This is a genomic window from Methanoculleus oceani (genome assembly GCF_023702065.1).
Classification (GTDB): domain Archaea; phylum Halobacteriota; class Methanomicrobia; order Methanomicrobiales; family Methanoculleaceae; genus Methanoculleus; species Methanoculleus oceani.
Genome location: NZ_QFDM01000001.1, coordinates 834,957 through 946,323 on the forward strand (window position 1 = coordinate 834,957; position 111,367 = coordinate 946,323).

At 62.4% G+C, this 111,367-nt stretch carries 119 protein-coding genes and 2 tRNA genes (1 of these 121 running past the window's edge); 74 read left to right on the plus strand and 47 right to left on the minus strand.

Annotation, left to right across the window (positions count from 1 at the left end; translation table 11 throughout):
• Window positions 1–71 precede the first annotated feature (71 nt).
• From DIC75_RS04315 to DIC75_RS04325, 3 genes are read left to right on the plus strand one after another with little or no spacing between them, the layout of a single operon-like run.
• Window positions 72–932, plus strand: coding sequence for an NOP5/NOP56 family protein (locus tag DIC75_RS04315; protein WP_250986765.1), 861 nt, complete (start codon window positions 72–74; stop codon window positions 930–932).
• Window positions 929–1,528, plus strand: a complete 600-nt coding sequence (locus tag DIC75_RS04320) for a fibrillarin-like rRNA/tRNA 2'-O-methyltransferase (RefSeq protein WP_250986766.1) — start codon at window positions 929–931, stop codon at window positions 1,526–1,528. The genes DIC75_RS04315 and DIC75_RS04320 overlap by 4 nt, the downstream gene beginning before the upstream one ends.
• A 35-nt stretch (window positions 1,529–1,563) precedes the next feature.
• A complete protein-coding gene (locus DIC75_RS04325; RefSeq protein ID WP_250986767.1) occupies window positions 1,564–2,298 on the plus strand; it encodes a DUF1614 domain-containing protein in 735 nt (244 codons plus the stop codon).
• A gap of 115 nt (window positions 2,299–2,413) precedes the next feature.
• Here DIC75_RS04325 and hepT read toward each other — a convergent pair whose 3' ends face one another.
• The 7 genes from hepT to DIC75_RS04360 form a co-directional block, all read right to left on the minus strand.
• The gene (gene hepT / locus DIC75_RS04330; RefSeq protein ID WP_250986768.1) at window positions 2,414–2,854 is read right to left on the minus strand and encodes a type VII toxin-antitoxin system HepT family RNase toxin; all 441 of its coding nucleotides are present in this window, start codon (window positions 2,852–2,854) and stop codon (window positions 2,414–2,416) included.
• On the minus strand, window positions 2,851–3,237 hold the full coding sequence (locus DIC75_RS04335; protein WP_250986769.1) for a nucleotidyltransferase domain-containing protein: 387 nt from the start codon (window positions 3,235–3,237) through the stop codon (window positions 2,851–2,853). Before DIC75_RS04335 ends, hepT begins: the two co-directional genes overlap by 4 nt.
• Window positions 3,238–3,479: 242 nt before the next feature.
• Window positions 3,480–3,668, minus strand: a complete 189-nt coding sequence (locus DIC75_RS04340; protein ID WP_250986770.1) for a type II toxin-antitoxin system HicA family toxin — start codon at window positions 3,666–3,668, stop codon at window positions 3,480–3,482.
• Between the two features lie 27 nt (window positions 3,669–3,695).
• Window positions 3,696–3,956, minus strand: a complete 261-nt coding sequence (locus DIC75_RS04345; RefSeq protein WP_250986771.1) for a type II toxin-antitoxin system HicB family antitoxin — start codon at window positions 3,954–3,956, stop codon at window positions 3,696–3,698.
• Between the two features lie 137 nt (window positions 3,957–4,093).
• Window positions 4,094–4,924: a TIM barrel protein gene (locus DIC75_RS04350; RefSeq protein WP_250986772.1), complete on the minus strand. Its 831-nt coding sequence runs from the start codon at window positions 4,922–4,924 to the stop codon at window positions 4,094–4,096.
• A 52-nt stretch (window positions 4,925–4,976) separates the two neighbouring features.
• A tRNA-Gln gene (locus DIC75_RS04355) sits at window positions 4,977–5,049 on the minus strand.
• 52 nt (window positions 5,050–5,101) lie between these two features.
• A complete protein-coding gene (locus DIC75_RS04360; protein ID WP_250986773.1) occupies window positions 5,102–5,833 on the minus strand; it encodes a thymidylate synthase in 732 nt (243 codons plus the stop codon).
• A 497-nt stretch (window positions 5,834–6,330) separates the two neighbouring features.
• Here DIC75_RS04360 and DIC75_RS04365 point away from each other — a divergent pair, with 497 nt between their 5' ends.
• The 5 genes from DIC75_RS04365 (at window position 6,331) to DIC75_RS04385 (ending at window position 18,688) form a co-directional block, all read left to right on the plus strand.
• The gene (locus DIC75_RS04365; RefSeq protein ID WP_250986774.1) at window positions 6,331–8,637 is read left to right on the plus strand and encodes an MEMAR_RS02690 family S-layer glycoprotein; all 2,307 of its coding nucleotides are present in this window, start codon (window positions 6,331–6,333) and stop codon (window positions 8,635–8,637) included.
• A 271-nt stretch (window positions 8,638–8,908) separates the two neighbouring features.
• The gene (locus DIC75_RS04370; protein ID WP_250986775.1) at window positions 8,909–10,432 is read left to right on the plus strand and encodes an AMP phosphorylase; all 1,524 of its coding nucleotides are present in this window, start codon (window positions 8,909–8,911) and stop codon (window positions 10,430–10,432) included.
• 39 nt (window positions 10,433–10,471) lie between these two features.
• Complete coding sequence (locus tag DIC75_RS04375; protein WP_250986776.1) at window positions 10,472–11,866, plus strand: carboxypeptidase regulatory-like domain-containing protein; 1,395 nt, start codon at window positions 10,472–10,474, stop codon at window positions 11,864–11,866.
• 364 nt (window positions 11,867–12,230) lie between these two features.
• Window positions 12,231–15,170: a VWA domain-containing protein gene (locus tag DIC75_RS04380; RefSeq protein WP_250986777.1), complete on the plus strand. Its 2,940-nt coding sequence runs from the start codon at window positions 12,231–12,233 to the stop codon at window positions 15,168–15,170.
• Between the two features lie 485 nt (window positions 15,171–15,655).
• Entirely contained in the window at window positions 15,656–18,688 is a 3,033-nt protein-coding gene (locus DIC75_RS04385) for a VWA domain-containing protein (RefSeq protein WP_250986778.1), read from the plus strand.
• Between the two features lie 283 nt (window positions 18,689–18,971).
• On the opposite strand, the gene DIC75_RS04390 is transcribed toward DIC75_RS04385, so the two are convergent.
• Window positions 18,972–19,043, minus strand: a tRNA-Arg gene (locus tag DIC75_RS04390).
• Between the two features lie 55 nt (window positions 19,044–19,098).
• Between DIC75_RS04390 and DIC75_RS04395 the strand changes: the two genes are divergently transcribed.
• Together DIC75_RS04395 and DIC75_RS04400 are read left to right on the plus strand one after the other, a co-directional pair.
• The gene (locus DIC75_RS04395; RefSeq protein ID WP_250986779.1) at window positions 19,099–19,524 is read left to right on the plus strand and encodes a dCTP deaminase; all 426 of its coding nucleotides are present in this window, start codon (window positions 19,099–19,101) and stop codon (window positions 19,522–19,524) included.
• Complete coding sequence (locus DIC75_RS04400) at window positions 19,521–20,489, plus strand: DUF128 domain-containing protein (RefSeq protein ID WP_250986780.1); 969 nt, start codon at window positions 19,521–19,523, stop codon at window positions 20,487–20,489. The genes DIC75_RS04395 and DIC75_RS04400 overlap by 4 nt, the downstream gene beginning before the upstream one ends.
• On the opposite strand, the gene DIC75_RS04405 is transcribed toward DIC75_RS04400, so the two are convergent.
• Entirely contained in the window at window positions 20,473–22,428 is a 1,956-nt protein-coding gene (locus DIC75_RS04405; RefSeq protein WP_250986781.1) for a tubulin/FtsZ family protein, read from the minus strand. The genes DIC75_RS04400 and DIC75_RS04405 overlap by 17 nt on opposite strands.
• A gap of 344 nt (window positions 22,429–22,772) precedes the next feature.
• Here DIC75_RS04405 and DIC75_RS04410 point away from each other — a divergent pair, with 344 nt between their 5' ends.
• The 3 genes from DIC75_RS04410 (at window position 22,773) to DIC75_RS04420 (ending at window position 26,347) form a co-directional block, all read left to right on the plus strand.
• Window positions 22,773–23,780 (plus strand): 5,10-methylenetetrahydromethanopterin reductase, encoded by a 1,008-nt coding sequence (locus tag DIC75_RS04410; RefSeq protein ID WP_250986782.1) that lies wholly within the window; start codon window positions 22,773–22,775, stop codon window positions 23,778–23,780.
• Between the two features lie 180 nt (window positions 23,781–23,960).
• Window positions 23,961–24,899 (plus strand): galactose-1-phosphate uridylyltransferase, encoded by a 939-nt coding sequence (locus DIC75_RS04415; RefSeq protein ID WP_434220820.1) that lies wholly within the window; start codon window positions 23,961–23,963, stop codon window positions 24,897–24,899.
• Between the two features lie 26 nt (window positions 24,900–24,925).
• Window positions 24,926–26,347 (plus strand): aldehyde dehydrogenase family protein, encoded by a 1,422-nt coding sequence (locus tag DIC75_RS04420; RefSeq protein ID WP_250986783.1) that lies wholly within the window; start codon window positions 24,926–24,928, stop codon window positions 26,345–26,347.
• A gap of 187 nt (window positions 26,348–26,534) precedes the next feature.
• Here the strand turns inward: DIC75_RS04420 and DIC75_RS04425 are convergent, their stop codons facing one another.
• Entirely contained in the window at window positions 26,535–27,377 is an 843-nt protein-coding gene (locus tag DIC75_RS04425; protein WP_250986784.1) for a F420-dependent methylenetetrahydromethanopterin dehydrogenase, read from the minus strand.
• A gap of 139 nt (window positions 27,378–27,516) precedes the next feature.
• Between DIC75_RS04425 and DIC75_RS04430 the strand changes: the two genes are divergently transcribed.
• From DIC75_RS04430 to cmk, 28 genes are all read left to right on the plus strand, one after another.
• Entirely contained in the window at window positions 27,517–27,921 is a 405-nt protein-coding gene (locus DIC75_RS04430; protein WP_250986785.1) for a Tfx family DNA-binding protein, read from the plus strand.
• An 819-nt stretch (window positions 27,922–28,740) separates the two neighbouring features.
• On the plus strand, window positions 28,741–29,754 hold the full coding sequence (locus DIC75_RS04435; protein ID WP_250986786.1) for a 50S ribosomal protein L3: 1,014 nt from the start codon (window positions 28,741–28,743) through the stop codon (window positions 29,752–29,754).
• A 6-nt stretch (window positions 29,755–29,760) separates the two neighbouring features.
• Window positions 29,761–30,510, plus strand: a complete 750-nt coding sequence (gene rpl4p / locus DIC75_RS04440) for a 50S ribosomal protein L4 (protein WP_250986787.1) — start codon at window positions 29,761–29,763, stop codon at window positions 30,508–30,510.
• Entirely contained in the window at window positions 30,507–30,755 is a 249-nt protein-coding gene (locus DIC75_RS04445) for a 50S ribosomal protein L23 (RefSeq protein WP_250986788.1), read from the plus strand. The genes rpl4p and DIC75_RS04445 overlap by 4 nt, the downstream gene beginning before the upstream one ends.
• Window positions 30,756–30,766: 11 nt before the next feature.
• Entirely contained in the window at window positions 30,767–31,486 is a 720-nt protein-coding gene (locus DIC75_RS04450; RefSeq protein ID WP_250986789.1) for a 50S ribosomal protein L2, read from the plus strand.
• A 10-nt stretch (window positions 31,487–31,496) separates the two neighbouring features.
• Window positions 31,497–31,910: a 30S ribosomal protein S19 gene (locus DIC75_RS04455; RefSeq protein ID WP_250986790.1), complete on the plus strand. Its 414-nt coding sequence runs from the start codon at window positions 31,497–31,499 to the stop codon at window positions 31,908–31,910.
• A gap of 5 nt (window positions 31,911–31,915) precedes the next feature.
• The gene (locus DIC75_RS04460) at window positions 31,916–32,377 is read left to right on the plus strand and encodes a 50S ribosomal protein L22 (protein ID WP_250986791.1); all 462 of its coding nucleotides are present in this window, start codon (window positions 31,916–31,918) and stop codon (window positions 32,375–32,377) included.
• The gene (locus tag DIC75_RS04465; protein ID WP_250986792.1) at window positions 32,377–33,081 is read left to right on the plus strand and encodes a 30S ribosomal protein S3; all 705 of its coding nucleotides are present in this window, start codon (window positions 32,377–32,379) and stop codon (window positions 33,079–33,081) included. Before DIC75_RS04460 ends, DIC75_RS04465 begins: the two co-directional genes overlap by 1 nt.
• Window positions 33,082–33,285, plus strand: a complete 204-nt coding sequence (gene rpmC / locus DIC75_RS04470; protein ID WP_250986793.1) for a 50S ribosomal protein L29 — start codon at window positions 33,082–33,084, stop codon at window positions 33,283–33,285. It begins immediately after the preceding gene.
• Window positions 33,282–33,554 (plus strand): ribonuclease P protein component 1, encoded by a 273-nt coding sequence (locus DIC75_RS04475; RefSeq protein ID WP_250986794.1) that lies wholly within the window; start codon window positions 33,282–33,284, stop codon window positions 33,552–33,554. The genes rpmC and DIC75_RS04475 overlap by 4 nt, the downstream gene beginning before the upstream one ends.
• Window positions 33,555–33,567: 13 nt before the next feature.
• Complete coding sequence (locus tag DIC75_RS04480; protein WP_250986795.1) at window positions 33,568–33,894, plus strand: 30S ribosomal protein S17; 327 nt, start codon at window positions 33,568–33,570, stop codon at window positions 33,892–33,894.
• Window positions 33,891–34,289, plus strand: coding sequence for a 50S ribosomal protein L14 (gene rpl14p / locus DIC75_RS04485; protein ID WP_250986796.1), 399 nt, complete (start codon window positions 33,891–33,893; stop codon window positions 34,287–34,289). Before DIC75_RS04480 ends, rpl14p begins: the two co-directional genes overlap by 4 nt.
• Window positions 34,290–34,302: 13 nt before the next feature.
• Window positions 34,303–34,668: a 50S ribosomal protein L24 gene (gene rplX, locus DIC75_RS04490; RefSeq protein WP_250986797.1), complete on the plus strand. Its 366-nt coding sequence runs from the start codon at window positions 34,303–34,305 to the stop codon at window positions 34,666–34,668.
• Entirely contained in the window at window positions 34,668–35,402 is a 735-nt protein-coding gene (locus tag DIC75_RS04495) for a 30S ribosomal protein S4e (RefSeq protein ID WP_250986798.1), read from the plus strand. The genes rplX and DIC75_RS04495 overlap by 1 nt, the downstream gene beginning before the upstream one ends.
• The gene (locus DIC75_RS04500; protein ID WP_250986799.1) at window positions 35,399–35,902 is read left to right on the plus strand and encodes a 50S ribosomal protein L5; all 504 of its coding nucleotides are present in this window, start codon (window positions 35,399–35,401) and stop codon (window positions 35,900–35,902) included. Before DIC75_RS04495 ends, DIC75_RS04500 begins: the two co-directional genes overlap by 4 nt.
• A gap of 3 nt (window positions 35,903–35,905) precedes the next feature.
• Window positions 35,906–36,085 (plus strand): 30S ribosomal protein S14, encoded by a 180-nt coding sequence (locus DIC75_RS04505; RefSeq protein WP_250986800.1) that lies wholly within the window; start codon window positions 35,906–35,908, stop codon window positions 36,083–36,085.
• A 12-nt stretch (window positions 36,086–36,097) separates the two neighbouring features.
• Window positions 36,098–36,490: a 30S ribosomal protein S8 gene (locus DIC75_RS04510; RefSeq protein WP_250986801.1), complete on the plus strand. Its 393-nt coding sequence runs from the start codon at window positions 36,098–36,100 to the stop codon at window positions 36,488–36,490.
• Between the two features lie 13 nt (window positions 36,491–36,503).
• Complete coding sequence (locus tag DIC75_RS04515) at window positions 36,504–37,028, plus strand: 50S ribosomal protein L6 (protein ID WP_250986802.1); 525 nt, start codon at window positions 36,504–36,506, stop codon at window positions 37,026–37,028.
• 5 nt (window positions 37,029–37,033) lie between these two features.
• Window positions 37,034–37,465, plus strand: coding sequence for a 50S ribosomal protein L32e (locus DIC75_RS04520; RefSeq protein ID WP_250986803.1), 432 nt, complete (start codon window positions 37,034–37,036; stop codon window positions 37,463–37,465).
• Window positions 37,458–37,910: a 50S ribosomal protein L19e gene (locus tag DIC75_RS04525; RefSeq protein ID WP_250986804.1), complete on the plus strand. Its 453-nt coding sequence runs from the start codon at window positions 37,458–37,460 to the stop codon at window positions 37,908–37,910. The genes DIC75_RS04520 and DIC75_RS04525 overlap by 8 nt, the downstream gene beginning before the upstream one ends.
• Entirely contained in the window at window positions 37,910–38,437 is a 528-nt protein-coding gene (locus DIC75_RS04530; RefSeq protein WP_250986805.1) for a 50S ribosomal protein L18, read from the plus strand. The genes DIC75_RS04525 and DIC75_RS04530 overlap by 1 nt, the downstream gene beginning before the upstream one ends.
• A gap of 1 nt (window position 38,438) precedes the next feature.
• Window positions 38,439–39,056 carry a 30S ribosomal protein S5 gene (locus DIC75_RS04535; protein ID WP_250986806.1) on the plus strand — a complete coding sequence of 206 codons (618 nt, stop codon included), beginning with the start codon at window positions 38,439–38,441 and terminating at the stop codon, window positions 39,054–39,056.
• Window positions 39,056–39,517 (plus strand): 50S ribosomal protein L30, encoded by a 462-nt coding sequence (locus DIC75_RS04540; RefSeq protein ID WP_250986807.1) that lies wholly within the window; start codon window positions 39,056–39,058, stop codon window positions 39,515–39,517. Before DIC75_RS04535 ends, DIC75_RS04540 begins: the two co-directional genes overlap by 1 nt.
• Window positions 39,518–39,522: 5 nt before the next feature.
• A complete protein-coding gene (locus DIC75_RS04545; RefSeq protein ID WP_250986808.1) occupies window positions 39,523–39,948 on the plus strand; it encodes an uL15m family ribosomal protein in 426 nt (141 codons plus the stop codon).
• A gap of 21 nt (window positions 39,949–39,969) precedes the next feature.
• On the plus strand, window positions 39,970–41,403 hold the full coding sequence (secY, locus tag DIC75_RS04550) for a preprotein translocase subunit SecY (protein ID WP_250986809.1): 1,434 nt from the start codon (window positions 39,970–39,972) through the stop codon (window positions 41,401–41,403).
• Between the two features lie 239 nt (window positions 41,404–41,642).
• Complete coding sequence (locus tag DIC75_RS04555) at window positions 41,643–42,218, plus strand: adenylate kinase (RefSeq protein ID WP_250986964.1); 576 nt, start codon at window positions 41,643–41,645, stop codon at window positions 42,216–42,218.
• Window positions 42,219–42,224: 6 nt separating this feature from the next.
• Entirely contained in the window at window positions 42,225–42,845 is a 621-nt protein-coding gene (locus tag DIC75_RS04560; RefSeq protein WP_250986810.1) for a DUF106 domain-containing protein, read from the plus strand.
• Complete coding sequence (cmk, locus tag DIC75_RS04565) at window positions 42,845–43,390, plus strand: (d)CMP kinase (protein ID WP_250986811.1); 546 nt, start codon at window positions 42,845–42,847, stop codon at window positions 43,388–43,390. Before DIC75_RS04560 ends, cmk begins: the two co-directional genes overlap by 1 nt.
• Here cmk and DIC75_RS04570 read toward each other — a convergent pair.
• The 3 genes from DIC75_RS04570 to DIC75_RS04580 all read right to left on the minus strand — a co-directional run bounded on the left by DIC75_RS04570 (window position 43,387) and on the right by DIC75_RS04580 (window position 45,929).
• The gene (locus DIC75_RS04570; RefSeq protein WP_250986812.1) at window positions 43,387–44,031 is read right to left on the minus strand and encodes a V-type ATP synthase subunit D; all 645 of its coding nucleotides are present in this window, start codon (window positions 44,029–44,031) and stop codon (window positions 43,387–43,389) included. The genes cmk and DIC75_RS04570 overlap by 4 nt on opposite strands.
• Before the next feature lie 10 nt (window positions 44,032–44,041).
• Window positions 44,042–45,169 carry a V-type ATP synthase subunit C gene (locus tag DIC75_RS04575; RefSeq protein WP_250986813.1) on the minus strand — a complete coding sequence of 376 codons (1,128 nt, stop codon included), beginning with the start codon at window positions 45,167–45,169 and terminating at the stop codon, window positions 44,042–44,044.
• A gap of 286 nt (window positions 45,170–45,455) precedes the next feature.
• A complete protein-coding gene (locus DIC75_RS04580) occupies window positions 45,456–45,929 on the minus strand; it encodes a GyrI-like domain-containing protein (protein ID WP_250986814.1) in 474 nt (157 codons plus the stop codon).
• 246 nt (window positions 45,930–46,175) lie between these two features.
• On the opposite strand from DIC75_RS04580, the gene DIC75_RS04585 reads away from it, so the two are divergent.
• The 7 genes from DIC75_RS04585 (at window position 46,176) to DIC75_RS04615 (ending at window position 52,406) form a co-directional block, all read left to right on the plus strand.
• Window positions 46,176–47,168: a histone deacetylase family protein gene (locus DIC75_RS04585; RefSeq protein WP_434220823.1), complete on the plus strand. Its 993-nt coding sequence runs from the start codon at window positions 46,176–46,178 to the stop codon at window positions 47,166–47,168.
• Window positions 47,137–47,799 carry a hypothetical protein gene (locus DIC75_RS04590; RefSeq protein WP_250986816.1) on the plus strand — a complete coding sequence of 221 codons (663 nt, stop codon included), beginning with the start codon at window positions 47,137–47,139 and terminating at the stop codon, window positions 47,797–47,799. Before DIC75_RS04585 ends, DIC75_RS04590 begins: the two co-directional genes overlap by 32 nt.
• Before the next feature lie 320 nt (window positions 47,800–48,119).
• On the plus strand, window positions 48,120–48,686 hold the full coding sequence (locus DIC75_RS04595; RefSeq protein WP_250986817.1) for a hypothetical protein: 567 nt from the start codon (window positions 48,120–48,122) through the stop codon (window positions 48,684–48,686).
• Window positions 48,676–50,208, plus strand: a complete 1,533-nt coding sequence (locus DIC75_RS04600) for an ABC transporter ATP-binding protein (RefSeq protein ID WP_250986818.1) — start codon at window positions 48,676–48,678, stop codon at window positions 50,206–50,208. The genes DIC75_RS04595 and DIC75_RS04600 overlap by 11 nt, the downstream gene beginning before the upstream one ends.
• A complete protein-coding gene (locus DIC75_RS04605) occupies window positions 50,139–50,924 on the plus strand; it encodes an energy-coupling factor transporter transmembrane component T family protein (RefSeq protein WP_250986819.1) in 786 nt (261 codons plus the stop codon). The genes DIC75_RS04600 and DIC75_RS04605 overlap by 70 nt, the downstream gene beginning before the upstream one ends.
• 6 nt (window positions 50,925–50,930) lie before the next feature.
• Window positions 50,931–51,356 carry a hypothetical protein gene (locus DIC75_RS04610; RefSeq protein ID WP_250986820.1) on the plus strand — a complete coding sequence of 142 codons (426 nt, stop codon included), beginning with the start codon at window positions 50,931–50,933 and terminating at the stop codon, window positions 51,354–51,356.
• An 84-nt stretch (window positions 51,357–51,440) separates the two neighbouring features.
• Entirely contained in the window at window positions 51,441–52,406 is a 966-nt protein-coding gene (locus tag DIC75_RS04615) for an EF-Tu/IF-2/RF-3 family GTPase (RefSeq protein WP_250986821.1), read from the plus strand.
• 271 nt (window positions 52,407–52,677) lie between these two features.
• Here DIC75_RS04615 and mtrH read toward each other — a convergent pair whose 3' ends face one another.
• The 23 genes from mtrH to DIC75_RS04730 form a co-directional block, all read right to left on the minus strand.
• On the minus strand, window positions 52,678–53,715 hold the full coding sequence (gene mtrH, locus DIC75_RS04620) for a tetrahydromethanopterin S-methyltransferase subunit H (protein WP_250986822.1): 1,038 nt from the start codon (window positions 53,713–53,715) through the stop codon (window positions 52,678–52,680).
• A gap of 15 nt (window positions 53,716–53,730) precedes the next feature.
• The gene (gene mtrA / locus DIC75_RS04625) at window positions 53,731–54,471 is read right to left on the minus strand and encodes a tetrahydromethanopterin S-methyltransferase subunit A (RefSeq protein WP_250986823.1); all 741 of its coding nucleotides are present in this window, start codon (window positions 54,469–54,471) and stop codon (window positions 53,731–53,733) included.
• Between the two features lies 1 nt (window position 54,472).
• Complete coding sequence (locus DIC75_RS04630; protein ID WP_250986824.1) at window positions 54,473–54,682, minus strand: tetrahydromethanopterin S-methyltransferase subunit F; 210 nt, start codon at window positions 54,680–54,682, stop codon at window positions 54,473–54,475.
• A 5-nt stretch (window positions 54,683–54,687) separates the two neighbouring features.
• On the minus strand, window positions 54,688–55,410 hold the full coding sequence (gene mtrA / locus DIC75_RS04635; RefSeq protein WP_250986825.1) for a tetrahydromethanopterin S-methyltransferase subunit A: 723 nt from the start codon (window positions 55,408–55,410) through the stop codon (window positions 54,688–54,690).
• A gap of 10 nt (window positions 55,411–55,420) precedes the next feature.
• On the minus strand, window positions 55,421–55,705 hold the full coding sequence (gene mtrB, locus DIC75_RS04640; RefSeq protein WP_250986826.1) for a tetrahydromethanopterin S-methyltransferase subunit MtrB: 285 nt from the start codon (window positions 55,703–55,705) through the stop codon (window positions 55,421–55,423).
• A complete protein-coding gene (gene mtrC / locus DIC75_RS04645) occupies window positions 55,706–56,557 on the minus strand; it encodes a tetrahydromethanopterin S-methyltransferase subunit MtrC (protein WP_250986827.1) in 852 nt (283 codons plus the stop codon).
• The gene (gene mtrD, locus DIC75_RS04650; RefSeq protein WP_250986828.1) at window positions 56,558–57,409 is read right to left on the minus strand and encodes a tetrahydromethanopterin S-methyltransferase subunit D; all 852 of its coding nucleotides are present in this window, start codon (window positions 57,407–57,409) and stop codon (window positions 56,558–56,560) included.
• On the minus strand, window positions 57,406–58,302 hold the full coding sequence (gene mtrE / locus DIC75_RS04655; RefSeq protein ID WP_250986829.1) for a tetrahydromethanopterin S-methyltransferase subunit E: 897 nt from the start codon (window positions 58,300–58,302) through the stop codon (window positions 57,406–57,408). The genes mtrD and mtrE overlap by 4 nt, the downstream gene beginning before the upstream one ends.
• Window positions 58,303–58,496: 194 nt before the next feature.
• Complete coding sequence (mcrA, locus tag DIC75_RS04660) at window positions 58,497–60,203, minus strand: coenzyme-B sulfoethylthiotransferase subunit alpha (RefSeq protein ID WP_250986830.1); 1,707 nt, start codon at window positions 60,201–60,203, stop codon at window positions 58,497–58,499.
• A 7-nt stretch (window positions 60,204–60,210) separates the two neighbouring features.
• On the minus strand, window positions 60,211–60,972 hold the full coding sequence (gene mcrG / locus DIC75_RS04665) for a coenzyme-B sulfoethylthiotransferase subunit gamma (protein WP_250986965.1): 762 nt from the start codon (window positions 60,970–60,972) through the stop codon (window positions 60,211–60,213).
• Between the two features lie 4 nt (window positions 60,973–60,976).
• Window positions 60,977–61,609 carry a methyl-coenzyme M reductase I operon protein C gene (gene mcrC / locus DIC75_RS04670; RefSeq protein ID WP_250986831.1) on the minus strand — a complete coding sequence of 211 codons (633 nt, stop codon included), beginning with the start codon at window positions 61,607–61,609 and terminating at the stop codon, window positions 60,977–60,979.
• 1 nt (window position 61,610) lies between these two features.
• The gene (gene mcrD, locus DIC75_RS04675; RefSeq protein WP_250986832.1) at window positions 61,611–62,087 is read right to left on the minus strand and encodes a methyl-coenzyme M reductase operon protein D; all 477 of its coding nucleotides are present in this window, start codon (window positions 62,085–62,087) and stop codon (window positions 61,611–61,613) included.
• A 17-nt stretch (window positions 62,088–62,104) separates the two neighbouring features.
• The gene (gene mcrB / locus DIC75_RS04680) at window positions 62,105–63,409 is read right to left on the minus strand and encodes a coenzyme-B sulfoethylthiotransferase subunit beta (RefSeq protein WP_250986833.1); all 1,305 of its coding nucleotides are present in this window, start codon (window positions 63,407–63,409) and stop codon (window positions 62,105–62,107) included.
• A 363-nt stretch (window positions 63,410–63,772) separates the two neighbouring features.
• Entirely contained in the window at window positions 63,773–64,579 is an 807-nt protein-coding gene (locus tag DIC75_RS04685; protein WP_250986834.1) for a formylmethanofuran dehydrogenase subunit C, read from the minus strand.
• A gap of 10 nt (window positions 64,580–64,589) precedes the next feature.
• On the minus strand, window positions 64,590–66,299 hold the full coding sequence (locus DIC75_RS04690) for a formylmethanofuran dehydrogenase subunit A (RefSeq protein WP_250986835.1): 1,710 nt from the start codon (window positions 66,297–66,299) through the stop codon (window positions 64,590–64,592).
• A gap of 2 nt (window positions 66,300–66,301) precedes the next feature.
• Window positions 66,302–67,615, minus strand: a complete 1,314-nt coding sequence (locus tag DIC75_RS04695) for a formylmethanofuran dehydrogenase subunit B (RefSeq protein ID WP_250986836.1) — start codon at window positions 67,613–67,615, stop codon at window positions 66,302–66,304.
• Window positions 67,612–68,013, minus strand: coding sequence for a molybdopterin dinucleotide binding domain-containing protein (locus DIC75_RS04700; protein WP_250986837.1), 402 nt, complete (start codon window positions 68,011–68,013; stop codon window positions 67,612–67,614). Before DIC75_RS04700 ends, DIC75_RS04695 begins: the two co-directional genes overlap by 4 nt.
• A 26-nt stretch (window positions 68,014–68,039) precedes the next feature.
• A complete protein-coding gene (locus DIC75_RS04705) occupies window positions 68,040–68,465 on the minus strand; it encodes a hydrogenase iron-sulfur subunit (protein WP_250986838.1) in 426 nt (141 codons plus the stop codon).
• Window positions 68,466–70,487, minus strand: coding sequence for a CoB--CoM heterodisulfide reductase iron-sulfur subunit A family protein (locus tag DIC75_RS04710; protein WP_250986839.1), 2,022 nt, complete (start codon window positions 70,485–70,487; stop codon window positions 68,466–68,468).
• 11 nt (window positions 70,488–70,498) lie between these two features.
• Window positions 70,499–71,401: a CoB--CoM heterodisulfide reductase subunit B gene (gene hdrB, locus DIC75_RS04715; protein ID WP_250986840.1), complete on the minus strand. Its 903-nt coding sequence runs from the start codon at window positions 71,399–71,401 to the stop codon at window positions 70,499–70,501.
• Between the two features lie 4 nt (window positions 71,402–71,405).
• Entirely contained in the window at window positions 71,406–71,987 is a 582-nt protein-coding gene (hdrC, locus tag DIC75_RS04720) for a CoB--CoM heterodisulfide reductase subunit C (RefSeq protein WP_250986841.1), read from the minus strand.
• Window positions 71,988–71,997: 10 nt separating this feature from the next.
• Window positions 71,998–73,167 carry a 4Fe-4S binding protein gene (locus DIC75_RS04725; RefSeq protein WP_250986842.1) on the minus strand — a complete coding sequence of 390 codons (1,170 nt, stop codon included), beginning with the start codon at window positions 73,165–73,167 and terminating at the stop codon, window positions 71,998–72,000.
• 15 nt (window positions 73,168–73,182) lie between these two features.
• Window positions 73,183–73,455 carry a 4Fe-4S binding protein gene (locus tag DIC75_RS04730; protein WP_250986843.1) on the minus strand — a complete coding sequence of 91 codons (273 nt, stop codon included), beginning with the start codon at window positions 73,453–73,455 and terminating at the stop codon, window positions 73,183–73,185.
• Between the two features lie 769 nt (window positions 73,456–74,224).
• Here DIC75_RS04730 and fhcD point away from each other — a divergent pair.
• The 12 genes from fhcD to DIC75_RS04790 all read left to right on the plus strand — a co-directional run bounded on the left by fhcD (window position 74,225) and on the right by DIC75_RS04790 (window position 87,350).
• Window positions 74,225–75,133: a formylmethanofuran--tetrahydromethanopterin N-formyltransferase gene (fhcD, locus tag DIC75_RS04735; protein ID WP_250986844.1), complete on the plus strand. Its 909-nt coding sequence runs from the start codon at window positions 74,225–74,227 to the stop codon at window positions 75,131–75,133.
• 231 nt (window positions 75,134–75,364) lie between these two features.
• Complete coding sequence (locus DIC75_RS04740; protein ID WP_250986845.1) at window positions 75,365–76,321, plus strand: tRNA(Ile)(2)-agmatinylcytidine synthase; 957 nt, start codon at window positions 75,365–75,367, stop codon at window positions 76,319–76,321.
• Window positions 76,305–77,198: a methanogenesis marker protein 11 gene (gene mmp11 / locus DIC75_RS04745; RefSeq protein WP_250986846.1), complete on the plus strand. Its 894-nt coding sequence runs from the start codon at window positions 76,305–76,307 to the stop codon at window positions 77,196–77,198. Before DIC75_RS04740 ends, mmp11 begins: the two co-directional genes overlap by 17 nt.
• Entirely contained in the window at window positions 77,180–78,148 is a 969-nt protein-coding gene (locus tag DIC75_RS04750) for a radical SAM protein (RefSeq protein ID WP_250986847.1), read from the plus strand. The genes mmp11 and DIC75_RS04750 overlap by 19 nt, the downstream gene beginning before the upstream one ends.
• Entirely contained in the window at window positions 78,145–79,401 is a 1,257-nt protein-coding gene (locus DIC75_RS04755; protein ID WP_250986848.1) for a thiamine pyrophosphate-dependent enzyme, read from the plus strand. The genes DIC75_RS04750 and DIC75_RS04755 overlap by 4 nt, the downstream gene beginning before the upstream one ends.
• Complete coding sequence (locus tag DIC75_RS04760; protein ID WP_250986849.1) at window positions 79,373–80,503, plus strand: homocitrate synthase family protein; 1,131 nt, start codon at window positions 79,373–79,375, stop codon at window positions 80,501–80,503. Before DIC75_RS04755 ends, DIC75_RS04760 begins: the two co-directional genes overlap by 29 nt.
• Window positions 80,500–81,711, plus strand: coding sequence for a 3-isopropylmalate dehydratase large subunit (locus DIC75_RS04765; RefSeq protein WP_250986850.1), 1,212 nt, complete (start codon window positions 80,500–80,502; stop codon window positions 81,709–81,711). Before DIC75_RS04760 ends, DIC75_RS04765 begins: the two co-directional genes overlap by 4 nt.
• Complete coding sequence (locus tag DIC75_RS04770) at window positions 81,711–82,181, plus strand: LeuD/DmdB family oxidoreductase small subunit (protein WP_250986966.1); 471 nt, start codon at window positions 81,711–81,713, stop codon at window positions 82,179–82,181. Before DIC75_RS04765 ends, DIC75_RS04770 begins: the two co-directional genes overlap by 1 nt.
• Window positions 82,178–82,999, plus strand: coding sequence for a DUF7714 family protein (locus DIC75_RS04775; RefSeq protein WP_250986851.1), 822 nt, complete (start codon window positions 82,178–82,180; stop codon window positions 82,997–82,999). The genes DIC75_RS04770 and DIC75_RS04775 overlap by 4 nt, the downstream gene beginning before the upstream one ends.
• Entirely contained in the window at window positions 82,977–83,945 is a 969-nt protein-coding gene (locus DIC75_RS04780; protein ID WP_250986852.1) for an isocitrate/isopropylmalate dehydrogenase family protein, read from the plus strand. Before DIC75_RS04775 ends, DIC75_RS04780 begins: the two co-directional genes overlap by 23 nt.
• 25 nt (window positions 83,946–83,970) lie before the next feature.
• Window positions 83,971–84,819 (plus strand): deoxyribonuclease IV, encoded by an 849-nt coding sequence (locus DIC75_RS04785; RefSeq protein ID WP_250986853.1) that lies wholly within the window; start codon window positions 83,971–83,973, stop codon window positions 84,817–84,819.
• Between the two features lie 314 nt (window positions 84,820–85,133).
• A complete protein-coding gene (locus tag DIC75_RS04790) occupies window positions 85,134–87,350 on the plus strand; it encodes a PKD domain-containing protein (RefSeq protein ID WP_250986854.1) in 2,217 nt (738 codons plus the stop codon).
• Between the two features lie 46 nt (window positions 87,351–87,396).
• Here DIC75_RS04790 and DIC75_RS04795 read toward each other — a convergent pair whose 3' ends face one another.
• On the minus strand, window positions 87,397–88,575 hold the full coding sequence (locus DIC75_RS04795) for a hypothetical protein (protein ID WP_250986855.1): 1,179 nt from the start codon (window positions 88,573–88,575) through the stop codon (window positions 87,397–87,399).
• 131 nt (window positions 88,576–88,706) lie between these two features.
• Between DIC75_RS04795 and endA the strand changes: the two genes are divergently transcribed.
• The 4 genes from endA to pheT are packed head-to-tail and all read left to right on the plus strand — an operon-like array spanning window position 88,707 to window position 94,074.
• Entirely contained in the window at window positions 88,707–89,717 is a 1,011-nt protein-coding gene (gene endA, locus DIC75_RS04800) for a tRNA-intron lyase (protein ID WP_250986856.1), read from the plus strand.
• Window positions 89,718–89,727: 10 nt separating this feature from the next.
• Entirely contained in the window at window positions 89,728–90,984 is a 1,257-nt protein-coding gene (locus DIC75_RS04805; protein ID WP_250986857.1) for a tryptophan--tRNA ligase, read from the plus strand.
• Window positions 90,985–90,986: 2 nt separating this feature from the next.
• Complete coding sequence (gene pheS, locus DIC75_RS04810) at window positions 90,987–92,432, plus strand: phenylalanine--tRNA ligase subunit alpha (RefSeq protein ID WP_250986967.1); 1,446 nt, start codon at window positions 90,987–90,989, stop codon at window positions 92,430–92,432.
• 1 nt (window position 92,433) lies between these two features.
• Entirely contained in the window at window positions 92,434–94,074 is a 1,641-nt protein-coding gene (gene pheT / locus DIC75_RS04815) for a phenylalanine--tRNA ligase subunit beta (protein ID WP_250986858.1), read from the plus strand.
• Here pheT and hisF read toward each other — a convergent pair.
• Window positions 94,031–94,837 (minus strand): imidazole glycerol phosphate synthase subunit HisF, encoded by an 807-nt coding sequence (gene hisF / locus DIC75_RS04820; protein WP_250986859.1) that lies wholly within the window; start codon window positions 94,835–94,837, stop codon window positions 94,031–94,033. The genes pheT and hisF overlap by 44 nt on opposite strands.
• Before the next feature lie 616 nt (window positions 94,838–95,453).
• Here hisF and DIC75_RS04825 point away from each other — a divergent pair.
• The 7 genes from DIC75_RS04825 to DIC75_RS04855 all read left to right on the plus strand — a co-directional run bounded on the left by DIC75_RS04825 (window position 95,454) and on the right by DIC75_RS04855 (window position 100,874).
• Complete coding sequence (locus DIC75_RS04825) at window positions 95,454–96,680, plus strand: adenosylhomocysteinase (RefSeq protein ID WP_250986860.1); 1,227 nt, start codon at window positions 95,454–95,456, stop codon at window positions 96,678–96,680.
• Between the two features lie 51 nt (window positions 96,681–96,731).
• Complete coding sequence (locus tag DIC75_RS04830) at window positions 96,732–97,070, plus strand: hypothetical protein (RefSeq protein ID WP_250986861.1); 339 nt, start codon at window positions 96,732–96,734, stop codon at window positions 97,068–97,070.
• Window positions 97,071–97,344: 274 nt separating this feature from the next.
• Complete coding sequence (locus DIC75_RS04835) at window positions 97,345–97,620, plus strand: hypothetical protein (protein WP_250986862.1); 276 nt, start codon at window positions 97,345–97,347, stop codon at window positions 97,618–97,620.
• A 363-nt stretch (window positions 97,621–97,983) separates the two neighbouring features.
• Entirely contained in the window at window positions 97,984–98,805 is an 822-nt protein-coding gene (modA, locus tag DIC75_RS04840; RefSeq protein ID WP_250986863.1) for a molybdate ABC transporter substrate-binding protein, read from the plus strand.
• Window positions 98,780–99,622, plus strand: coding sequence for an ABC transporter permease (locus DIC75_RS04845; protein WP_250986864.1), 843 nt, complete (start codon window positions 98,780–98,782; stop codon window positions 99,620–99,622). The genes modA and DIC75_RS04845 overlap by 26 nt, the downstream gene beginning before the upstream one ends.
• Window positions 99,622–100,410: an ABC transporter ATP-binding protein gene (locus DIC75_RS04850; protein ID WP_250986865.1), complete on the plus strand. Its 789-nt coding sequence runs from the start codon at window positions 99,622–99,624 to the stop codon at window positions 100,408–100,410. Before DIC75_RS04845 ends, DIC75_RS04850 begins: the two co-directional genes overlap by 1 nt.
• Window positions 100,411–100,418: 8 nt before the next feature.
• Window positions 100,419–100,874 carry a hypothetical protein gene (locus tag DIC75_RS04855; RefSeq protein WP_250986866.1) on the plus strand — a complete coding sequence of 152 codons (456 nt, stop codon included), beginning with the start codon at window positions 100,419–100,421 and terminating at the stop codon, window positions 100,872–100,874.
• A gap of 3 nt (window positions 100,875–100,877) precedes the next feature.
• Here DIC75_RS04855 and DIC75_RS04860 read toward each other — a convergent pair whose 3' ends face one another.
• The 4 genes from DIC75_RS04860 to DIC75_RS04875 form a co-directional block, all read right to left on the minus strand.
• Complete coding sequence (locus tag DIC75_RS04860) at window positions 100,878–101,735, minus strand: DNA-3-methyladenine glycosylase family protein (protein ID WP_250986867.1); 858 nt, start codon at window positions 101,733–101,735, stop codon at window positions 100,878–100,880.
• 33 nt (window positions 101,736–101,768) lie between these two features.
• Complete coding sequence (gene nifB / locus DIC75_RS04865) at window positions 101,769–102,680, minus strand: nitrogenase cofactor biosynthesis protein NifB (RefSeq protein ID WP_250986868.1); 912 nt, start codon at window positions 102,678–102,680, stop codon at window positions 101,769–101,771.
• A gap of 62 nt (window positions 102,681–102,742) precedes the next feature.
• Window positions 102,743–103,951: a hypothetical protein gene (locus tag DIC75_RS04870; protein WP_250986869.1), complete on the minus strand. Its 1,209-nt coding sequence runs from the start codon at window positions 103,949–103,951 to the stop codon at window positions 102,743–102,745.
• An 81-nt stretch (window positions 103,952–104,032) separates the two neighbouring features.
• The gene (locus tag DIC75_RS04875) at window positions 104,033–106,024 is read right to left on the minus strand and encodes a methyltransferase domain-containing protein (RefSeq protein WP_250986870.1); all 1,992 of its coding nucleotides are present in this window, start codon (window positions 106,022–106,024) and stop codon (window positions 104,033–104,035) included.
• A 357-nt stretch (window positions 106,025–106,381) separates the two neighbouring features.
• Between DIC75_RS04875 and DIC75_RS04880 the strand changes: the two genes are divergently transcribed.
• Window positions 106,382–106,558, plus strand: coding sequence for a CxxC-x17-CxxC domain-containing protein (locus DIC75_RS04880; protein ID WP_250986871.1), 177 nt, complete (start codon window positions 106,382–106,384; stop codon window positions 106,556–106,558).
• A 42-nt stretch (window positions 106,559–106,600) separates the two neighbouring features.
• Complete coding sequence (locus DIC75_RS04885; RefSeq protein ID WP_250986872.1) at window positions 106,601–106,777, plus strand: CxxC-x17-CxxC domain-containing protein; 177 nt, start codon at window positions 106,601–106,603, stop codon at window positions 106,775–106,777.
• A gap of 105 nt (window positions 106,778–106,882) precedes the next feature.
• Here the strand turns inward: DIC75_RS04885 and DIC75_RS04890 are convergent, their stop codons facing one another.
• Together DIC75_RS04890 and DIC75_RS04895 are read right to left on the minus strand one after the other, a co-directional pair.
• The gene (locus DIC75_RS04890) at window positions 106,883–107,650 is read right to left on the minus strand and encodes an ABC transporter permease (protein ID WP_250986873.1); all 768 of its coding nucleotides are present in this window, start codon (window positions 107,648–107,650) and stop codon (window positions 106,883–106,885) included.
• 3 nt (window positions 107,651–107,653) lie between these two features.
• Window positions 107,654–108,550, minus strand: coding sequence for an ABC transporter ATP-binding protein (locus DIC75_RS04895; protein ID WP_250986874.1), 897 nt, complete (start codon window positions 108,548–108,550; stop codon window positions 107,654–107,656).
• Window positions 108,551–108,791: 241 nt separating this feature from the next.
• Between DIC75_RS04895 and DIC75_RS04900 the strand changes: the two genes are divergently transcribed.
• Window positions 108,792–109,211, plus strand: coding sequence for an SET domain-containing protein (locus DIC75_RS04900; RefSeq protein WP_250986875.1), 420 nt, complete (start codon window positions 108,792–108,794; stop codon window positions 109,209–109,211).
• A 460-nt stretch (window positions 109,212–109,671) separates the two neighbouring features.
• Here the strand turns inward: DIC75_RS04900 and DIC75_RS04905 are convergent, their stop codons facing one another.
• The 3 genes from DIC75_RS04905 to DIC75_RS04915 all read right to left on the minus strand — a co-directional run.
• Entirely contained in the window at window positions 109,672–110,181 is a 510-nt protein-coding gene (locus DIC75_RS04905; protein ID WP_250986876.1) for a hypothetical protein, read from the minus strand.
• Window positions 110,182–110,278: 97 nt separating this feature from the next.
• Window positions 110,279–110,488 (minus strand): TOBE domain-containing protein, encoded by a 210-nt coding sequence (locus DIC75_RS04910; protein WP_250986877.1) that lies wholly within the window; start codon window positions 110,486–110,488, stop codon window positions 110,279–110,281.
• A gap of 321 nt (window positions 110,489–110,809) precedes the next feature.
• Window positions 110,810–111,367: the 3' portion of a proline iminopeptidase-family hydrolase gene (locus tag DIC75_RS04915; protein WP_250986878.1), read on the minus strand. Its footprint extends 462 nt past the window's final position; the window shows 558 of its 1,020 coding nt (coding positions 463–1,020); the start codon falls outside the window, past its right edge — the gene reads right to left on this strand; the stop codon is at window positions 110,810–110,812.

The following is a 111,367-nucleotide window of genomic DNA, read 5'->3' on the forward strand; positions in this document are numbered from 1 at the left end:
GTATGAGACGGCCCCGGATATCAGTTGCCGTCCGGTTCACCCTTATATCGGTCGAGCCCCAATACCGTACCATGCTACAGCGTTACTGGTTCGGAGATGTCGATGAGCAGGAGTGCCGGGCTGCCGGCACCGATCCGGCCGCGCTCGCAGAGCGGGCGGCCACGCTCCGCACCGGTATGGAGTCTTATGTTCCCATCGACTGGGAGGTTGCCCGGGACTGCGGAGTCGTCCGGACACGGGAGGAGTACGTCGACCTGCTCCGTTCCGTCTGCACCGCCCTTGCCCGGAAAAAGATCGCCCAATCATACCAGGGCCGCGACGTCGAGCTCCTCCAGATGGTCAGGATGCTCGACGAGCTCGACAACGTCATCAACCTCCTCCAGGAACGTGCCGCGGAGTGGTACCAGGTTACGAACCCGTCGTTCTCCCGGAAATACCGGTCGCTCCCGGCCCGGAAGATGCTCGGGATCATCAGGAAAGGCGCCCGGGGCGGTCTCTCGGACGCAGCCGAAGAGATCGAGCGGCTCGCCGGAACGAGGAGCCGCCTGATGCGGGAGGTCTCGGCCCGGGCCGACGAGGTGATGCCGAATACGAGCGCTCTCATCGGCGGGCTGGTCGCGGCCCGTCTCCTCTCACGGGCGGGAGGTCTGTCCGCACTCGCGAGGATGCCGGGGAGCACCATCCAGGTGCTCGGTTCGGAACGTGCCCTCTTCTCGCACCTCCGCGGCGGGACGCCGCCGCCGAAGCACGGGATCATCTTCCAGCACCGGCGGGTCCATAACGCTCCCCGCGAGGTGCGGGGACGGGTGGCCCGGGTGCTCGCGGCGAAGCTCGCCATCGCCGCCCGGCTCGACTACTACCGGGGAGAGGCGGTGCCGGAGTTCCTCAAAGACGCCCAGGTGCGGATCGACGAGGCGGGGGTGACGGCATGATCTGGCTCGGGAACGTGCTGGTCTCGCCCGGCGAGGGTGGGGTCTACGGGGAGCGGACGCTCGACGGTTACCGGGTCTGGGACCCCCACCGGAGCAAGCTGGCGGCGCTCTACACCCTCGGCGGCGGGATTGAACTCACCCCGGGGATGAGGGTGCTCTACCTCGGTGCGGCGAACGGGACCACGGTCTCGCACGTCGCCGACTACGTCGAGACCGTCTACGCGGTGGAGTTTGCGCCCCGGCCGATGCAGGACCTCCTCGAGGTGGCCCGCCGGAGGAGGAACATCGTCCCGATCATGGCCGACGCGAGCCGGCCGGAGGAGTATGCACCGTTCATGGAGGCGGTGGACCTGGTCTACCAGGACGTGGCGCAGCCCAACCAGGTCGAGATCGCGGAGCGGAACCTCGTCTTCCTCAAACCGGGAGGCCACCTCATCCTGATGCTCAAGACCCGGAGCGTGGACGTCCGGCGGGACCCGGCCGAGGTGCTCGCCGGGGCCCGGGCCGGGCTCGAGCGGCGCCTCAATGTCGCGGACGTCCGGTGGCTCGAGCCTTACCACCACGACCACGCCGCGATCGTCTGCTCCCGCCGGTGAGAGCATATATTATAGATGGCGAAACACCTTCCGGCATGGACCGAGTCGTCTTCAACCCGTTCTCCCCCCTCGCGCTCCTTCTCTTCTTCGGGCTGCTCATCCTCGTCGGGCTCGCCGTCATCGTCTTTCCGATCCTCTTCCTGACGGCGATCGGGGCGACGTTCACGAGGCTCGGGTTCTCCTGGTGGCAGGCGCTCCTTATCCTCTTCCTGACGCTTATCGGGAGTTTCATCAACATCCCGGTGAGGACGCTTGAGGGCCGGCCGGGGGTGCCGGCCTACGACCGCTACGCCGTGATGTACGGGCGGCTCTACCGCATTCCGCAGCAGGCGCCGCGGACGGTCCTCGCGGTCAACGTCGGCGGCGCCCTCATCCCGGTGGCGATATCGCTCTACCTGCTCTACGAGTCGGTCGTGATCAGCGGGGGCTACCTGCTCTTCGCACTCGCGCTCGCCGGGGTCGCGGTCGTGACCGTCGTAACAAAACTCGTCGCCCGCCCCGTGCCGGGGCTCGGGATCGCGACACCGTTCTTCATCCCGCCGCTCGCGGCGCTCTTTGCGGCGCTGATCCTCTCGCTCTTTGCGGGCGGCGTCCCGGCCGCGGCGGTGATCATCGCCTACGTGAGCGGGACGCTCGGCACCCTGATCGGGGCGGATCTCTTGAACCTCCACCATATCGCGGAACTGGGGGCGCCGACGGCGAGCATCGGGGGGGCGGGGACGTTCGACGGGATATTCCTGACCGGGATCATCGCGGCGCTGCTCGCATGAGGGGGCCCTTCGACCGGTCGCGATCACCGGCTCACGGGCATCCGGGGTGCTGCGGTGCCCGGGCGTGTCGCGATTTTGCTGTATGGTTGAACCTGGAAGGGCGGTATGGGCCCTTTCACTCTTCGTTCACCGACTGCAGAAAATGTTCAACCTCCTGTCTGAAGAGAGCAAAGTCGCCGATATGCTCCTTCAGGATTGAGAAGGCAAGCGCATCGTCGATTGCCCCGTAGCGGTGCACGACAATGTTCCGGAACCCTTTCATCGCTTTTACATTCTGCCGCATCTCCGGGGCGAGCACCCCGTGCTGCACGAGGTTGTCAAGGATGTTCTCATCGGTGCCGGGGACGCCGAGGTGGAGGTCGGCGTTTAAGATAGCGCATATGTCGAAGACGTTCTCGACGGCGTACTCGGTGCGCTTGTATACGCCGTCTTTTACGATGCCGAGCTGCCTGAACGAATCGGCTGAGTCGGGGAGGTGTTCTTTGACCATATCGACACTCTCGGTCATCTCCTGGAGTTTGATACGGATTGCCGCATCCCGGACCTTGCGCGTCACACCATCGCCTCCTTGCCGATGTAGTCGTACAACCGGTGCTTGAAATCGTCGAATTCCCGGATCGTCTGATACGCGACGTCGTAGAGGAACCGCTCGTCGGGACAGTAGATTACCTTTCCGCGGAGGACTTCCGTCCGGACATAGAGCGGCAGGAGAGAGAAGATCTGGATGTCGTAGCGGTCGTCGGGGAGTTCGGAGAGCGCTGCAAACCTGAACCGGGCTGCCTCCTCGCGGTCCCCGTCGTAGTAGATGCAGAGATCGAGATCAGACCCTGCCCTCGCCCGCCCTTCGGCAACGGAGCCATAGAGGATGATGAAGCGGACCTTCTCGAAACCCTCGACGGTCTTGAGCCGCTCAAGTGCGTGCCGGACAAAATGATTCACTCGCTCTCACCCCCCGGGGCGCGCCCGGAAGTTCTGTAGGTTCTAGATGGGGATCCCTCTCACATTAACGTTTCCCGCGGCGGGGGGGCCGGATCGGGCTGATCGCCTGTCTCACTCCCCCCGCAAGACCAATATCATCATCCGGGATCCCCGGGCAATTGTCCAGGATCAGGGTCGAGGAGCCCCCCGATTTGAGTCGGGGTAGTTGCCCCTCACAATCACAAAATATGTGAAATAAACCGCTACCTGGCGAGCCGATTCCATTCCTCACGGGAAATGTCCGCCTGCCGGAGGATGCGCACGAGCAGGTCGACACTGATCTCTGACCTATGTGGGTTTGGGATGGTCAGAACGAGATCCCCTTTTACCATGAATGGGTGTCTCCCTCCCCGGCAGGGTCCCTCGAATCCCAGGGCCTGAAGGTTCTTCACGAGTTGGTTCCATGAGATGGGCTGATCCTATGCTCCGGCACCCGTATCCACCCTGACGATCTCTCCCACAGTGCGGCCGGCGATCGGAGGTATCGGGAGGCCGCGCCGGAGCCGTATAATCAACCATTCGTCAATGACGCCGGCAAGGTTTCTCCTGCACTCTTCCAGCGTCCTGCCGGTTGCAAAGACCCCGGGAAGTTCCGGGATCTCTCCGTAATACGGTTCATCGTCCTCGATAATCTCGTAGTTGGCGTGTTCGAGTGCCGCGTTGATATACTCAAGGATCATTGCATACTTCAATGGAATTGCCCCCGCATATAGGATTTTGCTTTCCCTGGTCGAGCGGGATCACGACTGCTGCTATTGGGCCATTCGGTTTAGTATCGGTTATCCTCGGGGTGACCCCGATGCGGCAGGGACCCGATTCATTCCCCGGCACGGTCTTCCCAGAGCCCGGCAAAGACCTTCACCTGCCGGGTGTAGAAGTCCGCCGAGTCCTCCTTGTACTCGAGCGTCGTCGGCACATCGGGGTGCCGCCGGAGCCGGGCAAAGACCGCCGCAAGGTCGAGGCCGCCGTCGGGGTGGTCGAGTTCGAGGTGCTCGTCGGTGATCGAGCCGCTTCTGATGTTCGAGAGGTGGTGGAGGGCCACGTCGAGGGACTCGAACCGTTCCAGTTCCCCCGCGAACGAGAGGCGCCGGTGGTTTGCGGTGCAGGCGAGGTGGGGGAAGTCGAGGCAGAACCGGCCGATCCTGTTGCCGGCAAGAGCCGTGAGTTCCCCGGCGGTGTTGCCGAGGAGGGGGTAGCCGGCGTAGACGGCAGGGAGGTTCTCGAGGGCGAACCGGGGGTCGGCATGGCGGTCGAGGAACGCGGCGAATGCTTCCACGGCGGCAAAGCGTCCTCCGGGTTCGTACCGGCCTGCGTGGAGGACGATCGTCTCCGCGCCGAGGGTGTCGGCCGCTTCAAGGGCCTGGCTCATCGCCTCTTCAATATACGCCTCGATCTCCTTCGCCGGCCGGTCGTCGTAGGCGGTGGGGGCGCAGGGGTTGACGCCGTGGCCGTGGTGGGGTGCGTGGACGATCGAAGGGATGCCGGCCCCGGCGACCGCTGCAAGACGCTCCCTGAAGAGGGTCCGGGGCAGGGGGACGGCCTGCACCTGGATGTGGCGGATTGCGCCCTCTTCGTAGAGCCCCGCGAGCAGGGCGAGCAGTCGTTCGTCGTCGAGGCGCACGGCGCAACCGAGGTTGTAATCAGTCATATACCCCCCTTTGGTGTATGCGCTTTCAGGTGCCGGGAGAAAAAGGTTCGAGTAGCCCGGAGCAGATTCGAACTGCTGTCGCAAGATCCAGAGTCTCACATGATTGACCGCTACACTACCGGGCTATTGGGCTCTAAAATGTTGTTTGTGAATCCTAATTAACCTGACGGCTATCGGTCATACCCCGGACGAGCGGGGGCACTTCCCGCAGGCCCGGCAGACCTCGGCAACGGGCCGGATCTCTGTACCGGATTTGCAAAACGGCTCGATGTCGTTGAGATCCCGGCGGTAGTAGACGTGGGGGACGAGCGCGATATGCGTGTAGCGCCCGCAGGGCACGCCGAGCCGGTCCGCGATCGCCTTCTGGAGATGCACGAGCGCATACATATTGGAGCCGGCGGCGGAGAGGATGTCGTTGCTCCGGAAGACGACCTTCATCTGGAGTTTCCCATCCCGGAGGAGGCACTGGACGAGCTGCAGGCAGGGGCAGTCGTCGAGGTTCTCGTCGACGACCGGGTTCCATGTGATCGCGACCGCCCGCCGGGAGTTTTTGGCGGCAGCGAGTTTCCGGGCGATGTAGGCGATCTGGTCGACGTGGACGTCTTCGCTCTCCGGCGCGACCCGGAGTCGTTCGCCCCAGTCGAAGAGCCGCCGGTGGTAGTCGTACTCGAACTTTGCATCGGAGCCGTGCAGGAGGTTCTCGGCGTAGGCGTCCAGGAACCGCTGCTGGAACCGGGAGGCGGGGCTCGCCATGGGAACGCTTTCCGGTGACTCCACCTCGAGCGCGAGCTCCTCGCACTCGATCGTCGCCTCGTCGTTCTCGGTATCCAGCACCCATCCCTTCTCGAGGACGGTCCTGACCGCCAGTTCGTGTGCCCGTGCGAGCGTGGGGGCCCGAATGATCCGCATAGAGAGTAGTTGGCGGGCCGGGGTAGAAAAGGCTCCGCACTAGGGAGGGTCTTGTATATAGATGCTCCGGCAGGTGACGCCGACCGGGGTTGCTGGTCGGGTGCGGGTGGGACGGGCGCACCCGGCACTGCCTGCCGGGGGGTGCCGGCCGGGTGCGGCGCCGGGGGAAGATCACGCGGTTACGGGGCACAGGGAGCCGCGAGAAGGCCGGAAGTTCTTGCGTTAACCCTTGGTAAGATTTTTATCCTCGTATACCTATGAATCCCGGTGATCCGGGAATGAAGCGTGATCCTGGCGCATTCGGGGCGTTTTCCAGCATTGTGGTGCCTTTTCGGGACGCCAGATCCCCGGTCGACCACAAAGGATATATTAAGTGTTCCACAAATATTGTGACATATTCCGTGATTCGGAGTATAGAGCGTGGTGAACCCGTATTCGACGTCTGTCGAGTACCTCGCGTTCACATTCCCTCATGTCATCACAAATGGAGGTATAGTATGAAGAGTATGACAAAACTGATGATTGTCGCCATGGTCCTCGTGGCTGCGCTGGTCGTTGCACCGGCTGCAGCACGGACGATTGATACATCCGGCACAGTCATCTATGTAGGCGAAGAAAACCTTAACTTCGACTTAGGAGTAGAGGTCACGAGTCTTTCCCACTTCAGTGGCGAATCCGAGGACAATGTTATCATAGTAGGCACTCCGTTCAACCTGAATGCAGTTGACGTCGACGGCGTGTTCGGCACCTACTATGTGAACGGAGTCCTTACGGGTGACTCTGTCATCATCAGGAATCCCTCTGTGGTTCTCGATGTTATGCTGGCTCAGGAGGGCAAGACCGCGGCAGAGCTGAGAGAGTCCGTGAACAGCAGGACCGTCACGCGGACCAACGACGTGGTCTTCAAGCTGACCAACAACCTGATTGGTTTTACCCAGTCCACTGACGTCGTCGCTGGTACCAACAACATCAACATCGATGTTACCCTGCCCGGCGGCGGTGTGACCCGTCAGCTTGCCGGTGTGGGCCTGGCCAACATCGTTGCCAACGGCACGACCTTCTATTCCGATGAAGTCGCCCTGCAGAACCTCGAGGCCGGCACCTACACCGCTCAGGCAAAGTGGCCCAGCGCGGCTGACTTCTACGGCAAGGGCTTTGACTCCAACACCGTAACCTTCGAGCTCGCCACCAAGACGCTCGCCATCACGGCCAACAAGGACAACGTCGTCCGCGGCAACAGTTTCACCGTGACGATCACCGGCGAGTCCCTTAAGACCTACTACCTGTTTATCAGGGAAGTGGGTGGCCTCGCAGAGGAGGAGTACCCCTTCATTGTAGCGGGTCAGAGTGGCGTTGCTGATGCTCCCACTATCACCGGGGCCAGCCCCGTCGCAGCGAACGTTACGACCAACGCCGGCGGCACGCGGTCTGTCCAGTTCAACACCAACACGACGACCGACGACCGGCAGTACACCATCCGTGTCCAGGACCCGGTTACGAACTCCACCTACGACGAAGTCAAGGTGAGAGTTGAGCAGGGTGACGTCACCATCACGGCGTCCGGCACCGGTGTCTACTACATCGGCGAGGAAGTTACCCTCTCCGGTACCAGCACCGACAACGACACCGTCTTCCTCTTCCTGACCGGTCCGAACCTCAACAGCAACGGTGTCATGCTCACCGGTATGCTGGACGCTGTGATAAACGGCGATGCAAGCTCGTTCGACACGGCAGACGTTGAGAGTGACGACACCTGGTCGCTCAAGTGGAACACCGGCGACATCGAGAGATCTCTTGACGCCGGCGGCTACACGATCTACGCTGCCTCGAGACCCGTGGACAAGGCTCACCTCTCCGACGCCAAGTACGCCACGGCCTCCGTCCAGCTCCGGTCCGGATTCATCACCGCAACCTCGAGCGGCGCAGTCGTCGCGAAGGGTGACGACCTGACGCTCACCGGAACCGCACAGGGCGACCCCGGAACCGTTGCAGTCTGGGTCTTCGGCAAGAACAAGCAGATACTCGCCGAGTCCGCCACCGTTGAGGATGACGGCAGCTTCGAGTACGACATCGACAACACCGAGACCTTCTCTGCAGGCCAGTACTTCGTGGTCATCCAGCACCCGATGATGGACAAGATCTTCGGAATCGAGCCCGGTACGGGTGACGAAGAAGGATGGATCGTCGGCGCAGATGGCTCCGGCTTTACCGCGGTGAACATCGCACGGCTCCAGGCCTCCGATGCAGCGACCGCGCTGATCACCGCGCTTGACTCCCCGAACATTGACGACACCTACGTGAAGCTCACCTTCGTCGTCGAAGAGGCTCAGATCTTCATCGACGCGATCGGCGACAAGGCTGCGGGCAGCACGTTCACGATCACCGGCACGACCAACCTCGCTGTCGGCGACACGCTGAACATTGAGGTAACCTCCGCTGCGTTCCAGCCGACCTCCAAGAGCGAGGCCTCCGGCTTTGGCTCCGTTGCGGGCGTTACTGAAGTCCAGCAGGGCGACGGCGTGAACACCTGGTCCTTCGAAGTCGATGGATCCAGCTTCAAGCCCGACCAGTACATCGTCAACGTCGAGTCCATCGAGACCGACACGACCACGACCGCGACCTTCAACGTAGTCGAGGCAGTCCCGACAACTCAGGCTACCCCGACCACGACCGCGACCGGCGAGGTCACCCCGACCACCACCGCGACCACCGCGGCAACCCCGACCCAGTCCCCCGGATTCGGAGCACTCATTGCTCTGGCCGGCCTTGGTGCGGTTGCCTTCCTGGTCCTGCGTCGGGACTAAACCCTAACCAACCCTATTTTTTATTCAAGCCGATTTTAATGAGCGTTTTTGGATACGGGACGGAAAGCCGTATTCACATCCCGACCCATGGAGATGAGCAGCGCCGCTGGCCTGTCTCTGCCGCCAGCCGGTGGAAGGCGTCGCTTCGTATACGGTGCGTCGGGTCCGTCCAGTAGCGGGCTTAAGGCAGACACTACCTGCAAGGCTCCGCCCGATCAGCCGCCCTTAAGTAGTACGAAACCTCAATTTCAGACAGGATGGGGTTACTCACATGAAACTGACAGTAAAACTGCTCGACATCGAAAACCGGGGGGTTCTCCTCCACAGCACCGACGCACAGAGCATGCGGGTCCGCGACGGCGACCGCGTCCAGATCGTCGACGAGGTGACGGGGAAGACCGCCCAGGCCCACGTCGACACCACCGGGTCGCTCATCGAGCCGGGCGTCATCGGCGTCTACCGGCCGCTGAACGCCACGCTCGCCGTCGAAGAGGAAACTCCCGTCGAGGTCCGCGGCGCCGAGAGGCCGGCATCCCTCTCGCATATCAAGAAGAAGATGGATGGCGGCCGGTTTACCAAGGACGAGACGCTGGATATCGTCAGGGATATCGTCAGCGACACCCTTTCGCCCGGGGAGATCACCGCCTACGTCACCGCCTCCTACATCAACGGCCTCGATATGGACGAGGTGGAATACCTGACGAGAGCCACGGTCGAGACCGGGGAACGCCTCCACTTCACCCGGCACCCCGTCGTCGACAAGCACTCCATCGGGGGCGTGCCGGGGAACAAGATCACCCTCCTGATCGCGCCGATCATCGCCGCGAGCGGTCTTTTGATCCCGAAGACCAGCTCCCGCGCCATCACCGGCGCCGGCGGGACCGCAGACCTCATGGAGGTTCTCGCGCCGGTCTCGTTCCCGGCGATCGAGGTGCAGCAGATGACCCAGAAGGTCGGCGGCGTCATCGTCTGGGGCGGGGCCACGAACATCGCCCCCGCCGACGACAAGATCATCACCTACGAGTACCCGCTCCGGATCGACGCCCGGGGCCAGATGATCGCGAGCGTCATGGCCAAGAAGTTCGCCGTCGGCGCCGACCTCGTGGTCATCGACATCCCGGTCGGCCGGAACACCAAGATTGCAACGGCCCAGGAGGGACGGAAACTCGCCCGGGAATTCATCGAACTCGGCGAACGGCTCGGCATACGGGTCGAGTGCGCGTTAAGCTACGGGGAGTCGCTCGTCGGCCACACCATCGGTCCGAACCTCGAGGTGCACGAGGCGCTGGCCGTCCTCGAGGGGGCGACCGAACCGAACTCCCTGATCCAGAAGAGTCTCTCGCTTGCCGGGATCGCGCTCGAGATGGCCGGGAAGGCTGCACAGGGGCAGGGGGCCCAGGTGGCCGCAGATATCCTCCGGAGCGGCAAGGCGCTTGAGAAGATGCGGGAGATCATCGAGATCCAGGGCGGCGACCCGGGGGTGAAGGCCGGGGATATCGTCCCGGGAGAGTGCCGGTTCGACGTGAGGGCGCCGCAGGACGGCTACGTCATCGAGTTGAACAACAGCGCCCTCGTCACGCTCGCCCGGCTCGCCGGCTCACCCTACGATCACGGCGCGGGGCTTGAGATCCACGCAAAGAAGGGGACCCGGGTCAGGAAAGGCGACCCCATCTTCACCATCTACGCGGACCGGGATTGGCGGCTTGAACGTGCGATCGAGGTCGGCCGGACGCTGATGCCGGTGCTTGTGGAAGGGATGGTCCTTGAGCGTGTTCCCCCGGAGCGCTGGGTGTGAACCGAAGCACTCAAATTTCCGGCCGCAGTACACTCCAGCATGAAGAAAGGTCGTCTCATCATAGCCCTTCTCATCTCCTGCGTCCTCCTCTGCTGCACAGCGCAGGCGATCACCCTGCGCATCAGTGTGGTCGACGAGAAGACCGATGACGCGCTTGCCGGTGCCTCCCTATACGTCGACGGCGACTACGTGGGAAGCACCGCATCGGACGGTACCTACTCCTACGTCCATTCCGGAGAAAAGGACCTGTACCTGAAGGTTGTCAAAACGGGCTACCGCAACTGGGTGGATTACGTCGATTACGACGCGACCCGCGTCCAGATCGATATGCTCCGGGAGGACAAGACCCTCACGTTCGAGCTCTACGATGCGGGGACTCTGCAGCCGATCGTCGGTGCCGTGGTGCGGGTCGAGGGTGAAGATTACTCCGACTCGGAGGTCACCGGCAGCGGCGGGAGCGCGAACTTCCCGGTGAAGGCGGGTGAACTCTACAACGTCGAGATCCGCGCGTCGGGCTACTACGACCTCTCAAAGACCGTGCAGATGGAAAACAGCGCCAAAGTCGTCCAGTACTGGCTCTTTTCCAATAACCTCGTGGCGATTCAGGTCCGGGATGGTGAGACTTCCACGCCCCTCGGAGGCGCGGAGATTTATATCGACAACGCGCGCGCCGGGGTGACCGACGCCGACGGCAGACTGCCGCTTCATCTGGAGCGGGCGAAGAGGTATTCGTTCAGGGTCACGGCGGCCGACTACCAGCCTTACCAGGAAAGCCGCTATCTCGAGGTGGACGATGTTCTCCTTTCGGTGGACCTCTCGAAGTCGGCATACCCTGTATCGGTAACCGTCTTCAACGAGGCGACAAAACCGGTTGAGGGGGCCGAGGTCTACCTCAACGGGACGCTGCAGGGCAAGACAAGCCAGTACGGCAGGTTCACGCTCTCCGATGTCCATGCAGGCACCTACCTGATTGCGGTGAAGGCATCCGGGTACGAGGACTGGAGCGTGACGCGCCAGATCTCCGGACAGGGGGAGGATATCGTCGCCGAACTCGGTTACGACCGGGCGAGCGTGACCATCCGCGCGGAAGATTCCGACCGGAAAGCGGTGGCCGAAGCGGTCATTGTTATCGACGGTCAGGTTATCGGGGTGACCGACGGCCAGGGACGCCTCAATACGGCGCTCGTTACGAACAAGGCGTATGCCGTCACCGCCGCTCGTGACGGCTACCGGAACATCTCGGTCAATGCCGAGATCCCGCTCGGCACGACAGAGTTCACCGTCCCGCTCGTCATGGAGCGGGACTTCGGCATCTGGGTGCTCGTGGCCGGCGTCGGGGTTGTTGCCGTGGTCCTGCTCGGGGCGGTCGCGGTCGTGCGGCACAGGCGGGCCGGGCGGAATCAGGGCAAGTCACGCGGCCGGGACAGCCTGTAGGGCCTCCCGGGCTCGTTTTTTAGAACTTTTTGGAATCCTGGTCCGGGATGTTACGCTGTTTCCGGAGTCGGGCGGTGGGACTCAACCCGGGGAGAAGAGATATTTTTCAGATAGAGGTCATGGAATCTCTTCCTTCCGTCCGAGTATCTTCTCTGTCGAAAATCTGTTCATTTTGCGTGGATATGATTGTTCAATCAGAAAACGGACCCCTCAGATTTGCCCCCCTCCCTGACAACATTTATATATGATGATGTGTCAGGATGACATACGGTGGAATATGAATAGCTGGACATATGCGTGCCTGGCCGTCGGGCTGCTTCTGCTGGGGGTCCCGGCAGGTGCGCTGGTACCGGATAAAATCATAATGAACGAGACTTCATGGGTGACAGCGGGAAGTGGGGAGACCGCGACCATCATGGCATGGGTACTGAATGTTACCCCTGATGGCGATGCCCTGGTCCCGGGGGTTGCCGTCGATTTTGCAGTGGACAGCACATACGGGAGTATCTCCCCCGCGAGCGTGGTTACGAACAGTGAAGGAAAGGCGACGACATTCTTCACCCCCGGGACGCGCAGCGGGACCGCGATAATCACGGCGACGGTGTCGTACGAGGGACTGGATGAGCCCCTGACCGGAAGCGTCGAGCAGCAGATCGATCACGCGGCAGCGAACAAGATTGCCGATCTCTGCTACGAGCCGGAGGTGACCGCCGGGGAGACGACGGAGATCGTCGTCCTGGTGGTGGACAGGTATGGAAACCCGGTGGATAACAGGAACGTAACTGAGAATGTGAACTTCATGGTGGGCTCCCCCACAGGAGGCGCGGCGTTCATTGACGGTACGGATGAGATCTCGGTGCCGGTGGACGCTGATGGGAATGCCGTCGCAACGCTCCGGGTCGATGCGGCGGCGGGGGAGAATCTTGTCTGGATCCAGCCGCCTGCGCCGATTGGATTCTCCGGGAGCCGCAGTATCTCCATCGCCGGCGCGGGGGGACTGCCGGCCGGTATCACGCAGGCGGTCGTTCCGGGCAGCGGTTCGGTTCCGGCCGACGGGAAGACGAAGGTTTCGTTCACTTACACATTGCTGGACGAATACGGGAATCCTTCCGCGGGGCAGGGTCTCTGGGTGAACGCCACGCTGAAACGGTTGAGCCAGCCTGATGAGCAGGAGAGCCGTCTCCTCAAAACCAACTCGTTGGGACAGGTGATGATCACCTATGGCCCCGAGGACTCCGTCGGCATGGCCATCATCACCGCGACGGCGGCTGTGAACGCGAGCGTGAGCATATCGGAGGACGTCGAGTTCACCAGCACCGACCCGACGAACATGCTCCTCTCCGCAAGCCCACAGTCGATGCCGAGCCGGGATGTCAAACCCAATTCCGTCTCGCAGATCCGGGCCAAGGTGATGGATGTCAGGGGGAACCCGGTCGGGGGCGAGACGGTGACGTTTGAAATCGTTTCCGGATCGGTTGTTTACGATGGATACAACCAGACCGGGGAGCCGTATCTTGATGGGGACTCTGCCGTGACCAATACGAACGGGTATGCCGTCATCGGGTTCCACCCCGGTGCGTTCACGACCGATCCGGATGCACCGAACTGGAGCGAGACCGCGACCGGAACGGCGACCGTCCAGGCGACGTGGGGCAACGTCAGCCGGGATATCGAGCTCACCTGGAAGAACTACCCCTATCTCTCGGTGGAGACGGAAGTCTCCCCCGAGACGGTGGCAGTGAACGATACGGTCGACGTCACGATCCGGCTGAAGGGTGACGGCTGGGCGCTCCAGCCGGACCCGATCGACGTGGTGCTCTGCACGGATCGATCGGGGAGTATGCTTAGGGATAATCCCGACCGGATGCACTCGGTGAGAGAGGCGGCGAAGCAGTTTGTCGATGAAATGTCCGAGAACGATCAGGTGGGCCTTGTCACCTTCGGGAGAAATACCGGCGGATCGGATTGGATTAATGTCCCTGGAGAGAGTTCATTTCAGTCTCCTCAGAGTTATATCAACAATAATTACAACACACCGAAACAATATCTCGGCTATGCAACGGTAGATCTGCGGCTCACTAATGCTCTCTCCACAGTGAAAGTAGGACTTGACAATATCGTTCCTGATTCTGGAACGCCGATGCGTGCGGGGCTATACGAATCGATAAAGGAACTATGTGGGGCCGGGAGTTCAACCCCCAATTCCGACGCCATAAAAGCGGTCATTCTCCTTTCCGATGGAGATTACAATTGGTACGGTGATCCCTTGGCCAGAGGGGATAGTTCTACTTCGATTACCTATTATGATGATTGTGACTGGGACTACTATGGATTCAGCGATCTAACGGATGCCGAACAGAACCTTTCGATCTATGCTAGAAATAACAATATCACGATCTACTCGATCGGATATGCGGACAGCATCTCCACAGATGGGAAAGCCACTCTACAGAAACTTGCCGAGTCCACAGGCGGGGTATATTATGACGGCGATGCGGCTAACATAGGTGCTGTCTATACGGCGATCGCCGGCGAACTCAAGACCGAGGCCGGCGTCGACACCGAACTGGACGTTGTCTTTGAGAACATCGAGGTGAACACCGAGGTGTTCGAGTCCGGTGCCGACGTCTTCGACTATGTCTATGAAGACGGGGTATCGACCACCATCGAAAGCTGGATCGACAACGAGACGGCGCATCATGAGCTCCTCTATCTTTATACCCGCGACGACACGCCGAACTGGACCTCGGAAAACCCGCACCTCCCCTTTAATATCGGCACCGTGCGCCTCGGCCAGACCTGGGAGACGACCTTCAGGCTTGCGGTGAAGATGGAAGGGAACATCAACATCTTCGGCCCGAATTCGACAATCACGTTCAATGACGGCAACGACGGTACCGACTCGCTGACCCTCCCCGACACCTTCATCACGGCCCTTCCCCTGAACAACACCGGGATGGACTTTGCGGTGCTCAACATCACCAACCTCGTGTTCACCGGCGCAGAGCCGGTCGATGAGCTCCTCCCGGTCGCCTGGGACCTCAACTACACCGGTCTGTACAACGTGACGCAGGATGTCTTCTATTCCAACGACAACGAGTACACCTGGGTGAAATTCGACACGCTCAGCGCCACGAATGAGACGACGGGCGGAGCATCTACGCTGGACGTGCGGGGCCGCCCGCCCGGCGACTACGTCATCAGGGTCCGTGGGTATGCACCGGACACCGAGGATGCCTCGGCAAAGATCACTCAGAGTGTAACTGCCGGGGCGACGGGAAGCGCGTACATACGTATCCAGTGAGGGGCTCCGGCACCCCCACCCCCTTCGACCGGTTGGCTGCAGGTAGGCGGCCTCCACTGGAATACCCGTGTTGGTCTCTGATTCCTGCGGTTTCGCCCAGGTTAGATGACCGTTATCTCTTCTTTGAGGTTGAGCGAACTACGACGCCCTTACACGTTTATTGAATGTCGAGATCCGATCGTCTACGTTCCCGTACTACTTGGGCGACGCCGTGGGCTGCCGACAGGCCCTGGTGGCTAATCCCCCACGTCAACCACCTCCGCAACCCCCCTCCCGTGAGCCAGGGAACAGTTCTTTCCCCGCGGGGAAACGAATGCCCACGTATGCCGGACCCTGCTGCAAGGTTTATTCGGAATGAATGTTCTGGTTTCAAACAATTTTTACAAATAGCTAATATTTGTTGATTAAATCATTTAATTCAGATACAGATCTATTTTTCTCAACGAGATATGTTTATATACATGTTCAATCAAATGTCCCTCTCGATGCGTATGAAGGGATGGATGTGTGCATACATAGTCATTGCCGGGCTGCTCCTTCTTGTGGCCCCGGCCTGTGCCCTGGTACCCGATAAGGTCGAGGTCGGCACGAGCAGCGAGTGGCTGACGGCGGGGAGCAGCGAGACCGCGATCATCACGGTGCAGGTCTCAGACAGCACGACGGGCGACACCCAGTTCGAGGGGGCCGCCGTTGAGTTCGCGGTGGACAGCGCCTACGGCAGCATCACGCCCGCCGTCACCACGACCGGCAGCACCGGCATGGCGACGGCGGTCTTCACCCCCAGGACCACCAGTGGGACCGCACCGATCACGGCGAGAGTATCATACGAGGGGCTGGATGAGCCCCTGACCGGAAGCGTCGACCAGCAGATCGACCACGCGGCCCCGTCTGCGATCGCCAATATCTGCTACGAACCGGAGGTGACCGCCGGGGGAACGACGGAGATTGTCGTCCGGATGGTGGACCGGTACGGCAACCCGGTGGACAGCCGGCGTGAGGCCGAGACCGTGCACTACATGGTGGGCTCGCCAGCCGGGTTTGTGGATGGCGAGTCCTGCACGGATGATATCCTGGTGCCGGTGGATGCTTCCGGGAATGCCGTCGCAACGCTCCGCGCCGATACGCAGGCGGGAGAGAACCTTGTCTGGATCCAGCCGCCGGTGCCGCTCAAGAGCGATTATATCTCGATCTTCGGTGTGGCGGGACTGCCGTTCAGCATCACACCGGTGATTGCTCCGGCCAGCGGTTCGGTCCCGGCGGATGGGGGGGCGAAGGTTTCGTTCACCTACACCCTGTATGATGAGAACGGGAACCCCTCCGGCGGGCAGGGCCTCTGGGTGAACGCCTCGGTGAAGCGGGTGGGCCAGCCTGATAAGCAGGAGAGCCGCCTCCTCAACTCCAACTCACGGGGGGAGGTGATGATCACCTACGGGCCTGAAGACTCCGTCGGCGCCGCGATCATCACCGCAACGGCAGCCGCGAGCCCGAGCGTGACCAACACAACTCAGATAGAGTTCACCAGCACCGATCCGGTGAACATGCTCCTCACGGCAAATCCGCAGTCGATGCCGAGCCGGGATGTCAGGGAGGATTTCGTCTCGCAGCTCCGGGCCAAGGTGATGGATGAGAAAGGGAACCCGGTCGGGGGCGAAACGGTGACGTTCGAGATTGTATCGAGCAGTTTTGCACCCTACAACCAGACCGTCGCTCCGGCACTGGAAAAGCCGTCCGCCATCACCAACGCCGACGGGTATGCCATCGTCGGGTTCTACCCGGGTGCTTTCACGTTCGACGAGGGTGCGTCGGGCTGGAGCGAGACCGCGACCGGCACGGCGACCGTCCAGGCCACGTGGAACGGCACCAACCGGGATATCGAGCTGACCTGGAAGAACTACCCCTACCTCTCGGTGGATACGGCGGTTTCCCCCGAGACGGTCGCCGTCAACGGCACGGTCAATGTCACGATCCGTCTCCGGGGCGACGGCTGGGCGCTCCAGCCGGACCCGATCGACGTGGTGCTCTGCACGGACCGCTCGGGAAGTATGCTCAAGGACTACCCTGACCGCATGGTCCGGGCAATGGAAGCCTCCGAGCTCTTCAATACTCAGATGAACTATCCCCGCGACCATCTGGGGCTCGTCTCCTTCGGCAAAAACGGACAAACCGACCTTATGGGTTACGGTTATCATGAATGGCTAGGTAAGGACTACACCGATGACGATGATGCCACTTATCGTTGCACCCATTATCCCTCTGATCGTAAGGACTATGCTAACTATGCCACCGTTGACCTCCCGATGAGCAGTAATCCCTCAACAATTAACACGACCATTAAAGAGATGGTTCCTGATTGGGGAACCCCGATGCGATCCGGTATCTACAAGGCGATCAATGAGTTGAAAGTGAATGGGCGTGCCGACGTCGTGAAAGCCGTCATCGTTCTTTCGGACGGGGATTACAACCACTATGGCGATCCCCTCGCACGGGGAGAATCAAAAGGATCCTGGGCTCCATCGGAATTTGGGGATCTTACGACGAATTACCTCCCCTTTGACGGGCTTGGTGTAGGACGAATGAGCAACCAGAACATGTCGGTCTTTGCGGCGAGCAATGACATTCACATTTACTCCATCGCATTTGCAAGGGACATCACCGACGGGGGTAAACGAACTCTCAGGATTCTGGCGGAGTCCACCGGCGGGAAATACTATTATGCAGACAGCGGTGACGACCTTGCCGGGATCTACTCCGATATCGCGGGCGAACTCAAGACCGAGGCCGGCGTCGACACCGAACTGGACGTCGTCTTCCAGAATGTAGAGGTGAACGAGGCGTTTGAGTTAGGGGCCGACGTCTTCGACTACGTCCACATGGACGGGATCTCGACCACCATCGAGAGTTGGGTCGACAACGAGACGGGACACTATGTGATCACTCCCAAAAACACCGCCGACCAGACCGACGACTGGAACGACGACCACACCCTCCACTTCGACATCGGCACCGTGCGCCTCGGCCAGACCTGGGAGACGACCTTCTGCCTCAAGGTAATGATGGAAGGGAACATCAACGTCTTCGGCCCGGGTTCGACGATCACGTTCAACAACGGTACCGACTCGCTGACCCTCCCCGATACCTTCATCACGGCCTACCCCCTGAACAACACCGGGATGGACTTTTGGGGGCTCAATATCAGCAACCTCCGCTTCACCGGCGAAGAGCCGGTCGATGAGTTCCTCCCGGTCGCCTGGGACCTCAACTACACCGGTCTGTACGGCGTGACGGAGGAGGTCTTCTACTCCAACGACAACGAGTACACCTGGGTGAAATTCGACACGCTCAGCGCTACAAACGAGACGACGGGTGGAGAATCCACGCTGGACGTGCGGGGCCTCCCGGCCGGTGAATACGTCATCAGGGTCCGTGGTTATGCACCGGACACCGAGGACGCCTCGGAAAAGATTACTCTGAATGTAACTGCCGGGGCGACCGGAGGCTCGTATATACGTATCAAGTGAGAGGATTCGTACTTTTTTTGCAGGTGGGATGCGCCCCCGGAGACCCGGCGGCCCCTGAACCCTTCTCTTTCCGGGGCCTGTATCCCCCAAAGACACAGGATACCTGCAGGGTTCGCTGCCCGGGCGCCTCCCGCCAGGCGAATACCCGATCCGGGTATGGACGATGCACCCGATGGCCGGCCTGCTCTTCACACCCATCCGGGTCGGAGAGCGGCACAAGGCGCACATCCGGATCATGCAACGATGTTCTGGTGCGCGTGATCCGCGCACCCGAAAGAAATGACGGACCCAGCGGGAATTGAACCCGCGTCCTTGGGTTCGAAGCCCAAAAGGATGTCCTCTACCCCATGGGTCCCCTCATGGGTTTCTATCATAAGTTATTAAGCGTTTTTGTGCCAGTACAGTATACAATGATCATCTCGTCCAGCGAAATCGTTCGCCGGCTCCAGGACGGCGATCTCGTCATCGAGCCATACCATGGTGCATCCCAGCAGCCAGCGTCCTACGACCTCCGGGTGGCCGAAGAGACCGTGCTCCCGCGCGGCGCATGCACCCTCGTTCCCTCGATCGAGTGGGTGGAACTCCCGAAGGACCTCGCGGCAACCCTCCGGTGCCGCTCCTCGCTCGCCCGTCGCGGCGTCCTCCTCGGCGGCGGATTCGTAGACCCGGGGTTCCGCGGCCAGCTGACGCTCTGCCTGACGAACACCGGTGCGGAGGAGATCCGCCTGGCAAAAGGCGACCGGATCGTGCAGATGATCCTGCAGGAAGTGCGGAACGGCGACCGGCTCTACCAGGGCAGGTATCAGGACAGCGAAGGCGCGGTGCAGACACGATGAGTCCGTCGATACGTTCGGAACGGAAATACCTTGAGATCCTGCGGATCCTCGCGGAGTCGCACGAACCCCTGGGCGCGAAGAGGTTAAGCGAGAAGATGGCCGAACGGGGATTCATCCTGAGCGATCGTGCCGTCCAGTACTACCTCCAGTATCTCGACGAGATGGGGTTTACGGAGAAGGTCGGGAACCGGGGCCGTATCCTCACCGAGGCGGGGATCGCCGAGAGCGAGAGCGCGCTCGTCGACGAACGGATCGGGTTCATCATATCGAGGCTCGAGCAACTCGCCTTCCGGAGCACCTTCGACCCGGCGACCGGAACGGGAAGCGTCGCCTACAACCTCTCCTTCGTGCGGGAGGAAGACCTCCAGGCCGTCACGGCAGCCTTCGACGAGGTGGCAACAGCAGGCTACGGGTTCCTGAACACCTACCGGATCGTCGATTCCGACCCGCGCATACCCGAAGGCCATGTCGGGATCATGACGGCCTGCAGCGTCACCCTGGACGGCGTCCTCCAGAAGATGGGTATCCCGGCGAGGCTTGAGTATGCCGGCAGGATTGCCGTCGATGAGAACGGCTCCGCCGGGTTCCTCGATCTCCTTGGCTACCGGGGGACATCGGTCGACCCGCTCCACCTCTTCATATCCGCCGGACTCACCTCGATCAACCGGCTGGTGACGAACCGGGCCGGTGTAGGGCTTGCAAACGTCCGTGCGGTGCCTGCGGCCGCGCGGGGCCGGGTGGAGGAGGCCGCCGGCCTGATGACGGAGTGGGGTTTCATCTTCCCCGCCGGAGGAGGCATCGGAGAGTTCAATCTCCCCAAACACCCCTACCGGCTCTCGGTCGTCGCGTTTTCCGGCATGAACATGGTGGGGAACGCCATTGAGAAGGGCTATGTCATCAGGACCGATATCGGTGCCGGAACCATACCGTTCGAACGAATAGCGGACGCTACCGGATCCAGGTGATCCCGTCGTCCGGGTCGTCGTCCGGTTTCTTCTCCCCGTCTTTGCTCTTCTGTCGAGCGGCCGCGTCAATCACCTCAAGTCTCCCGCGCGAGGGGTCGACCTCCTTCGGGCGGGGACCGGGCCGGCCGAATCCCCGACCTGTCTGGTCCATCTGGGCATCCTTCGGTGTGGGGGCCGTCCCGCGCATGCGCAGACCGAACTCCTCGAAAAGGGCGTCGCTCGGCCGTTGCATCCCGCGGTCGAGCGCGACCTTATCGCCGGTGAACACCCCGTCCTTCGGCCGCTGCGTCCCGCTGTCCAGCATCACCGTATCGCCGGCGAGCGACCCGTCCTTCGGGCGCTGCACCGGTTTTAAGGATGCGGAGTATGTTATGGCATCGTCTTTCGGGGCGGCCTTATCGATGCTGATCCCCTTCAGGCCGAAGGTGGAGTTCTTCGGCGCAGGCACAGACGAGGTGACCGAGGCGGACCCGGTGAGGTCAATCTCCCTCCCGCCCTGTTTCGGGGGGAGGATGACGGCGCCGTCGTCCTGTTGCTTCCCGGCTCTCGGGAGCATATCGATGGTATCGTCCCTGCGCTTCGGGCCGCTCCCGCCGCTGCCCGGGAGCATGATCATCTCATCCCTCTCTGGTGTAGAAGGTTCCTTCATGTATCCACTCTCCTCCAGAAATGCTGATTCGATGGGGGAAGCAAAGCCCGGGGCATCGTCCTCCTCCGGCACCCCGGCGCCGGCACCCGATACCCCGGCCGCTTCCTCATCGTGCAGCCGCGCCTCCTCTTCGGCCCTCAGTCGTTCTTCCTCGCATTCAAGCCGGTATTCCGTCCGGATATCCCGGAGTTCCTCGACGCGGGGGATGTTGGAGAGTCCCGAGAGCACGATGATGATCCCGACAAACGATGTGTTCTTCACCGGGTAATCGCCGGACCGCATCTCGAGCCCGGCGATGCTCCGGTCGATCCACTTCCGGACGGTCTGAAACCCCTTCATCGAGAGTTCGGCCGAAGGCCCGGCGATCAGCACCAGTGCCTTGTCGGCGCTCGTGAGGTCGCAGGGAACCGATACCTCATCATAGACCGCTTTTTTGGCGAGTGAAATGATCCGGGCGGCCTTCTCCTGCGACCCCTCAATGAAGTACTTCAGCGACTGTCGCCGGTGGAGGAAGTTCAGCCATCCGGTCGGCAGGCGTTCGGCGGCGTAGCCGACCGCTACGAAACCGTTTCCTTTCAGGGTGTTGAGGACCTCTCCGGCATCCAGGACGATCTCGGCGACGTCGAGCCCGAATTCGTTGAACTCTCCGGCACGAAGGAGCAGGCCGATCTGCCGGGCAATCCGCTCGTTGAGCATGTTATACTGCGATCGCGGGTCGGATGCCCCGGGGGTCTGGCGCAGCTGGCTCATGACGCCGGTGTTCTCAGCCTCGGCCGCAGCTATGGCCGCCCGGATCTTCTGCGACCAGGTCTCGTTGTCGAAGAGAATGACGGCATCGGCGAGCCCCTGGAGCACGTCGAGGTCGTCGGCGGCCTTGGCCGAGACCCGTTTCCCCTCCTCCAGGCACGGCAGTATGGCGAGAGCGAAGATCGGCTCCACGTAGGACTTCCGGATCTCTTCGATGATGGGCGGCGCGATATCGATGACGCTGCCCCCGAGCCCGCAGCAGAGGAGGATGGCGTCGATCTCCATCGTATCCAGACTCTGGAGCCGGGTCATCACCTCCTCGATGTCGATCACGTCCGTGACCTCGGCGTGATCCGCGATATCGACCCGCGGGAAGAAGATCCTGGCCGGGTCCGGGAGGTAGCGGAGTTGCAGCAGGGAGTTCGGGTCGATGTCGATTGCTACCGCATTCATGCAGCAGATCCTGCTTCGCCGGTCGTGGTCGTAGAGGTTGTCCACAATCCTTGACCCGGCGCCACCTAACCCGATCGTCAGCACTCGCATAACGTTGTACTCCCTGCCTGGTACCTTCGCATGCCCGGAGCGGCCTGTGCCGCGAAAAAGGCATGCAGATCACCCCAAACTACTGATGAATATGTGGGCGGACGGACATATATATTTCTGTACGTTACAGGGAGGGCGGAAGCATACCCGTTCGCAAAAACCCCTTACTTAAACATTCCGGTTTATCTATGCCACGCTGGAGCCCCCTGCAGGATAAGGGGAAATACTCACCAGATGTCCTTGAGAACCCGTTACGCCTCTCCTTTTGGCACTACCTGTGCGGTACGTGTCGATTGGCGAGCACAAAATGATAATATATATAACTCTCTGCACGTAACTACTCAATGAGGTGCATAGCCTTGACTACATATGGAATTGAATTTGTGCCCGGAGCAATCAACGTCAAGCAGGTGGTGAACTACACCAAGCTCGCAGAGTCGAAGGATATTGACTACGCTTGGATCACCAACCACTACAACAACCGTCATGCATACCCGACCCTCGCCATGATCGCGGCAAACACCGACTCGATCAAGATGGGACCCGGTATCATGAACACGTTCACCGACACCCCGGCAGCCATCGCATCCTTCATGGCTACCTTAAACGAGATCTCCGACGGACGTGCAGTCCTCGGTATCGGACCCGGTGACCTCTCGACCCTCCCGAAGCTCGCGATCGACCCCGTAAAGCCCGTCGGCCACTTAAAAGAGGGCGTCGAGCAGATCCGGAAACTCCTCGCCGGTGAAGAGGTCAAGAAGACCGGCAACATGGAGTTCTTCGACTACGACGGCGCCAAGCTGACCGGCGTCACCCTGCCCGGTAAGAAGGGCATCCCGGTCTACATCGGTGCCCAGGGTCCCAAGGTGCTCGAGCTCGCCGGAACGATCGGCGACGGCGCCCTGATCAACGCCTCGAACCCCAAGGACTTCCAGGTCGCCATCCCGATCATCAAGAAGGCGATGGAAGCAGTCGACAAGAAGAAGTTCGACGTCGGCGCCTACACCGCCATGTCCATTGACATGGACGAGAAGAAGGCCCGGAACGCCGCAAAGATCGTTGCCGCATTCATCGCCGCCGGCTCCCCGCCCGACCTCCTCAAGCGCCACGGACTCAACCTGGACAACGTCGCGAAGATCAAGGAAGCGCTCGGACGCTTCGACTTCAAGACCGTCGGCGGACTCGTCGGCGACGCGGAGATCGACGCCTTCACCATCGCCGGAACCCCCGACATGGTCAAGCAGAAGTGCGAAGACCTCGCAAAGTCCGGAGTTACCCAGATCATCTTCGGCTCGCCGCTCGGCCCCGACATGACCAACTCCATCCGCCTCCTCGGCAAGTACATTGTCTGAGGCGGGAAAACACCCATCATCTTTTTCTTGGTTACAACTGCACCGCCGGATACCTCATGCGGTCCGGACCCCCGGGTGTTCCCGGTTCTTCTGAGCGTTTTTGCACTCCATCCTGGCTTTTGATCAGTGCCGTCCGGCAATCCTGACAGGGTTTTATACGGTCGGCACTCCAACCGGAGTATGAGGGGCATGTTTACCATTCGTGAGATCCGAACCGAACGGGGGGTTCTCCAGTACCGCCGGGAGTCGCTCACCGGCATCCGGTGCCGGATCAGTCCCGTCCGGGTTGAGAGGCAGATCGACACCGCCCCTGCCATGCCGGACTCCCGCGACGGCTGCCCGTTCTGCCCCGATGCCATAGCCGTCTCCACCCCGACGTTCGAGGACGGCAGCCGTCTCCGGTCCGGTGAGAGCGTGACGTTCCCCAACCTCTACCCCTTCGCAGAGCGTCACGTGGTTACGGTGATCACGCCCGATCACGCGGCCGGCAGGTTTGAGAAGAGGTGCCTCGCCGACGCCATATCCGGCACGGCAGAAGCCCTGGGCCGGGCTCCGGGATACGCGAGCATCAACTGGAATTACCTCCCGTCGGCAGGCGCGAGCATCGTCCACCCCCACCTGCAGGGCATCGCCGACCCGGAGCCCACCCGCCTCGCGGACCTCTACATCACCGGCGGCCGCCGGTACCTCGCCGACCACGGTCGTCTCTACTGGGAAGACCTGGTGGAGGGCGAGCGCTGCTCCGAGCGGTTCCTCTTCGAGGACGAGATCTTCTGGTCGGCAAACCCCGTCCCCCTCGGTGAACGGGAGGTGCGGGGAATCCTTCCTGTGTCGACGCTTGCCGAGTTCGGGCCGTACATAGGGCCGCTGGCCGACGGGATCCTCCGGGTCATCGATTTCTACCGGTCCCTCGGCACCCATGCCTTCAACGCCTCGATCTTCTTTGACGCCCCGGGGAAAGGGGGGCAGGGCCACCGTGCTTTCTGTTCCATCATCGCACGGTTAAACCCGAACAGCCTCTCCATGTGCGACTCGGCGTTCATGGAGCGGCTGCACCTGGAGCCGGTCGTCCTGACGCTTCCCGAGGCCCTGGGCGCGCTCTTTCGGGAGAAAGGTTGATTGCGTGCCGGCGTTAACTCCTCATAATGACAGAGCCGCGCGGATTCCTGGTCGGCGGAGAATGGCGAACGAGCACCGAGATCCTGGAGGTTCGTTTCCCCTACACCGGGGAGACCGTCGGGCGGGTCTGCCTTGCCGGGAGCAAGGATGTCGAGGACGCCCTCCGTTCTGCGGAGAGTGATTTCTCCCTCACCCGGCGCCTTCCTGCTCACCGCCGCTCGGAGATCCTCTATGCCCTTGCCGGTCTCATCCGGGAACGGTCTGAAGAACTCATCGGGACGATCGTCCTCGAAGCGGGAAAGACCCGTGCTCTCGCAGAGAACGAGGTTTTGCGCGCGAAAGCAACGATCGAAGTCTCCGCCGAGGAAGCGCGCAGGATCGACGGCACGATCCTCCCCCTCGACTGGAACGCGGCCGGCGAAGGGCGGGTCGGCTGCCTCCGTCGGTTCCCGCTCGGCCCGGTGCTCGCGATCACGCCGTTCAACTTTCCGCTCAACCTCGCCTGCCACAAACTGGGGCCGGCCATCGCCGCCGGAGACTCCGTCATCCTCAAACCCGCGTCGGCAACCCCGATCTCCGCGCTGATGCTCGGCGAGATGGCGCTCGAAGCCGGGTTCCCTGCCGAAGCGATCAGCGTCGTCCCCTGCCGTCCCGACGTCGCCGAACGGATGGTGCGGGACGGCCGGATCGCGTGCGTGAGTTTCACCGGGAGCCCGGCCGTCGGGTGGCACCTGCGGGAGATTGCCGGCCGGAAACGCGTCGGGCTGGAACTCGGCGGCAACGCGGCCGTGATCGTCCACTCTGACGGCGATATCCCCTTCGCGGTCGGCCGTATCGTTGCCGGCGGGTTCTCGAACGCCGGCCAGACCTGCATCTCGGTGCAGCGGGTCTATCTTCACCGGCCGATCTATGATGAGGCGCTCGCGCTGCTCGTCGACCGGGTCCGTGCCCTTACAGTCGGCGACCCGCGCGAGCCCGGCACCGACGTGGGGCCGATGATATCGGAGTCCGCCGCTCGAGCGGCGTTTGCGAAGGTGCAGGAAGCGGTGGAGGGGGGCGCCGGGGTGCTCGCCGGGGGAACCCGCAACGGGCCGTTCGTCATGCCGACGGTCCTTCTCGATACGACAGCGGAGATGCGGGTGAACCGGACCGAGGTCTTCGCCCCGGTGGTGACGGTCACCCCCTACGATACCTTCGAGGAAGCGATCGCACTCGCGAACGACTCCGAATACGGACTGCAGGCGGGTATCTTCACCCACGATGCTCGGCGGATCGCACAGGCGTTCGCCGAGCTCCGTGTCGGCGGCCTGGTGGCCAACGATGTCTCAACGTTCCGGATGGACCACGCCCCGTACTGCGGGGTCAGGGGATCGGGCATCGGGCGCGAAGGACCGAAGTATGCAATCGAGGAGATGACGGAAGAGCGGATGATGGTCTTCTCTCCGTAGGCGGCGAGATCCATCCGGATCCCCTCTCTTGTTCCTGAAATCCTTTATCTCGGGCCGTTTCTACCTGCGGAGTTCGCGCACCCGGTGTGTGGGACTCGTTCGAACCCCGCAGCCTCAGGAGAGGATCATATGAAGCGAGAGCCGATTCGCTGCCGGGAAGATGCGAAAAAAAGAAGTGGTGTTGGATTTACTCGGGCTTGCTGACGAGCGTCGTCTTGGAGACGATCTCGCCGGTCTTCTTGTGCGGCTTCCGGATGACAGCGTCCATGCCCTTGTCGAGGGTGCGGGCCTCCTCGCAGAGGAACATCGCCTGGCGCATCATCTCGTGGGCGCTCGCGACGATCGGGATGTATTTCTCCCACTCCTTCGTCATGAAGCAGCCCTTGACGTTGACGCCTGCAACCGCCTGTGCGATCTCGTAGGCAGCACGGGCCTTCGCGAGCGCGTAGGGGTTGGTGAACTCGCCTTCGACAGCCTTGTCGGAGGTCATGACGACTTTCGGCAGCGCGAGGTCCGCGCCCTTCTTGCCCGCCTTCACCTGGTCGATCACCTTGTCGAGTTCCATCTGCATCTTGCGGAACGCGCCGGTGAGGGCAAGCACCTTGACGAGGTTCCCGTTGTAGTCCGCCATCTCGATGGGGTCGAGGAACTCACGGCGGGCGCCGATCATGGCGTCGGCCTTCATGATGATGTAGCCGAAGTTGCTCGCCTTGAGCGCTTCGAACTGCTCCTTCTTGGTAGTGACATCGTCGGTGATGACGACGCAGGGGATTCCGGCCTTTGCAAGGTCCTCGCGGGCCTGGGTGGGTCCGGGGAGGACGCCGTTCGGTGAGACGACGACACAGAAGTCCGGGCCCCATGCTTTCATATTGCTGACAACACGGTCGATATCCTCGGGCTGCAGCTTCGTACCGGAGGTCGCCATGAAGGTGATGATGTCCTCACGGTCGGCGCGCTCATCGAGAAGGAGTTCACCCATTACACCACTGGCGATATTTCCCAGTTTCGCAATTCCTACTTTAACAACCACTTTAACACCTCTCAAAATTTGAGAACACGATAGTATCGCCAAGTTCTCATATAAACGTTTTGAAACGCCCCGCAAATCCTGCCCGGAGATGGAGCGGTTAAGGAAAAGTGTTTAAATTTACTCCGTCCATATATATCTGATGAAACAAGGTCTGCTTACCGATCGCCAGAAAGAAGTGCTGCGTTACCGGAAGAAAGGGTTGACGCAGCAACAGATCGCAGAGATCATTCATACCTCAAAGGCAAACGTCTGCACCATCGAGAAGGCTGCTCTCGAGAACATCTCGCGTGCACGTGAAACGCTTGAATTCCTCTATACCCTTGACGCCGTTCACCTCTGCACGCTTCAGAGCGGCCTCGACCTGCTCAAGGCCCCCGAGATCATCTATGCTGAAGCCGAGAAGAAGGGATTAAAGGTCAAATACGACACGATCTCGCTCATTAACAGGCTCAGGGACGCCAACCCCGAGCGGTTCAGGGGGAGGCAGGTCCGCGAGGACGTTGAGATCTATATCAACAAAGACGGCGACCTGTATTTCGGGTAATACGGTTTCCCGGGTGCGCGCATGGCTCTCGTGTCGGAGCGGGAGCCCCGCGGAGGATCTCTCCCGGTCGTACGTCTGCGAACGGGGCCTTTGCAGCCCTTCATTCATCCCCCTGACCGCTCAGTTCGGTGAACCGATGCCGCGCCTGCAGCAAATAGTCGTTTGGCGTAAATTCCCGGGAAATCCGATAACAAGGTTTATATCTCATTTTAAGTAATGTTTAAGAAACCGCTCTGCACAATTCCGTCCGGACCCGGGAGGCAGCCGGCACCTCACGTGCCTCTGATCCCCGGGATCTCTCCGGTTCCGCAATATACGCGGAACAGAGACCCGCGGCGGGAGGGTGCGGAAGGTACCAGACAAAGCGAAGGTCGAACCCTCCTCACGGAGGGCCGATGTCGATATGGAGTTGTGCTCGTCACAACGGGATGACAGGAGCTGGATCTGATCGAGACGTTGGGCCAACGCCAGTGCAGCGCGCCCGGTTCCGGGAACACTCTTCCTGGAAACGTCGGAGAGTCAGGATCTATTGGCGACGACTGGAATGCACCCGGTGCACACCGGGACGGCAGCGGAGAGGGCGATCGAAACGCGCAGAGACGGATGTCTCTGTTGATCCTCACGCTCCGCTGCCTCCATCAACTGTTTCCCCTGACACCCGGGCGTTAATGCCTGGGTGTTCGATATCCTGCCCCGTACGGGTTCGCCAGAAGGCCTATCGTGCCGGCACGTCCGGCACGGGGCCCGGCGCATGCATCGCCCTGCAGCAGGCCTGCAGTCGATGCATCACGCTACAACGCACGAAGGGTTGATTGAAACATGCCGAAGATTAACAGACCACGCAGAGGATCCCTCGCGTACAGCCCGAGAAAACGGGCAAAAAGCCCGGTTCCCCGCTACGGCTCATGGCCGGAGTATACGGGAGCCCCGGCCGTCCAGGGATTCGCAGGGTACAAGGTGGGGATGACCCACGTCATCATGGTCGATGACCACAAGAGCAGCCCCACCGAAGGCAAGGATGTGATGGTGCCGGTGACCGTGGTTGAGGTCCCGCCCATGCGGGTGGCAGGCGTGCGCGCATACAGTGAGGACACCTACGGAAAGCATGCGCTGACCGAAGCGTGGACGACCGACCTCGATGAGGAGTTGTCCCGCCGCATCAACGTCCCGAAGAACCACGACACCGCCGCCGCTCTCGACGCCATCAAAAACGCAGTCGGCGAAGGCAGGGTCGCGGAACTCTACGCTCTGGCCTACACCCGGCCCATGGAACTCACCGGCGTCCCGAAGAAGGTCCCCGACCTGATGGAGATGCGGATCGCCGGCGGAAGCCTTGACGACCAGGCTGCTTACGCTGCCGAGATTCTCGGGAAGGAGATCACGATCTCCGGCAACCTCGAGGTCGGCGAATACGTCGACGTGACCGCAGTTACCACCGGCAAGGGCACGGAAGGCCCCGTCAAGCGCTGGGGCGTCCAGGTCCGGAAGCGGAAACACTCCCGCGGCGGCAAGAAGCGTCACATCGGCAACCTCGGTCCGTGGCACCCGCACCATGTTCGGTGGCAGGTCCCGCAGTCGGGCCAGATGGGCTACCAGCAGCGCACCGAGTTCAACAAGCGCATTTTAAAGATCGGCACCGATGGCGACGACATAACGCCGGCAGGCGGATTCCTGCACTACGGCCTTGTGCGCGGTCCCTACGTGCTGATCAAGGGCTCCGTCCCGGGACCGAACAAGCGGCTGGTCCGGATACGCTCCGCGATACGGCAGGGTGAACACACCGTCCGCACGCCGACGATCAGTTTCGTCAGCGCGCAGAGCCAGCAGGGGTGAGCAGCGATGAAGGCACAGGTTCGAACACTGACAGGCGAGATCGCTCACGAGATCGATCTCCCGGAAATCTTTAACGAAGCGTACAGGCCCGACCTGATTAAGCGGGCAGTCCTCGCGCTCCAGAGCACCCGGTTCCAGCCGCATGGGACAAACCCCTATGCAGGCATGCGCACCTCGGCAGAGTCCTGGGGCAGCGGCCGGGGTGTCGCTCAGGTCCCCCGCTTAAAGAACGGCAGCAGGGTGGCCCGGGTGCCGCAGGCAACCGGCGGGCGTGCAGCGCACCCCCCGAAGGTCGAAAAGATCCTCGTCAAGGAGATCAACCGGAAAGAGAAACAGAAGGCCTTCCGGTCTGCCGTCGCAGCCAGCACCTACCAGGACCTCGCCCGGGAACGCGGGCACCTCTTTGAGGGCGATCTCCCGCTGGTCTTCGAGGACCGGTTCGAAGAGATCACCCGCACAGGCGATGTCATCTCGGCGCTCTCTGCGCTCGGTGTCTATGCCGATGTCGAGCGGGCGAAGAGCAGCAAGAAAGTCCGTGCAGGGCGGGGTACCATGCGTGGCCGCCGCTACAAGCAGCGCAAGAGCGTTCTCATCGTCACCGGGAGCGAGCCGCTCCGGGCAGCCCGGAACCTTGCCGGCGTCGATGCCGTGACGGTCAACCAGCTCAACACCGAACTCTTGGCCCCCGGCACGCAGGCAGGACGCCTGACGATCTGGACTGAGTCTGCAATCAGGAGACTGGAGGAGTTCTCATGATACTGAAACACCCGTTCGTTACTGAAAAAGCAACGATGATGCTCGAAGGCGAGAGCAAGCTCCAGTTTATCGTGCAGAGGGATGCCACCAAGCAGGGGATCAAGCGTGAGCTTCAGTCGATCTTCGAGCAGGAAGTGACCTCTGTCCGCACAATGATGACCATGAAAGGCGAGAAGAAGGCCATTGTAACGTTTGCGGATGCGAAAGCGGCTGAAGAGATCCTCAGCCGGCTGGGAATAATGTAAGGTGAGTGACGATGGCACATCGAATTATTGCACAGAGCCGTGGAAAAGGCGGCCCGTCCTACCGTGCACCGTCGCACCGGTATAAGGCCGAACTGCGGCACGTAGGGAAGAATGACGCCCTGGTATCCGGGGTCGTCATCGATATCGAGCACGACCCGGCACGCCACGCACCGATCGCTCTCACCAGGATCGAGAACGGCGAGAAGATCTACGTCCTCGCCACCGAAGGACTCGGTGTCGGAGATACGGTCTCCTGGGGCCCGGGTGGCGCGGTGAAGAACGGCAACACCCTGCCGCTCCGGGAGGTCCCGGTCGGTGCATACGTCTGCAACATCGAGGCCAGGCCCAACGACGGCGGCAAGTTCGTCCGCTCGAGCGGTGTCCAGGCCCTCGTCATCGGTAAGGCCGATGACGGCAGGGTCGGTGTTCGGATGCCGAGCGGCAAGAACAAGTGGTTCAACGGTGCCTGCATGGCAACCGTCGGTATCGTTGCCGGCGGCGGACGGGGCGAAAAACCGTTCGTCAAGGCAGGAAAGAAGCACTTCCACGTCCGGTCCTCCTCCGAGAGGTGGCCTCGCGTCAAGGGTGTCTGCATGAACGTCATCGACCACCCGTTCGGCGGCGGTGGACACCAGCACTGCGGACGCCCGAAGACCGTATCCCACGGTACGTCCCCCGGCAGGAAAGTAGGGCATATTGCGGCCCGGAGAACAGGCAAGTGGAAGAAGTGAGGGGTGAAGCATGGCAAAGAAGACACAGAAGCGAATGCCGCGGCGGCGTGAGGAGTTCACCTATCGCGGTCATTCCGTTGAAGACCTGAAGCAGATGGCTCTCTCCGAGCTGCTGCCGCTCATGCCGGCCCGGGCACGCAGGAAGTTCGACCGGGGTCTCTCCCGGGAACACGAGAAACTCCTTGCCGATCTCCGGTCGGGAGACGGGAGCATCCGCACCCATCTGCGCGACATGATCATCATGCCCGAGATGGTCGGCAGGACGTTCGAGATTCACAACGGGAAAGAGTTCCAGGCGGTGGAGATTCAGCCGGAGGCGGTCTTCCACTACCTTGGAGAGTTTGCACTGACCCGCAGGAGGGTCTCCCACGGCAGCGCCGGTATCGGTGCAACCCGGTCGAGTAAGTACGTACCGCTGAAGTGATGGCTATGGCAAGAACAGATTATTCAGCAAAGATCGAGGGCGAGAACATCGCTCGCGCAAAGGCGAACGAGCTTCCCGTCTCTCCCAAGCACTCGATCGAGATTGCCAGGTTCATCCGGAAGATGACCACCTCTGAAGCAAAGGCATACCTCGCCGATGTAGTGGAACTCAAGAAGGCCATCCCCTTCAAGCGGTTCAACCGGAACGTCGCCCACAAGCGGGGTCTTTCGAAGTGGCCCGCTGGCCGGTACCCGGTCAAGGCCGCGGAGGCCTACATCAGGCTGCTCGAGTCCGTCGAGAAGAACGCCGAGTACATCGGCCTTGATACCGAAAACCTCCGGATCGACCACGTCGCCGCCAACACCGGCCGTGGCCTCAAGGCGTTCTTCCCGCGTGCGATGGGTCGCGCCACCCCGAAGCGCAGAGAGACTGTGAACATCGAGATCGTCGTGACCGAGGTGGCGTAATGGCAATCGAGAAGAAGTTTATCACTGACGGCGTGCGCAACGTTCGCGTCGAGAAGTTCCTCACGAAGGAACTCAAGCGGGCAGGATACGGCGGCATGGACATCACCCGGACGCCGCTCGGCACCCAGGTGACCATCTTTGCGGAGAAGCCCGGTATCGTGATCGGGAAAGGCGGCAAGCAGGTCCGCCAGCTCACTCAGGACCTCGCCACCACGTACGATATCGAGTCCCCGCAGGTGGAGGTCCAGCAGGTCCAGAACCCCAACTTCAACGCCCAGATCATGGCGGAGAGGCTGGCAAACGCTCTTGAGCGCGGCTGGTACTTCAGAAAGGCCGGACAGAGCACGATCCGCCGGGTCATGGAATCCGGTGCGCTCGGCTGCGAGGTCGTCATCGCCGGGAAGCTGACCGGTGCCCGGTCACGGACCCAGAAGTTCACCGAGGGTTACGTCAAGCACTGCGGTGAGCCCAGCGAGACGATCGTCGAGAAGGGCTATGCGCTTGCGATCAAGAAACTCGGGACCATCGGGGTCCAGGTCAAGATCGTCCCGCCGGATGCACGGCTGCCCGACACCTTCGATGTCCTTGAACCCGCGCCGAAGAAGGCTCCGGCCGAGTCCATCGAGCCCGAAGAGGTCGGCGAAGAGGTCTTCGAGGAAGAGTTCGAGGAGACCTCCGGAGAGGAGTACGTGGAGGAGCGATAAATGGCAATCTTTCGCGCACAGGAAGTGAGACAGCTCTCCGACACCGAACTCCTCGAGCAGGAGCAGAAACTCTCCCTCGAACTGATCCAGGAGCGGGGTAAAGTCAGCGCCGGCGGTGCCACCGAGAACCCCGGGAGGATCCGCGAGGTAAAGAGAACGATTGCGCGCATCCGGACCGAGAAGAACGCACGGAGGAACGCATGATCTCTCCCCAGAACGTCCTGCGGCACGAGTTGATCGGCCTGGACGTTCTGGTCGCCCGTGCGAGCAACCCGGGTCATACCGGGGTATCGGGTCGCATCGTCGATGAGACCCGTAATACCCTGGTCATCCAGACCGGGCGGGGAGAAAAGCGGATACCGAAACGGTTCAGCGTGTTCCGCCTCCGGCTTCCCGACGGCACGACCGTCGACGTCGACGGGTCGAGCCTGGAGACACAGCCGGAACGGCGGATCAGCATGCGCATCAGATAAACGAGGATGAATAATGGCACGAAACATTGGGTTGGACGTTCCCATTCCGGAAACGGAATGTGAGGACGCAAATTGTCCGTTTCACGGCACTTTGCCGGTACGCGGCCAGGTGATTACCGGCAAAGTCGTGAGCGACCGTATGAACGGTACCGTCGTCGTGGAGCGTGAGTTCCTCCACTACGTCAAGAAATACAAGCGGTACGAGAAACGCAGATCCCGGTACCATGCCCACAGCACGCCCTGCATCAACGCGGGCATCGGCGATGTGGTCCGGATCGCGGAGTGCAGACCGCTCTCGAAGACCAAGAACTTTGTTGTGGTCGAGGTGATGAAGGAATGAAGGCGATGCAGTCGACCATTCCGCGCGCCCTCGCCACCGGCTCACAGATGGTCTGTTCCGACAACACCGGCGCACGGCTCGTGGAGATCGTCTCGGTCGACCGTTACCACGGTGTCAGGCGCCGGCAGCCCTGCATGGGCGTCGGCGACGTCGCGACCGTGAGCGTCAAGAAGGGCACCCCCGATATGCGGAGGAAACTCGAGAAAGCGGTGGTCATCCGGCAGAAGAAGGAGATCCGCCGCCCGAACGGCATCCGTCTCTCGTTCGAGGACAACGCCATGGTGCTCATCAACGAGCGCGGCGAGCCGAAGGGAACGGAGATCAAAGGTGCCGTCCCCCGGGAGATCGCCGAGCGGTTCCCGAAGATCGCCTCCATGGCGACGATAATCGTGTAAGGTGTGGTGAAGAATGGTACGCATAGTAAGCAAACAGCCGAGAAAACAGCGGAAGGCGCGTTACAACGCACCGAACCACACCCGGGGCCGGTTCCTCTCCGCATCACTTGCCCCCGAACTCCGTGGGAAGTACAACGCCCGGAGAACCCGTGTGGTCAAAGGGGATACCGTCAAGGTACTCCGTGGAGACTTCGCCGGTGACGAAGGCATCGTCGATGCGGTCGACATGAAGACGTGCCGGCTGGTCGTGCACGGCGTGATGGTGACGAAGGCGGACGGAACCGAGGTTCCCCGGCCGGTCGATCCCTCGAACGTGCAGATCACGAAGCTCAACCTGAAAGACAAACTACGTGAGGAGAGACTCGGAGGCGGAGCATAATGTCTCATTATCTCAAGCGGCTGGTAGCGCCAGGGTCCTGGCACATCCCGAAGAAAGTACAGAAATTCGTCATGAAGACCGCTCCGGGCCCCCACAACGCCGGCGCTCTGCCGGTCGGTGTCTGGCTCCGCGAGCATGTCGGTCTCGCACAGAACGCGAGCGAAGTCCGGAAGATCCTGCACCAGCGCGATGTCATCGTCAACGGGCGGGCCTGCAGGAACCCACAGATGGGCCTTGGTGTCTTTGATATCGTCTCGATCCCGAAGATCGGGAAGAACTACCGCATCCAGCTGGACAACCGGGGCAACCTTGTTGCCGTCGAGATTCCGGCGGAGTCTGCAAAGACCCGGCTCTGCAAGATCCGGAACAAGACCACGGTCAAGGGCGGCAAGGTACAGCTGAACCTTGCGTTCGGCGCAAACATCCTCGCTGACAACACCTACAGGGCGAAAGATTCCGTCGTGGTGACCCTCGGCGATGGAACGGCCGGTGAAGACCGGTTCCGGATCGTCGATCACTTCCCCTTCGCAGAAGGCAATGTGGCCATGATCGTCGGCGGGAAGCATTCCGGGAAGGTCGGCAGGATCGTCGAGGTCATCCAGACCGCAAGTTCCGTCCCGAACCGCGTCATTCTCATGGACGACTCGGCCGGTGAGAGGTTCGAGACCATCGACGAGTACGTCTTCATGGTCGGCCGCTCCGCGATTGCACCCGAACTGGAGGCCTCAGCATGAGTGCAATGAAGGATATCTACATAGACAAGGTCGTTGTCCATATGGGCGTCGGAGAGAGCGGTGAGCGGCTGGTCAAGGCCGAGGATCTCGTGAAGAAGATCACCGGCCAGAAGCCCGTCCGCACCATCGCGAAGCGGACCCAGCCGGCGTTCGGCATCAGGAAGGGCGCACCCATCGGGTGCAAGGTCACCCTGCGCCGGGAGAACGCCGAGAAGTTCGTCACGACCGCGCTCAACATCATCGAGCGGCAACTCGCGGCCTCGCAGTTCGACCGGACCGGCAACGTCTCCTTCGGCATCGAAGAGCACACCGACTTCCCGGGCATGTCCTACGACCCGACGATCGGTATCTACGGCATGGACGTCAACGTGGTGCTCGAGTACAAAGGTGCCCGGATCGCACGCAGAGTCGTCGAGCGCAGGAAACTGCCGGCGGACCAGAAAGTGAACAAAGAGGAAGCCATCGCGTTCATGCGCGAGCACTACCAGGTGGAGGTGTAAAGAATGGCTGAAGAGTCAGGAGCACCTTCTTCGAGCGAGAGTACGAGGAAGTTCGGCCGTGGCGCCAACGAGTGCCGCATCTGCGGCCGGAAGCAGGGCCTTGTGCGTAAATACGGCATCTACTTCTGCCGTCAATGCTTCCGCGAGTGGGCGAGCAAGATGGGCTTCAAGAAGATGAACTAGGGGTTAGAGAATATGGCACGACTGAATCCAATCGCTGACGCGATGAGCACGATCAAGAATGCCGGCGACGCTGGAAAGAGCGAGGTTATTGTCGAACCCGCCAGCAAGCTCCTCGGCGCCATGCTCCGCGTTATGCAGGAAAACGGCTTTATCGGCGGCTTCGAGTTCATCGAAGACGGCCGCGGCGGCCAGTTCCGGGTCCAACTCCCCGGAACGATCAATAAGTGTGGCGCCATCACCCCCCGGTTCCCGGTGGCGATGGTTGATATGGAATACTGGGAGTCGCAGTACCTCCCCGCAAAGAACTTCGGCATCCTGATCGTCTCCACCTCAAAGGGGGTCATCTCCCATGAAGAGGCCCGGAACGCGGGAGTCGGCGGTCAACTGCTGGGATACGTCTACTAAAGGAGGGAAGAGTATGGGAATAACACGACAGGTCGAGATCCCTCCCGGTGTGAACGTCACGCTCGAAGGCAACGTGCTCACGGTCTCCGGACCGAAGGGCACACTGGCCCGCGACATGCGCTTCCCGCAGATCGACCTCAGGGTTGAAGGCGGCGAGGTCGTCGTCTCCACGACATCCGATAAGAAGCGGTTCCTTGCCATGAGCGGCACGCTCGAGGCCCATGCGAAGAACATGATCCGGGGTGTCGCCGAAGGCTACGAGTATCGCATGAAGGTGGTTTACAGCCACTTCCCGATCCAGCTGAAGCTGCAGGGCAACCGCCTCGAGATCAACAACTTCCTTGGCGAGAAACAGCCCAGAATAGCAAAGATCATCGAGGGCGTCACCGTCAAGGTCGGAAACGACGAGGTGACTCTCACCGGTATCGATAAGGAGAAGGTGGGCAACACGGCCGCAAACATCGAGCACGCGACCAGGATCACGAAGCGTGACCCCCGGGTGTTCCAGGACGGCATCTACATCACCGAGAGGGCGTGAAACCGATGGATGAAGCAAGAAGATTGATCCGCGTCCGCACCCGGCACAACAAGCCCGCCTTCAAGAGGCGGGGACTTCACCGCAAAGCGAAGCTGGCAGATGTCTGGCGGCGTCCGCGTGGTCTGCACAACAAGCAGAGACGGCAGTTCAGCGCAAAGGGCGCCCTTCCCCGACCGGGATATGGGAGCCCTGCCGCAATCCGCGGCATGCACCCGAGCGGCTATGAGGAGGTACGGGTCTTTACACCTGCAGAACTTGCGGGACTGAACCCGGAGACCCAGGCCATCCGGATCGGCGGATCCGTGGGCAACAGGAAGCGGGGAGCGATTCAAACCCGGGCCCTGGAACTGGGGCTCAAGGTGCTGAATGCAAAAGACCTCACCCGCACGGCAGAAATACCCGCCGTGAGCGAAGAAGAGGTGAACGAGGATGAGTGATCTCGCCAGCCAGAAGCGAATGGCAGCCGCCATTCTGAAGTGCGGCATCAACCGTGTCTGGTTCGATCCCGAGCGCCAGGCCGACATTGAGGGAGCGATCTCCAGAAACGACCTGCGCGAGCTCGTCGCGGAAGGCGTGATCAAGGCGCACCCCGTAAAGGGGAACAGCCGTGGCAGGGCCCGGGCACGGATGGCGCAGCGTTCCTACGGCCACCGGAAAGGACCGGGACGGAGGAAGGGTGCCGCCGGGGCCCGCGGGTCCAGCAAGCGGGCATGGATCAGGAAGATCCGGGCGCAGCGTCGCACTCTGCGCGAGATGCGCGCAGAAGGCACAATCGAGAGGAGTCTCTACCGCGTGATGTACCGGAGGGCCTCCGGAGGCCAGTTCCGGAGCGTGGCGCACCTTACGGCTCATGTTGAGACGATGGCAGGGAGGATGAAATAATGGCAACCGGCCCAAGATACTTCGTGCCCTTCCGAAGGCGGCACGAGGGCAAGACTGATTACTATAAGCGGATGTCGCTCCTGTCGTCGGGAACGCCGAGGATGGTCGTCCGGAGGACGAACCGGCAGATCATCGTGCAGCTGGTCGTCCCCGAGACCGAAGGAGACCGCACCCTGGTGGCCGCATACTCGGCCGAACTTGCCGGTTACGGCTACGAGGGATCGACAGCGAGCACCCCGGCCGCCTACCTGACCGGGATGCTGTTTGCAGTCAAGGCGTTGAACGCGGGATATGAAGAGGGGATCCTGGATATCGGGCTCGCCCGGGCAAAACCCGGAGCGCGCGTCTTTGCCGCTCTCAAGGGGGCAGTGGATGCGGGTCTCGACGTCCCGTATGGCGAGTCGATCCTCCCCGATGAGGAACGGCTCAAGGGTGCCCACATCGCCGGGTATGCTCCCGAGCGGGCGGGCAACCTGGTAGCGAATGTAGAGGCTGTGGCTCTGGCCATCAAGAAGGAGCTGGTGTGACATGGCATACGTACAGGAAGAATGGATTCCGCTCACCGGTCTCGGGCGCATGGTCGCCGCAGGCGAGATCACCAGTATCGATGAGGTGCTCGCGAGCGGCAGGCCGATCAAGGAGCCCCAGATCGTCGATCTCCTCCTGCCCGACCTGGAGGACGAGGTGCTGGACATCAACATGGTCCAGCGGATGACGGACTCGGGTCGCCGTGTGAAGTTCCGCACCGTCGTGGTGGTCGGCAACCGGAACGGCTACGTCGGGTTCGGCCAGGGAAAGGATGTTCAGGTCGGCAATGCGATCCAGAAAGCAATCGTAAACGCAAAACTGAACCTGATCAAGGTCTCCCGTGGATGCGGGAGCTGGGAGTGCGGCTGCGACACCGGCCACTCGATCCCCATCGAGGTGACCGGGAAGGCAGGCAGCGTCCGCGTGACGCTGAAGCCCGCTCCGCAGGGAATCGGCCTCGTGACCGGGGAGACCCCGAAGAAAGTCCTGACACTTGCAGGTATCAAGGATGTCTGGGCCTTCAACCGGGGACAGACCCGCACGACCATCAACTACGCGAAGGCGACGTTTGAAGCGCTCAAGCAGACGAATGTCGTCAGGATCGGGGGGACGGAGTGATGTACGCGGTAGTACAGGTGCGCGGCGTGGTCAAGACCAACCGCGAGATCAAGGACACCTTGAAGATGCTCCGCCTGCACCACGTCAACCACTGCGTCCTCGTGCCCGATACGCCTGCGTACCTGGGCATGATCCGCAAGGTGAAGGACTTCGTTGCGTACGGCGAGGTTGACCGGGAGACCCTGGCCACCCTCCTGCGCACCCGGGGCAGACTGACCGGAGACGAGCAGCTGACCGACGACTATGTCCGTGCGCATACCCCGTATGCCAGCATCGACGAATTCGCAGCAGCGCTCTGCAGCGGTGAGACAAGCTTCCGCGATCTGGTGGAGATCAAGCCGGTGCTGAGACTGCACCCTCCTCGAAAGGGCTATAAAACTATCAAGCGAACCTTTCAGCAGGGTGGAGCTCTCGGCTACTATGGCCCCCAGATCAACGATCTCCTCTACAAAATGAGGTGAGACTGATGCCCGTAAACAAGAGATCCAAATACAGGGGTTCACGGACCTGTGGCGGCGGCACGCACAAGAACCGGCGTGGCGCCGGCAACAGGGGTGGACGAGGTAGAGCCGGGCAGCGCGATCACCGCTTCTCCCACTTCTACCTGAAGGGTGAGATATCCAACGGCAAGCACGGTTTCGTCAGCAAGACCTCCGTGCCGGTATCCGCTCTTGATGTCGGGGAGATCGACCAGATGGCCGAAGCACTGCTTCGGGAGGGGCTTGCGAGCCAGGAAGGAGACCTCATTGCCCTCGATGTCGCCGAGATCGGCATCGAGAAGGTACTTGGTGGCGGAAGAGTCACCCACAAGATGAGTATCTCCGCCCGGGAGTTTTCAGAACGGGCCCGGGCAAAGATCGAGGAGATGGGCGGTCAGGCAATGACCGTCTGATCTCCTTTTTTAGGTGAAACCATGGGAGATCTGCTGGATAGATTTGAACCCATCCTTGCAGCGATGCCTGCAGTCCGAAGTCCGGAGGGGCACGTTCACTTCAAGAATAAACTGATGTGGACGCTTGCGATTCTGCTCCTCTACTTCACATTGACCAACATCAATATCTTTGGGCTCTCTCCGGAGTCACAGGATATTTTCGGAATATATCGTGCCCTGCTTGCCGGTGCAAGCGGTTCGCTTCTGCATCTTGGTATCGGGCCGATCGTCACCGCATCGATCGTGCTGCAGCTGCTCAAGGGCGCCGGAATCCTGCAGATCGATACCAGCGATGCACGCGGCCAGGTCATGTATATGGGCCTGCAGAAGCTGCTCATCTTCGTGATGATCATCGTCGAAGCGCTCCCCATGGTCGCGAGCGGGCTGATGATGCCCGACCCGACGGTGGCAACGGAGTTCTTCGGCGGCAATATGCTCACGGTCTCGCTCCTGATCTTCCTCCAGCTCTGCATCGGCGGTCTCCTGGTGGTGCTGATGGACGAGGTCGTCACGAAATGGGGCGTCGGTTCGGGTGTGGGGCTCTTCATCGTTGCGGGAGTCTCGCAGGGTCTCGTGAACGGCTTCCTGAACTGGCAGACGGGCACCGACCCCTTCCCGATCGGGTTCTTCCCGCGGCTGTTCGCAATAGGTACCTCGGGGGCGAACTTCCTCGAGTACTTCGGCACGGACATGCTCGCCCTCGTCACGACGGTCGTGATCTTCATGATCATCGTCTACGTGGAGTCGACCCGTATCGAGATCCCGCTCGCGCATACCGCCGTCCGCGGCGCCCGTGCACGGTTCCCGGTGAAACTCATCTACGCGAGTGTTCTGCCGATGATCCTGGTCCGGGTGCTGCAGGCGAACATCCAGATGATAGGGATGTTCCTCTCGAACGCCGGGATAACCATCTTCGGCGAGTTCCAGGGGCAGACGCCGGTCAACGGTCTCATGTGGTATATCGCTCCCATCAACCAGCCTCAGGACTGGATGTGGTGGCTCTCCGACCTCGGGCACGCCCCCTGGGAGATCCTCCTGCGTATGGGCATCGATATCACCGTCATGGTGGTCGGAGGCGCGATCTTCGCGCTCTTCTGGGTCAAGACCGCAGGTCTCGACTCAAAGGACGTGGCCCGGCAGATCCAGAGGAGCGGGATGCATATCCCCGGCTACAGGCGGAACGAACAGGTGCTTGAGAAGTATCTCGACCGCTACATCCCGCGGATCACCATCATCGGCGGTGTGTTCATCGGCCTCCTCTCGGTCGTCGCGAACCTCTTCGGTGTGATCGGTGCGGTCGGAGGAACAGGACTGCTGCTTGCGGTGAGTATCACCTACCGCCTCTACGAGGAGGTCGCAAGCCAGCAGATCATGGAGATGTACCCGTTCATGCGGTCGTTCTTTGGGAAAGAATGAGTCCGAAGGCCCCGCCGAAGGCGGGGCCGGAGGAGTCATTCTTGGAGAAGCGGCGCGAAGCGCTCGCTTCGACCGGAAGTGAGCCCATCCGACTCCCCTTTTCCCAAAACCGCACAACATCCGTTTTTCCACCCGGACGATCCTCGCGATCGTTCAGGCCGAAGTGATTCCGAAAAGAATTACTCTTTCAGGCGTGGATTTATTTTACAGCGAACTATATTCTAAATGGAGTGATAACGTTGGGGAAGAAAGTCGTCGTGACGGGGGTTCCCGGTGTCGGGAAGACCACCGTCATCAACGGTGCGATGGAGAGACTGGCGGCCGAGGGCGTTTCCTACGAGGCCGTCAACTTCGGCACGTTCATGTTCGACGTGGCCAAAAAAGAGAACCTGGTCTCGAACCGCGATGAGATGCGCAAACTCGGAAAAGATGTCCAGAAACGCCTCCAGCAGGCGGCTGCCTCGGGAATCGCCGCCATGAGCGGAGATGCGAACATCATCGTCGATACCCACAGCAGCGTCAAGACCCCGACGGGGTTCCTCGCCGGGCTGCCCGAATGGGTGCTCCGCGAACTGATGCCCGATATGGTCGTGCTGGTGGAGACCGACCCGGACCAGATCCTGATGCGCCGGCTCGGTGACGCCTCGAGGGTCCGCGACATGGAAGGGTCCCGGGCGATCGCCGAGCACCAGGAGTTCAACCGCGCGGTTAGCGCGGCGTACGCGATGTACACCGGCTGTACCATCAAGATCGTCAGGAATGAAAACTTCCTGCTCGAACAGGGTATCGACGACCTGGTGAGTGTGCTGAGGTAACCTGACATGGTGGACCTGAAGAAGCACGGCCCGACGATCGCCCTCATCTTTACCATGCTCGTGATGCTCTCGTACAGCGTCGAGTGGATACGGGTGACGGTCGGTTCGGCGATGAATGTAGTGCTGGGCCCCTTCATCGATACCTTCGGCGTGCCGTTTTTCGTCATGATCATGATCCTCTCCGGCATGACGGGACTGTACTCGTCGCTTGTCCAGAAGTACACCATCGACTACGAGAAGATGCAGGAGACGCAGGCGAAGATGAAGGTCTTCCAGAAGGAGTTCCGGGAGGCCCAGCTCTCCGGAGATGAAAAGCGGGTCAAAAAGCTCCAGGGGAAGCAGGAGCGGATGATGCAGGACCAGCTCGACATCTCCCGGCAGCAGTTTACCCCGATGGCGATCATCCTGGTACTGTCCGTGCCGATCTTCTTCTGGCTCCTCCTGCGGCTTCCGGAGGTCGGCGCGCAGACCACCTTTGCGACCGGCATCGTGATGCCCTTCCTCGGGGCCGTCACCCTCTCGAGCTTTGCGTTCTGGATTGTCCCTGCATGGATCCTCTGGTACATGCTCTGCTCGCTGACCATCAGCCAGGTGATCCGGAAGGCCCTCAACATCGGAGGGCTCTGATGCGGATCACCATCAGCGGACCGCCGGGGAGCGGCACCACATCGCTCGCCCGGTATCTCGCCGGGAAGTACGGGCTCGACCTCATCTCCGCGGGAGAGGTCTTCCGCCAGCTCGCCCGGGAGCACGGCATGGACCTCGCCGAGTTCGGAAGATTCGCGGAGAACGATCCTTCGGTCGACCGGATGATCGATGCCCGCCAGAAAGAGATCGGCGAGGGCGCCGAAGACATCATCGTCGAGGGCAGGCTATCGGGCCGGATGATCGGGAACGCCGATCTCCGGATCTGGCTCGCCGCATCGCTCTCCTGCCGGGCAAAGCGAATCGCAGGCCGCGACGGGATGGACGAAGAAGGCGCCCGGGTCTACACCGAGAACCGGCAGCGCTCGGAAGCCACCCGTTACCGGAACTACTATGGTATCGAGATCGACGACCTCTCGGCGTATGACATCGTCCTCTCGTCCGAGACCTTCGGCGTGGACGCCCTCGGCGCGATCGTGGATACCGCAATCGCGTGCCTGCGCCAGCAGCAGGCCGACGCCCTCTAGGGTTTCCCTGCCCTCTTTGCCTTTATCTTTTTTATACGCCGGAGCCGTGTCCACTCCTGCCGCTCCATCTCGTCGCGCTGATCCTCGATGAGCCGGCGCGCCTGTGTAAGCTCCGGGATTATCCTGAACTCCAGCGCGTTCACACGCCGCCGGGTCCGTTCGATATCGTCGAGCAGCCGCCTGACTCCCCCCTCGAGTTCGGCGCTTGCGATTATCGCCGTAAGGAGATCCTCGTAGGCGTCGGCGGCGTCATCGATGACCGATGAAGTCCCGAGGATACCGTAACCCCTCTGATCGAGCGTCTTCTTCACCATCACCGGTTCGAGCTCCGGGAGCCGCACCCCGAAAACGTTCTTGTGCCCGGTCGTGTAGGAGGGGTTGGTCTCCACCGAGAGCGCTGCAAGGAGCACTCCCGTAGCCCCTTCCATCATGGCGGCGACTGCCACCATCTCCCGTGCTCCGGTGTACTTCTCTTCAAGTACCCGGCGCTCTCTGGCGGCCCGGTCGGTGAGCCTGACCAGTTCCAGCATCATACCGTCCAGTTTCATCTTAAGGAGTCGGTGTACCCGCTCAGCGAGCGCCATCCGCCGCCTGACGAGCAGGAGGCCGAACCGGGTGGGTTTGATGTCGTCGACCGGCATGTTACCTCTCCTACAGGACGATATACTGCCATATTCGCTCGGGCGGCAGACCGAATGCTTTTCCCCGTGCGATTGCCCGCAGGTTGAAGACCTCGTACTTCTTCCGCTCGAGGTACGCAAGCACCGGCAGGACCGAGAACGGATGACGCCGGGAGAGGGACTCCAGCTGGTGGAGCCTGACGCGGGTGACCGCCATCTCGACTTCGTGAACGGGCCGCCGGCGCTGGTGCCACCGCTGCCAGACCAGTTCTGCGGCGTCGACGCTCGAGAAGTCCGGGTCCTGCCGGAGTTCGCGCACCGCCTGGGTCAGAACCGGGACGATATCGGTCTCAAGGAAGACGCTGACGAACTCCCCCTCGGTATCGATGCCGTAGAGATGCCGGAAGATGCCGATGGGGATACGGCCGCCCGGGATCATCGTCCGTTCGATGACCGCGATATCGCACGCCTCTTCTGCGCAGTGGAGCCTGATGAGGTTCCTCATGTTGGTGATGTCGATCTCGAACCGGAGGTAGGCGATCAACTCCCGGCACCCGCTGCACCCGGATGTGCCGAGGTCGAGCAGGTCGGCGTAATACTGCCGGTAGAGTTCGTTCTCGATCCGGGCAAAGGCACCCGGCTCCCCGCAGACCCGGTAGTATTCTGCAAGGACCGGGTAGAGCCGCCAGCCCTGGAGGGCCTCGATAGCCTCGCCGCAGGTCGTGAAGTCGAGGAGGCGGTCGAGGAGCGCGCTGTCGATCTCGCCCGCCGGGACGAGGAGGTCGCGGATCTGTCGCCGGGGTATGTCGTGGGCCGTGCCCCGCAGGATCGCCATGACGTTTGCGATGTCCCACCGGTTGAGATATTCCCCGGTCAGGGTCTGGAGGTCGCCCGTGGCGATCGCCATGGCGTGCCGGAACGACTGCGCCAGGTTACGGTTCACCACCTCTTCGATGAGTTGGGCACCGGAGAAGTCGTGCGCGAGGTCCATGATATCCTGCCCGTAATCTTCCCGCCGGCCGAGGTGGGCGACGACCCCGGGTATGCTCATCCGCATGATGCGCAGGTACTCTTCACGGGGGAGGAGCGTGGTTCTCCGGACCCGGAACCGGGTGCAGGCATAGATGCACGAGGGGGAGATCACGCCGCACGGGGCCATAGAACCCTATTATCGTCCCCTCCTATAAATGCGCACCCGATTGATCGGGATGAGGAGGCGGACCGGGAAACTCGATCTGAGTTCCGGCAACGCGGGCAGGTTCATCTGACGATCCGGAAGTGTCCATACCAGAGAGCGTCGCGCAAAAGAAGCGGGTCAGAGCTGTCACGGTCTCCCCGGGGGCGAAGTGGCGCTATCGTCTCTGGGGCCGCACCGTCGGTAACCCGCAGTTGTTTTTGTATTCGTGGGGGCTGCTTCCCGCCCTCCGGGGAACGGGACGGAGGGCTTACCCGGAGGCCAATGTTATCGGCATGACAATCATCGTCAACAGTTCGCTCTCCGGATACTCGGGCCCGTTGTAGTAGCATTCGTAAACGGTGCCGACAGGCTTAAGCCCGTTTTCCTCTATCCAGTTTGCCATCTCGTTGTATGTCGACACCATTTCTCTGTATGGGCCGCGATACATGCAGAAGACAACGTTGCCTTCTGGAATAGAGTCCGATTGAATCTCTCCCTTCTCCGGCAGTGCCTTCGATACGGGAAACCCTATCTCCACATCAAGATTCTGCATATCCATGTTGTGATAAGCCACGTACGGAACGTCTGAGAGAAATTCCCCCAGTTCCTTCAGATAAACAGCCATTTTGCCGTAACTCTCGCCGATCAGCACGGGTAAATCTTCGACTTTTGTTCTGGTGCGGATCGATAGGGTGGGCTGCTCTCTTTTTCGTAAAATATCGATGTTCGATACTCTCGGCATCTTACTCCTCCAGTCCGGTATGCGGTATCATTTTGCTCCCTGAAAACGCCTCTCTTTCCCTGCAAGCGGTCTGAGCTCCGTCTTCCATTCTGATGATTCTTTTTTCCACTTCAAATACCTTCTGCCGGCGGACCCGTTCGCCGGCCGTCGAACCGCGTTGAGATCGGATTCCCCCGACACCGCCTGCCGGTTCCCGCCCGGCAGGTAAGATTCATGTCCTGCGCAGACAACCCACCAACGATCACCATGCCGTACTCGGTCGTCACGGGGGATCTCTTTTCGGCCCACGATGATCCCGGCCACCCCGAGTCGCAGGCACGTCTCGAGGCCGCCCTTGCCGGGGTCCCCGCCGATGCCCGCCGCATCGCCCCGGCGAGAGCGACGCCAGGAGACCTGGCACGGGTGCATACGCACCGGCACATTGAGGCCGTCCGCTCGTTCTGCATGAGGTGTCCCCCCGGCCGTGCCTGCTACCTCGACCCCGATACGTACGTCACCCGGCAGTCGTTCGATGCGGCGCTATACGCTGCGGGAGCCGCATGGCAGGCGGTGGAGCGGGCGCTCGACGGCGAGCACTGTTTGGCCATGGTCCGTCCCCCGGGGCACCATGCCGTGCCGGACCGGGCCATGGGGTTCTGCCTCTTCAACAACGTTGCCGTCGCCACGGCCCGGGCGCTTGGCGAGGTCGACCGGGTTGCGATCGTGGATTGGGACCTGCACCATGGGAACGGGACGCAGGCGACGTTCTACACGTCGGACCGGGTGCTCTACTGCTCGGTCCACCAGGCGGGAATCTTCCCCGGGACCGGGTGGCCGGATGAGCGGGGTGCCGGCCCGGGTGTCGGGTATACCATCAATGCGCCCCTCGCGTCCGGCTCGACCGGCGCCGACTACGCCCTGGTCTTTGAGGAGGTCTTCGTCCCGACGATCCGGCGCTTCAAGCCGGACCTGGTTGTGGTATCCGCAGGCCAGGATGCACTCTTCGACGACCCGCTCGGTTCGATGCGGCTTCGGCCGGACGACTTCGGAGCCCTGACGGGGATGCTCGCGGCCGCGAGTCCTGCGGCTCTCGCCCTCGTGCTCGAAGGAGGTTACGGGCGGTCGCACGCAAAAGCCGTCGGGGCGATCGTTGCCGCCCTGGACGGGGCACGCCTCACGTCCGGAGGCGGTGAGGCGAAGGCAAGCACCCGGCTGCTCGTGGAAGCATATGCCGGCGGCAGGCATGCCGTCCTCCCGTGACGTGATCAGGTTCATCACCTTCCGGGTCGACCGGGTGACGGTGAACCATATGCCTGATCGAACCCTGCTCTTCGCAGGAGTCCTTCTCCTCATCGCCCTCGTCATCGCTCCGGCCGCCTCTGCCGTCACGGTGTACCCCGGAAGCGAGGTCACGCTCGCAGGGACGAGCACGGGGAGCGATACCGTCTACCTCTTCGTGACCGGGCCGAACCTCCCCACCAACGGCGGGCGGCTCGAAGACCCGGATACCCCCGTCCGGTCCGGGGACCCGGCCAGTTTCACGATAGTGACGGTCGGTGCCGACGACCGCTGGACCTACCGCTGGAGGACGGGTGAGGCCGGGCTCGACCCCGGGGCCTACACCGTCTACGTCGTGGAAGCACCCGTCGACCGGTCGAGCCTCTCCGGCCACGGCTACACGACCATTCCCGTCACCCTCGGGACACCCCCGGGAACCCCGGTGACGCCGCCCGCCGCTGCGCCCACCCCGATGCCCACGGAACCGGAGACCGCGACGGTGCCGACGGCCACATCCCCGGCCACGCCGACGACGGCAGCGGCGCCTGCCGCCGCCGTCCTCACGACTGCCGGTGCGGTGCTTGTTGCGGCGCTCCTGCTTTCGCGGCGGTGATCTGCCCGGGAGAGGGCCCCGGAAAATATATATTCATAAATGTACTATTTTATACAACAATGTGCAGAATATTGCCGGGGCTTTCCACCCCGTCCGTCGCCCCCGGGAGCATCCCCGGAGGACTCTTCCGGCTTCGAAGACCGGAGGTCTTCTCATGCTCCGGTTCTCACGAGCCGTCGCACCCTGCGGGCCATCGTATCCTACGGGCAGTCGTTCCTGCCGGAGCATCGCGCTCACTCCAACCACGCTGGCGTCCGCACTGATCGCCGCAGATATCCCATCCGATCGTTTGTTGAATCCCATACCGTGAAACCGATACCATGAAATCGAGAGATATTGCAATCGTCGGCATACTTCTTGCCATAGGGGCCATCATCAGGTACATGTCCCTCCTGATCCCGGGCCCCATCGTATCGAACCTCGTGATCGCCTTCTATAGCCTCGCCATCATCCTCATCGTGCCCACCTTCCGGGAGGCGCTCGGGATCGGCGTTGTGGCGGGCGTTGTCTGTGCCCTTCTCAGCCACTCGCTCTTCCCGCCCGCAAACCTGATCAGCGAACCCATCGGGGCGATCGTCTGTCTCGCGACCTACCTGGTGCTGAGAGACCGGTTCGTTCTCGCCCCGGCGGTGACGGCGCTCGTTGCCACCCTCGCGAGCGGGTTCTGCTTCATCTTCATCGCCATACTCGCCGTGGCCCCGACCGTCCTTGACAGGTTCGGAACCGTCGGTGCGTTCCTCGCGGTCACCGTGCCGATCGTCCTCATGACGGCAGCGGTAAACGCCGTCGTTGTCCAGGTGCTCGAGGTTCCGGCATCGCGGGCACTGATGCGTGGGGCCCGGCAGACGGCCCCGGCACGGGACGCGAGGCCGGCAGATGAATCCTGAGGGCGGCCGGGAGTCCGCCCTCTCTCTGGAGGGCGTCTCCTATATATACCCCGGGTCCGGGACACCGGCACTCGACCGGATCAGCCTTGAGATCAAGAAGGGGGAGATCGTCTTCGTCACCGGCCCTACCGGGGCCGGGAAGACAACCCTCTGTCTTGCTGCGTCCGGTATCCTCCACCACGAGTACGGCGGCACGCTCGAGGGGGCGATCACCATCCTCGAAAAGAGCGTCCGGGACTACCGGAGCATGGGCGAGATCGGCCGGCACGTCGGGGTGGTCTTCGACGACGCCGACGCCCAGCTCATCTTCACGACCGTCGAGGAGGAGGTGGCCTCCGGGCTTGAGAACCTCGGGATCTCCCGGGAGGAGATGCGGCAGAGGCTCCGGGAAGTGATGGAGGCGACCGGGATCGCCGACCTCGCCGACCGGGCACCGCACACCCTCTCCGGGGGGCAGAAACAGCGGGTCGCCATCGCCGCAACCCTTGCCCTGGGCACAGAGATCCTCGTCCTGGACGAACCGACCGCCGAACTGGATGCGGAAGCGACCGGTGCGGTATCCGCCCTTCTCCGGCGGCTCTCGGGCGAGGGTACGGCCGTGCTCATCGTCGAGCAGAAACTCGGCGAGCTCGCCGTCATCGCGGACCGGATGGTCCTCGTCGAAGACGGGGCGATCGTTGCGGAAGGCTCCCCCGCGCAGATGCTGCAGGATGACCTCCTGCAGCAGCCGGAGGGCGGCGGCATCTGCCCCCCCGCTCCGGCGGCAGCCCCCGGGGGAGAGGCACCCCCGATCATATCGGTTCGGGGGCTCGTCCACCGCTACGACGGCGTCATGGCCATCGGGGGTCTCGACCTCGAGGTCGCCCCGGGTGAGATCGTGGCCGTGGTCGGGGAGAACGGGTCCGGGAAGACGACGCTCGTCAAGCACTTCAACGGGCTGCTCCGCCCGACCGAAGGCAGCGTCTCCGTCGACGGACTCGACGCCGCGACCGTCCCGATAGCGGAACTCGCACGCCACGTGGGTCTCGTCTTCCAGAACCCGGACACCATGCTCTTTGCAGAGACCGTGGAGGACGAAGTGGCGTTCGGTCTCGGGAACATCGGCGCAGACGATCCGGGGCAGTCGGTCGACGAGGCCCTTCGCGAGGTCGGTCTCCTTCACCGGAAGGCGGCCTACCCGCGTTCGCTCTCGCGGGGCGAGCGGCAACGTCTGGCTATCGCCTGCGTCATCGCCATGAAACCGAACGTGATCGTGCTCGACGAGCCTACGACCGGGCTCGACGCCCGGGAGTCCGGGCGGGTCATGGAGATCCTCGGGCGCCTGCGGCAGGACGGCCACACGATCGTCATGGTGACGCACGATATGCGTCTCGGGGCGGAGTATGCGGATCGCATCGTCCGGATGGAGCAGGGAAAGATCATTCGTGACGCGAGAACCTATGAGGAGGAACCATGCCTGAAATTATGCAGTACGTTACCCGGGAGAGCGCCTTTCACCGCCTCCACCCGCTCACCAAACTGATCTTTGCCGTCGTCGTCGTGGCCCTTGCGGTGCTGACGAGCGATATCGTGATGCTTGCGGCCCTTGCGGGGGCGGTCGTAGCCGTGGCGATAGCGAGTGGGCTCGCCCGCGACCTCCTCCGCCAGGTTCCGCTGCTGCTCTCGCTCTCGGTGAGCCTGCTCGCCCTCACCATCCTCACCATCCGGAGCGGGGAGACCCTCTGCTACCTGGTCCCGGCGTCGGTCCCGGTCATCGGCGGGGCTTTCCCCGTCACGGTGGGGGCGATCGACCTTGCGCTCGCGATGTCGCTCCGGTTCGCGGCGATGCTCTTTGCATTCCAGCTCCTGATCATATCCACCCAGCCGCGCGACCTCGTCCACGTCATGGACCGCCTCAGGATGCCGGTCGACTACACGCTCATGTTCCTGATTGCGCTCCGTTTCATCCCGAGCCTGCAGCTCGAAGGGAAGCGGATCCACGAGGCGCAGCTTGCCCGTGCCTACAACCCGGGAAAAGGCCTTGCCGGGAAGATAAGGGGGCTTTTCCCCATCATCATCCCGCTGGTCTCAAACTCCCTCGGGAAAGCCACGGTTCTTGGGCTGACAATCGATCTGAGGGGCTACCGTTCCGGCAGGCGGACGCCGATGCGGGACCTCGCCCCGGGCAGGGCCGACGTCGCCGGAATCTGCTGCATGGGCCTTCTCGTCGCAGGGTATTTGGCCGTTCTGATCGTATAACGTGATATGCATACGGACGGGCCTTCTGCCACGATTCCGGAGGCGTTCGAGTTCTACCTGGGCGGGAGCGTCGGGCCGTCCCTCTACGTCAGGCTCGTGGACGGCCGGAACGGCCGGCTCCTCTACGAATGGGCGAGCGCCGGCGGCTACTCCGGGGTGGTGATGGAGGCGTCGCCCACACCGGAGGAATGGGCGCGGTTCCGGGAGACCGTGGATCGGCTCGGTGTCCGGGAGTGGGAGCCGGAGTACGTCTCCGCCCACTCCTGCTGCGACGTCACCTACTGGCACCTGCGGATGGAGATGGACGGGCACAGCGTCGTCGTGCGGGGCGCAAACGCCTACCCGGGCTCGTCCGGGCCGGAGGTCTCGAAGCAGTTCCGCGAGTTCCGCGCGGCGGTGGAGCGGCTGATCGGGCGGGAGCCCTTTCCTTGAGGTTTCGGGAAGGTTCACGGAGACCATGCCCGTCATAACGGTTGAGTTAACCTCATACTCTCGGATAACCAAGAGATCTGGCATATGGGCAATCTGAATGTTGCCGTGCTGGGACCCGCCGGTTATGCAAAGGACCTCGGGAAGAAGGGCACGGAATCCGATATCACCTTCTATAACCTGAAGAAGGGCGACGATACCGTCACCATCATCGAACCGACACGGTATCCCGAGCGGCTGGCCCCGCTCTTTTATGCCGCATCGATGGCGGATGCGGTTCTCATCGTGGTGAGCGAGATCACCCCGACGTTCGGGGAGTGGGTGCTGATGCTCGACGAGGTCGGGGTGAAGCAGGGCTACATCGTCCTCCAGAACTACGTAACCCCCGATGAGGTCGCGCCGCTCCTGCGCGGGACGGTGCTCGAGCGCTATGAGTTCGTAGACGTCGACCCGATCGCGCTGCGCGACCGTCTGCTTCGCGAGGCGCACGCACGCCCCTCCGTCCCGCCCGGCGCCGGTGCCGTGGGAACGATCCCCATCGATCACCACTTCAACGTTCGCGGCATCGGGACGGTCATCCTCGGCGGCGTGGTGCGCGGCGGTATCAGGAAACACGATTCCCTGAAGGTCTACCCGGGAGAGCAGGCGATCACGGTACGGTCCATCCAGAAGCACGACGACGACTTCGACTGGGCCGCCGAGGGCGACCGTGTGGGGCTCGCGCTCAAGAACATTGAGTCCGACGACCTCGACCGCGGGTTTGTCCTCTCAGACGATCCCGCGCTCCGGACCGGTATAAACCTCGAGGCACGGGCGACCCTGGTCAGGTACTGGCCGGCGCCGCTCACGGTGGGGACGGTCCTCCACCTCGGCCACTGGATGCAGTTCATCCCGGCGCGGGTGGAAGCGGTGCGGGACGACGGGAACTGGCGGCAACCGACGCTCACGCTTGCGCTGGAGAAAGACCTCGTCTACCTCCCCGGCGACACGGCAGTGCTCCACTACCTCGAGGGCGGGAAACTCCGGATCGCCGGGCATATCGAACTGTCCTGAGCGGTTGCGGCGGGAACATCCCCGTCTTCACCATACTCTTCTTTTTGAGCACTTTGACCTGGTGGAGTTCCTGTTCTGCGTACCTGACAATTCCCTCGGGCTCCATCCGGCACAAATGTCGAGGGGGCTTGCGTCCCTTCTGCTGGCCTTTTCCGGGTCCATCATGCCCCGGGGTGTCGGTTGCATCCGGAAACCTGTATGATTCACACCCGGCGGGTGCATCTCCCGGGACAGCCACGGCGACCCGTACAACGTAAAAAAAAGTGGGGTTTTAGACGAGTTTGAAGAGCGGGTGAGTGTCGACCTTGGGCTCGACACCGAAGTCGCGTGCCGCTTCCAGCACAACGATGTCGGTGTAGGCCTGTGCGGTGATCATCGCCTCGACATTCTCGATCGGGCCGTACATGATCAGGTCGGCACCGAGCGTGCTTGCAATCATGTTGCAGCCGATATCGGGTGCAGACCAGGCTGCCTGGCGCATTCCATCCACGCCACCGAGGTAGTGGTGGGTGAGCTGCTCGATAAGGGCATCTTTGCCCTCGAGGCCGGCCAGCTGCTGTGAGGGGACTTTCTTCGTTCCCTTCCACCGCTTCAGCCAGGTCCAGGAGACGGTCATGTTGTGGTAAGCACCACCGGTCGGCAGACCGTGAATCGCCTTGCAGGCGAGGATCTCACGATATGAACCGCCGGAGCCGAGACCGAGCGGGGTTGCTGCGGTATCGAGGATCGGGCGGGTGATGCCGCACTTCTCCGCGATCTCGAGCATACCCATCTCCTGTCCGGCGACACCGCCCTCGACCAGAACCTTCTCACGGCCGGCGACCGACGGGTCGGCGGGGTTGAAGGCGAGGACGATGGCTGCGTTCACATCGCTCTTGGCCAGCGCCTCGATGTTCTCCGGTCCGATCGAACCGTTGATCGAGTTGTAGATCGCACGGTCGGCGGTGCCCGACTGGGTGACGTACTCGCACGCATGGGCGAGCGCCGCCGGGACGGACGAGTCCATCAGGAACGCGGTCTTATCATCGATGCTGCAGAACCAGTCGATGTAGCTCTCGAAGGCCTCGCCGTACTCTCCGATGATCTGGATGAAGTGCGGAATGCCGGTGATATCCGAGAGTTCCTGGCAGCGGTTCCAGAGTCCCTCTGCCTTTGGTTTGTCAATCTTTCCGGTGTGGTCATCCAGAACTACTTCGTGCTTGTTGTAGAAGATGGATGCACCGAGCACGGTCGGGTACTCTCCAGGCTGCCCGCCGATCATGGTACCGTTGAAGTCGTGTACCGTCTGCTCTTTTTCGAATTTGAACATATTCGTCAATCCTCCTTACAGGTACCCAATCAATTTGGGCAGTAATACCAACAACATCATGAATACAATCAAACCTGCGACCAGTCCGTACAGGATGCCGATATCGCGCCCGACTTTTCTTCCGACGCGCTGGGCTATCTCTGCATCGACGAACTCTATCCTCTCCTCGATAGCGTTGAGCCGCTCCTCGATCTCAAGGAACTGCGGGTTTGCGCCTGCAGCGGCAACTTCCACGCCGGCACCGCCCGCTTCCTTGACCTCGACGATCATGGGTTCTGCGCCGAAGGCACCGGGATCTCTGGCCTTGAGCTCGTCGATCTTGGCCTTGATGGTCCCCATGTCTTCGCTTTCCATGATGTTGACCATCTCGATCTGGTCCTGGAAGCGCTTGATCGCATCGTCGGAGAGGTTCTCGATGAACGGGATGGCTCCCTGGGCTCCGACGATCTTACCGCCGGAGACTCCGCCGGCATGCAGAGCGATGAAGCTCTGACCGGAGAGATGCCCCTTGACCTCCGTACCACAGCAGAGGATGAACCTGATGTTGGGGTTGGAGATGACGTTCGCGATGATCTTCTCGATACCGAGGTTCTCGGTCTTACAGGACCCGGCGATTGCCGCTCCGGCGTTGCAGATGCCCTGCTCATCGAGGTGGGATCCCATGGTGACGACGCCGACGCAGCTCTGTGCATCTCCCGTGTGAAAGTCTCCCTGGGCAATCGGCCATCCACTGGCCGGTGATTTCTTCTCAACCATGTTAGATCGCCCCCAGCATCAGTGCCGGAACCAGGATGAAGAGCATGATGATGCCGAGCCCGACTGCGAACCCGACGATGCCCATGCCCATGATGCCTGACTCGAGTTTTGTCGTGCGGGCAAGGATCTGTGCCTTGTACCGGATGGCGCCCATCATTCTGTTGATCGAGGTCATCCGGATGGGGCCTGCCTGTGTAACTTCTTCTGCCATCTATCTCACCCCAGCAGGATGAACCCCAGGATCACGAACGAGACGATCAGGCCGATCATGAGGCCCTCGATCTTGCCCGAGTAAACACCGGCGGCAAACTTGTTGCGGTAACCGATGTCGGTGACCATCCGCTCGATGACCTTCATCCGTGCGTGTATCAGTGCCAGTTCGCCAGAGAGCGGCTGTACTTCGCCGGTCACTTCCTCTGCCGCACCGCCTGCTTCCTTGACCTCGACGATCATGGGTTCTGCGCCGAAGGCACCGGGATCTCTGGCCTTGAGCTCGTCGATCTTGGCCTTGATGGTCCCCATGTCTTCGCTTTCCATGATGTTGACCATCTCGATCTGGTCCTGGAAGCGCTTGATCGCATCGTCGGAGAGGTTCTCGATGAACGGGATGGCTCCCTGGGCTCCGACGATCTTACCGCCGGAGACTCCGCCGGCATGCAGAGCGATGAAGCTCTGACCGGAGAGATGCCCCTTGACCTCCGTACCACAGCAGAGGATGAACCTGATGTTGGGGTTGGAGATGACGTTCGCGATGATCTTCTCGATACCGAGGTTCTCGGTCTTACAGGACCCGGCGATTGCCGCTCCGGCGTTGCAGATGCCCTGCTCGTCGAGGTGGGATCCCATGGTGACGACGCCGACGCAGCTCTGTGCATCGCCTGTGTGGAAGTCGCCCTGAGCAATCGGCCATCCACTGGCCGGTGATTTCTTCTCAACCATGTTCTTCACCTCACAGCAGTCCTAATACTATGACACCGGCAACCAGAAGGCCGATTGCCATGCCATACCAGAATGCGGTCACGCCTCCGGCGACGTTGAGAACTCCCTCCCTGTTCGGGAACGATGCCAGGAAGTTGCCCTCCCCGGAGAGCATGCCGACCAGGTCGTCGGTGATCTTCTCGAGTTCCGCTACCTGCTCGAGCACGGGGGTGTACGAGACACCGGCAGTGGTGACGATACCGACCATCGGGTCGACGACCAGTCCGTACTCAGGCAGTACCTGAATGTATGCCATTTAGGCACCTCCCTTGGGCTCCAGGATCGGCTTTGCGTCGAGCCATGCGTAGGCGTCACGCTTCGCAAGCGCGATGTACCGCGTGTAGGTGTAGAACCACCCGATGACGGAGACCAGCAGCGCGACGAGAGCGGGGAGGAACCCGATGAACGCGAACGAGATGATCGCAACGGTGATCATGCTCAGGAATCCGCACTCCGCGGCGAGCATGAGCGTCCGGTCCTGCTGCTCCCCCGGCCCGAGACAGGCGTTGAAGGAGTGCTGGATGGCGATGGCACCGAGCATGAAGATCACGGCGATGATGCTGCCGCCGATGAGGGAAGCTTCGTAGGTCTGCACCGCGAATCCGAGGATGACGACCGTGCCGGTGATCATGCCGAGGAATTCGAACGTTCCGCAGGCCATTGCTGCGAGGCCGAGCACGGTCATCGCGCCGACGATCGCGAGTTCGGTCAGGGAGATGATCATGACCGGGATGTCCATCCGGACGACGTTGTTCGCCAGTACTCCGGCGACCGCACCGATGATCGCGGCGACGATGATCGCAACGATGGGTGCGAGGATGCCGGTCGTGGCTCCGAAGAGCGCGCCGACGACACCGGACCCGAGCGCGATCATACCCGCCGACGGGACACCGGTACCGAGACCGTAGCTGCAGAGGTGCTTGATCGTGTCGGTACCCCAGATGAGCGCGGCCACGGCAGCAAGCCCGCCGAAGAACGCGAAGTACTGGGTGTTGGTGACCGTGTTCAGGTATGTCAGGTAGATGAGGACGAGCGATCCCACGAGCCCGTAGATCAGGATCTGGTTGTGGGGGATGCCGCCTGCTCCTACTTCAATTTTTACCGACATTTAGAATACCCCCACCAGTTCGAGCAGCGCGATCGCGAAGAAGCCTGCAACGGCGGATGCCGCAGCGGCTGCGATGACTGCTCTCGGGAATCTCTTGAACTTGGGGTCGTGCGGCCCTTCGATCGTACCGGTGATGTTGTACGCGGCAAGCACGGCGTTCATCAGGAACAGACCGACCGCGAAGATACCGGCAAGCGAGATGGCGACGGGCGCGATCTGCTCGACCGTTGCGTTCAGGAGTACGGGCAGCTGCGCCTGGTAGACGTCGAGGAGCTCGAGGTAGATGAGCGTTCCCCCAAGACCACCGAGTGCGCCGCCGATGACACCGCCGACCCAGGAGATGAACGGGAGGCCGTGCCCCTCGGTACCCTGGCTCTTGTACTCGGGGAAGGTGTCGCCCGTGATCGGGTCCTTATCGACCTTACCTGAAGCGGACGGGATACCCATACCGAAGACGTAGATGACGTTGACCATCGTACAGGTGATCGCCATTAAGAGCCCGCCGCCGACCGCACCGCCCGCGAGGGCGACAGCGAGTCCGAAGGGGGCGGCCCATGCGCCACCGAAGAGTCCGGCAAGGCCGGCACCGGCAGCGAGCATCGCGACACCGGTCGCGATACCGGGTGCCTGTCCCATTGCAGCGGGAGCACCGCCGACCGGGACGAAGTGGACGCCGAATCCGATCAGGACGCCGCCGATGATGATGCCGAGGAGCGCGATCACGCCTGCCATCTGTACGAGGAAGAAGGCGAGCGCAAGCGCGACGATGATAAGAACAATACTGAGAACGAGGCCCATTGCCGTCGGGGGCTGGACGCCTCCTGTCTGTTTAGGTCCGCCGAGTGCGCTCATGATGATGCCTCCTCAGGAGCCGTGTAGGGTCCGAAGGTCTTCCTTGCCCAGACCTCGATGTAGCGGTCGATGATGGCAAAGATCAGGATCACGATGACGCCGACGATGATCGGTCCCCAGACGTTGAGCTCTTCAAAGACCACGGTACGCCAGAGTTCGAAGAAAACGATCAGGCCAAAGCAAATACCCGACGCGGGGCCGCCGAGTTTGGCGCTGAAAAAGCCGTTGTCGAGCGAGTTCCGCTGGCCGGCTTCGGCGTAGCGGACGATGTTGCCGGACGCGGAGATCGGAACGCCTGCTCCGAACTTCTGCTCCTGGTACTGCCGCTCCTTTCCGTAGAACGGGTTACCTGTCGCAGACCCGGCTGCACCGAGCGCGATACCCCATACGAGGCCCAGAAGCGGGAGCGGGAAGGGGTGGCCGAGCGCGCTGATCATCAGGTGACACATCGCGACGGTCGTGAAGATTGCTACGAACGCGTGTGCCATGGTCACGGTCGTCATCGACTTCAAGATGTCGATATAGACCGGCTGTCCAAATTTGGCGAGACTTGCAGTACGGCCGAGGTATGCGGTTGTCGCATAGACGCCCTGCACGAAGACCGCGAGAGCGCTCCCGAGAACGATTGCAAGTATCGGGTTTATCTGCATCGCCATGAATGCCCAGGCAAGGCCTGCACCCAGAGCAACCCATAAGCCATACGCGGGGGGTTCACCGGCAACTGCCTTGTTGAAGATGCGGTGAATATATCCCATCTGCGGAGCCAGCTGAACCTGAGAGTTCGGGTCACCCTGTGATCCGATATCAGACTCAGTGTCTTCCGCAGCGCCGGCGACGGTTGCAAGAGCACCTGCCAATGCGGTAATGCCGATGCCAAATACGATCTCTTCCATTCAGCATCCTCCTCTGGCGCTCACGGCACCAGAGTATGAGTTCAAAACCTTTTTGGTTCATTTAACAGTTGTTTATGACTTAATTAAAGGTTTCGAAAAGTTGCGCCGTTATCGCAACGAAACGTAAAAAATCGGCTAAAATACCCTTTTTAGGCATGTGGGGTTACGCTAGGGAAAAAAAAGTTGAGTTGGGTTTACCGGGCCGGAATGATGAGCGAACGCTCGCCGGCGGGCATGAACTCGCGGATTGCACCCTTCGCGAACTCGCGGCGGGGCTCGGCGAAGTCGAACTTCAGCGCCGGGTCGGCGAAGCAGATCTTGATCCGCGGGTCGAAGCAGAACGCGTCGCCGCGGCCGTAGTGGGCACCGCCGGTGATCGCGGCGTACTCGCCCTGGTGTCCGACGTTCATCGCGTAGTTCGGGTAGTTCGGGCCACGGACCTCGCCGATCGCACCCTCGTCGCCACGGACGGAGAGCGTGTTTGCGGAACCGCACTGGTCCTGCAGGTCGTAGCCGAAGAAGCCGAGACGCGACCATCCGTCCTTGTGCAGGAGCATGCAGAGGTACCAGGCGTTGAGACCGGCGTTCGAGTTGCCGGTCGCGATGGCGGTCGACAGGCCGGACGCGGCGGCAAGCACGCCGGCACGCTGGGACCCGCCGAAGTGGTCCTCCATCATGGTCGGGAACTGCTCGTACTGCTCCATGCCGTTGAGGGCGACCTCGGTCGAGATGTCGTTGACGATCTCCTGGGTCGGCTTGACCTTGTCGCTCGGGCTCGGGTTCTTCCAGTCGACCTTGTACTTGTCCTTGATGTAGTCCATACCGTAGTAGGTGAACTCGTCGAGGATGTTGTCGGTGTAGGCCGCGGTCGCGTACTGGGTGAATCCGACACCGCCGGACATGTAGGAGCCGAGCCAGATCTGGTCGAACAGCATGGTTCCGGCACCGACGACCTCAAGGGAGGCCCGGGCGGGGTCGTTGGGGTACTTCCGGTTCGCCTGGACGATATCGGAGAAGACACCGAACATGATGCCACCGGGCTCGTTCGGGCCACGGGCACGCCGGGCGGGCAGGTGGGACGCCATCTGGATGACGCCTGCGTGCTTCGCGGCGTAGGAGAGGTCGGCGACGGCTGCTTCGCCGGCGCACATGCGGTAGGCACCGATGAAGGACATACCGATCTGCATGGCGGACCACCGGGAGGTCGTTCCACCGTCGCAGGTCCGGGAGACCGTGGTCGGGATGTGGATTGCCTGCCAGAGGGACTTTCCAACGGCTGCGGAGAGCGCCTCGGCCTGCTTGGCGGGGAAGAGCTTCTCGACGTCGAGGACGAACTGGGGTTCGAGGTCGTCTGCGAGTTCCTGGTCGCCGGTGAAGACCTTGACGTAACAGTCGTCGACGAGGCCGGGGTGGGTCTCGACCATGTGCTCCTGAACGACAGCCGCGCCGGGCATGGCGTGGTTCAGCACGTGGAGGTACTCGTTGATCGTCTCAGGGGTGACTTCCTTGCCGAGACGCTTCTGCAGGGTCTGGTGGGCGAGGTCCATGTTGACGATGACGGTCCTGCGGATATCGTCCCACATCTGCTGCATCGCAGAGTTGTTGACGAAGTGCAGGTCGTCACCCTCCACAAAGACGCCGGTGCCGGAGACCTCGTAGGTCATCAGCTGGCGCTGGCCGAGCGGGATACCGCCCAGGTGGCAGCGCACGGGGTCGTACATGGAGATGCCGCGGTCCATCTCGACGGCACGGCTCGCCTTTACGAACTCCTCCTTGCGGGGGGACTGGTGGTAGCCGTTGAACTTGTAGTACTCAGCCGTTTCGGACTGGGGATCCTGTCCCTGGAACTTCTCCTTGAGGGCTTTCAGGAACAGCTTCTGGGTTCTCTCAATCTTTGCCATTTCTCAATCACTCCTTGGGCATGAATCCGTACTTTGTCCGCAGCGAGTGGATCCGCTGTACGTATTCGATGTACTCGGCGTCGTCGCGGTAGGGGGTGCCGCCAAGGGAGTGGAAGATCGTCGTGTGGGCCTTGAGCCACTTCTCGTCGAGCGGCTTGCCGATGGGAACCGCACGGTCGAGGGGCTCGCCGATCTGGTTCTTGACGTAGCGGACGATGCCGTCCTCGCCAAGGACACTCCTCTGGAGCATGTCGAACATCATGCCGTTCTCGGCAAGACGGAGCGAGTGACCGTGCACGGTCGCACCGCGGATGCCGGTGCGGGCCGCGTCGAGGAGCTCGGTGTTGACGAGTTCCTTGGAGTACTTCTCCAGGTCGCGCTCGCGACACTCAATGATCTGACGGCCGGAGAGCGTACCGGGGTCGATCCCGCGGAAGCGGTAGCACTCGAGGTAGGTCCTCTGGTAGGGGTGGCAGGGGGCGAAGAACATCGAGTCCGCAAACTGGATGTAGCGGACACGGTCGCCGGCCTTTGCACCGTCCGTCGGGGTTACAATCTTCCTGATGGGGCAGTCGGGCTCCTGCTGCTCGGCGAGCGGCGGGTGGGCCGTCGGATAGGCGGCTCCCGGCGCCCTGTGGCCGAGAATCAGCACGATGTCCTCGTCTGTCACATCACGCATCTTTTCAAGCTTCTGGCTTGGGTTCATCTGCTTGCGCCGGTTCTCGGCGACCTTGGATGTACCCGGTCCGTACTGGGGCTTGTATGCCATGTTTTCATTCACCTTCATGTTGGGTTTTTAGCACTTTCATAACGGCACGAATGACCGTCGCCAACTTTTCCCTGCCAGGTGTCTGACCCCGTGTCACACCACTGACAATATCCATCACAATGCCTTTCGTCCTGACCCGGTCGGGCGGCGGCATGACCACCGCAGTCCTGACTCCTTCTTTTGCGAGATCCTCGAAGTCGATCGGGACTTGCGAGACGACGATTGCCCTGATATTCACATGCTCAAGGATAAACCGAACCTTCTGCACCACATGGGAGCGGACATTCCCGTGATGCAGGATGGCGACCTTGTGCTGCTCGATCTGGACGATCTCTTTCTCCGTCAGCCCGAAATAGGCTCCGAGAACGTGACCCGCGACGGGAGAATCTGCCGGCACCCCGCTCCCTGCGTTGAGGACGAGCGTGGTCACGGAGAACTCCGCCCCCTCCCTCCGGAGACCGGAGGTGATGTCGCAGACCGGTTTCGTCACGTGTCTGCGGCCGGGGGACATGCCGATAACGATCACATCCGGGGACCTGGCCTCAGAGATGGTGCCACGCTGGGCAAGACCGCCTCCTTTTCCCATCCCCATGCTCTCGCGGCAATCGACGACCTGAGTCACTCTTCCGATAGGCATCTTACTTGTTTCCCTGAATGATAACGGGGCCGTCTTTCCTCCTCGGATCGACAAGCCCGAGAATCTCTTTGTCGGCGTCAGGCCCGTATTTAGCGTAGTCGGACATCGTCGGCTGGGTCTTCATGTACCGCCCCTTCTGGACGGTGCAGGAGAACTCCTTATCGGCAAAGACTTCATCGACTGCTTTCCCGATTGCCGGAATGTACGACTCGTCCTCGAGCTCCAGGATGATTGTTCCGACCTGTACCCGGAGCTGGACGTCCTGGTCTCCGACACGGATGATTTTACGGTCCGGGTGGGGGTTGGGTTGCCCCCGTGCCGGGCCGTACGGAACGGTTTCGGGAAGGTTCTGTCCGTTGAGGGACATTCGACGAATCCCGCCTATCTGAACAAGCCTGTTCAGGAGTTGTTCCACTGTGTCGGGTCTGAGGAATCGCGCAGAAACGATTCGAACCTGAGGGTATATGGCTTCAGTCATCAGTATCCTTGTGTTATTTACACACCCTGTGCGATCTGCTGGATCGGCTTGTTGAAGACGTCGACCTTGCCGAAGGTGTCGCCGTAGACCTTGGAAGTGCTCTCGGGCGAGAACATCTGGGTTCCGGCATCGAGCGCAGCTGCAGCGACCACGCACGGGATAGCCACACCGGCGGCGTGACGGGTCACGACGTGGTTGCCGTTGAAGATACCGGGGCCGCCACCACCGTAGATCGAGTGGCTGAAGAACGAGAACCCGACGGCTACACCCATCACACGGCCGTAGTCACAGCCGGGCAGGCCGGTCTCGTGCTCAAGCAGGTCGTTGAAGTACAGGAGCGTCGAGGAGACCGCCTGGGCGAACCGTCCGGCACCACAGTTGACCATGGTTGCTGCCATGGTTCCCGCAGCGGCGTAGGCGTTCCAGAGCATGGGGTCCTTCGTGTCGTAGAACTGGAAGTATCCACCCTTCTTGCCGGGGGTGATGACCTTGTCCTCGATGGCGCGCTCGACCAGGCTCTGGACGACCGTACCGATGGTTCCGGTTGCTCCGTTCTTCTTGACGAGGTCATAGACCAGGTTGTTCGCGTTCAGGCCCTGGTAGGCGTAGGTGAGCAACTGGGCGCGCTCGAACGGTCCGATGGCGTTACCCATCTCAAACATTCCTGCCTGCTCGAAGGTGGACGAGAGTGCGGCTCCCTGCATCGCGTTCTTGTTCGTGATCATCACGGCGTGGTTGACCGGGATGTTACGGAGCGCGTAGCCGAGGCCTTCGTTGTTCTGGGGGATCGACAGAATGGACGTGACGTTGGCGCCGGTCAGGTCCATGGTGTGCGGGTAGGAACCCCAGAGTGCAGCCTTGACCATGGCCGCATCGAACATGCCGACGTTGAACTGGTCGATGATCGCGTAGGTTGCCGCGGATGCGACCGAGGTGATTGCTGCATCGTAGGTGGATGCCGCCTCGAGACGAACCTTGGGAACCTCGACGAGGATCAGTTTGCCGCCGCCGAACTCACGGATGTTGGTGTCGTCGCCGTCCTCGACCTGGACCATTTCCTTGATCTTGGCGATGATTGCATCCTTGTTCCCGACGATATCGAGATTGAGCTCACGCCCGAGGACCTGTCCCTTCGCTACCTTTCCGGACTTCAGGCCTTCCTGAACGCCTCCGAGGTTGACTGCAACCGTCCTCTTGGTCAGGTCGATGAGTTTCCGGGTCGCCGGGTTGACCAGCGGGCTGATCTTCTCAAGCGCCACACCACTCTTCAACTGCTTGCCTGCATCATCGTACAGGTCAATAGTTTCCTTGTATTTTGCCATAATTTTCCTCCATTACCCTCTTTAAGTGCATACAATCCGTGAGTGTGAACTGAACGCTAAAAGTATCGCTGGCTGTGACTGACGGTGACTACTGCACGTCCTCGTGGGACAAAAAGATAGTAACCTTCTCTGATGATATAAGCATTGCTATTTATGTCTATAATTAGATATATATCCGGAGTGCGATATTAAATATCTGCTGAATAATAGTCGATTGAACGAGATAGCAAATGTATCATACCACCCCCGGGGTAGTATGAATTACCTAAAATTATGCTACTTCGTGTTACTCTTTTTGTGGCGGGCACGTCCGATATCCGACGATCGACACCACTCTCCATGCGCGGCAAAAAAAAGAGGGGTTCAGGCCGCGATCCGCTGGTAGAGTTTAGCGTAGATCGGCTGACCTTTCCGTTTTCGGTGGCGCTCTCCGAGGTCGCCCTCGTAGAGAGCAAACCGTCCTTTGATGCCGTCCGAATCGATATCGACATCCTCGCGGTATGCAAAGCCGGGCATCATGACATCGATGTTGCCAAAGACGTAGATCTCGCCTTCAACCATCTGTCCCCCAAGACGCCTCTTTGCATTGCCCTTGATGACGATCTTCCCGCCTTCGGCGTGGGTGGCGACGTGGACATCGACATCGCCGCCGACGACGATCTCGCCGCCGGTCATGAAGGTGCCGAGATCGCTGCCGGCATTGCCCGTGACGGTGATCTTGCCGCCGGCCATGCCGCGCCAGTCTCCACGGTATGCAGCGCCGAGATAGTTCCCGGCGTTGCCGTTGATGACCATCTCGCCGCCCTTCATGCCGGTGCCGGCAAAGCTGTCAACGTTCCCGTTCACCGTGATCTTGCCGCCCTGCATCCAGGCTCCGACGTACATATCGGCGTTGCCGTTCACCACGACCTCGCCGCCGGTCATCTTCATGCCGATGTACTTGACCCGGGAGAGGTCGCCGTTGACGACGATCTTCGTCTCTTCGGCGGTCGCTCCCGCTTTGCCGGAGACCTCGAAGAAGTCCCCGAGCCGGTACTGCTCCCGGCCCACGTACACATGGAGGTCGGCGATCTCTTCCGCCTTCTTCCCGGCGAACGCATCGGGGGTGATGTTGTCAGCCTCGAGATACAACCCGGGCTGGTCCTTTATGGTGAGTGTAACGGTTTCCATCCTTCTCACCTCACTGTGTGGCATCAACCTCGATCACGTACGGGTTGGGCACATAGTGGTGGCCGGCAACCTCGTAGTTGTTTAAGGTGACGGTGTAGTAGCGGAGGAACTTCTCCTTGACGTCACGCATCACCTGCGGGTTCTCGTTGACCTTGGCGTTCACCCAGAGCGTCCGCTTGTTGCCGTTGCTCGCGATCTCGTGGTCGACGATGACCTGGACACCGGTCTTGAAGAGGTGCTCTGCGCTCGAGAACGCCTTCTCGATGTCGTCGGGCGCGTAGGGCTCGTTCGGGTTGAAGTCAAAGACCGCAACATCCGCTTCGAGGCCGGGTGCAAGCCCGCCGTACATGTGCGCGAGGCCGAGCGATTTCGCCGGTCCGGCACGGGTCATCTGCGCGATCTCGTAGAGGCCGAGTTCGCGGTCGATGCCGGCGAGGTTGGTCGCCTCGATGACCTTGTCCTTGTGCTTGAAGGCGTCGAACTGCTGGTTCCGAGCGTCCTGGCTCATGAGCCACTTCATGATCCGCGGGTAGCGGATGAACGGCCCGGCGTTCGGGTGGTCGGTGGTCATGAAGATCCGCATCGGGTCTTTTGCGAGCAGCGCGAGTTCGAGGCCGATGCACCACTGGATGGCGCAGACCTTGATGCCGGGACTGTAGACGTACGGTACGACCCCGGACCCGGTCTCGAGTTCCACGTCGACGTTCGCCCACTTCAGGTGGTTCAGTTCGGTGAGGTGGTGCTCGAACGGCCCGTCGGCGGTCATGGTCGTGGTCTCATCGAGCGTCACCTGACCCATGTCGATGGTGATGTTGTCGTGAGAGTTCACGTAGTCCATGATCTCCTTCGCCCGCGAATCCACGTTCGCCCAGGAGTCGCCACCGTAGGAGTGGAACTGGACGTGGGTGTGGTGCATCACCTGATCGCGGCCGAACTTGCTGTTGGGCTTGATGCCCTCCGAGAGCCTGAACGAGTCGAGTGTCGTCGTGTAGTTGCCGGGGTTCCCGAGGTTGTTCGCGTGCATGTGCATCGAGTGCGGGAGACCGAGGTACTCGTTCGCCTCGATGAGGCCCTTGATGATCTGGGCCGGGGTGATGTCGAAGTAGGGGACCGGGTCGTGAACGTTCTCACAGTTCAGGCCCCAGCCCCAGGCTTCGGTGCCGCCGGGATTGACAACCTTGACCGCGTAGCCCTTCGTCGCCCTAAGAAGCCAGGCGATGTAGGCGGCGGTGTTCTCGATCTCGTGGTTCTTGAGGTACTCGAGCACGAACCAGTTGTTACCGAAGACCGGGTAGGCCCCCTGGTCGAGGATCGGCGTGTCCCGCATCTCCTCGTGGGTGTGCCGGGCGTAGAGCGGCGGCATGGCCGCTTCCATCACGGTCGTGTAGCCCATGCGGGCGTAGTTGTAACCTGTCCTGATCGTCGTCGGTACCGAAAACCCGCCCTGCATCCGCTCGATGCCGCTTTTAGGCTTGTAGCCGAAGAGTTTGTCTTCGGGGCGGAAGTTCCTGCCTACGTTCACCTTCGGGCCGGCAACATGGGCGTGGATGTCGACACCGCCGGCCATGACGGTCTTACCTGCGGCGTCGATGACCTTCGGGCTTTTGACCGCGGTGGTCTCGACGATCTTGCCGTCCTTGATGGCGATATCGGCCTTATCTCCCCTGATCCCGAGAACCGGGTCGAAGACGAAACCGTTCTTGATGAGATACTCTGCCACGCTTATACCCCCTTGATCTCCTTGACGCGTGCGAGGACGCGCTGCAGGAACTCTTCGTCGGTCATCATGCCCTCCGGGGGCTCGACGACCTTTCTGGTCTCAATCGGCACGTTGTCCATCCGGTATGCACATCCGCCCACCTCGACGCCCACGAAGGCGACCGGGACGTGGACCTTGCAGACCTCGGTGGTCGGGGTCTCGTGCGGGTCGATCGCGACCGACGGGCGGTCGTAGATCTTCTTCACCGAGCTGAACGGGAAGTGCGCACCGGGATCGCTTCCGAGGACGAAGACGGCGTCCACCTCGTCCCTGCGGAGCAGGTCGTTGGAGGTCGTCTCGCCGGGGTTGTAGCGGGCGAATCCGCGGGAGAGGTCCACCGCGAAGGGGAACCCGAACTGCCAGCCCCAGACCTGACCGGAGCCGGTGACGTTGTAGTGCCCGCGCATCGGCATGATGGCGGCTTTCGTGTACTCGTTCAAGTCACGGGTGACCGCGATGGCCTCGTCGATGTTGTGGTTCTTCCCGATCGACTGGGTCACGCCCATGCCGAAGAAGATGATCGCGAAACGGCCGCTCTTGAGCGTCTCGGCGACCTCGTAGATCTTCTCTTTCGGGATCCCTCCGACGAAGTCGGGGAGTTTTTCGCCCTTGAACGCCACGCGGAGCGCGTCGAGGAGCTCGTAGTCGTGTCCCTGCTCAATCTGCAGGTGGATATCTGCGAGGCTCGCGGTATCGGTGGGACGCGGGTCGACGACGATCACCTTGCGGCCCTTATGACCCTTGCCGGTGAAGAAGCCACGGGGGAAGATCGAGTAGCGGGACATGTGCCGCGGGTGGGCGTGTGCCGGGTTGCATCCCCAGAAGAGAATCCGGTCGGCACGGTTCTTGACCTCGCCGAGCGTACAGCTCGGTATACCGATGTCCTGAACCGCGATAAGGGATGTTCCATGGCAGACGGTCGCCGTGTTGTCCATGACCGCTCCCACGGCCTCGCCGATCTCGGACCCGATGGACTGGGCCTCACAGTTTGTGGAGCTCCAGCCGTACATCAGGGGCTTCTTTGCATCGGCGAGCATCCGGGCGGTATACTCGACTGCTTCATCATAGGAGATCTCTTTCCAGGTACCGTCTTCCTGCCGCATGCGGGGGCGGGTGATACGGTCTTTTGCCTGGGAGTGGAGGAACTTCTCGGCGCCGATGGCGCACGCGTTGTAGACCTCGTGGAGCTCCTTGCCGTCATCACTGACGACGACCTCAAGGTCGTCGCAGAGCGTTCCGCAGAACGGACAGATAACGTCGGTTACAGTCTTGGTCATGCTAGTTCACCCCTGCACCCCTTGCGCACCAGTTCAAGCGAGCTGAGGACGGGTTCGTTCTTGGCGACCTCCACCTCGACAGGTACGCCCTTAAAGGTTGGCATACCGGTAGAGTAGGTGTTCGGGTTGATCACCATGTTTGCCCAGGGCCCCATCGGTATATATGCTACACCGGGGTGAGGGCCCTGGGTTGCCTCGACCGCCTTGACGACGACACTGCCATGGTTGCTGGTGACGCGTACGTTCGTGTTGCGATAAGCTCCCAGCTCTTTAAAGTCCGCCGGGTCCATCTCAATAATCCCGCAGGCGGTGGTGTAGGCGGGTTTTTCCTTCCCCGCCTCCATTGCCACCCCCTGCTGGATGGTGCGACCCGAGATCAAATTCACTCTGATTGCCATTGTTATTCATCCCCTGTCTATGGTATTTATCTGGCAAACTCTTTGAGCGGGCTTGGACCGAGCTCGTTGATGGTCTTGACGACGTCCTCCATGACCATGCCCCACTTTGCACCCTCAGATGCGGAGACGAAGGTCATCCTGAGACGCTTGTCGTCAAGGCCGATGTTCTTGAGGACACTCTTCAAGAGGAACATCCTCTTCGCGGCCTTAAAGTTGCCCTCAAGGTAGTGGCAGTCGCCGAAGTGACAGCCCGAGACCAGCACGCCGTCCGCCCCGTCCTGGAATGCCTTCAGGATGAAGAGAGGATCGATCCGACCCGTGCACATCACGCGGATGGCACGGATGTCGGGCGGGTACTGAATACGGGCGCCGCCGGCGAGGTCTGCACCTGCGTAGGAACACCAGTTGCAGATGATGGCGATGATCTTGGGTTTCCAGTTCTCGTCTGCCATTTACTGTTCACCTCCGAGGAGGAATGCATCGATCTGCGCAACAATCTGCGGGGTCGCAAAGTGCTGCATCCAGATTGCGCCGCCGGGGCAGAACCCGCCGCAGGTTCCGCAGCCCTTGCACTTGGCTTCGGTGACCTGCATGACCGTGCGACCGTCCTTCTCGATGAGCGCGAGGGCGCTGTAGGGGCACTGGTTGACACACAGTCCGCATCCGGCGCACTTCTCCTCCATGCACTGGGCGAAGTAGGGCTCGAGCTCCACCTCTCCCCTGTGGATCGGGATGGATGCCGCGGATGCCGCACCCTCTGCCTGGGCGACCGTGTCCGGAATATCCTTCGGTCCCTGGCAGACACCGGCGAGGTAGACACCGGCAGTGGTGGTGCCGCACGGGTTCAGCTTCGGGTGGGCTTCGAGGAGCCAGCCGTCCTGCGAGCAGGAGACACCGAAGAGCCTCCGGGTCTTCTCGGTTTCGGCGGAGGGCTGGATGGCGGCTGCGAGCACGACAAGGTCGACTTCCATGTCGATGGGCCGGCCGAGGAGCGTGTCCTCCGCATTGACGTGAAGGTTCTTGGTCACCGGATCTTCGGTGATGTTTGCCACACGGCCGCGGATGAACTTTGCACCCTCGTCCTGGATGCGGTAGTAGAACTCCTCGTACATCTTCCCGAAGGACCGGATGTCCATGTAGAAGATGTAGGGTACCACGCCGGGGATCTTCTCGATGATCTGGTGGGCGTGCTTGAGCGAGTACATGCAGCAGAACCGCGAGCAGTAGGGCTTGCCGACCCCGGTGTTGTCACGGGAGCCCGCACAGAGGACGAACGCGACCTTCTTCGGGGTTTCGCCGTCGCTCGGGCGGACAAGGTGACCTCCGGTCGGACCGGATGCGCAGATCAGGCGCTCGAACTCAAGCGACGTGATGACGTTGTCGTAGTTCTTGTAACCCCACTCGAATTTCTTCTCGATGGGGAAGATGTCGTATCCCAGGGCGAGGACGACGGTTCCGACCTTGACGGTCATGAGTTCGTCCTTCATCTCGAGGTCGACCGCCTTCTTCTCACCGCATGCCTCGACACAGAGGCCGCACTTGACGCAGGCGTCGAAGTCGACGGTGTAGATCAGCGGGGAGACCTGCGGGTGGTAGATGTAGATCGCCTTTCTCGGCGCCATGCCGAGCTCGAACGGGTTCGGCTTGATGACCGGGCAGACTTCGACACAGTCGCCGCAGCCGGTACAGCCGCCGCCGACGATGCCGCGGGCCTCGGCCTCTGCCGGGGTGATGACACCGCGTGCCTTCTTCCGGAGGGTCACATCGAAGTTGCCGATGTATCCCTCGACCTGTTCGACCTCGGTGTAGGTGAGGAGTTCGATGCCTTCGTTGCGGTAGACGTCCACCATCTTCGGGGTCAGGATACACTGCGAGCAGTCCAGCGTCGGGAACGTCTTGTCGAGCTGGGACATCCTGCCGCCGATCGTGGGGCTCTTCTCAACGAGGTAGGTCTTGATGCCTGCGTTCGCAAGGTCGAGTGCCGCCTGCATGCCGCCGACGCCACCGCCGACGACCATCGCCGCCTTCTCTACGGGGACGCTCTTCGGGACGAGGTCCTCAAGCAGGGAGGCCTTTGCTACGGCGATCCTGACTGCGTCCTTTGCCTTGGATGTGGCTTCTTCGGGCTGGTGCATGTGCACCCACGAGTTCTGCTCGCGGATGTTTGCCATCTCGAACCGGAAGGGGTTTAAGCCACCCGCCTTGGTCGCGTTACGGAACGTGGGCTCGTGCAGACGGGGAGAACAGGCCGCCACGACTACTCCGGTCAGTTTCTGCTCCGCAATGGCCTCCGCGATCTTGTTCTGGCCGGGGGTCGAGCACATATACTGGTAGTCATCGGCGACGATGACGTTCGGGAGCGTCCTGGCGTACTCCATTACCGCCTTGACGTCGATGGAGCCCGCAATATTGGTACCACAGTGGCACACAAAAACGCCAATTCTTGGCTCTTCGTTCTTTTTGACTTCTGCCATGTATTTGCACCTCACAGGATCTTCTTCAGGAACGGCTCAACATCGATGGCATGGAGGTCGAGTGCAAGCTCGTCCGGGCTCATGCCCTGTGCCAGTCCCAGGAGTTCGTTGTAGTGCAGGACGGGGATGCCGTATTCAGCACCGAATTTTTCCTTGATCTCGATCTGGCCGCGGTCGAACTGGAGCTGGCAGAACGGACAGACTTCGGTGACTGCATCGATGCCTGCTTCCGTCATGTTGATCAGCTTCTCATTCGTGATGTCGAGCGCATGTGCGATATCGAATCCACGGACACCGCCGCCGGCACCGCAGCACTGCATCTTGTTGCGGTACTGGATCGGTTCGGCGCCGAGAGCGGCGACGAGTTCTTCCATCCACATCGGATTCTCGGTGTCCCCGAAGTGCCGCTCTTTGCTCGGCTTCATCAGGTGGCAGCCGTAGTGAACGGCGATCTTCGCACCGGAGAGGGGGCGCTTGACGCTGTCGGCGAGTTTCTTGACGCCCACGATCTTGGGATCGTAGTAGAGCTCGGCGAGGTGCCAGACGTCGACGGTCCCCTTGAACTCCATATCGATCTCTTTGAGCACCTCGTTGACTCCGTCGCGGAGTTCATCGTTGTGCTTCAGCTTGTGGTTGACTTCCCAGATGGACTTGTAGCACCCGTTGCAGATCAGGGCGATGTCCATGCCCATCTGCTCGGCGAGCACGACGTTCCGGGCCGCCATCGCGTACCAGACATTTAAGTCGATCGAACCGAACGCACCCGGTGCCGGGCAGCAGCTTGCGCCCTTCAGGGGCAGGAGGTCGATGCCGACGTTCTTGCTGGTCTGGATGGCCGCCGCCTCGATTCCCGGATACCGGTTCGGGGCGATGCACCCGAGGAAGAATGCATACTGATGGTTGTTTCCGCTCATGGTTTCACTCTCCCTCCGCGAGAATTCTGTCCGCGTTCTCTTTCAGCCTGTAGTGGTCGAGGATCTTCCTGATGCCGGGCAGGTACTCGGGGTACTTGTGCGTCGTCTCAGGCTCCTCCTCGAGGCCGAGTTTCTTCCGGGCTGCGCGGTTCGCGTCGTTGTTCGGGACACCGTGGCCCGACTTGTAGATCAGCTGGACGGTCTGGAGGAAGTTGCGTGGAATGATGTCCCGCTTGAACGCCAGGTTCCGCATCGCCATGATCGCGTCGGTCGGTGCGAGGTTCCGGGGGCACCGGTCGGTGCAACTGTAACAGGTGGTGCAGAGCCAGAGGTCCGGATCGGTGAGGACCTCCTCCTCGAGGCCGAGGACTGCCTTGCGCATGAACAGCCGGATACGGTACGAACTCCGCGGTGCCGAGGGGCACGATCCGGTGCAGGTGCCGCACTGGTAGCACATGTGGGCGGCCGTCTGCCCGATCTTCTCCACATCTTTGATAAACTCAGGGTTGCTGTCAGGAATGTAGTACTTCCTGTCCCGGAGTTTCTCCGCGAGTTTCTGGTCCTTATAGTCTTTCTTTACTGCCATTGGCTATCCCTCACGCCTCTTCTGCTTCTCCCAGAACTTTAACCTCGACCTCTCCGGGGGCGGTCTCTTTGACCTTCGACGTCCTCGGGGCGAGCAGCTTCTCCTTGATCTGCTTGAAGAGTTCCGTCTCCTTGTCCTTCATCCGGATACCCGTCCGCCGCAGGATGATCGCATCCTCGCTCGGGCAGGCGTTGACACAGGCACCACAGAGGATACAGAAGTCCTTGTTGATGGCGATGTTGGCCTCAACCTCTCCCTTCATCTCCTTTGCCGGGACGGGGGAGGGCAGGTAGAGCGCGTTGCAGGGGCAGACCTCGACACAGGTCGAGCAGCCTCCGGGGCACTTCTCGGGGTTGATCTCGATATCTCCCTCGAAGATCTTCTCGACGGTGATTGCCTCCTGGGGGCAGGTCTCGACGCACCAGGTACAGGTGCAGCAGTTGTCCTGCTCGATATCGACCTTGCCGGGCAGCTTGTCGCTGATGACCTCACGCTCGAGCGTGATGCACTCCTGGGGGCAGGCCTCGACGCAGATAGTGCACCCGTCGCAGGTGGCCTCTTCCCACTTGACTTCCCCTTCGATCTTACCGGTCTCGGGGTTCGGGGCGTTGCGAACGACGGTGATGCTCGGGCAGAGCTCGCCGCAGATGCCACAGACGTCGCACTTCTCGGTGTCGACGGTAAACGTGGTCTTGGTCTGCAGTGCAGCCTGACGCGGCTTGCCGGCTTCGTCGCCGCCCTCGAATGCGGGGACATCGCGGTTGATGGCGTCCCTCGGGCAGGCCTCTTCACAGATGGTGCACCGGTCGCATTTCTCCTCGTCGATCACGGTGACCATGTCGTACGTGGGGAATCCTTCCTTCTCAAGAATCGGGAGCCTCTCCTCCCCGTCGATCTTGAGCGTCATCGCATTGAAGGGGCACATGATGACGCATACGCCACAGTACGAACACTTCTCGGGGTTGACGTCGACAGGTTCTGCGTAGTCGATTGCCCCACGGCGTGTCGCACCGACTGGTCCGAGCACGATTGCCTCTTCAGGGCAGGCGTCGACACAGATGCCGCAGCCCGTGCAGGTCTCTGCGTTCAGGATCAGGTTGTTGACTGCCTTCAGGAGCCTCTGCTCCATGATGACGTTCTGTCCTTCCCGCGTTTTGGAATACTTTGGAAACAGTGCCATATTCTAGTATCACTCCTAGGCTTCCACTTTTCGGGCCTTGGCCCGGCTCTCCCACGGTCCTCCAAGCGCGATAACTCCATAGGGGCATGCCTGGACGCATACGCCGCAACCGGCGCAGAGCTCGGAGTTGAAATCAAGGATGACGGCTTTGCCGTCTTTGACCTTGTAGATCTTCTCTTTCGTCACCGGATCTTCGGTGTAGAGCTCGAGAGCGTCGACCGGACATGCCACCACGCAGTTATTGCAGCCTGTACATCGTTCCATATTGATGTGCAATGCAAATGCCATGGTATCACGCACCAGATCTGATCGATTAAAAATCGATATAAAAAGAATTGTCAAAGAATATACATAAACTTTCTGAAATCCGGCAGTCTTATATTCCAGAACTATGATTATCTGTCAAATTTTATAAATTAAAACAGTTAGTATGTTAACCCGATGTCCGAAATCTCGCCGTCAAACGCACATCCGGTGCGAAGGCAAATAGAAAACGTTAAATCATAGATCGGGGTTTCTGATGAAAATCGGTGGCCAATCCGGCCCGGGAGCGTTGAGATCGGGCCGGATCACCTCGCGAGCCGGGTAGAAACTCTCCCCCCCTGCCGGCAGGGGTCTGTCACCGCTTGCGCGGTTTGAGCAGTAACCATTTCTGTATCCATTGACTCTTCTCTCTCCGTGTCGGACGCCTGCGCTCGCCCCCAGAAGCCCCCCGGATCCTGCGCCCGCGATCCCGCTGCCGCATCCTGGATGGCCCCGCAGGGCAGGTCTGCAGACCCGGAGCATGCTTAACCCGGTCACTGCGGCAGGTCTGGAGCACATGACCATTTCAGGCCTGGAAGGTGTAACCGGGGAGATCACGGGGTGCTCCGGGATCCTGTCCCCGTTCTTTTCACGTTTACTCCGGCGCGATGGCGAATATCGATGAGTGGACGGTGCCGCAGGGTGCCGCGCGGTTCGGACCCCATGACTGTGGCGCACAGGCCGCTGCCGGGAAAAAAAGAAACCTTATTCTGTCCACATCGTAACATTGTAGCAAACGAGGTGTATTCTGTCCATGGAACTGAATGGCGTTACTATCGATGATACCTATGCAGAGGCGTTCCCGACCTGGGTGGCACGGCCCATTATCACCGCCGTCACCGAGGAGTGGGCATACAAGGCAGCAGTGGAGGCCGTCGGCTTTGCCACCTCCACCATCGGGTGTCCGGCCGAGGCGGGTATCGACTGCTTCGTCTCCGCCGACGAGACCCCCGACGGACGGCCCGGCTACGCGATCATGATCTGTGCGAGCAAGAAGAAGCTCAAGGAGCAGCTTGTTGAGCGCCTTGCCGAGTGCATCCTCACCGCCCCGACGACGGCGGTCTTCGACGGCCTTGCCGACGTCGTCGCCGAGGTCCCGGAGAAGCTCCCGGTCAAGCTCCACTTCTTCGGCGACGGGTTCGAGGAGAAGCGCGAGGTCGGCGGCAGGACGGTATGGGCCATCCCGATCATGGAGGGCGAGTATATCGGTGAGGAGGAGTTCGGCACCGTCAAGGGCGTTGCGGGCGGCAATTTCTTCATCATGGGCGAGAACCAGATGGCCGCCCTGACCGCCGCCCAGGCGGCGGTCGACGCCATCAGCGGCGTCTGCGGTGTCATCACGTCCTTCCCCGGCGGCGTCGTTGCGAGCGGCTCGAAGGTCGGGAGCAAGAAGTACAAGTTCATGGGCGCAAGCACGAACGAGGCCTACTGCCCGACCCTCCGCGACAGGGTCGAGGGCAGCAAGGTCCCCGAGGGCGTCAAGGCGGTCTACGAGATCGTCATCGACGGCGTCGACGAGGACTCTATCAAGACCGCGATGGCCGAGGGCATCCGGGCGGCAACCAAGGTGCCGGGCGTGAAGTTCATCAGCGCCGGGAACTTCGGCGGCAGCCTCGGACCGTTCAAGTTCGACCTGAAGGACGTCCTCGCGGACTATCTCTAATCTCTTTTTTTTGTGGCGGTTCTTGAGGGCTGCTGTCTGTTTGGTTGGCCCTGTTGTTGGGGGTGTGGCTACAGGATGCCGATCAAGTTCCCTGCCCATGCACGTATATGAGCCTCCCTCACCCGCCATCGCCCCGCCGGTGCCCCGGTGCCCGCGCCCCTTTTATGATGATCGATCCTCTTAAATATCGTTATCAACGATAATTTTGTTAACGATAATTCCGGTGACATCATGATTACGCTCACGCCCGATGAAGTCCGGGCCCGGTTCGGGCCGTTGTTCTCGATGAAGTACCTCGCCATGGTCGACCAGAACGCCGGTCTCGCGGAGATCCGCGAGCATTGCCGGGCCCGGGGAACCATCGAGTGGGATGCGGCGAATCGAGTGCGGGCGAAGGGTGCGGTCATGTCCTGCCATGTCGAGGGCACGACGATGACGATGCTCGCCCGGCTGGGCGTATCCCCGGCGAAGTTCGGGGCCGCCGGCCGGGAGATCGGCGGGCAGGCGCTTGAAGGGGTCGAGGTTGTCGGTGACGAAGTGGTGACGACCTGGTCGGGGATCGCCGGAGCGGGCGTCGGCGTCGCTGCCTGCCTGCCGCAGGCGCCGGGCGTGACCCGGGCCGAATACCCATCGGAGGACGATCTCAGGATCGGCGGCGCCCGCGTATGCCGGGTGCGAATCGCATCACCGCTCTACGAGAAGGTGACGATCGGGATCGACGACACCGACACTCGCGAGGAAGGCGCCACGTGGGTGCTCGCGCTCAAATGCGCCGAGGCCTGCACGATCCCCGGGGTGGAGTACCTGGACATGCGTCTCGTTCAGCTGAACCCTGCGGTGCCGAAGAAGACCACCAACTGTGTCGGGTCGGCCCTGAACTTCGCCGTCCGCCCGGGAAAGGTGGATGAGCTCCTCGAGTACGTCCGCGACTTCGTCGAGTCGGGGGCGGTCAGCAACGACACCGGCATCGCTGTCTACCGGGGGATTGCGTTTGCGGAGGAGTCTCCCTACTTAAAACGGGTCAAGACCGAGATCCTGACGGTCGATGACGCGGAGGCGGAGGCGGCACGGATGGGTGTCCGGTTCATCGACTCGACTGGACGGAAAGGACGGATAGGAGCACTGGGCGCCGTTCTCTGGGGGAACAAGGGCGTTGAAGCGGCAGGTCTCTATGGAGAAACTTTCTGATCCTTATACGATACGGTATCCGCAGATCGTGGCGGTGGCCGACGAGAGCGCCGGCCACGTGGAACTCATCGAGTTCTTCGACTGCATAGGCGGGGCGATGTGGGTGAAGCGCCACTATGCCCAGAGCCCGCTCGTCCGCTCCGTCCGCACCGTGGGGACGACCAACCGCTACCTCCTCCGCACCGGCAGCGCCGACCTCGCGCTCGAGGGCTCGGTCTTCCCGGCAGGGATCGCCGGTGTCGCCGTCGAAGGGGACGAGATCGCCGTCACCTACCGGGGCCTCGGCGGCGGCGGCGTGGGGGCGTCCGTCTGCCGCGCCTCGGCTCCGGGCATCGTCCGCTACGAGAGCGACCCTGCCGGGGGCGGGCGTCTTTCGGGCTCGACGATCTGGCTCCCCCGGCGCGAGCGGGTGATCATCGGTGTCGACGACACCGATACCCCGGAGGAGGGCGCCACCTGGACGCTGACCCACAACATCGCACGGGCCGTCGAGGACGACCGCTCCCGCTACCTCTCCCATACCATCGTGCAGCTCTTTCCTGTCCCCTACCGGACCAAAAACTGCGTCGCCATCGCCTGCGAGTTCGCCACCTCCGACCCCGGAGGGCTGGTCCGGCGCTACCGCGACTACCTGGAAAAGTACACGCTCTCGGACGAGACCGGGATGGCGGTCTGGCGCGGCTTCGATCCCGCCCCGCTCGAGGAGTTTGGGCGGCGCGTAAAGCGGGGCGAGGTCTCGCCCGACGACCTTGCCGCCCTCGACGACGAACGCCTCTCCATCGTCATGAAAGGCCGGGGCGCGATCGGGGCGGTGGCGGCGATCCCGTTCTCCACGCGATACGAGGAGGCGCTGGCGTTATGGAATGGAGTCGGCTGAAGGCCCGGCTGCTTGAGGCAGGTTCGGTTCGCCTCTCCGGCGAACCTGCAGACGCCTACGTGTCCCGTTCCGCCGCCGGCCCCTCGGCGGGGAGTTCCGGTTCGCTCTTCTTCTCCTCCGGCGCCCGGCGGTTCCGGGCCGGTATCGACGGGGCAAGCCCCATCGAGGTCGTTCACCGGGGAGGAGGCGGGGCGGACCTCGTCATCGACGGCAACGTGGTCTCCGGCCGTCTCGAACCCGCCGCCCTCCACTGCCCCCGCCAGGCCTACATCACCGTCAGCGGGACGTGCATCTTCCACTGCCGCTACTGCCCGGTGCCGGGTCTCCAGGGGCGGCGAAAGGAGGTTTTCGAGATTGTGGAGCTGGTCGAAAGCGTGGCCGACCGGGTCGACGCCATCGCAATCACGAGCGGTGTCGCTTCCTCGATCGAAGAGGAAGAGGAATACGTCCTCGACGTCGTGGCGGCGCTCCGCTCATTCGGTCTACCCATCGGGGTCTCGATCTACCCGGGGCCACTGACCCCGGCGCGGCTCCATGCCCTCGGCGTCGTCGAGGTGAAGTTCAACATCGAGGCGGCGACCCCGGAGATCTTTGCAGAGATGTGCCCCGGTCTCTCGTGGGATGCGGTCTGGGAGGCGTTGCGGTCCTCCGTCGTGCTCTTCGGGCGGGACAGGGTCTACTCGAACGTCATCGTCGGCCTCGGGGAGACCGACGCAGACCTGGAGCGGGTCATGGGCGATCTCGCGGCGATCGGGGTCATCCCCGTCCTCCGTCCGCTCACCCCGGCGGCATCTCTTGCCGCCCGGCCCCGTCCGTCCGCCGACCGGCTGCTCCGGCTCTGCGAGGCGCACGAGAAGATCCTCCGGCAGGCCGGGCTCGATCCGCGCCGGGCGCTGACGATGTGTTCGGCGTGCACCGGGTGCGACCTGGTGCCGGGGAGGGATACATGAAGGGCACCGAAGCGCTCGCCCGGGCCATCCTCCGGTCGGCAGACCGTTGCTACGCCGTCCCCGGCTACCCGGTCTCGGGGATCGCCGCCTCGGCCGGGGCCGTGATCCCCGTAAACGAGAAGGTGGCGCTCGAGTATGCCCTCGGCGACTCGCTCTCCGGGCGGAGGGCCGCCGTGGTGGTCAAGCACGTCGGCCTCAACGCCTGTGCGGACCCGCTCGTGCACGCCACTGCCCAGGGCCTCCGGGCCGGCGTCGTGGTGGTCGTCGGGGACGACGTGCGCCCGATCGCATCGGATGTCGTGCAGGACTCCCGCTACTACGGGGAGGTGGCCCGGGTGCCGGTTCTCGAGCCCGACGGTGAGACGATCGGTCAGGCCGTCGAGGCGGCGTTCGAGGCTTCGGAGACCTTCTCGCGGGTGGCAATCGTCAGGGTGACGCCCGAGATCCTCGACGCGGACGTGCCGGACCTCCCCGCCCCCCGGAGCGACCTGGAGGGGAGCCTCGCAGACCCCGGGCTCACGATGGCCGGGCGGGCGCTGGCGAGCGACCGACGGACGGCCGCGATGTTCGCCTGGTCGCGGTCATCGCCGCTGAACCGCTTTGCCGGCGGCGAACACCGCGCAGTCACCGTCTATCCGCCCCCGGCGGACCCGGACGTGCTTGCCCTGACCCGCGAGGTCGGCCGCCCCTTCCTCCGGGAGCACCGGCTGCTCGCCCCTCCCGACCCCGCCGGGGAGCCGGAGCGGTTCTCTGCTCGCGGCTACTGCCGGACGTTCTGCCGGGACTGCCCGTTCCATCCGGCCTTTTCCATCCTCTCGGAGCGCAGGATGCGGGCCGTCTGCGACGCTGGGTGCGCGATCCTCGCGATGAACCCCCCCTACCGGGTCGGCATCGCCACCTACGGCCTCGGATCGTCGATTGCCGTGGCGGCGACCGGCCCCGGCGTCGCGCTCACCGGCGACTACGCGCTCCTGCACTCAGGGCTAAACGCCCTCATCGACGTCTACGAGCGTCGACTCCCGCTTCTCTGTATCGTCCTCGCGAACACGCGGATGGGGATGACCGGCGGTCACCCCGTCCCCGATATCCTTCGCTACATCTCCTGGGCGAACCCGGTCGTCTGCGCCGCAGACGGCACCGCGGCGCTTCGCCGGGCCCTCGTTCATCCCGAGGGGGGGCCCCGGACGGTGGTGATCGAAGGCACCTGCCCTGAAGGTGGCATCCATGAAACCGTGGCATATCGAGATCTGTGATGTAACGCTGCGAGACGGGGAACAGACTCCCGGCGTCTCGTTTACCCGTGATGAGAAGATGACGATCGCCCAATCACTCGACGAGATCGGCGTGGAGGTGATCGAGGCCGGGTTTCCCGTGGTATCCGCCGCGGAGAAGGATTGCGTCACGGCCATTGCCCGAAGCGGTCTCTCTGCCCGGGTCTGCTGCCTTGCACGGGCACTGCAGCCCGACGTCGAGGCAGCCCTCGACTGCGACGTGGACATGGTCAGCATCTTCATTGCGACCTCTGACCTCCACATCCGGCACAAGTACCGCAAGTCCCGCGGCGAGGTGCTCGAGGATGCCCTCGATATGGTGGAGTTCGCCACCGACCACGGTCTGCAGGTGCGGTTCGCTGCCGAGGACGCCTCGCGAACCGACCCGGCGTTCCTCCTGGAGATGTATACCCGGGGCGTCGAGTGCGGTGCCAATCTCGTCAGTTTCGCGGATACGGTCGGCTGCCTCACGCCGCTCGAGATCCACGCGGTCGTCTCCGGGCTCCTCGAGGCGGCCCCCCTTCCGCTCTGTATGCACTGCCACAACGACCTCGGGTTTGCAGCCGCAAACACCATAACGGCCGCGGCTGCCGGGGCGTTCCAGCTTCACACCACCGTCAACGGCATCGGCGAGCGTGCCGGGAACGCGGCGCTCGAGCAGGTGCTCGTCGCCCTGCGGATGAAGGGCGGCGTCGATCGCTACGACCTCTCCCGCCTGCAGGAGATCTCGCGGCTGGTCGCCCGGTGCTCGGGCGTGGCCCCGGAGCGTACCCGGCCGGTCGTCGGGGAGAACGCCTTTGCCCACGAGAGCGGGATTCACATCGCCGCCATCCTTGGAGACCCCTCGACCTACGAATACATCCCCCCGGAGCTGGTGGGCGGCGAGCGGCGTTTCGTCCTCGGGAAGCATACGGGGAAGCGGGCGCTCGAGCATGTCGCAAAGGCCTACGGGTTCGACCTCTCTGATGAGGAGGCGCGGTGGGTGCTCGAACAGGTCAAACAGAAGAGCGAAGGAAAGTGCAGCGTCACCCCGGAGATGCTCTGCGGGATCATCCGGCGGGCAAAGGGGGGGAGCCACCAGTGAGCACGCTCTCCGAGCAGATCCTCGGCGCACCGGCGGGTGCATACGTGGACCGCGAGGTCGATATCGCCTTTGCCCACGACGGGACCGGTGTCCTTGCCCGGGAAGCGCTCCGGGAGATGGGGGTGGAACGGCTCCCCCATCCGGAGCGCCTGCGCCTGATCTTCGACCATATCGTCCCGGCAAACACCGGAACGACGGCGACGCTCCAGGCGGAGCTCCGCGGGTATGCCCGGTCCTCGGGGATAGAACTCTCGGATGCCGGAGGGGGGATCTGTCACCAGGTGATGAGCGAAGGGGTCGTCCGGCCCGGCATGGTCGTCGTGGGCGCTGACTCCCATACCTGCACCCTCGGCGCCTTCGGTGCGTTTGCCACCGGGGTGGGGGCGACCGATATGGCGGCGATCTGGGCGTCGGGGTCCACGTGGTTCCGGGTCCCGGAGACGATCGCGGTCAACCTCACCGGCAGGCTCTCCGGCGCCGCGGAACCTAAGGACGTTGCCCTCGCCTGCGTCGCGAAACTCGGGATGGAAGGAGCGACCTACCGGGCGCTGGAGTTCGTGGGCGACGGGGCGGCAGGAATCTCCATGGACGGGCGGCTGACCCTCTGCAACATGGCGGTCGAGACCGGGGCGAAAGCAGGTATGTTCCACGCCGATGCGGCCACCGTCCGCTACCTCGCGGAGCACGGCGTTACGGCGTCACCCCGGGCACCGAAGGACTGCTGTTACGAACGGACCGCCGATATCGATCTTGTCGACATCGTGCCTCTCGTCGCGGTCCCGCACCGGGTGGATACCGTCCGGGAGGCGGAGGAGGTCGCGGGCACGCACCTCGACCAGGTCTTCGTCGGGACCTGCACGAACGGCCGCTACGAAGATCTTGCCCGGTTCGCCCGCATCGTCCGGGGGAAGAAGGTGGCCGTCCGCACCCTGGTCGTCCCCGCCTCGCGGGCGGTACTTGCGCGGGCGATCGCCACCGGGGTCCTTGCCGACATCGTGGATGCGGGGTGCATGGTGGCGCCGCCCGGGTGCGGGCCGTGCCTCGGGGCGCACGCCGGCGTGCTCGGGGAGGGCGAGGTCTGCCTCTCCACCGCCAACCGGAACTTCAAAAACCGGATGGGCGTTGGCGGCGAGATCTACCTCTCGTCGGTTGCCACTGCCGCCGCGAGCGCCATAGCCGGCGTAATCGCCGTGCCGGAGGTGGTATGATGCAGGGAGCCGGACCGGCGGTCTGCCTCGGGAACGACATCGACACCGACGTTATCATCGCCGGGCGCTACCTCCGGACGAAAGACCGCTCGGTCTGGGCGGAGCACGCCTTCGAGGACCTTGACCCAACGCTCGCCGGCCGTCTTTCCGGCGCAATCATCGTCGCCGGGAGGAACATGGGGTGCGGGTCGTCCCGGGAGCAGGCGGTGGTCGCCCTCCGGGAGGCCGGGGTGGTCGGGGTCGTCGCCCCGTCATTCGCCCGCATCTTCTTTAGAAACGCCGTCAACGTCGGCCTCCCGGTGATCGAGGCCCCGGTCTCGTGCACCGACGGCGCTCGCGTCGCATTCGACCTCGATGCCGGGTGGGTGGAGGTGGACGGGGAGCGCTATCCCGCCCGCCCGCTCTCGGAGAAGATGGTCGCCATCCTCCGGGCCGGAGGGCTGGTTCCTTACTGGAGGTCGTGCCGATGATCTTTCCCCCACACTGCAAATATGTTGGATCGGCGACCAGCACCCCGTACGGGGACCGGGCCTACTTCCTCTCGCGCTACCTGGTTCGCGAGACCGCCGGCGGCACGGAGGTGATCGAGGTGGAGACCGACCCGGACGGGATCGGATTGATGCGCAAGGTCCTCTCGGCCCGGGTGCTCGCCAGCGGCGATGATGTCTACCGCTACCCCGATCGCGTGAACGTCCAGGATCGAACATTCTTAGTAGGGGCGGCGATGCGATCCGGGTACCGCTGCACCATATTCACCGGACACGGCGAGCAGACCACGTTCGTGCTCGATCCGGACCTCTCGGGTTTCCTCCGCATCCATGTCTACGACATCACTCCGCCCCGCCCCCACCTCTCAGCCACGCTTCTTGACCTTGAGAAGACCGGGCTCTTTGGAGACCTTGAGGTCATCTTCGAGCACCATGTCAGGGATATCCGGGAGATCGAAGCCGACGTCTACCCCTGCCATGCGGCCGGTTTCCCCCGCACCCTTGATGCGGACCCGCTCCGGCCGGGCGACCGGGTCGCGGGATGCCAGACGGCAAGGGACCTGGTGCGGGAGTGTTACGGCGAAGAGATTATAGTGGAGAGCACCTGCCCGCTCGACGCGGTGGAAAGCGAGCCCTTCATCGCCCGGTGCTGCCGGAGCGAGCGGGGGGGCCTCGGGCGTTGGAACGACCGGTTCGGCGTGGTGGTCCACTGGGGCGCGTCGTCCCGGGACATTGCAGAGGCGGTCTGGCGCGTCACGGCCGCATGGAGGGGGCCGGATGGCGAAGGTAGCGGTCGTTGAAGGCGACGGCATCGGGCACGAGGTTGTCCCGGTCGCCCGCGAGATCCTCGCAGCCGTACGCCCGGACTTCGAGTTCTTCGACGTCGAGGTGGGATATGGGCTCTGGGAACGGACCGGGAGCGCCTGCGGAGAGGAGACGATCGCCGACCTCCAGTCAGCGGATGCCATCCTCTTTGGGGCCGTTACGACGCCGCCGGACCCCGGCTACCGGAGCGTCCTCCTCCAGATCCGGCATGCTCTCGACCTCTACGCGAACGTCCGCCCGATACAGGGCGAAGGTGTCGATATCGTCATCGTGCGGGAGAACACCGAGGGGCTCTACTCCGGCATCGAGTGGACGGAGCCGGACCGGGCCTGCACCGTCCGGGTCGTCTCCCGGCGGGGGAGCGAACGTATCGCCCGCTACGCCTGCACCCTCGCCGGATCCCGCCGTCACCTCACCATCGGCAACAAGGCGAATGTGTTAAAGTCCGACTGCCTCTTCGTCGAGGTCTGCACGGCGGAGGCTGCCCGGATGGGAGTTCCCTGCAGGGCCCGCTACATCGATGCGCTCTGCCTCGACCTCCTGATGCACCCGGACCTCTACGACGTTGTCGTGACCACCAATATGTTCGGGGACATTCTCTCCGATGCCGCCGCCTACCTGGTGGGGGGGCTCGGGCTGCTCCCGAGTGCCAACATCGGAAAGCGTGCTGCTCTCTTTGAGCCCGTGCATGGGAGCGCCCCCGACATCGCGGGCCAAAATATTGCAAACCCCGTCGCAGCCATCAGGAGCGCCGCGATGCTGCTCTCGCACCTCGGCGATCCTGCATCCGCAGCGGCCGTGGAGGAGGCCGTTCACCGGGTGCTTCGCGCGGGCATCCGGACCCGCGACCTCGGCGGCGTCGCCGGGACCCGGGAGTTCGGGGCGGCGGTGCTTCGCGAGGTCGGCCAGAGGAAGGCCTAAACGCTTCAGGGTCGAGAGTTACGCTATGGTGCTGGTGGGATGCCACGTCTCCATCGCCGGCTCGATCGACCTTGCGGTCGGCAGGGCCCTTGATGCGGGGTGCGACACGTTTCAGATCTTCTCCCGGAACCCCCGGGGCTGGAGGGCAAAGGACCTCGACCCCGGAATAGCCGATGCCTTCAGGGCGGCGGTGAGTGCATCGGGGCTCGGCCCGGTCGTCGACCACATGCCTTACCTCCCGAACCCGGCCTCGCCGGATGCCGAGATCGCTGAAAAATCGGTCGCGGCACTCACCGGGGAACTCCGGCGATGCGGCCTTCTCGGGATACCCTATCTTGTGACCCATCTCGGGCACCACCGCGGCGCCGGCGTTGAAGCAGGGCAGGAGCGGGTTATCGCCGCCATCAACCGGGCTCTTGCCGATGCCGGGGAGAGCGATGTGATGCTGCTCCTCGAAAATACCGCCGGGGAGAAGAACAGCGTGGGGACGACTGTTGCAGACCTCCGCCGCATTCTCGATGGGGTTGATGCGGAAGGAAGGGTCGGGATCTGTTTTGATACCTGCCATGCGTTCGCCGCCGGCTACGACCTCCGGACCGCAGAGGGGGTCGATGCGGCCCTCGGGGAACTCGACGACCGGATCGGACTTTCCCGTCTCCGCGTCGTCCACCTCAACGACTGCAAGGGCGCTCTCGGGAGCGGGCTTGACCGGCACGAGCATATCGGGCTCGGGTTCATCGGGGAGGAGGGGTTCCGGCATATTCTCCGCCACCCGGTCGTCCGGAGCCTCCCCCTGATCTGCGAGACGCCGGTGGACGAGCGGCGGGACGATACCGGAAATATCGCGAAGGTCCGTGAACTTGCGGGAACGTGAGCGCCCGGGGGCGTCACCTCCGGCAGGGCCGTGCTGCCGGTTATGCTGCGACACCGCCTGATTGGGTTAATATCTTACAATTTTTATAATAGTTGGAAACACTCTCTCAGGTAACCTCCCTTCATGGCAAGATATTTATATTAATACTTCTATCCTGCAACTCACGAACCCTTTATCCTGTGGAATCCCGGTGATTCCCCGGCATTCTGCAGGATTTCCGTTTGCACGCCGCCGGGGAAGGAGTGCTTCTCCAGAGGGCCTGCAGATACCATCGCATGGGACGAAGGGGGCGTTCTCATCGTGGTGATCAGAGAATGGCTGAACATAAAGCGTTGATGCTGGTCTGTACCGTCATCATCATCGGACTGCTGACGCCGCCGGTCCTGGCGGTTCAGAAGGCTCCGGGGGATACGGTACTCTTTTGTACCGCCGGCGGGTCGCAGGAGCACCCCGACATCGACGGGTACATGGTCGTCTGGGAGGACGGCCGGGACGGGAATAAGGACATTTATTCGGCGAGCAGTCCCGGATCTGGTGAACGGATAACAGGCGATCCCGCCTCGCAGACGAGGCCGTCCGTCTCGGGGGACTACATTGTCTGGGAGGATAACCGGAACATGAGCCCGGACATCTACCTCTCCGGGCGCTCGACCGACACGATGGCAATCGCCGACGACCCGGCGGACCAGTGGATGCCCGTCGTTCATGGGGGGTATGTCGTCTGGTACGATACCCGGGAAGGGAGTGCGGATATCTGCCTCTATAACATCGAGACCGGGAATGAAACACTCCTCTCCTGCTCGCCGGTAACACAGTGGAAGCCTGCGCTCTCGGACGACTACGTCGTCTGGGAGGAGAGCACCGGGGGTGGAGATATCTGGGCATATGAGATCGCAACCGGTAACAAGCGGGAGATCACCCAAAATGGTGCACGACAGACATACCCGGCGATATCGGGGAGCCGGATCGTCTGGGAGGACTACCGGAACGGATATCCTCAAAACCCTGACATCTATATGATCGATCTTGATGATCCGTCCGCCGGGGAACTGCGGATCACCTATGACAGTTCCGAGCAGGTCTCCCCGGCGATCGATGGGGATCTTATCGCCTGGGAGGACAAGCGGGACGAGGCGTGGAACATCTATATCTGCGACCTCTCCCTGGGGATCGAGGTGCAGATGCCCGTCAGTCCTTCCGGCCAGGAGCAACTCTATCCTGCCGTCAGCGGCAACCGGGTTGTGTGGCAGAGCGGTCGCGGAGGGAGCGCAGACATCTACGCCTTCACCTACACCGGCATCGCTCCGCCGGATACAGCGTTCTCGGCGAACGTAACCGATGGGCCTGCACCGCTCACCGTCGGGTTCACCGACCTGTCGACCGGCGACCCGGGATCGTGGGAGTGGGATTTCGGTGACGGGGGCACTTCCTCCGAACAAAACCCGGTGTACACCTACGAGAGCCCCGGCGTCTACGACATCACCCTGACTGCAGGGAACGTCGCCGGAAGCAGCGCTGCAACGGAGACCGGGTACATATCCGTCCAGCCCGTTTCCCCGACCCCGACTCCGACGGTGAACGTCACCCCGACGCCGACGGTGAACGTCACTCCAACGCCGACAGTCAACGTCACCCCGACCCCGACGGTGAACGTGACCCCGACTCCGACGGTGAACGTGACCCCGACTCCGACGGTGAACGTGACCCCGACTCCGACGGTGAACGTGACCCCGACTCCGACGGTGAACGTCACTCCAACGCCGACAGTCAACGTCACTCCAACGCCGACACAGAAGCCGACGAGCGGTGGTGGCGGCGGAGGGGGAGGTGGAGGCGGCGGCGGTGGCGGCGGCTTTGCCTGGGTTGGCCCGACCCCGACAACCTCCGCGACCCCGACGCCGACCGCCACACCTGAAATGGTTGAGCCCGGCCGGCTGCACCTCGGAGAGACCGGCCTCGTTGAAGAGTCCGTCAGGATCAGTTCGTCCGACGGCATTGCGAGCCTCGCCATTGCGAAGGGAGTCCGGGCGGTCGATGCCGCCGGTGAGCCGCTTCGCGCGGTGACCCTTGCGTCCCTTGATGCGGCCGACGTACCCCCGGTGCCCGGCGTGGGCGCGTACGCGTTTACCGGGTATGCATGGATCGCCGGGCCGGAAGGGGCCGCCTTCTCACCGCCGTTGACCCTCTCGTTCAACTTCACGGAGGAGCAGTGGGACGCCGTCTACAACGATAGCGGGCAGAACAGGCTCGTGGTGCAATGGTACGACCGGTCTGCAGACGCCTGGGAAGAGGTCCCCACCGCCGTTCACCCGGAGTCCCGGAGCGTCACAGCCGAAGTCTTGCACTTCAGCCCGTATGCGCTCTTTTTCGAAGTGCCCGACGACGGCGCGGCGCGGGTGGTCGCGGGCGGCACCGACTCCCAGCCTGAGACCGGGCCGGATCCCTGGTATGCGCACCTCATCCCCGGCCTGCTTGCCCTCATCGTCGTGGGTGCGGGGGCGCTTCTCTACTTCCGGAAGGAAAACCCCTGAAACATCATTTTTCAGAGCGAAAATGGAGTGAAGGAAAGATTGAGGGTTACCCTCGCCGTTTCCTTCCCGCGAGCAGGAGGAGGAGTGCAGCCCCGGCACCGATCGCACCGAATCCCGGTGCTGCCTGTGTGGGGTTTGCCGTCTCCTCAAGGTTGGCCAGCCATGCGGCGCTGGTATTGGGTGAGAGGAACCGGATGCCCGCAAGGATGTAGCCGCCGGGAGCGCTCTCGGCCGCGTAGACCGCGGCGGCAGGGAACGTCGTGCTCCACTTAATCGTCCCGTCCGCGTCGGTCCCGAGGGCGAAGCCCTCCCCCTTCCCGAGATCCGTGCCTGCGATCAGGTACCCTCCGGCAGGTTGCAGGGCGACGGCGTATCCGGTCATGCCCTCCATATTCTTGAGCCAGACCTCATCTCCTTCTGCATCGACGAGGCCGTACCAGTAGTTGCCCGAGTAGACGAACCCGCCGTCTCCGGTCTCCTCGACATCGAAGATGACCGGGACCTGGTAGTTCTTATGCCAGAGCGTGTTCCCATCGACGTCGAGGCGGATGAGGAAGGCGTCCCCTCTGTCGTAGGTGAAGGGCGACTTCGTGCCCCCGATGATGTATCCTCCGTCGGCGGTTGCAGTTCCTGCGTTCGCGGCGGTGCCGGGGAACGTCCGGTTCCAGACGGGCGTGCCGTTGCCGTCGGTCTTCACGATGACCGCCGTCGTTTCGTCCGTCGATCCGGGCGGGTTCCAGAGCCACCCGATGGCGACATATCCGGCGTCAGCGGTCTCTGCGACGGACGAGACCTTCATCCCCGGCAGGGCCTGCCGCCACTCCTCCTCTCCGGCGGTGTCGGTTCGGATCAGGAACGAGGTGCCCTGGTAGGTGAGATTCTGCTCCGGCCCGGCCGTAGAGACGTTGTAGGCACCGGCGATGCAGCCTCCGTCGGAGGTCTCGGCAACGGAAGCCGGTGCTATGCCGGTGAATCTCTGTGTCCATACCTCGTTCCCCTGGCCGTCGGTCTTCAGGAGCAGCAGGTCCTCCCTGCCCCCGTAGACCTCCGTAAGGGTGGAACCGAGAGTTATGTATCCGCCGTCCGCGGTCGGTGCAACGGCATCGAACTTGCTGTTATTCTCCGGTGAGAACGTCGCGTTCCAGGCGACCGCCGGAGCCGTCTCGCTTGCAGAGGCGATTCCCGCCGGCAGCACCACCGCGATGAGCAGTGCCGCCAGGATCATTCCCGGTTGCCAGAAGCCTCGGTAACTTTTCGTCATGGAATCGATCACTGGTGCGGTGCGGCACGCAAAAAGCGTAGTGGTTCGCCCCTGGCAATCCATTAATGAACGTGAACCCCCTATAGCTCTAGCACGTGTTGGCGGTATTCGACGGAACCTGGGTGCGCCTCGGAAGCGAAGGACGCACGCTCTACGAGCAGGGCGGTTACGGGAGGCTGGAGGGAACCGGCCTTCGCCTCTCTCCCGAAGAGGCGCTCTACCTCATGGAGCGGAACAAGATCGACGTGAAGGACTTCGGCTTTGACACCCTGCTCGGTCTCTTTGCCGGTCAGCCGAACTTTGTCCGCAGGTATCTCGTCTACCGCGACATCCGCGAGCGGGGATACGTGGTCCAGCCCGGCCCGCAGGACTTCCGCGTCTTCCGCCGCGGCCACAAGCCCGGGGTCGGAAAGTCCCAGTACCTGATCCGGGTCCTCTCCGAGCGGGACCTCGTCGACTTCGACCGGCTGAGCCAGGACGTGCTCGCCGCGGTCAACATGCGCAAACAGTACCTCCTCGCGGTCGTGGACGACGAGGACGAGCTGACCTACTACGAGGTGCGGGTGCAGGACCTTCCCGGGGTAGGGGGGCCGGCAGGGTGCGCAACGCCGGTAGAGGCCTCTCTCTTCGGCACCTATGCGCTCGCCCACCTGCCGCCGGGAACCCCGCTTGAGGAGGACTGGTATGGCAAACGTCTCGATCCCGAGCGCCTGCTCCTCCGCCCGGTCGAATCGATCTTTCTCATGCGCAGGGAGTGCCTTTCGATCACGCGGGACGGCGAACCGATGACCGCAGAGCAGTTCCTCGATGCAGCGGCACAGAAGGATATCGAGATCCGGGAGAAAGAGCGTGTCTTCTCCGACCTCCGGGAGAAGGGTTACATCCCCCGGACCGGGTACAAGTTCGGCCACCACTTCCGCGTCTACTCCGGGAAGAAGAGCCACTCCGAGATGCTCGTCCACGCAGTTCCGTCCGGGACCTCCACGCCGATGAGCGGCGTCTCCCGCTCGGTCCGGCTTGCTCACAGCGTCAAAAAGAAGATGTTGTTTGCCTGCATATACAATACCGATATCAGATACGTCGAATTCGCCCGAATAAAACTGTGAGTGTCAGTCCATGCATTCCGAAGTGAACCCGTGGTCGAATAACCAGACCGTCGATGTGGATCGACTCTTTGCCGAGTTCGGCATCGAGCCGATCGGTGAGGTCGCACGAAGGCTTCCCGAGGTACCGCCGTTTATGCGCAGAGGTATCGTCGTCGGACACCGGGACTACCACCTGGTCGTCGATGCCATCCGGAACAAAACCCCGTTTCACGTGCTGACCGGGTTCATGCCTTCAGGCCTCCCGCACCTCGGGCACCTGATGGTCATGAAGGAGGTGGTCTGGCACGTCCGGCAGGGTGGAAACGGTTATGTCGCCATCGCCGACCGGGAGGCGCACGCTGTCCGCGGCATCTCGTGGGAGAAGTGCCGCGAGTACGGGAAGGAGTACCTCAAGGCCCTGTATGCCCTCGGCTTTCAGGGCACGACCTACTACCAGAGCAAAAACGACCGCTTGAAGGATCTCGCGTTCGAGGCATCCACGAAGGTGAACTTCTCGGATCTGTCGGCGATCTACGGGTTCGGACCCGAGACCTCGCTCTCCCACGCCATGAGCGTCATCACCCAGGTGGCCGATATCCTCTTCCCGCAGCTCGACGCCGGCCCGGCCCCGACGATCGTCCCGGTCGGTCTCGACCAGGACCCGCACCTCCGGCTCACCCGGGACGTGGCCTACAAACTCAGGATGTTCACGGTCGAGGACCGCGGCGATCACGTCAGTATCCGGTCGAAGAACGCTCCCGAGGCAGCTCTCGAGGCCGTGCACCATGCATTCCCCGGCTCGAAGAAGTACGCGGGCCACGTGGACGTCAGGGGCCTTCCGCTGGACCGGGTCGAGGACGCCGTCCGCAAGATCGAGATCGCCCACGGGGGGTTCGGGTTCTACCGCCCCTCGTCGACCTACCACATCTTCATGCCCGGGCTCCAGGGCGGAAAGATGTCGAGCAGCGTGCCTGAGAGTTCGTTCGGGTTCTACGAGTCCGACAAGTCGGTCAGGAAGAAGGTCATGGCGGCGCTGACCGGCGGGCGGATGACGCTCGAGGAGCAAAAGCGTCTCGGCGGCGAGCCGGACGCCTGTTCGGTCTACCTCTTGAACCTCTTCCACATGCTCGAGGATGAGGTGGAACTTGCCGACCTCCGGCGGCGGTGCGAGAGCGGCGAACTCACCTGCGGGCAGTGCAAGAAAGAGACGCTGGAGCGCGTGCAGGCGTTCCTCGCGGACCTGCGGGACAGGATGGATGCGGTCGAACACCTTGCAGAGGAGGTATGACGGTGGAACTGACGCTGAACGAGAAGAAACTCCTGGTTGTTCTGGGATCGGTAGGGTCGGCCGACGCGGCCGCCCTTGCGGAGAAGATGGATGCCCGCCCGGAAGCGGTGGTGCAGTATGCGAACCTCGCCGGCGAGCGGGGGCTTGTGGACGTGGCAAAGCACGTCTCCCGGCGGTATACCCCGACGGAAGAAGGGCGGGCCTACATGGGGAAGGGCCTTCCCGAGCGGCAGTTGCTCGAGAGTTTTGAGGAGACGATCCCGATGCAGGACCTTCAATCCCACCCGCTCGCGAAGATCGCCGTCGGCTGGATGCGGAAGAAAGGCTGGATCGCCATCCGGGACGGGATCGTGCAGAAGACCGGCAACGCCGCTTTCGGACCCGACGAAGCCGCGTTTGCCCGGCTCGGCGAGAGCGATGCGGTCGAGGACGGTGAAGGAGTCCCCGACCTCGCGAGACGCGGGCTCGTGCAGGAGGAAGAGAACGTCGCCTACACCGTCTCGATCACGCCCCGCGGCCGCGAACTTCTCGCCGAAGGGCTCGACCTGCAGGAGGAGGTAGGCACGCTCACCCGCGAGCAGATCCTCTCCGGTGCATGGAAGGACCTCCCTCTCCGGCGCTACGACGTCACGAAGCTCCCGAAGCGCGCCTATCCGGGGAAGGTCCACCCCTACCAGCGCCTCATCGACGAGATGCGCCGCATCCTCCTCGACATGGGGTTTACGGAGATGGCAGGCGGGATCGTGCAGAGTTCGTTCTGGAACTTCGACGCCCTCTTCCAGCCGCAGGATCACCCGGCGCGGGAGATGCAGGACACCTTCTTCCTCGGAGAGCGCTGGCCGCTCCCGGCAGGATACGAACGCGTCCGCGACATGCACGAGCATGGCGGCGAGACCTCTTCCACCGGATGGGGAGGCGCCTGGAGCGCCGCAAAGGCGGAGCAGTGCGTGCTCCGGACCCACACGACGAGCCTCTCCATCCAGCACCTGGCACAGCACCCCAAACCACCGGTGAAGGCGTTCTGCATCGGCAGGGTCTACCGGCGGGAGGCGATCGACCCCACCCACCTCGCGGAGTTCGAGCAGCTCGAAGGCATCGTCATGGACGAAGGCGTCAACTTCCGCCACCTCCTCGGGTTCTTAAAAGAATTCTACGGGAAAATGGGCTTTGAGAAGGTCCGGTTCCGTCCCGGCTACTTCCCCTACACGGAGCCCTCCGTGGAGCCGGAGGTCTACGTCGATGGGCTCGGCTGGGTTGAACTCGGCGGAGCGGGCATCTTCCGGCAGGAGGTGACCGCGCCGTTCGGCATCGAGCATCCGGTGCTCGCGTGGGGCCTCGGGATCAGCCGGGTGGCGATGCTCCGGCTCGGCCTCCGGGATCTCCGGCAGCTCTACCGGAGCGACGTCGAATGGATCCGGGAGACGCCCACCTACGGCGGGAGGCGGTGAGATGGCGATAATCACGTTACCCTACCGGTACCTGGAGCGGCTGACCGGGACCGACCGGCAGACGATCATCGACCGCATTCCGATGATCGGGGCCGACATCGAACGGATCGAGGAAGACCACGTGGACGTCGAGTTATTCCCGGACCGGCCGGACCTTTACTCGCCTGAGGGCGTCGCGCGGGCGATGCGCGGGTTCCTCGGGATGGAGGAGGGCCTCCCGGCCTACACCGTCCGCCCCTCCGGGATCACCTTCTCGGTCGACCCGGGCCTCGCCGATATCCGGCCGTTCCTCGGCTCGGCGGTGATCCGGAACGTCAATCTCGACGAGGAGGGGATCGAGAGCCTGATGGCCCTCCAGGAGGCCCTCCACTGGGCGGTCGGGCGCGGACGGGGCAAGGTGGCGATCGGCGTCCACGATCTCGACGCGGTGACGCCGCCGTTCCGCTACATCGCCTCGCCCCGCGACCGGTCATTCGTCCCGCTGGACTTCGAGCGGGAGATGACCATGGAGGAGATCCTCGTCGACCACCCGAAGGGCCAGGACTACGCCCGCCTGGTTGAGGATTTCCCCCGGTTCCCGCTGATCGTCGATGCCGATGACCGGGTGCTCTCCTTCCCGCCCATCATCAACGGGGAGCTGACGAGGGTCACGACGGCTACGAAGAGCATCCTGCTCGACTGCACCGGCACCGACAGGAGAGCGGTGATGACGGCGACAAACATCATCTGTACGGCGCTCGCCGAGGCCGGCGCGACGATTGAGACGGTGGAGGTCGAGGGAGAGGAGATGCCGACGCTTGCCCCCGCGGAGCGGGTTGTCTCGGTCGCGGAGTGTGCCTCCCTCCTCGGCCTCCCCCTGACGGCAGAGGAGATGACACGGCTCCTTCGCCGGATGCGGTTCGGGGCCGAGCCCGACGGCGAATCCCGGGTCCGGGTTCTCGTCCCCTGCTACCGTGCGGACATCCTCCACGACTGGGACGTCTTTGAGGACGTGGCGATCGCCTACGGCTTCGAGAACTTTGATTCCGCCCTCCCGGCAACCTCCACGGTCGCAGAGGAGCATCCGATCACCGCCGTCGCGGGGGCGGTCCGGTCGGTGATGACCGGCCTCGGGTACCTCGAGGTGATCCCGTTCACCCTCACTAACGAGCGGGTGCTGTATGCGAACATGCAGCGGGACCCCTCTCCCGGGACCCTGCGGCTCCTCCACCCGATCAGCGAGGAGCAGACGGTGGTGCGAACCGACCTCCTCCCCCTGCTGATGGAGATGCTTCTATCGAACAAACACCGCGAGCTCCCGCAGCGGCTCTTTGCGGTGGGCGACGTGGTGGAGGCCTGCGTCACCTTCCAGAAGGTCGCGGCAGTCAGCATCCACCCGGCGGCCGACTTCTCGGAGGCATACGCGGCGGCGGACGTCCTCTGCCGGGAGCTCTCGCTCGCCTACACGGTCGCCGAGTCGGCCGACCCGGCGTTCCTCGACGGTCGCCGTGCCGATATCATCGTCGATGGGAAAATAGTCGGAGTATTTGGAGAGATCCACCCGGCCGTCCTGACCGCGTTCGACCTCGAGCATTCGGTCGCGGCGTTCGCGCTCGACCTTACAGCCGTACCGGGATACCCCGTCCCGCCAGGTACTCCTTGACCTGGCGAACGGTGAACTCACCATAGTGGAAGACGCTTGCCGCGAGGCAGGCGTCGGCCTTCCCTTCTGTAAACCCGTCGTAGAAGTGCTCGAGCGTGCCCACGCCGCCGCTCGCGACCACCGGGATGCCGACCCCCTCAGAGATCGCCCTGGTGACGGGGATATCGAACCCCTCTTTCGTCCCGTCGGTCTCCATGCTGGTGAGCAGGATCTCGCCCGCCCCGCGTTCCTCGGCCTCTCCTGCCCAGGCAATCGCGTCAAGCCCCGTCGGTCTGCTCCCGCCGTGGGTCACGACCTCATACCAGCACTCCCGGCCGTCGGCGAGGGCGACGGGGGTCTTTTCCGGTGTCATCTCGTAGTTCCGCCGGACATCGACAGCGACGACGATGCACTGGGTGCCGAACCTTTCTGCGCCCCGCGAGATCAGGTCCGGATTCTGGACGGCGCTTGAGTTGATGCTCACTTTGTCCGCACCCGCCCTGAGGATCAGTTTCATGTCGTCGATCGTCCGGATACCGCCGCCGACGGTGAGCGGGAGGAAGAGCTGGTCGGCAGCACGCTGCACGACGTCGATGATGGTGCCCCGGTTCTCCCTGGTGGCGGTGATATCGAGGAAGACCACCTCGTCCGCACCCTGCTCGTTGTAGCGCTGGGCGAGCTCGACCGGGTCGCCCGCGTCGCGCAGGCCGACGAAGTGCGTGCCCTTGACTACCCGCCCGTCCTTGAGGTCCAGGCAGGGGATGATCCGCTTGGTCAGAACCATGAGTAGTGGTTTTGAAGGCGGAGGTGATGAGGGTTTGGTATGTGCGACTGACCGAAGGGCGCGAGCATCGCGAGCGGCAGGAGTTCGAGCACTTGAGGTGCGGGTTGGAGACAGGGGAGGGGGGATGCTCCCCCCTCGAAACTCTTCGAGTTTCTCATGCTCGCTACGCTCGCACTCCCCGTCAGCCCCTCCCCCGCGTGGCGATATCCGGTGGAAAACCGTGTCCAGCTAGTGCGATTGCAGTAAGCGTGAGTATCATCAGGTGCAAGAAAGGCTATCGGAAGGTAAGGAGTTTGGAAAATGCTGAAAGTCCAGCTTTATTGAAAACCTCTACATTCTTCAGGAGGAATATCAGGGCAACTCTGTTTTACTCACGTAACCCAATCAACTGATATTTCCCTGATATCGTCACGCACTGCCCCCGCCCCTCAGGGGCGGGGAACGACTGCTGGAACAGCAGGAGTTTGAGCGCCGAAGGTGCGGAGGAGGCCGGAGGCCGGGTGGGGTGGGGATGAACACGGTGACCCGCTCCCCTCATATTTAAGTATTCACGAAAGACATCTTTACAGGCAAACCGGAGGAGTATCCGGGCGGGATAACCGGTCTGGTGGTTTTTATGGAGTCAGGAGATCTCAAAATTGCGTGGGCGCGGCAGTACATGCCGGTACTCTCGTCCATTCGGAAGCGTTTTGTCGAGGAGAAGCCGTTCTCCGGCATGACCGTCGGCATGGCCCTGCACGTCGAGGCGAAGACTGCGGTGCTGGTCGAGACCCTGGCGGCAGGCGGCGCCGAGGTGCACATCACGGGGTGCAACCCCCTCTCGACCCAGGACGACGTATCGATGGCGCTCAACACCCGTGATGGAATTCACTCCTATGCCCGCCGGGGGGCCGGCGTCGAGGAGTACTACGCGGCCATCGACCGGGTGCTCGACGCCCGGCCTGCGATCACCATCGACGACGGCATGGACTTGATCTTCCGCATCCACACCGAGCGGCGGGAGGTGCTGGACTCGGTCATCGGCGGGTGCGAGGAGACCACGACCGGCATCCACAGGCTCCGCGCGATGGCGCGGGACGGGGCGCTCAGGTTCCCGGTCGTCGCCGTCAATGATACCCCGATGAAGCACTTCTTCGACAACGTCCACGGCACCGGGGAGAGTTCGCTTGCGTCGATCATGATCACGACAAACGTCCTCATCGCCGGAAAAAGGTTCGTTGTTGCCGGCTACGGTTACTGCGGCCGGGGACTTGCACAGAAGGCCCGGAGCCTCGGCGCCCGCGTCATCGTGACCGAGATCGACCCGAGAAGGGCGTTACAGGCACACATGGACGGGTTCGACGTCATGACGATGGGCGAGGCGGCCCCCCTCGGCGACATCTTCGTCACCACCACCGGCAATGCGAGCATCATCACGGAGCGGCACTTCCTGAACCTGAAGGACGGGGCCATCCTTGCGAACGCCGGCCACTTCAACGTGGAGATCGATGTCGAATGGCTCGAATCGCACGCGGACTCCGTCGTCCGCCGGGACGGCATCGATACCTACCTGCTCGACAGGAAGGCCGTCCACGTCCTCGCCGAAGGAAGGCTCGTGAACCTCGCGACGCCGAAGGGCATGGGCCACCCCGTCGAGGTGATGGACCTGAGTTTTGCCGTCCAGGCGCTCTCGGCCGAGTTCATCGCGAAGCACGGCCGTGAACTTGCTCCCGGCGTGCATGACGTTCCGTCCGCCATCGACGAGGCTGTTGCGCGGCTGAAACTCGCCTCGCTCGGCCTCTCGATCGACCGGCTGACGCCCGAGCAGGAGACCTATATGAGCAGCTGGACGATCGGGACGTAAAGGACCCCCTCTTTTTTTCTCCGCAACACAAACCCCTGCGCAGGACCCGGGATGGGAAGAAACGGAGAGGCCGGGACCGATACGCCGTCAGGTCTGACGGGCGTCTCCATCACGATTCAATTGCACTATGAACCCGTGACCGCATTCGCAGCAGCGGTACTGCGCATACATGCCGCACCCGGGAGCATCGACGTACCCCAGGAGTTCCCCCGGGGAGCCGCACCGGGGGCATACCGGCCCCCGGTCGTCGAACCAGCGGCCGCATTTGAGACATTGATGGACGGTATGGATCCGCGGGTTGGCGGAAATGATCTCCTTGATGCGGTCCCTGCACCCGCAGAATGGGCAGGGAGCAGGTGCGTCCTCTCCGGTATCACCGGCGTCTCCTGATAGGTGCGTTGTCTTCCGGGTCCCGTCTAACACGTGCACTCATCAGCCCCCCTGTTTCCGGCGGGTTTGTCCCTCTCCGGGAAGGTGTTATCCCATCCCTTTCGTGTCTCCGGTATGCTTTCCGGCTGGCGCGGGTCAACCACTCTGCTCTGTCTCATGCACCCCTATGGGCGCTCCGACTGTTTAATGATACCTATTGATACCTATGGGTATCTAATCAGAAAAATAAAAACGGTATAATATAATTGTCCTGCCGGGATACCTGAATAGGAAGATGGAGTCTCCCGATAATGTTTCAAGCAAGCAGGTGGGTGTGCGGCTCCCGGGCCACCTCTACCGGTGGCTGAAGGGGAAGGTCGACAGCGGCGAGTACTCGAATATGGCCCAGTCCGTCATCGGGGAACTGACGAAGGCAAGGACGCTCGAAGAGATGCGGCGCCGGGAGACTTCGCAGTACGATGTTGGGGAAGAACCGCTTGCCCGGATGGTGAACGAGCGTATCGAGGGAGTCCGTCGCGAGCTCCTGGACGAAGTGAAGCGGCGGCGTTGACCCGGACTCCTCACCGTTCAACCTGCGTGCAATCGTCATAGGCCGGGGCAGAAATATCTACGTCGATCTGTCATTCCGTGTAAGGACTATCCCGGCGGCCTTTCCCGGGCATGGCCTGCCCTCAGGCCAGGGTAGAGACCTGATCTCACCCAGGATCGATCGGCGCAAAGAGCCTTCTCAAACTCCTCTTTTCGTTCGTTCCGGCAGCCGGCAGCCTGCCTGCGGACCGGGCCGCTCATCCGGCCGGTAACACCACATATTTTTATACTCGCCGGGACTGTAAACTAAATATCCTTTATTTGGGCTCTAAATAAGCTAAATTAAATATACCGAGCAGCAATCCCTTATGAGTAAGGTGTCATCATGAAAGCATCAACCCCGGCAACCTTTGTTGCCGTAAGTATTCTGATCGTTGCCGGTCTCCTGGTCGCGGGATGCACGACCGCCCAGCAGGCACCCGAGCAGACAACCCTGACTGTCTTTACGGCCGCGTCGCTCACGGGAGCCTTCACGGATATCGGCAAAGCCTATGAAGCACAGAACGCGGACGTCAAAGTCGACCTGGTCTTCGACGGTTCGCAGGCCCTCCGCACCCAGATCGAGCAGGGGGCGAGCCCCGATATCTTCGTCTCCGCGAGCACAAAGCACATGCAGGCCCTCCAGGACGGCGGGTTCATGGATAACGACACCGTGGCGGTGTTCCTCGGGAACAGCATGGCCCTGATCGTCCCGGTCGATAACCCGGCCGGGATCACCGGTCTTGCCGACCTGGCGAAACCGGGCACAAAGATCGTCATCGGCACCAAAGACGTTCCCTTCGGGGCCTACACCCGGCAGGTGCTCGACAAACTGGCTGCCGATCCCGCGTACGGCGAGGCATACCGGGAGGCGGTGATGAAGAACGTCATCTCCGAGGAGACGGCGGTGAGCTCCGTGGTGCCCAAACTGGCGCTCGGGGAGGCTGACGCGGCGTTCGTCTACAAGTCGGACGTCTCCAAAGACGACCTGGACAAAGTGACGCGGATCGAGGTTCCGGCGGAGTACAACGTCATGGCCACCTACCCGCTCGGTATCCTTGCGGAGTCGTCGCAGAAGGCCGAGGCAGAGTCGTTCATAGCATTCGTCCGGGGCCCGGACGGCAGTGCCATCCTGACGGAATATGGATTTGATCCGATCCCTGCCTGAGCGTGAGGCGTCACTCTCCGGCATCCGGACGCGATCCCCGAGGGTGGTACTCACCCTCCTCATCGCCGTCCTCGTCGCCCTCTTCCTCCTCTTCGTCACGCTGCCGGTCGCCTCGCTCTTCCTGCGCATATCACCGGAGGCGTTCCTCCGCTCGCTCGCCGAACCGGTGGTGCTCGACGCTCTCTCCCTCTCGCTCGTCACCGCGACGGTGAGCACGGCGATCGTGGTCATCTTCGGGACGCCGCTCGCCCTGGTGAATGCCCGGCACGACTACCCGGGGAGGGCGCTTGTCGATACCCTCACCGACCTCCCCATCGTCCTGCCGCCGGCGGTGGCGGGCATTGCGCTCCTGATGGCTTTCGGCCGCCGGGGCGTGGTCGGGCAGTACCTCGACGTGTTCGGCATCTCCATCGCCTTCACCACGGTCGCGGTGATCTTCGCACAGGTCTTCGTGGCCTCGCCGTTCTACATCCGGCAGGCGAGGGCGAGTTTCGAGGCGGTCGACCGCATCTACGAGGATGCGGCGCGGACGCTCGGGGCATCTCCCATGACCGTCGCCCTCCGGGTCACCATCCCGCTTGCGTGCGGCGGGCTCATCTCCGGGGCGATACTCTCGTTCGCCCGGGCGCTCGGGGAGTTCGGCGCCACGATCATGTTTGCCGGGAACTTCCAGGGCCGGACGCAGACGATGCCGCTTGCCATCTATACGACCATGCAGGGCGATCTATCCGCCGCGATCAGCCTCGCGATCATCCTCGTCGTGATATCGTTTGCGGTGATTGCCGCGGTGAAGATCATCACCCGGCGGAGTCTCTGATGCTCTCCGTCCACGCCGTCCGGCAGCTCCGCGATTTCGTCCTCGACGTCACGCTCTCGGTCGGGCAGGGGGAGACCCTCGTCCTTGTCGGTGAGAACGGGGCGGGCAAGTCCACCGTAATGAACCTGATCTCCGGCATCCTCACCCCCGACCGCGGCGAGATCGCGCTCGGGGAGAGGACGCTCTTTTCGAGCGAGGAGCGGATCGACGTCCCTGCCGAAAGCCGGAAGATCGGCCATCTCTTCCAGTCCTATGCCCTCTTCCCGCACATGAGCGTCTTCGAGAACGTGGCGTTCGGCCTCCAATGCCGGAAGGTCCCGCGGCCGGAGATAGCCGACGCCGTGGGGGAGCAGCTCGCGGCGATGCACCTCGTCGACCTCGCGGACGTCAACGTCGGCAGGCTCTCGGGCGGGCAGCGGCAGCGAGTGGCCCTCGCCCGGGCGCTGGTGCTCGACCCGGACCTCCTCCTCCTCGACGAACCGCTCGCCGCCGTCGATATGCGGGCTCAAAGAGCGATGCGAAGCGAGCTCCGCGACCGGATCCGGAACGCCGGCATCCCCTGCATCGTCGTCACCCACAACCTCCGCGACGCCCTTGAACTCGGGGACCGCCTCTGCCTCATCGAGGAGGGGAGGGTGGCGGTCGAGGGTGCGCCGGAGGAGGTGCTTGCGATGCGGGATAACGGGTTTATCGCGAGTTTTGCCGGGCCGGGGTTTCCGAGCGACTTTATACCCCGGGCGCCCATTACAGGTCATAGCCAGGGGGTGCCGGACTCCCGGCCCCTCTGATAACGACCATGAAGAAGCAAGGATACGTGCTATTCCTGGCACTGCTCGCGGTTGCCGCACTTTTACCGGGATCGGCCGCAGGCGGGGAGATCCCCCTCGATTGCTCGTTCAACGAGTCGCACTCAGAGATATACGAGCGGATGCTGGAGCAGAACGCATCCCTCGGCGAGTACTATGAGCAGGTCTGCCCCGAATTCCTGGAGAGCATGCCCCCGGAGTTGCGGGCGCACGTCTACAACACGACGATGCTCCGGCACCAGCCTCCCGGTGCCGACGGGGAGTTTGTGCCGCCCCTGAAGATGGGCAAAGTCGCTATCGCCACCGCATCACCCGTGATCTCTGTGTGCGGAGTACCTATCCTGATTGTGGGTATCGTCATCCTCGGCCTCGTCGGGCTCGGCATCCTCGCCCTGCTCGCGGCGGCCTGTCTCGTCCGGGAGCGGTTCCGCAGCGGAAAGGAGTGAGCATTACTGCGGGCGACGTGCCGGGCCCCGTGCGCAGTAGAGGTACTCCTGCGCGTACCCGGCATACTCCCCGAAGTAGTCCCGGGCAAACCGCCGGATTCGCTCGTACTCCGCCGGAGTGCAACTCCTCCCGGCAAGGTCGGGGAGATACGTCTCCCCCACGATCCGGTGTATCCAGACATCGACCGGGAACGCTTCAAAAAACCCGAACGCAAAGAGCAGCACGCAGTCCGCCGCCTTCGGCCCGACACCCTTGAACTGCATCAGCACCTCCCGTGCCTCCTCGAACGGGAGGGCGGCCACCCGCTCCGCCCAGTCCGGGTGCCCTGTTGCATATGCGGCTGCCTGGCAGACGTAATCCGTCCGGTAGCCGAGTTTACAATCCCATAGATCCGCGTGGGGGACTGCGCCGAGCGCCTCCGGCTCCGGGAACGCATACGCCCTGCCGAAGGGTCCGTCTATCGGTCTCCCGTAGCGCTCCGCCATCAGCGCGACCCTCCGCTTCACCGCCGGGATATTCGTGTTCGTGGCGCAGAGGTATGAAGCCAGGCACTCCCACGGCGTTTGTCGCACGAGCCGGAGACCGCGGCACTCCCGGATCGCGGCGCCTATAGCCGGGTCGCGGTCGATCGACGAGAGAATTTTTGGGAGATCCTGGTCGAGCCGGAAGTAGTCGCGGACGAACCCCGCATCCGCCCCGGCAAACGTGAGCCGGTTTTCGTCCTGCCGTATCCGGACGGCCCGGCCGTCGGCGACGCCCTGCCACCACCCCTCCGCCTTCTCCCAGCGGAAGGCCTGCCCGCAGGCGAGCGTCAGGTCGAGGTCGAACGGCTGATCCGGTCCAAGCGTGATCGTCGTCATGGCCGGCGGCACCGCCGGATAAAAAAGAGTCGATTATTCTGTCTTCTCATCCTTCATCTGCTGGTAGACGCAGGACTGCACGTCCTGGCCGAGTTTCCCGATCGCGTCCGCCCGGCAGCGTGCGCAGTGGCGCATCTGCTTGATGTATTGGGCGCACCGGTCCTGCATCTCCCGCTTATCCTTCTGGGTGGGCGGGGTTATCTCAGCGAATTTGTACTGCGGGATGAGCGGGATGACGTTGAAGGTGAACGCCCCCATCTCCCCGACTTTCTTTGCGATCTCGGGGATGTGCTCGTCGTTGATCCCGGGGATGTAGACGGTGTTTATCTTGACGAACATCTTCTTTGCAACCGCCATCTCGATCCCCTTCATCTGCTGGGAGAGGAGGAGTTCCGCCGCCTCGCGCCCGTGATACTTCTTCCCGCCGTACTCGACCCAGGAGTAGATCTTCTCCCCGATCGAAGGATCGACGGCGTTGAGCGTGACCGTGACGTTCCCGACATCGTACTTCGCCAGTTCCTCGATCGACTCGGGGAGCATGAGACCGTTCGTGCTGATGCACATGATCAGGTGCGGGAACTCCTCGTGGACCAGCCGCAGTGCCTCGAACGTCTCGGGGTTTGCGAGCGGTTCGCCCGGCCCCGCGATGCCGACCACCTTCACGTACGGGTACTCCCTGACGACGTTCCTGACGAGGTCGAGCGCCTCCTCCGGGGTGAGCACCCTGCTCGTCACACCCGGCCGGCTCTCGTTCACGCAGTCGAAGTCCCGTATGCAGTAGTTGCACTGGATGTTGCACTTCGGAGCGACGGGGACGTGGCACCGCCCGAAGGCGTGGCACGCTTTATCGGAGTAGCAGGGGTGCTCGCTGATCTTGCGCAGCTGCTCCGGATCGTAGGGAACCTCCCTGCCCTGGACCGTCGCGGTCCGATACTCGTCGGCCATATATTATGATCTATGCGCCAGAGGATATTATATACTGATGGGTACCGGCGAGCCGGCGCCGCTCACATGTATCCCGTTGGTCGATCGGTCGGTTCCGTGCGCACCTGGCCGCCGGGTTCCGGCCCGGATTTCCGGGGTGCGTCGTGGTCCCGGTCAAGGATGAGGCGGACATCGGGCAGGACGAGGTAGACCGGGAAGAAGCCGAAGAGGCTGTGGTATTCCGAGGTATACACTTTCATCCGCCGGTGGTCGCTCTGCATCTGCGTAAGATCCGCCATGAGGTCGGCGAGGTGCCCCGGGGTCGGGATCTCCTCCGGGGTTGTGGGGGATGCGGCGAGCCTGCGCAGGATCCCGTCCCGCCAGACATGGACCTTGTAGTCGCCCACCTGCAGGAAGAGTTCCCGGCTGTATGCCCCCTGCAGGTACCGGACGATGACGACCTGGGAGGCGAATATGAGAGCGAGCGGCAGGAGGTTCCATCCGAGGGCGAGGTCGACCGAGGCGAGGAACGTCGAGAGCGTCATTCCCGGGAGAAGCATCGCCGATATGGCGATGGCCCCGCTCGCGGCCGCGAGAGCGGCGACGAGGAGGACTACCCGCATCGTCGCCCGCCATCCGGCCCGGACCTTCTCCTGCATGCTCATCCGCATCACGTCGAGCGAGAGGAAAAAACTCTTCGTGTAAGGCCTGACGTACCAGATGCCGGTGTAGAAGAGGATGATCGCAAGGGACTGGAGCGTGATCAGTGCTGCCGTCTCCGGTTCGAAGAACCCCGCTACATAACCGCTGAAGAGTGCGAAGAAGACGTTGATACCGAATATCAGTCCGAATCCCGCGGCGAGGGGCTGACAGTTGATGAAGAAGGTGTCCCAGAACACCTTCCAGAACGTCCTCGCATCTCCGGCCACGAGAAAAGGAACCCGTCCCGGACCCCGGAGCGAGCTGAAAAACTCCCGGACTGCCTTCGTGTCCTGGAGGGTCGTCTTCAGGCCCCCGGTCGGGATCATCAGGATGAAGGGGTTTGCCATGTAGAGGATGAAACTCGCTGCGATCCAGTAGAGCATATACCGGGGGAGGAAGAGCAGGAAGATGAGGTTCGCGAGGACCGCGGCGAGGATGAAGAGCCCGGTGACGTGGAGCTGCCCGTCACAGGCGAGGAGGGCCGATTGCCGCTGCTCCTCACGTGCGATCTCGTCCTCCACGCCTCTTGCGAGCGCTCCGGCCTCCCGGGCGTATCTCACAAAGGCAGGGTCTCTCTCCGGCACCGCCATCTGCGGGAGACAGTGGTCTTTTGGGAATAAATGCATTCGCAAGAGCGGGACGTTTCCCGCTCCACTCAAAAAGTGGGCGGGTCAGGCCGTCTGCCGGGAGAGGTCGAACGGGAGAGGTTCCTTCCCGGTCTCCCGCCCACCGGTCTCCGGCTCCATCCCGAACCGGTCCTCCGCAGCTTTGAGGATCCGCCCGAGCATCTCGGCGTACGTCAGGCCCGCGTACTTCGCCATCTTTGCAAGGTGGCCGTCCCAGCACCACCCGGGGTTCGGGTTGACCTCGAGGAGTTTCGGGTTGCCGTGCTCGTCCAGGCGCCAGTCGAACCGGCAGTAGTCACGGCACTCCAGGCGCTTGAAGAGGGCGAGGCAGCACTGCACGATCATCTTCTCGGTCTCTTCGGGGAGATCCGCCGGCCTCGATACGATCTTCCAGTACGGCGAGTCCGGGAGCCACTTCGCTTCGTAGCCGCAGATCCGGGGGAGTTCCGGGGGCAGCGCGGAGTAGTCCTCCTCGATGATGGGAAGCACCGTGCAGTATCCCGACGGGTTTCCGATGATGCCGACGCTGATGTCCTTTCCCGGGAGGAACTCCTCGACGAGGAGCGAGCGGTCGTAGCCGAGCGTCGTCCGGAGCGTGCTGATGACGTCGGAGAGTTCCTCGATGGTATGGGCGATGCTCTTTTGCGTGATGCCGAACGAGGAGTCGCCTGCGTTCGGCTTGACGATCGCCGGGAGTTTCATCCCGACGTCGTAGGTGCGGTCGCCCGGGGTGATGAAGCAGGCGTCGGGCACCGGGATCCCCATCTCTTTCGCGACGCCGCGCACGAGCGACTTGTCGTAGCAGAACGCAAGCGACTGCGGTCCGGATCCCGTGTACGGGATCTCGAAGATCTCGAGAAGCGCCGGCACGTGGAGTTCTTTCCTCGGGTCGTTGTCGAACCCCTCGTCGCAGAGGTTGAAGACGTAGTCCACCTTTCCCTTCAGTTTCGGGAGGTCCTGGATCAGCGTGTCGTGTTTGCACAGGAAGGTGAACCGGTAGCCCTCCAGTTCCCGGAGGGCCGCCTTCATCTGGTCGATGGTGTAGAAGTCGTCGTCGTCGAAGGTGCAGGAGGGTTTCAGGGCATCGGGCCTGGCCGGGTCGCCGAGCATCACCGCGACGTGTTTTGCCCTCTCCCTGCCCCTCGCCTTTACCGGCGACCACTCCTTCCTGACGACCGCGGTGACGATGTGGCGGCGTTCCATCATGCCGAGGTCCTGGTTCCGCTGCGACTCCGTGGCAATCTCGTGGAAGGCGATGCCGGAGAAGCCCGCCTTCTCAAGGAGCCGCCGGAGCGCCTCGGGTGTGTAGAGGCGTTCGGCATAGAACTGGTCGGCCACGACGCCCTTCTCGACGTCGGTGATCACCTCCCGGGATATCAGGCGCTGCTCATCGAGCGAGAGGGACCTCTCGCGGCAGACGAACATCGCATCGTCGATCCACTCCCACGACCTCGCCTGGAAGTGCTCTTTCAAGTACTCGCCGTCGGCCACGTCCAGGAGCACCCGCCCCCAGGGCTTGAGGATGCGCCGGAGTTCGGTGAGGACCCGCAGGTCTTCTTCGACCGAATCGAAGTAACCGAAGCTGTTCCCGAGGACGAGGACGACATCGTAGGTGTCGGTGCGATACGGGAGGCGGCGTGCGTCTCCTTCGCGGAACCGGGCCGGGAGTCCCTCCTTCTTCGCGGTCGCCCGGGCCCGCTGGATCAGGTAATGCGACTGGTCGAGACCCTCGGCGTTGTAGCCCCTGCGCACGAGTTCGAGGGTGTGCCTTCCCTGGCCGCAGCAGAGATCGAGGATCTTCTCGTCGGGCTGGAGGTGCAGAACCCGGGCGATCCGGTCGATCTCACGCTCGGTGATCCGGGGGTCGTCAACGACGTCGCCGTCGGTCTTCAAGTAGAGGCGGTTGAAGATACCCCTCCACCAGTCGGATTTCACATGCTCTTCAAGGTTCGGGACCGGACCGATCGTCCTCCTGTCCCGGCGTTTTCCCTTGCGTCTGCTATCGGGGGGTTCGTCTGCGTGGATCTCGTCGGTCATGATGAGCCACTCCCCCTACTCCCGTCTCCGGGATAGAACCGGTGTTCTGTCGGGTTGCAAAAGAGATCGGTTATCGTGTGCCATAGTTGGATGATCATTCGGTAGGATAGTATCGATAAAAGCGTTGTGTCACGGTTCTCTTTGGCGGAGTAAACGGCCGCATTGCAGGGGAATTTCCCTCTCCGGGAGAGAGGGGCACGCACCGGGAGGACAGGGCCGCGCACTCTCCGGTGGATGGCAAAAGCCGGATAAGGCGAAGAGATCCGGGCAGGTTTTGCCGTCCCGGATCCGTGAGACGCACCTATATATGCAGGCAGGTAGTTGTGTATGTGCAGACTATCTGCATGGTTGAAGTAAATGGAAGAGAGATATCCGCGCAGGGGTCCCAGATCGTTCCAGGACCGTCCCCGCGAGTTCCACAAAGCAGTCTGTTCCGACTGCGGCAAAGAGTGCGAGATTCCTTTCAAGCCAACGGAGGGTCGGCCCGTCTACTGCCTCGACTGCCTCCCGAAGCACAGGAAACCCCGGTACTGAGTCGTCCGTGTGAGTATAATTCTCAAAGTGAGTGAAATTCCAATGGAAGAGAGATACCCGAGCAGGGGTCCCAGGTCGTTCCAGGACCGCCCCCGCGAGTTCCACAAGGCAGTCTGTTCCGACTGCGGCAAAGAGTGTGAAGTTCCTTTCAAGCCGACCGAGGGCAGGCCCGTCTACTGCCGTGACTGCCTCCCGAAGTACAGAAAACCCCGATTCTAACCTTTTTTTGCACGCACCCGTATGGTTTGCGGTTCCCCGTTCTCACCGCCCATAGCACCGGCGATCTGTCGTCTTCTGCCCGGCGAGCCGGTTCGCACCGGGCAGTCAGACGATAAGCCGCCTTCGCATCAGCCTGATGGCGAGTACGAAGAAGAAGACGGTCGCTACCGCGATCCAGGCGAGGTTGAGGATATTCGTCGGCGAAAACGCCGAGAGCGTGATCGCCCGGTTGATGCCGACGACGTGCGTGAGCGGGAGAGCGGCGAGGGCGAAGTACTGGATCGGCTGCGGGAGCAGGTCGAGGGGGAAGAACGTCCCCGAGAAGAGGAACATCGGGGTGATGAAGAGAAACGATGGGTAATTCAACGCGTCGATGCTCGGCGTGATCGCCGTGAAGCACATCGCGATGCTTGCAAAGAGGAGGCCGGCAAGGTACGCGAAGGGTATGAGGAGCAGGGACGACGGCATGGTCACGACGTTAAAGAGGAGGAGCACCGGGAGCATCAGCGTCGCGTAGATCATCCCCCGGGTGGCGCCCCAGAGCATCTCCCCGGCGATCACTTCGTCGATGCTGACCGGCGTTGCGATGATCGCATCGAACGTCTTCTGGTAGTACATCCGGACGAACGACGAGTAGGTGCACTCGAAGAAGGACGAGTACATCACCGATATTGAGACGAGGGCCGGTGCGATGAAGACGGGATAGGGTATCCCGTCGACCGCCTCGATGTAGGTCCCGAGACCGAACCCCAGGGCCAGGAGGTAGAGGACCGGCTCGACGAAAGGGGGGATGAAGTTTACCCGGTAGGTCCTGATGAAGGCGTCCCAGTTCCTCCGCCAGACGCTTTGCACCCTGCTGCTGATGTCGATCATCGCTCACTCCCGCAGGCTCCGGCCGGTCAGCCGCAGAAAGACGTCCTCGAGGGTTGCCGGGCGCACCGTCACCGCCGCCTCGTGCTGGCAGACCTCGAGCAGTTCGCGTGCCACGTCGTGGGGGCGATCCGTGAAGACCTGGATCACGTCGCCGGCAAGGTCATAGTTCACGCCAAGCCCGGTCAGGCAGGCGATTGCTTTCTCCGTCCGTTCGACCTCGACGATATCGCTCCCGGCATGCTCCCGGATGAGGTCTGCCGGGGCGCCCTCGACGAGGACCTTCCCGTTATCCATGATCACCAGCCGGTCGCAGAGGCGTTCCGCTTCGTCCAGGTAGTGCGTGGTGAGGACGAGGGTGTTTCCCTGCGCCTGGAGGTTCCGGAGTTTCTCCCAGATCAGGTGCCGTGCCTGCGGGTCGAGCCCGATGGTCGGCTCGTCGAGGATGAGCAGTTCGGGTGCGTTGATCAGGGCCCGGGCGATGATCAGCCGTCGTTTCATCCCGCCCGAGAGTTTCTCGATCAGGACGTCCCGTTTCTCATCGAGCTGCATGAACGCGAGGAGTTCTTCCGCCCGCCGCTCTGCCTCCCGTTTCGGGATCCCGAAGTAGCGGGCGTAGACCAGCAGGTTCCGGTAGGTTGAGAAGTCCGGGTCGAGGTTGGTCTCCTGCGGCACCACGCCGAGGCGGCTCTTGATCTCCCGCTGGTGGGTCTCCACGTCCATGTTAAAGACCTCCAGGGTGCCGCCGGTCTTTGGGGAGATGCACTGGATCATCTTCATGGTCGTCGTCTTTCCCGCCCCGTTCGGGCCGAGAAACCCAAAGACCTCCCCCTCTCTGACTCGGAAGGTGATGCGGTCGACCGCGACGAGGTCCTCGAACCGCTTCAAGAGGTCGCGTGCCACGATGATGTCTCCGATTGTTTGTTCCTCCTGATGGGTCAGTGGGGTCGTGCGTATACAACATTCTTTCGCTTGCTCCTCCCGCTCCGGGAGGGGCGGACCCCCTCCTCCGCGCAGGCGGCTTTGTGCTGTTTTTTTCCGGAGGATTGGGCCGGGATTTCGGCCCGGGCGAGCAGGAGGCCGTATCCTTTTTCCCCGGAGAGAGCCCACCTCTCTCATTCGCAGATGTGTGGAGAGCGATACCATGACCGATACTGCCGTGGAGACGGGCAGGGTCGTCTACCCTTCCGACACCGTATATGTCAGTTCATCGAAATGCCGTGGGCGGGGAGTCTTCGCCCGCAGGGATCTTTTTGCCGGCGAGGTGATCGAGGTCTGCCCGGTGATCGTGCTCGGCGGAGCGGACGAGCAGGAACTCCTTGATAAGACGCGCCTCTTCGACTACTACTTCGCATGGGGGGAGCTCGCCGCCGTGGCGCTCGGCTACGGGTCGCTCTACAACCACTCCTATCAAGCGAACGCGGACCATCTCTGCGACGTTCTCCGGGGCGAGATCCGCATCCTGGCCCACCGTACCATCCGGCGGGGCGAGGAGGTCACCATCAACTACGGCGGCCGGCCAGACTGCCCCGACCCCGTCTGGTTCGATGCGGCGGAGGAGTAACTCTTCTCCGCCTGCAAAACCCTTCTTCACCATCTCCGTGTTCGGACGGCACGCCCGGAGCCGCGACGGTTCGCTCTCCCGCCACCGTCCGGTTGAGATTGCTCTGTGAGGAGCCGCGGCGTTTACCGGTACCGGGAACCGGGGGTGGCGGCAGCGCCCCGGACCTCCCTGGCCGCTCCGGGGTGCGCGACCGGATCTCCAGTGGAAATCAAGGGGTTTGCGATAATCTCTCCAGATCGTAGAGATTCTCTCGATCGCCCGTAATGTCTGCCGACCCCTGTAACCGTCCTGACGGCCCTGCGGGCGGCTCAGAAATGCTCTTCAATTTGAAGAATTTTCAGGGATTCAAGGGCAATTTAGGGAGATCGCATCGGGTCATCAGGGGCGCGGGGGCATGACGGCGGGGATATTGCCCGGAACCTCCCGCGATCCCCCTGCAAAGGCCGTGCCGGCCGGTATTCTAGCGCCGGATGACCAGCTGCACCTGCTCCGTCCGCACGGTGCCCCCTCCGGTCGCCGTCACCGTGGCGTCCACGGTCGCGGTGGAGACGAGGGGCGGGAGGTCGGGCGCCACAACCTCGTACGTGAGCGGCGGGTAGGGCGGGGTGACCGTGCCGAGGTCATGGTTGTCGCGGTATACACCCCCGAGCGCCGTAGCGGAGACTTTTATCTGCACGGGTGCGGAAAAGCCGCTTTCGGGGTGCAGCCTGAGCGTGAACCTGACGGTATCGCCGGGCCGGGCCGTGGCGGTTGCGGGCGTGACGCTGATGGAGAACGAGCGTGCAGCGACCGGCACCGGGACTCCTGTCGTGACCGGCGTTCCCGGCGTTGCGGTCGGGGCCGGAGGCAGGGTAGGTTGTTTTGGAGGCGGTGCGCCCCGGTCCATGAGGAGGCCGTAGGCGATGGCGGTGCCGGTGAGCATGACGCAGATGAGGACCGCGATCAGCAGGGGGGGATATTCTCGTTCCATGGGTGCCGGTACTCCCTCGATGGGTATGCCTGCAGAACGGTTGCCGGCGTATTTAAGCGTTGCCGGCCTGCCCGGGATAAAAATGGGTGAGTGTTCTTCAGTCGGTGGCGACCATGACCTCGGTCGACTTGACCACGGCGTAGACTTTCTTGCCGACGGCAATCCCGAGGTTCTCCACGGACTTTTTCGTGATGACCGCGATGAGCTCGCCGCCGCCGTCCAGCTCGATGACGACCTCTGCGGTGACCATGCCCTCATTGAGAGCCTTGACTTTTCCGGGAAGTTGGTTTCTTGCACTTAACTTCATGATGCACCGCGACGGTAATCCGGCTCTCTGAGCCATATAGGTTTCGATGCCCGAAACCCCGGTGCGGTCGTGCGCATTCCTTCGCCTGTGCGGGAGTGCCGGCGTTTTTTTCCGGACGCAAAAAGTGGATTCGCCTGCCCCGGGTCAGTGTGCCGCATCGCTACTCGCACCTGACGGTGCTTCAACTCTGTTCCTTACGGAACGTCGCCATTCGCACCTAGGGTGCTCAAGCTCCGCCTGCCCTCGCACCTGACGGTGCTCAAGCTCCGGTTCTTACGAACCATCGCGCTGCGAACCGTCGCAACTCGCACCTGACGGTGCTCAAGCTCCGTTCCCTTCGGGAACCTCGCAACTCGAAAGCGCTTCGCGTTTTCTCAAGCGCATGAAATCCCGCACGGCCGCGAGGTAGGCATCGGTCTCTTCGAGGTGGTGCTCGTGCGAGGCGCCTTCGAAGACCGCCAGTTCCGACCCCGGCACCAGGCGCTGGAAGTGTGCCATGGTCGCAGGCGGCGCCTCGTCGTGCTCCCCGCAGGTGAAGAGCACCGGGACCGGGATCTCGGCGAGCCGGCCGGTGACGTTGAACGTCCTGAGGGTTCCCGTGCAGGTGAACTCGCTCGGCCCCCACATTCCGAGGTAGACCGGCAGGGAGATCTTCTCGAACGTCCGGTTCAGGCATTCGGGCCAGGGGTCCGTCCGGCAGACGTGCCGGGCGTAGTACGTCGCCATGGCTTCCTGGTACTCCGGCGAGTCGAAGTTCCCGGTTGCCTCAGCCTCGCGGACAACCTCCTGCATCTCGTCGGGGAAGGCCGCGAGGTGCGCCCGCTGGTCGGCCACCCACCGGTCGGCGTCCAGCAGCGGCGCGGAGAGGATCAGGCTCTC

Coding starts and splice junctions, on each gene's coding strand:
- DIC75_RS04315 (WP_250986765.1), top strand. CDS start 72: ATGCTACAGCGTTACTGGTTCGGAGATGTCGATGAGCAGGAGTGCCGG.
- DIC75_RS04320 (WP_250986766.1), top strand. CDS start 929: ATGATCTGGCTCGGGAACGTGCTGGTCTCGCCCGGCGAGGGTGGGGTC.
- DIC75_RS04325 (WP_250986767.1), top strand. CDS start 1,564: ATGGACCGAGTCGTCTTCAACCCGTTCTCCCCCCTCGCGCTCCTTCTC.
- DIC75_RS04345 (WP_250986771.1), bottom strand. CDS start 3,956: ATGATCCTTGAGTATATCAACGCGGCACTCGAACACGCCAACTACGAG.
- DIC75_RS04350 (WP_250986772.1), bottom strand. CDS start 4,924: ATGACTGATTACAACCTCGGTTGCGCCGTGCGCCTCGACGACGAACGA.
- DIC75_RS04360 (WP_250986773.1), bottom strand. CDS start 5,833: ATGCGGATCATTCGGGCCCCCACGCTCGCACGGGCACACGAACTGGCG.
- DIC75_RS04365 (WP_250986774.1), top strand. CDS start 6,331: ATGAAGAGTATGACAAAACTGATGATTGTCGCCATGGTCCTCGTGGCT.
- DIC75_RS04370 (WP_250986775.1), top strand. CDS start 8,909: ATGAAACTGACAGTAAAACTGCTCGACATCGAAAACCGGGGGGTTCTC.
- DIC75_RS04375 (WP_250986776.1), top strand. CDS start 10,472: ATGAAGAAAGGTCGTCTCATCATAGCCCTTCTCATCTCCTGCGTCCTC.
- DIC75_RS04380 (WP_250986777.1), top strand. CDS start 12,231: ATGAACGAGACTTCATGGGTGACAGCGGGAAGTGGGGAGACCGCGACC.
- DIC75_RS04385 (WP_250986778.1), top strand. CDS start 15,656: ATGCGTATGAAGGGATGGATGTGTGCATACATAGTCATTGCCGGGCTG.
- DIC75_RS04395 (WP_250986779.1), top strand. CDS start 19,099: ATGATCATCTCGTCCAGCGAAATCGTTCGCCGGCTCCAGGACGGCGAT.
- DIC75_RS04400 (WP_250986780.1), top strand. CDS start 19,521: ATGAGTCCGTCGATACGTTCGGAACGGAAATACCTTGAGATCCTGCGG.
- DIC75_RS04405 (WP_250986781.1), bottom strand. CDS start 22,428: ATGCGAGTGCTGACGATCGGGTTAGGTGGCGCCGGGTCAAGGATTGTG.
- DIC75_RS04410 (WP_250986782.1), top strand. CDS start 22,773: ATGAGGTGCATAGCCTTGACTACATATGGAATTGAATTTGTGCCCGGA.
- DIC75_RS04415 (WP_434220820.1), top strand. CDS start 23,961: ATGAGGGGCATGTTTACCATTCGTGAGATCCGAACCGAACGGGGGGTT.
- DIC75_RS04420 (WP_250986783.1), top strand. CDS start 24,926: ATGACAGAGCCGCGCGGATTCCTGGTCGGCGGAGAATGGCGAACGAGC.
- DIC75_RS04430 (WP_250986785.1), top strand. CDS start 27,517: ATGAAACAAGGTCTGCTTACCGATCGCCAGAAAGAAGTGCTGCGTTAC.
- DIC75_RS04435 (WP_250986786.1), top strand. CDS start 28,741: ATGCCGAAGATTAACAGACCACGCAGAGGATCCCTCGCGTACAGCCCG.
- rpl4p (WP_250986787.1), top strand. CDS start 29,761: ATGAAGGCACAGGTTCGAACACTGACAGGCGAGATCGCTCACGAGATC.
- DIC75_RS04445 (WP_250986788.1), top strand. CDS start 30,507: ATGATACTGAAACACCCGTTCGTTACTGAAAAAGCAACGATGATGCTC.
- DIC75_RS04450 (WP_250986789.1), top strand. CDS start 30,767: ATGGCACATCGAATTATTGCACAGAGCCGTGGAAAAGGCGGCCCGTCC.
- DIC75_RS04455 (WP_250986790.1), top strand. CDS start 31,497: ATGGCAAAGAAGACACAGAAGCGAATGCCGCGGCGGCGTGAGGAGTTC.
- DIC75_RS04460 (WP_250986791.1), top strand. CDS start 31,916: ATGGCAAGAACAGATTATTCAGCAAAGATCGAGGGCGAGAACATCGCT.
- DIC75_RS04465 (WP_250986792.1), top strand. CDS start 32,377: ATGGCAATCGAGAAGAAGTTTATCACTGACGGCGTGCGCAACGTTCGC.
- rpmC (WP_250986793.1), top strand. CDS start 33,082: ATGGCAATCTTTCGCGCACAGGAAGTGAGACAGCTCTCCGACACCGAA.
- DIC75_RS04475 (WP_250986794.1), top strand. CDS start 33,282: ATGATCTCTCCCCAGAACGTCCTGCGGCACGAGTTGATCGGCCTGGAC.
- DIC75_RS04480 (WP_250986795.1), top strand. CDS start 33,568: ATGGCACGAAACATTGGGTTGGACGTTCCCATTCCGGAAACGGAATGT.
- rpl14p (WP_250986796.1), top strand. CDS start 33,891: ATGAAGGCGATGCAGTCGACCATTCCGCGCGCCCTCGCCACCGGCTCA.
- rplX (WP_250986797.1), top strand. CDS start 34,303: ATGGTACGCATAGTAAGCAAACAGCCGAGAAAACAGCGGAAGGCGCGT.
- DIC75_RS04495 (WP_250986798.1), top strand. CDS start 34,668: ATGTCTCATTATCTCAAGCGGCTGGTAGCGCCAGGGTCCTGGCACATC.
- DIC75_RS04500 (WP_250986799.1), top strand. CDS start 35,399: ATGAGTGCAATGAAGGATATCTACATAGACAAGGTCGTTGTCCATATG.
- DIC75_RS04505 (WP_250986800.1), top strand. CDS start 35,906: ATGGCTGAAGAGTCAGGAGCACCTTCTTCGAGCGAGAGTACGAGGAAG.
- DIC75_RS04510 (WP_250986801.1), top strand. CDS start 36,098: ATGGCACGACTGAATCCAATCGCTGACGCGATGAGCACGATCAAGAAT.
- DIC75_RS04515 (WP_250986802.1), top strand. CDS start 36,504: ATGGGAATAACACGACAGGTCGAGATCCCTCCCGGTGTGAACGTCACG.
- DIC75_RS04520 (WP_250986803.1), top strand. CDS start 37,034: ATGGATGAAGCAAGAAGATTGATCCGCGTCCGCACCCGGCACAACAAG.
- DIC75_RS04525 (WP_250986804.1), top strand. CDS start 37,458: ATGAGTGATCTCGCCAGCCAGAAGCGAATGGCAGCCGCCATTCTGAAG.
- DIC75_RS04530 (WP_250986805.1), top strand. CDS start 37,910: ATGGCAACCGGCCCAAGATACTTCGTGCCCTTCCGAAGGCGGCACGAG.
- DIC75_RS04535 (WP_250986806.1), top strand. CDS start 38,439: ATGGCATACGTACAGGAAGAATGGATTCCGCTCACCGGTCTCGGGCGC.
- DIC75_RS04540 (WP_250986807.1), top strand. CDS start 39,056: ATGTACGCGGTAGTACAGGTGCGCGGCGTGGTCAAGACCAACCGCGAG.
- DIC75_RS04545 (WP_250986808.1), top strand. CDS start 39,523: ATGCCCGTAAACAAGAGATCCAAATACAGGGGTTCACGGACCTGTGGC.
- secY (WP_250986809.1), top strand. CDS start 39,970: ATGGGAGATCTGCTGGATAGATTTGAACCCATCCTTGCAGCGATGCCT.
- DIC75_RS04560 (WP_250986810.1), top strand. CDS start 42,225: ATGGTGGACCTGAAGAAGCACGGCCCGACGATCGCCCTCATCTTTACC.
- cmk (WP_250986811.1), top strand. CDS start 42,845: ATGCGGATCACCATCAGCGGACCGCCGGGGAGCGGCACCACATCGCTC.
- DIC75_RS04570 (WP_250986812.1), bottom strand. CDS start 44,031: ATGCCGGTCGACGACATCAAACCCACCCGGTTCGGCCTCCTGCTCGTC.
- DIC75_RS04575 (WP_250986813.1), bottom strand. CDS start 45,169: ATGGCCCCGTGCGGCGTGATCTCCCCCTCGTGCATCTATGCCTGCACC.
- DIC75_RS04580 (WP_250986814.1), bottom strand. CDS start 45,929: ATGCCGAGAGTATCGAACATCGATATTTTACGAAAAAGAGAGCAGCCC.
- DIC75_RS04585 (WP_434220823.1), top strand. CDS start 46,176: ATGCCGTACTCGGTCGTCACGGGGGATCTCTTTTCGGCCCACGATGAT.
- DIC75_RS04590 (WP_250986816.1), top strand. CDS start 47,137: ATGCCGGCGGCAGGCATGCCGTCCTCCCGTGACGTGATCAGGTTCATC.
- DIC75_RS04595 (WP_250986817.1), top strand. CDS start 48,120: ATGAAATCGAGAGATATTGCAATCGTCGGCATACTTCTTGCCATAGGG.
- DIC75_RS04600 (WP_250986818.1), top strand. CDS start 48,676: ATGAATCCTGAGGGCGGCCGGGAGTCCGCCCTCTCTCTGGAGGGCGTC.
- DIC75_RS04605 (WP_250986819.1), top strand. CDS start 50,139: ATGCCTGAAATTATGCAGTACGTTACCCGGGAGAGCGCCTTTCACCGC.
- DIC75_RS04610 (WP_250986820.1), top strand. CDS start 50,931: ATGCATACGGACGGGCCTTCTGCCACGATTCCGGAGGCGTTCGAGTTC.
- DIC75_RS04615 (WP_250986821.1), top strand. CDS start 51,441: ATGGGCAATCTGAATGTTGCCGTGCTGGGACCCGCCGGTTATGCAAAG.
- mtrH (WP_250986822.1), bottom strand. CDS start 53,715: ATGTTCAAATTCGAAAAAGAGCAGACGGTACACGACTTCAACGGTACC.
- mtrA (WP_250986823.1), bottom strand. CDS start 54,471: ATGGTTGAGAAGAAATCACCGGCCAGTGGATGGCCGATTGCCCAGGGA.
- DIC75_RS04630 (WP_250986824.1), bottom strand. CDS start 54,682: ATGGCAGAAGAAGTTACACAGGCAGGCCCCATCCGGATGACCTCGATC.
- mtrA (WP_250986825.1), bottom strand. CDS start 55,410: ATGGTTGAGAAGAAATCACCGGCCAGTGGATGGCCGATTGCTCAGGGC.
- mtrB (WP_250986826.1), bottom strand. CDS start 55,705: ATGGCATACATTCAGGTACTGCCTGAGTACGGACTGGTCGTCGACCCG.
- mtrC (WP_250986827.1), bottom strand. CDS start 56,557: ATGTCGGTAAAAATTGAAGTAGGAGCAGGCGGCATCCCCCACAACCAG.
- mtrD (WP_250986828.1), bottom strand. CDS start 57,409: ATGAGCGCACTCGGCGGACCTAAACAGACAGGAGGCGTCCAGCCCCCG.
- mtrE (WP_250986829.1), bottom strand. CDS start 58,302: ATGGAAGAGATCGTATTTGGCATCGGCATTACCGCATTGGCAGGTGCT.
- mcrA (WP_250986830.1), bottom strand. CDS start 60,203: ATGGCAAAGATTGAGAGAACCCAGAAGCTGTTCCTGAAAGCCCTCAAG.
- mcrG (WP_250986965.1), bottom strand. CDS start 60,972: ATGGCATACAAGCCCCAGTACGGACCGGGTACATCCAAGGTCGCCGAG.
- mcrC (WP_250986831.1), bottom strand. CDS start 61,609: ATGCCTATCGGAAGAGTGACTCAGGTCGTCGATTGCCGCGAGAGCATG.
- mcrD (WP_250986832.1), bottom strand. CDS start 62,087: ATGACTGAAGCCATATACCCTCAGGTTCGAATCGTTTCTGCGCGATTC.
- mcrB (WP_250986833.1), bottom strand. CDS start 63,409: ATGGCAAAATACAAGGAAACTATTGACCTGTACGATGATGCAGGCAAG.
- DIC75_RS04685 (WP_250986834.1), bottom strand. CDS start 64,579: ATGGAAACCGTTACACTCACCATAAAGGACCAGCCCGGGTTGTATCTC.
- DIC75_RS04695 (WP_250986836.1), bottom strand. CDS start 67,615: ATGACCAAGACTGTAACCGACGTTATCTGTCCGTTCTGCGGAACGCTC.
- DIC75_RS04700 (WP_250986837.1), bottom strand. CDS start 68,013: ATGGCAATCAGAGTGAATTTGATCTCGGGTCGCACCATCCAGCAGGGG.
- DIC75_RS04705 (WP_250986838.1), bottom strand. CDS start 68,465: ATGGCAGACGAGAACTGGAAACCCAAGATCATCGCCATCATCTGCAAC.
- DIC75_RS04710 (WP_250986839.1), bottom strand. CDS start 70,487: ATGGCAGAAGTCAAAAAGAACGAAGAGCCAAGAATTGGCGTTTTTGTG.
- hdrB (WP_250986840.1), bottom strand. CDS start 71,401: ATGAGCGGAAACAACCATCAGTATGCATTCTTCCTCGGGTGCATCGCC.
- hdrC (WP_250986841.1), bottom strand. CDS start 71,987: ATGGCAGTAAAGAAAGACTATAAGGACCAGAAACTCGCGGAGAAACTC.
- DIC75_RS04725 (WP_250986842.1), bottom strand. CDS start 73,167: ATGGCACTGTTTCCAAAGTATTCCAAAACGCGGGAAGGACAGAACGTC.
- DIC75_RS04730 (WP_250986843.1), bottom strand. CDS start 73,455: ATGGCATTTGCATTGCACATCAATATGGAACGATGTACAGGCTGCAAT.
- fhcD (WP_250986844.1), top strand. CDS start 74,225: ATGGAACTGAATGGCGTTACTATCGATGATACCTATGCAGAGGCGTTC.
- DIC75_RS04740 (WP_250986845.1), top strand. CDS start 75,365: ATGATTACGCTCACGCCCGATGAAGTCCGGGCCCGGTTCGGGCCGTTG.
- mmp11 (WP_250986846.1), top strand. CDS start 76,305: ATGGAGAAACTTTCTGATCCTTATACGATACGGTATCCGCAGATCGTG.
- DIC75_RS04750 (WP_250986847.1), top strand. CDS start 77,180: ATGGAATGGAGTCGGCTGAAGGCCCGGCTGCTTGAGGCAGGTTCGGTT.
- DIC75_RS04755 (WP_250986848.1), top strand. CDS start 78,145: ATGAAGGGCACCGAAGCGCTCGCCCGGGCCATCCTCCGGTCGGCAGAC.
- DIC75_RS04760 (WP_250986849.1), top strand. CDS start 79,373: ATGAAACCGTGGCATATCGAGATCTGTGATGTAACGCTGCGAGACGGG.
- DIC75_RS04770 (WP_250986966.1), top strand. CDS start 81,711: ATGCAGGGAGCCGGACCGGCGGTCTGCCTCGGGAACGACATCGACACC.
- DIC75_RS04775 (WP_250986851.1), top strand. CDS start 82,178: ATGATCTTTCCCCCACACTGCAAATATGTTGGATCGGCGACCAGCACC.
- DIC75_RS04780 (WP_250986852.1), top strand. CDS start 82,977: ATGGCGAAGGTAGCGGTCGTTGAAGGCGACGGCATCGGGCACGAGGTT.
- DIC75_RS04785 (WP_250986853.1), top strand. CDS start 83,971: ATGGTGCTGGTGGGATGCCACGTCTCCATCGCCGGCTCGATCGACCTT.
- DIC75_RS04790 (WP_250986854.1), top strand. CDS start 85,134: ATGGCTGAACATAAAGCGTTGATGCTGGTCTGTACCGTCATCATCATC.
- DIC75_RS04795 (WP_250986855.1), bottom strand. CDS start 88,575: ATGATCCTGGCGGCACTGCTCATCGCGGTGGTGCTGCCGGCGGGAATC.
- DIC75_RS04805 (WP_250986857.1), top strand. CDS start 89,728: ATGCATTCCGAAGTGAACCCGTGGTCGAATAACCAGACCGTCGATGTG.
- pheT (WP_250986858.1), top strand. CDS start 92,434: ATGGCGATAATCACGTTACCCTACCGGTACCTGGAGCGGCTGACCGGG.
- hisF (WP_250986859.1), bottom strand. CDS start 94,837: ATGGTTCTGACCAAGCGGATCATCCCCTGCCTGGACCTCAAGGACGGG.
- DIC75_RS04825 (WP_250986860.1), top strand. CDS start 95,454: ATGGAGTCAGGAGATCTCAAAATTGCGTGGGCGCGGCAGTACATGCCG.
- DIC75_RS04830 (WP_250986861.1), top strand. CDS start 96,732: ATGGGAAGAAACGGAGAGGCCGGGACCGATACGCCGTCAGGTCTGACG.
- DIC75_RS04835 (WP_250986862.1), top strand. CDS start 97,345: ATGGAGTCTCCCGATAATGTTTCAAGCAAGCAGGTGGGTGTGCGGCTC.
- modA (WP_250986863.1), top strand. CDS start 97,984: ATGAAAGCATCAACCCCGGCAACCTTTGTTGCCGTAAGTATTCTGATC.
- DIC75_RS04845 (WP_250986864.1), top strand. CDS start 98,780: ATGGATTTGATCCGATCCCTGCCTGAGCGTGAGGCGTCACTCTCCGGC.
- DIC75_RS04850 (WP_250986865.1), top strand. CDS start 99,622: ATGCTCTCCGTCCACGCCGTCCGGCAGCTCCGCGATTTCGTCCTCGAC.
- DIC75_RS04855 (WP_250986866.1), top strand. CDS start 100,419: ATGAAGAAGCAAGGATACGTGCTATTCCTGGCACTGCTCGCGGTTGCC.
- DIC75_RS04860 (WP_250986867.1), bottom strand. CDS start 101,735: ATGACGACGATCACGCTTGGACCGGATCAGCCGTTCGACCTCGACCTG.
- nifB (WP_250986868.1), bottom strand. CDS start 102,680: ATGGCCGACGAGTATCGGACCGCGACGGTCCAGGGCAGGGAGGTTCCC.
- DIC75_RS04870 (WP_250986869.1), bottom strand. CDS start 103,951: ATGGCGGTGCCGGAGAGAGACCCTGCCTTTGTGAGATACGCCCGGGAG.
- DIC75_RS04875 (WP_250986870.1), bottom strand. CDS start 106,024: ATGACCGACGAGATCCACGCAGACGAACCCCCCGATAGCAGACGCAAG.
- DIC75_RS04880 (WP_250986871.1), top strand. CDS start 106,382: ATGGAAGAGAGATATCCGCGCAGGGGTCCCAGATCGTTCCAGGACCGT.
- DIC75_RS04885 (WP_250986872.1), top strand. CDS start 106,601: ATGGAAGAGAGATACCCGAGCAGGGGTCCCAGGTCGTTCCAGGACCGC.
- DIC75_RS04890 (WP_250986873.1), bottom strand. CDS start 107,650: ATGATCGACATCAGCAGCAGGGTGCAAAGCGTCTGGCGGAGGAACTGG.
- DIC75_RS04900 (WP_250986875.1), top strand. CDS start 108,792: ATGACCGATACTGCCGTGGAGACGGGCAGGGTCGTCTACCCTTCCGAC.
- DIC75_RS04905 (WP_250986876.1), bottom strand. CDS start 110,181: ATGGAACGAGAATATCCCCCCCTGCTGATCGCGGTCCTCATCTGCGTC.
- DIC75_RS04910 (WP_250986877.1), bottom strand. CDS start 110,488: ATGAAGTTAAGTGCAAGAAACCAACTTCCCGGAAAAGTCAAGGCTCTC.